This is a genomic window from Pseudomonas yangonensis, assembly GCF_009932725.1.
Classification (GTDB): domain Bacteria; phylum Pseudomonadota; class Gammaproteobacteria; order Pseudomonadales; family Pseudomonadaceae; genus Aquipseudomonas; species Aquipseudomonas yangonensis.
In genome coordinates this window covers 1-105,655 of the sequence record NZ_BLJU01000023.1, presented here as the reverse complement: position 1 = coordinate 105,655, position 105,655 = coordinate 1, and the positions used below count along the sequence as shown (strand labels likewise).

The following is a 105,655-nucleotide window of genomic DNA, read 5'->3' as shown; positions in this document are numbered from 1 at the left end:
CGCCAGATCCAGCTTTGCAAACCCTTCACTCAACTTAACTTATTGATTAACAAGAAGTTTTTGAAGCGTTTCATCGCTGAAGTGGCGCGCATTCTACATCCAGCAGAATGCGCGTCAAGCTTATATTTCAACTTTCTTCGGATTTTCTCGCCAAAGGTTCCCGGCGCGCTGCAACCCGCTCGCTACCACAGAGACTCGCGCCAGTAATAGCGCCCCGCCTATGAGCGCGTAAGCGAGCCACTCGCCCAGATCGGCACGCACCACCCAGAGCATATGCAGCAAGGCCAATAGCAGAATGAGATAGACCAGGCGATGCAAAGCCTTCCATTTTCGCCCCAGCCTTCTGATGCTGAAGCGGTTCGAGGTAACGGCCAGCACCAGGAGCCCGAGGAAGGCCAGCGCCCCCACAATGATATAGGGACGCTCGGAAAGGTCGCGCAGCACCAACTCCAGCCGCAGTCCGGCAATAAAGAGCGCGTAGCCCGACAAGTGCAGAACGGCATAGACAAAGGACCACAGCCCTAGCTGACGCCGCACGGCGATCCAGCCTCCCCAACGAGTCAGCTGTTGCAACGGAGTCATGGCCAGAGTGATCAGCAGAAGGATCAGTGCACCAAGACCCAGGTTATCTACCAGAGCCTTGCCCGGATCAGGTCCTAACAGATTGAAAGCGGCGCAGTACAACCAATAAAGCGGCGGCACCAATGCAGCCAGGAATACGCCGATGCGCCAAAGCCTGTAACGCATCAGTAGTACCTCGCCAGATCCATACCCGCGTAGAGATCAGCGACCTCTTCATAGCCATTGAACATCCGCGTATCGATCACATTCGGACTGAACAGGCCGCTGGGCAGGCGTCGCTCGGTCGCCTGCGACCAGCGCGGATGGTCCACCTGCGGATTGACGTTGGCGTAGAAGCCGTATTCGCTCGGTGCAATACGCTCCCAGGTAGTCTCGGGCGCCTTATCTACCAGACTGATCCGCACGATGGACTTGATGCTCTTGAAGCCGTATTTCCATGGCACCACCAGGCGCAACGGTGCGCCATTCTGGTTAGGCAGAACGCGCCCGTACATGCCGACTGCCATGAAGGCCAAGGGATGCATGGCTTCATCCAGCCGCAGTCCCTCCACATAGGGCCAATCGATCAGAGAAAAGCCCGAGCGCTGTCCCGGCATGCGCTCACGATCGACCAATGTCTCGAAGCGCACATAACGCGCCGACGAGGTGGGCTCGACCTGCTTGAGCAGTTCGGCCAAGGGAAAACCCAGCCAGGGAATGACCATGGACCATGCTTCAACACAGCGCAGCCTGTAAATACGCTCTTCGAAGGCATGCGGCTTGACCAGATCCTCGATGGCATAGCGCCCCGGCTTGCCCACTTCGCCATCGACCATCACCGTCCAGGGTTCGACCTGCAGCTTGCCGGCATTGGCTGCCGGATCGCCCTTACCCGTCCCGAACTCATAGAAGTTGTTGTAATGCGTCGCATCCCTGAACGGCGTGATGGCCTCGTCTTCGACCGTCATCGCTTGCCAGCGCGTGGCCGCCAGCTTCTCTTCGAACCAGCCAGGCGCCTTGGCGGGCTCGACATCGCGATACATACCTTGAGCCTCGGCGCCGGCCCAAGCTGGCATCGCCGCCATAGCCGCCAACGCCAGCGAGCCCTGCATCAGCTGGCGACGAGAGAGATAAACCGATTCTGGGGTGACTTCGGACTCAAGAGCCCGAGAAGAGGAAGGAACTCGGATGAGCATGGTGACTCCGCGACTACAGTTCGAGAAACGAACTGTAGACCACGGAGCGCAGGAGAAATTACAGCATCAGGCAGATTTACGACGGCGCAGTTGCAACAGGTACTGAATCGGGCCAGACGCCGCATAAGCCAGGAAAATCAGCAGCAGGACACGGGGCGGATCGCTGAACACTACAGCGAAAACCAGCACTACCACCAGAATGGCGACGAAGGGTACGCGCCCCTTCAGGTCCAGATCCTTGAAGCTGTAGTACTTGATATTGCTGACCATCAGACAACCTGCGGCAGCCACCAGCAACGCCACGGCAAAGGCCATGTTCGAACCCTTGATGCCGAAGTCACTGAATGCCCAGACCGTACCCGCCACGACACCAGCGGCGGCCGGGCTGGCCAGGCCGATGAAATAGCGCTTATCAACGCTACCGATCTGCGTATTGAAGCGGGCCAGACGCAACGCCGCACCCGCAACATAGATGAAGGCGACCATCCAGCCAACCTTGCCCATACTGCCCAGCGCCCACTCGAACGCGAGCAAAGCCGGCGCCACACCGAAAGCGACCATATCGGAAAGCGAGTCGTACTCGGCGCCAAAGGCACTTTGCGTATTGGTCAGACGCGCTACGCGACCATCCAGACTATCGAGCACCATCGCCACGAACACGGCGGCAGCGGCCACATAGAAGTTGCCGTTCATCGCATTGATGATGGAATAGAAACCGGCGAACAGGTTGGCCGTGGTGAACAGATTGGGTAGCAGGTAAATGCCACGGTGGCGCACTTTGCGTCCTTCCGCGTCCTGCACTTCCTCTATGTGCTCGTCAATCGGCAGCAGGCTTTCCAGGTTGTCGCCAGCCGGCTTTTGATCCTCGGGACCTTCACTCATGAACAGCACCTTGCAACGGGTTTGACAAATTTCGACCGGAGCAGCTGAACTCAGTTCGCCTGCCGGTGAGCAGGCTTTATACCAGAAGCCTCGCCCCAGAACGAAAAAACGCGGCATAAGCCGCGTTCTTTCGCACGTCGCAGACCTTAGTTCTTGGTCTTGTCGACGATCTTGTTGGCAGCGATCCACGGCATCATCGCACGCAGCTGCTCACCAATGACTTCGATACCGTGAGCGGCGTTGTTACGACGCTTGGCGGTCATCGACGGGTAGCCAGTGGCGCCTTCGCTGATGAACATCTTGGCGTATTCGCCGTCCTGGATGCGCTTCAGAGCGTTGCGCATGGCCTGACGGGATTCGGCGTTGATCACTTCCGGACCGGTCACGTACTCGCCGTACTCGGCGTTGTTGGAGATCGAGTAGTTCATGTTGGCGATGCCGCCTTCGTACATGAGGTCAACGATCAGTTTCAGCTCGTGCAGGCACTCGAAGTAGGCCATTTCCGGCGCGTAGCCAGCTTCGACCAGGGTTTCGAAACCGGCCTTGACCAGCTCGACGGTACCGCCGCAGAGAACAGCCTGCTCGCCGAACAGGTCGGTTTCGGTCTCGTCCTTGAAGGTGGTTTCGATGATGCCGGTACGACCGCCACCAACGCCCGAGGCGTAGGACAGCGCGACGTTCTTGGCGTTGCCGGAAGCGTCCTGGTAAACGGCGATCAGGTCAGGAATGCCGCCGCCTTTGACGAACTCGGTACGTACGGTATGGCCCGGGGCCTTCGGCGCGATCATGATCACGTCGAGGTCAGCACGCGGAACGACCTGGTTGTAGTGAATGGCAAAACCGTGAGAGAAGGCCAGGGTCGCGCCCTTCTTGATGTTCGGTTCGATTTCGTTCTTGTACAGCTGGCCCTGGAACTCGTCCGGGGTCAGGATCATGACCAGATCGGCCGCAGCGACGGCGCTGGCTACGTCGGTTACTTTGAGACCATGAGCTTCGGCCTTGGCAACGGTCGCGGAGCCTTTACGCAGACCGATGGTGACGTCGACGCCGGAATCCTTCAGGTTGCAGGCCTGAGCATGGCCCTGGGAGCCGTAACCGATGATGGCGACTTTCTTGCCCTGGATGATGGAGAGGTCGCAATCTTTGTCGTAATAAACTTTCATGTTCTTGGCTCTTCTGAGTCGAAAGGGGTGGGTGCGAGCACCGCGACAGACGCACATTAGGTGATCTTCACCATTGCGTAAAATGATATATTTGCAACACAACATGCCGATAAATGAAACATAAATGGACAGCCACTCTCTCCGGCTTTTTCTCTCCCTCGCGGACAATCTGCACTTCGGCCGAACCAGCCGCGAGCAGCATGTCAGCCCTTCGGCGCTCAGCCGCAGCATCAAGCAGCTCGAGGACGAACTTGGCGCTGCGCTGTTCGTACGCGATAACCGCTCGGTGCGCCTGACCCGCGAAGGTCAGCAATTTCGCGAGTATGCGAGCGAGGTCATGAACGGCTGGCAGGCGATTCGCCAGACCTTCATGCAGGACCAGTTGAATCTGCATGGCGAGCTGTCGCTGTATTGCTCGGTCACCGCGAGCTATAGCTTTCTCTACGACATCCTCAGCAGTTTCCGCCAGGACTACCCGCGCATCGAAATGAAACTGCATACCGGCGATCCGGCCAAGGCAGTCGAACGCGTTCAGCAAGGGCTGGAGGACCTGGCCATCGGCGCCCTCCCCGACAGCCTACCGGTCGGCGTGGAGTTTCAATCCATCACCCGCTCGGAGTTGCGATTTATCGGCCCGCTAGCACCGCAACTGCTGAACGAGGAACAGATTAAGCATCCGACTGCCGAGAGCTGGAAAGACGTGCCGATGATTCTTTCGGAAGAAGGCCTGGCGCGGACGCGTACCGACCGCTGGCTGAAAAGCCACAACATCAAACCGCGCATTTATGCCCAGGTCAGCGGCAACGAAGCCATCGTCAGCATGGTCAGTCTGGGCTTCGGTATCGGCGTGGTGCCGCAGATCGTGCTGGATAACAGCCCGCTGACCGCCCGCATACGCATCTACGACATCCAGCCATCGCTCACCGCTTATGACATTGGCCTGTTCGCCCTGGAAAAACGCCTCAAGGACCCGTTGATCGCCGCCTTCTGGAATCGCCAGCGCTGAATTGCAGGCAATAAAAAGCCCCGCATCAAGCGGGGCTCTTCGTTACCACGACGATCAGATGCTCAGCACCTTGTCGCCGCGAGCGATGCCGGTGACACCACTGCGCACGGTTTCCAGAATCGACGCAGTGCCGATGGCCTGGATGAAGCTGTCGAGCTTGTCGCTGGTGCCGGTCAGCTGCACGGTGTAAACGCTGCTGGTCACATCCACGATCTGGCCGCGGAAGATGTCGGTGGTTCGCTTGACCTCGGCACGCTGGGCGCCGGTGGCCTTGATCTTCACCAGCATCAGCTCGCGCTCGATATGGGCGCTTTCCGACAGGTTGACCAGCTTGACCACCTCGACCAGCTTGTTGAGGTTCTTGGTGATCTGCTCGATGACCTCGTCATGGCCAACGGTGGTGAGGGTCAGGCGCGACAGCGTCGGATCCTCGGTTGGCGCAACGGTGAGGCTTTCGATGTTGTAGTTACGCTGGGAGAACAGACCGACCACGCGGGACAGTGCGCCCGGCTCGTTTTCCAGCAGCAGGGAGATGATATGTCGCATCTTAGGTCCGCTCCGTCTTGCTCAGCCACATGTCACGCATCGCCCCGTCTCTGATCTGCATCGGATAGACGTGCTCGCTGGAATCCACCGCGATGTCGAGGAACACCAGGCGATTCTTCAGGGCGAAGGCTTCCTCCAGCTTGGGCTTGAGATCCTTCAGCGACGTGATGCGCATGCCGACGTGGCCATAGGCTTCGGCCAGTTTGACGAAGTCCGGCAGCGACTCCATATAGGAGTGCGAATAACGGCTGTTGTACTGCATGTCCTGCCACTGGCGGACCATGCCGAGAGCACCGTTGTTCAGGTTGACGATCTTAACCGGCAGGTCGTACTGCAAGCAGGTCGAAAGCTCCTGGATATTCATCTGGATGCTGCCTTCACCGGTGACGCACGCCACGTCGGCATCCGGGAAGTTCAGCTTGATGCCCATCGCAGCCGGGAAACCGAAGCCCATGGTGCCCAAGCCACCGGAATTGATCCAGCGGTTGGGCTTGTTGAAGCGGTAATACTGCGCAGCGAACATCTGGTGCTGGCCGACATCTGAGGTGATGTAGGCGTCGCCCCTGGTCACTTCGCACAGCGTCTCGATCACGGTTTGCGGCTTGATGATCGAACCGTCGCCCTCGTTGTAGGGGAACAGGCGACCATTGCCACGCCACTCGTCGATCTGCTTCCACCAACTGGCGACGGTGTCCTTGTTCGGGGTTTCACCGATTTCCTTGAGGATGGCGACCATCTCGGTCAGCACACTGTCCACCGGGCCAACGATCGGAATGTCAGCCTTGATGGTCTTGGAGATCGAAGCCGGGTCGATGTCGATATGAATGATCTTGGCGTTCGGGCAGAACTTGGCCGCGCCGTTGATCACACGGTCATCGAAGCGCGCACCAACTGCCAGGATCACGTCGGCATGGTGCATGGCCAGGTTGGCGGTGTAGCTGCCGTGCATGCCGAGCATGCCGATGAACTGTCGATCGGTACCCGGGTAGCCGCCCAGGCCCATCAGAGTGTTGGTCACCGGCAGGTTGAGCATCTGCGCCAGTTCGGTCAGCGGCGCGGAAGCACCGCCCATGATCACGCCACCGCCGGAATACATGACCGGACGCTTGGCGGCCAGGAGCATCTCGGCAGCCTTGCGGATCTGGCCGGAATGGCCACGTACCGCCGGGCTGTAGGAGCGCAGCTTGACCTTCTTGGGATAGACGTATTCGAACTTCTGGGTCGGATCGCCCATGTCCTTCGGAATGTCGACCACGACCGGGCCGGGGCGGCCGGACTCGGCGAGATAGAACGCCTTCTTCAGTACTTCGGGGATTTCCGACGGGTGCTTGATGATGAAGCTGTGCTTCACGATCGGGCGGGAAATACCGACCATGTCGGTTTCCTGGAAGGCATCGGTACCGACCATGGCACTCGGCACCTGGCCGGAGATCACCACCATCGGAATGGAATCCATGTAGGCAGTGGCAATGCCGGTGATGGCATTGGTCGCGCCTGGGCCAGAGGTCACCAGCACCACACCGGCCTTGCCGGTGGCGCGGGCGTAGCCGTCAGCCATATGGGTCGCTGCCTGTTCATGACGCACCAGGATGTGAGTCACTTCCGGTTCTTTGAACAGGGCATCGTAGATATGCAGGAGAGCACCACCAGGGTACCCATAGATATGCTTAACGCCTTCGTCACGCAGAAAGCGGACGACCATTTCAGCGCCGGATAAAAGCTCCACGTTGTTCACCTCTTGAACGCCAGTATGCCACCCGCGACGGGTAGCCCTAAGTAGGTTCTTACTGTCAGCGGACACGCACGACGGTGATCGTGGATTCGGAACATCAGCTTGACGAGTAACGGAGCAGCCCATGGTCTTGCGGGGCTGACCCTCCCAGCGCGAGGTAACGCGTAGCGGGTGTCACGGTTCGGCGCGGGTAGCGCCTCTTTTCCCCGAGCTGGAGGACGCTTGCGGCGGACTCCACTGCGGGGTAAGGCTGGATTGTTCGGGTTCGGCGAGAGCAAGTCAAGCGGCGTATCACCTATTATTCGACTTGGCGCTGTGACGCAGCGCAGGATGAAGATTGTCGGCTTTTGGTTATAGTAACCAGCAGCACTGCAGCTCTCGACAAAGGAAACAGCATGCGCCACATGATCCTCACTGGCACCCTGATGCTCGCGTTGAGCACGGCCGCCATGGCCGGCCAGATTTACAAGTGGGTAGACGACAAGGGCGTGACCCACTTCGGCGCGCAGCCCCCGCAAGGCCAGCAGGCCACAACCATTAATACCGCGACACCCCCGCCCAGCCCGGCGCCGAGCACGCCAGCGCCCAGCGTCGAAGAGCAGCTCGACCCCGAGCAGGCAGCCATCGACAAGAAGGTCAAGGAAGAGGTGGCCAAGCAGGAAGCCGAACGCAAGCAGTACTGCGAGACTGCACGCACCAACCTGGCTCAGCTGGAAAACAATCCGCGCGTGAGGATCGAGGACGCCGGCGAGGTGCGCCGCATAGGTGAAGATGAACGGCAGGAACGCATCACCGAGCTGAAGAAGTCCATCGCGGAAAACTGCAAGTGACGCGTTACGCGCACGCTCTCACGGCGTGCGCGTAAGCAGGCGATCGAACTCGCCCAGTAGCTCGAGTAGCCGACGCGCAACGCTCGGCTGCTGCTGATAGACCATCTCCGCCATCGCCTGAATCCCCGAGACAGAAGGCAGGGCGGCGCCGCTTTCCAGCAGCGCCTTCATCCGCGGCAGGAAAATCCACTGCAGCCATTGCTCGAACGTCAGCGTATCGACGCAGAACGGCTCCTGGCTGGCCATGGCCTCTGCGCTCGGCGCCTCCTCCTGCCACCACCCCAACACCCGCAGCTCGCGCTCGATCAGCAGCAGGTGCTCGGCCAACGCATTCACGCGCGCATCCATCAGAGGTTGACTCGGGCACGCTCGCGGGCCTGAGCCGCGCCAGCAGAATCCCCCTGACGCTCACGCGCCTGGGCGATCAAGTCCCACAGGCTGGCCTGCAGCGCCGGGCGACCATTGGCGTAGGTCAGACCACGACGCGCGAACTGCTCGGCCTGAGCGGCATCGCCCTGGGCCAGACGCACTTCGGCGAGGCGGTAAAGCACCTGCGGCTCACGCGGCGCGATGCGCTGGGCACGCTCAAGGCTGGAAGCGGCGCCATTGAGATCACCACCTCCCTGCTGCTGCTGAGCAGTGGTCAGCAGCGCGAGCACCGGACCATCTAGCTGCTCGTCAGCCGCCAGGCCGCCGCCGCTGGGAATGCCACTGGGCTGGCTCGGCGCCGAGGAGCCGAAGCTGCCTTGACTCGGTGCCGACGGCTGGCTGCTCATGGGCTGGTCAAAGGTCAGGCCACCGCTGGAGGTGATCGGCTGCGAGTCAGTCTGCAACGGCGTCGAAACCGCGCCTTGCGGCACCATCACCACCACTCCGGAATCTTCTTCGAGACGCTGGGGGGGCGCTGCTGGGCTCGGGCTGGTCGAGGGACCGGAACCGCCCGACGACAGCGGAGCACCGGCATCGATCACCGGAATCGAACCCTGCGGCACCGTACTGCAACCACCGAGAACCGCCGTTGCCAGCATCGTGGCAAGCCACTTCTTGTTCACATCAAATCCTCTTCAGGTAACACCGAGTCATTCGACCGGCCGTCATTCCAACCAGCCCCGCACCCAGTCCATCACCGACTCGACCGGTGCCTGGATACCGCAAGCGGAGCCCGGGGCAGGTTCGCTGCCGCGAATATAAGGCATCTGTACCGCATTCGGGCAGCCCGACGCCGACCCCAGACCGGTCTGACGATCGACCCAGGCCTGGGTAACGTTGTCCGGCATCGGCATGTCCAGCGGCAGCGGGTCGGCCTTGCGCATGAAGCCGGTCCAGACCTGCAACGCACCAGTTGCGCCGGTCAGCGGGGTCGGGCCGTTGTCGTCGCGCCCCAGCCATACCACCGACAGCAGATCCTGACTGAAGCCGGCGAACCAGCTGTCTCGCGAGTCGTTACTGGTGCCGGTCTTGCCCGCCAGATTCAGCGAGCTGGGCAGCTGACTGTAAACCGAACGCCCCGTACCTTCACGCATCGTGCGCTGCATGGCGTTTTGCACCAGGTAGATGGCACCAGGATCGAAACGCTGCTGAATCTTGAACGGATAGCGCCCCAGCGGCTCGCCATCAGCGGTCAGCACGCTGCGGATACCACGCAATGGCGTGTTGAAGCCGCCATTGGCGAGGGTCTGGTACATGCCCGCCACTTCCATCGGGGTCAGCGCGCCAGCCCCGAGCAACATCGACGGATAGGCCGGCCACTTGCGCTCGACGCCCAGTCTTTCGAGGGTCTTGAGCACATTGGGTACACCGATCTCAAGGCCAAGCTTGGCCGTGGACAGGTTGTAGGACTGCGCCAGCCCCTGATACAGGTAAATGGTGCCGTGAGCCTTGCGGTCGTAGTTCTGCGGCGTCCAGACCTGGCCATCCTGCCCCTTGATGGAGAACGGCTCGTCCTCCAGCCAGCTGGTCAGGGTGTACTGACTCGGGCGCTCCAGTGCCGACAGATAGATCGCCGGCTTGATCAGCGAGCCAATCGGCCGCACTGCGTCCAGAGCGCGATTGAAACCGGCGAAGCGTGGCTGGCGGCTGCCGATAAGGGCCTGGACCTCACCCGTCTCCGGGTTGGTCACCACCATGCCCGCCTGCACCTCGTCCACCCCCTTGCGTCCGGCAAGGCGCTTGAGCGTCTCGGCCAGCGCCTCTTCGGCCTTGAGCTGAAGGATCGGGTCGAAGCTGGTGAAGATACGCAGACCTTCTTCGGTCAGATCCTGCTCGCGATAGTCTTCGCGCAGCTGACGCTTGACCAGATCGAGGAAGGCCGGGAAAGAGCTGTCGGCCATGCTCCCACGCGAGGTCACGCCCAGCGGCTTCTGCTTGGCAGCAGCAGCCTCTTCAGGCGTGATGGAGCCGTGCTCGGCGAGCAGATCGATCACAAGGTTACGCCGCGCCAGGGCGCGCTCGGGATTGCGCCGCGGGTTGAAATAGGTCGGCCCCTTGACCATGCCCACCAGCAACGCGACCTGCTCCAACTTCAGCTCGGATACCGGCTGACTGAAGAAGTACTGGCTGGCCAGACCGAAACCATGCACGGCGCGCTGGCCGTCCTGACCGAGGAATACCTCGTTCATATAGGCCTCGAGGATCTCGCGCTTGTCGTAGTGCAGCTCCAGCAGCACTGCCATCATCGCTTCGGTGGCCTTGCGCAGCAGGGTGCGCTCGTTGGTCAGGTAGAAGTTCTTCACCAACTGCTGTGTCAGGGTACTGCCGCCCTGTACCAGACGACCCGACGTGGCATTGATCCACAGCGCGCGAGCAATGCCCTTGGGCGATACGCCGAAATGCTCGAAATAGTCGCGGTCCTCGACTGCGACCAGGGCATCGATCAGATAGGCCGGCACCTGGTCCAGCTTGATCAGGATGCGATCCTCCTGGTGCGCCGGATAAAGCCCGCCGATCAGTAGCGGTTCGAGTCGCGCTACGGCCAGGTTGCTGCCGTCAGCCTGATTCAGCCCGGCGACATAATCGCCAGAGAAGCGTACGCGCACCTTCTGCGACGGCTCCGCACCTTCGTAGAACTGAAAGCCGCGACTGTGTAACTCGATGTTGTTACCGGCCACCGATACCGCGCCAGGGCCGTTGGCCACGCTTTCACGGCGGTAACCCAGGGCATCCAGCTCGCGCAGGAAGTCGTCCTTGGCCAACTTCTGCCCAACGAAGAGTTCAAGCGGCCGGGCATAGACTTTCGCCGGCACGGTCCAGCGCTTGCCGGAGAATTTCTCCTGCACCACGGCATCGAGGTAAACGGCGAAACCGGCAAGAATCACCAGGCCGACAAGGCCGAGCTTGAGCCCCCAGGCGAGCCAGGGACGCATGCCGGACGAGCGGGATTTTTTGTTTGAGCGGGGGGAGCGTTTTCGAGTCATGGCGGGATTATACGCACTTTACATAGCAGCCAGCAGGCCGCCCGAATGGTTTGCAGAGCAGCTCACAGCGGCCATAATGCCCAGCTCGAACAGCGTCTAGAACAAGGATCGAACGTGAGCCAAGCCCTGATTGCCGCATTGCAGAACCCGGCCCTGTATCCGCATCCCGTGGAAGGATTTCAGGTGATTGAGACCCACATTTCCTGGGTTTTGCTCACTGGTCCCTATGCCTACAAGATCAAAAAACCGGCCAATTTCGGCTTCCTCGATTTCACCGAGCTCGATGCACGCCGTCACTTCTGCGAAGAAGAGCTGCGCCTCAATCAGCGCCTGACCCAGGATTTGTATCTGGACGTATTGCCGATCGGTGGCAGTGAAGACGCGCCGAGCCTCGACGGCAGCACACCGGCCATCGAATACGCACTGAAAATGCGCCAGTTCCCTCAGGAGCAGCTGCTCAGCGCCATCCAGACCCGCGGCGAACTGAACGACGCCCATATCGACGCGCTGGCCGAGCAGATCGCCACCTTCCATCTGAGCGCACCGAAGGTGCCGCAGGAGCATCCCCTGGGCAGCGCCGAAGCAGCGATGGCTCCGGTACAGCAGAACTTCGACCAGATTCGTCCCATGCTCAGCGAGCAGGCGGACCTGCAACAGCTCGACGCCCTGGAAGCCTGGGCTCAGTCCAGCTACGAGCGCCTGCAGCCGCTACTGAGTGAACGCAAGGCAAAAGGGTTCATCCGCGAGTGCCACGGCGACATTCACCTGGGTAATGCGGCGCAGATCGATGGCAAGGTTGTGCTGTTCGACTGCATCGAATTCAACGAGCCCTTCCGCATGACCGACGTGACCGCGGATATCGCCTTCCTGGCCATGGATCTCGAAGACCGCGGCCTCAAGTGCCTGGCACGTCGTTTCATCAGCGGCTGGCTGGAGCGCACCGGCGATTACGCAGCTCTGCAACTGCTGAACTTCTACAAGGCCTATCGCGCGATGGTCCGCGGCAAGGTCGCCCTGTTCCGTCTGGGCCAGGAGCAAGACCCGGTGCAGCGTGCGGTGATTCTTCGCCAGTATCGCGGCTATGCCGCACTGGCAGAGAGCTACAGCGCCATTCCGACGCCTTTCCTGGCCATTACCCATGGCGTCTCGGCAGTCGGCAAGAGCCACGTCGCCTTACGCCTGGTGGAAGCACTGGGCACCATTCGCCTGCGCTCCGACATCGAACGTAAGCGCCTGTTCGGCGAACAGAGCACCGCGACCAAGGATCAGTTGGCGGCCGGCATCTACAGTAGCGATGCCAGCCAGGCCACCTATCAGCGCCTGCATCAACTGGCGCAGGAGGTCCTGCAGGCCGGTTTCCCGGTGGTGATCGATGCGACTTATCTCAAGGCCGCGCAGCGTCAGGCTGCCAGCGAGGTCGCTGAGCACACCGGCGCTCCGTTCCTGATCCTCGACTGCCAGGCTCCGGACGCCGTGATCGCCAGCTGGCTGGAGCAGCGTCAGAGCGAAGGCACGGACCCGTCGGATGCAACGCTGGAAGTGGTTCAGAGCCAGCAGGCCAACCGCGAACCACTCGACGCCGAGGAGCAGAGCCATAGCAAGCGCGTCGACACACATGACAGCGCCAGCCTGGACAGCCTGGTAGAGTGCATTCGCCAGCGTTTGCCCGGGATCTGAACCGCACTCCACGCAGCTGGTCTTCCCTGCCGGGCAAACCCCGACAGGGCTTCTATACTGCCGGTGAAACCATCACCGGTATCTGCCATGAGCCAGCCGCGCCAGCTTGATCATCCGCTCTACCACCTCCTGCACAACGACGACGTGAAAGGCTTCAACGCACAGAAGCCCAAGGGTGTCGAGGTCGATCTTTCCGGCGGCGATTTCCGTGGGCTAGACCTGCGCAACATGGACACCGACGCCGTCAATTTCACTGACGCCTATTTTCGCGGAGCCGACCTTCGCGGCCTGGACTTTCGCAACGCCCAGATCGAAGGCGCCAGCCTGGCCCATGCACAGATTTCCGGCGCCTATTTTCCTGTCGAGCTGACCGCGGACGAGATTCTCATGTCGGTGAATTTCGGCACTCGCCTACGCTATCGCACCAAGTAACGTAGCCCCCCCCTACACGAGCATTCAGGCAATTGGCCACTGGCAAGCCAACGTGAATCTTCCCCCACACGCATGGAGGCCCGATGAACGACGAACTGCAACATCTGAAGAACCTCGGCAAGACTTCGGCGCAATGGCTGCACGCCGTTGGCATCCACAGCGCCAACGATCTGCGTCGCTACGGCGCCGTTGGCGCCTATCGGGCGGTCAGAGCACGCGGTTTTCGCGCTTCCAAAGTCCTGCTATATGCCATCGAGGGCGCATTGCTCAATGTGCACTGGAGTGAGCTGCCCCCCGCGCACAAGGCAGAATTGAACGGCCAACTGGACGCAGCGCAGGCCCACAACAAGAGCTAGCTCACAAGACCAACGCAAGGTGATTTACTCGCAGGGCCGCGCAGCCTATTGTTTCAGGGACCTTCGTGCGGTCAGCCAGCCCAGCCAGTTCAAGGAATTACGGTTATGTATTTACTCGGGGAGCAACCGGCCTACGCCGATCAGTTGATCAACCGCCTGCAGAGCATCCCCACTCAACTGCTGGAAGGGCTGCAACCCGCGGGTGAGCCGCTGCGCCTCGAGCGTGTCGATGACCTGGCTCAGGTGTTGCCTGGCAACCAGCTGTTCATCATCGAGAATGGACTGCTGCATGCGCTGGTCGACGAACGTCCGCTTTTCTATCTGCAGGAAGGCGATCTGGTGGGCCTGCGCCAGGGCATCGACCTGCCGTCCTGCCGCTACAGCAGCGAAGAGCCCATCAGCCTGGTTCCCTACTCGCGCAGTGAAGTGTTCCAGCATATCTACGCCAGCGAGCAGCGCCAGGAACAGTTCATTCAGTATCTGATCGGGCATACCGCTCTGCTTTCCGATGCACTGGCACGCCTGAAGCAGCCGGAAATCCGCCCGGCAACCGGCTTCCAGCATTTCGCTGCCGGCGAGGAGCTGATTCATCAGGGTGACGAGGCCGATCACGTTTTCATCATCATCGAGGGTCACGCCGAGGCTTACGTCGACGGTCAGAAAGTCGGTGACGTGCAGAAGGACGAGATCTTCGGCGCCATGGCCGTTTTCACTCGTGAGAAGCGCAGCGCCACGGTGGTTGCCAGCGAACCCTGCACGGTCATGGTGATTCCCAAGGAGCAGTTCCTAAGCCTGATGCAAAGCAATCCACGTATCGCGCACAGCCTGATCGAGAGCATGGCCCGACGCATCGACCTGCTGAACAAGGAAGTCACCCAACTGCGCCAGCCGGAATCCTGAATCGCTGTGCTGCATCTACGAACCCCGGCAAGTGCCGGGGTTTTGCATTCCGAGGCCGACATTCTTTGAGAAAAGTTCTCGATAGCCGTTGACACGAAAATGAGAATAGTTATTATTACATCAACTGGTCGCGAGATCAGCCGATAAGCTAAAGAGACCATTTTCAGTCGGGCTCTTCAGATTATCTCCTCATCAGGCTAATCACGGTTATTAACCCGGCTCTTGCCGGGTTTTTTTTTGCCTGTCGATCCGGGCAACTCCATGAGAAAAATTCTCAAAAAGGTGTTGACCGTGAAATGAGAATTGTTATTATTACATCAACTGATCGCGAGATCGGCCGATAAGCTAAAGAGACCATTTCAGTCGGACTCTTCAGATTATCTCCTCATCAGGCTAATCACGGTTATTAACCCGGCTCTCGCCGGGTTTTTTTGCCTGCCTGAAAGCACGCCTCGCCACTTCAGTCGTCTATCTGCGCCAACCAGTCCGGTAGATTGAAATGCAGACTGATACGTGAGATCAGCCCCTGCCGGATTTCGAAGAAGGCCCCGACGCGCATCTCGTAACGCTGCCCACAGGCCTCCGGCAGACCCTCGTCCGTCGCCAGGTACTCGCCTGTGACGCGGTATTCGCAAGCCGCGTGCTGCCCCTGTGGCTCGACCAGAATCGCCAGTGGTTCGAGCGTTTCGCGATAGCAGTGCTGTTGTCGCTCAAGGAAGGCTGCGAAAGCGTCGCGCCCATGCTCGGCGAAACCTTGATTGGGCTCCACGATCAGCTCGTCACTAACCAGCGACAGGCAGGCGCGGATATCCCGATCATTGAGGGCGTTGAAATAGCGTTGCAGCAGGTCGCGAACGTCGATGGTCATGGCGCAGGTTCCACATCGGCAAAATGCCGAGGATACCCTGCAGCCCGCAGGCGAAAGGCGGCTAGGGTCGCAGTTTGGCGCAGTGATCCTGCGCCGGTTGCGCAGCGGTGAACCAGACGTAGTCGGCCATCGATGCGTCCATCTCACGGCCGACCTCGGCCAATATCAGTATCGTGTTGCCCGTCGGCGCGCCGAGGTCAGCGAGGTGCAGCGGCACACCAAGATCCTTGCGTGCGTGAAACGCGCCAGCCAGCAACATGGCTGGTTGCGGCGCCGCCAATAGCGCCTCGGCCATACGTCGGTCACGCTGCTGTTGTACGGCGAGCATCGCCGGCAACTGGCTGTCCGGCAGCAGGCCGCAATGCGACTCGCGGATATCCTGTAGCAGGCGCGCCTGCACGCCGGCGGCACTGGAGCGCTCACCTTCCAGGGCTGGGCGCTGGCGATAGATCTGCATGATCTCGGTACGATCCAGGTTCGCCGCGAGCAAGGGATAAGGCTGGCGCAGCTGACGCAGTACCAGCGGCCCATAAAGCGACCAGTCCCAACCGGGCTGCCAGGCCAGGGCGCCGAACGGATCATCGGGTGACCGCCCCTCACGTGCCGCCGCCTGAGCCTGATCGACCTTGGGTTGCTGATCCGGATTGATCATCTCCATCAGCACACTACCCTGCGGCCGCTGCCTGGCCAGCTCGCGCAACAACCAGAGCTGCAGCGCATGATGATCGGGGTTGTCGTGCTGCTCGCCGACCAGCACCCGCTCGGCCCGTGCCAAACGCCCGAGCAGTTGCTCCGGGCTGATCGTGCGTCCGCTGGCCAGCTCGACGATGCGGCCCAGATCGGCGTGCTCACGTCCTTCCGGGGCGAGCGGTGCCGGTGGCGGCAAAGCCTCCCGAGTGTGGCAGGCGACCAGCAGCATCAGACAACTCAGCAGTACGGCTCGCATCGAGGGCTCCAACATTCAGCGCGCGACGATCAGTGGATGGCCGCGTTCGGGATGAGTCTGCACCAGGACTTCCAGGCCGAACACGGCTTGCAGCGGCTCGGCACGCAATACCTCGGCAGGTGTACCCAGCGCATGCGCCCTGCCCTGATCCAGCAACAGCAGGCGATCACAGTAGCGTGCGGCCAGGTTGAGGTCATGAAGAATCACCAGCACGGCAGCGCCGGATTCGGCCAGGCGGCGAACCGCCTGCAGGCAGGTATGCTGATGCAGCGGATCGAGCATCGAAGTCGGTTCATCGAGCAGCAGAATCTGCCCTTCACCGCCTGGCCATAGCTGCGCCAGCACCCGCGCCAGGTGCACGCGTTGGCGCTCACCGCCAGACAGGGCCAGGTAGCTGCGCCCCGCCAGGTGAGCGGCATCGGCCGCATGCAGCGCCTCCTTGATGATCTGCGCATCGCGCACGCGTCCGCTGTCATGCGGCAGCCGCCCCATGGCGACCACCTCTTCAACGCGGAAGGCGAAATTCAGGCTCGAGCTCTGCGGCAGCACGGCCAGGCGCTTGGCCCGCTCCGGCCCGGACCAGGCATCGAGCGCACGCTGATCCAGCGTCACCTGCCCGGCAATGGCCGGCAGCTCGCCGGTCATCGCCGCCAGCAAGGTACTCTTGCCCGCACCGTTGGGCCCCAACACGCCGAGCACCTCACCGGGGCGCAGTTGCAGGTCGATACCGCTGAGCACCACCTGCTGCCCGCGGCGAATTTCCAGCCGTTCGACCCGCAGCATCAGCTCCGCCCCCGCATCAGCAGATAGAGAAAGAAAGGCGCGCCGATCAGCGCCGTGACGATACCGATCGGCAACTCGGCAGGTGCCAGCGCCAGACGTGCAACCAGATCGGCCAGCAGCAGCAGGCTTGCACCGGCCAGTGCGGAGGCCGGCAACAACAGACGATGATCGGGGCCGACCAGCAAACGCATCAGATGCGGCACCACCAGGCCGATGAAACCGATCAGGCCGGCGGCGGCCACCGCAGCACCTACACCCAGCGCCGTGCAGAACACCAGCTCGCGCTTGAGTCGCTCGATATCGAAACCGAGGTGGCGTGCTTCCGACTCGCCGAGCAACAGCGCGTTCAGCGCCCGTGCCCGTCGCGGCAACCACAGCGCCACGGCCAGCGTGGCCAGCAGCAGCGGCCACAGCCGCGCATAGCTGGCACCGTTGAGACTGCCCAGGTTCCAGAACGTCAGGGTGCGCAACGTCGCATCGTCAGCCAGGTAGGTGAACAGACCAATGGCCGCACCGGCCAGTGCGGTCAGCGCGATGCCGGCCAGCAGCATGGTCGCCACGTTGGTCTGCCCGTCGCGCCGGCCCAGACGGTAGACCAGCGCCGTCACCAGCAAGCCGCCAACGAAGGCGCAGGCTGACAGCAGATAAGGCGCGAAAGCTTCCGGTAACCCGCCGAAGGCGGCACCGCCGACGATGGCCACCGCTGCGCCCAGCGCGGCGCCGCTGGAAACGCCAACCAGACCGGGATCGGCCAGCGGATTGCGAAACAGCCCCTGCATTGCCACACCGCACAGGGCCAGCACCATACCCACAGCTAGCCCGAGCAGGGTACGCGGCATGCGTATCTGCGACAGGATCAGCTCGGCCTGCTGAACCGATGCATCCGCCTCGAAGGGCAGACCCAGCAGGCGCAGGGCCGCACGCAAGGTATCGCCCAGCGGCAGACTCACCGGCCCGAGCGCCAGGGAAAGCCACAACACGAGCACGAGCAGCAGGCCCAGTGCGATGAACAATGGGCGCGTCGAAAAAGGTGAGGTCATGGCTCGCGCTTAGCTTCGGCAGTCAGGGGTTGGCTGGCAGGATAAAAGCCTGCGGCGAGCATCGCCAGTCCATCCGGTACGCGCGGCCCAAGGCCGCCGACCAGCAGGGTCGGGTCCAGCGCCAGCAAACGTCCCTCGCGCGCCGCGCGGGTACCGGCCAGGGCCGGGTTCTGCTGCAGCAGGGCCTGCCTCGCGGCATCGCCTTCCAGGGCGCGATCAGCGACCACCACCACTTGCGGATCGAGAGCCAGCAGCGCCTCACTGGACAGCGCCTTGTAGCCGTCATGACTGGCCAGGTTGCGCCCACCGGCACGACTGATCAGCCAGTCCGCCGCCGTATCGACGCCGCCCACCAGCGGGCTGCCGCCGGCGTGTCCGAGCAGTAGTAACACGCCGGGCGCTTCCTGGCTGCGTCGGGCTTGCTCGACCCATTGCTGCTGGGTCTGCAAGCGCGCCTGGTAATCGGCAAAGGCGCGTTGCCCCGCTGCCTCATCACCGAGCAACTGCCCCAGGCGCTGCAGGTTGGCCTGCAGACTGTCCAGCTCGGCCCGTGCCGTCAGGCGCTCGATGCGCACCCCAGCCGCCGCCAACTGTTCGAGCACCGGCGGCGGGCCCATCTCCTCGCTGCCGAGCAGCAGGTCCGGGCGCAGCGCGAGAATGCCCTCGGCCGCCAGCTGACGCTGATATCCAACGCTGGGCAGCCTGGTCAGCGAAGCTGGATGACGGCTGGTGGTATCGACACCCACCAGCTTGCTTTCACCGCCCAGCACCACCACCCACTCGCTCAGGGCTCCGCCGGAGCTTACCCAGCGCTGCGGTAACGGCTCGGCGGCCAGTACCAGATTGGGAAACAGCAGGACGGCCGCCAGACCGCCCAGGATATTGGCAAGACGCATGGTCTGGACTCCTCTGCTCAGGCCAGCACGGGTAGCGACTCGGCCAACTCGCGCCAGTCATCGCGCTCTGCCATACCGGGCTTGCGCGCGCCGAACAGCTGGATCACCAGTTCGCCGCCTGCGTCGAAGGCCTCCAGACTGGTGATCACGCCATCGACACTGGGTTTGCGCACACGCCACAGCTCCACCACGCCGCGGGTCTGCAGGTGCAGGTTGAAGTCGGGATCGAGCACGTTGAACCAGCTGTCCATCCAGCGCAGGTTGTTCACCGGGCCGGTGTGAATCTGGATGCAGTGGCGGTTGCCGACGAACACCATGATCGGCACTTCGCGGGCAGCGGCCTGCTCCATCAGCACCGTCAGCTCGGAGGTCGCCAACGGCTGCGCCCACTGCTCGCCGGCCAGACGCAGCGCCTGGGTGCGGGCAACCTCATGCTTCTTCAGCAGGGCAAAAAAGTGATGGGTGTCCTGCAATTTCGCCCAGCCATCGCGCAGCGCCTGGCTGTCGATCTCGGCGTCGGCCTTGCGCTCTGGTGCTACGGGCGATGGCAGCAATTGCAGCTCGGCGCTCTGCTCGCCGGCGAAACGCTCGATCAGTGGCTGCCAGGCGCTCAGCTCACTGCGCTCGGTCAGGTAGACCTTGTGCACGGCAACGCCTTGCTGGTCGAACACCTGGATGCTGCGCTGGGTGCCCTTGGCGGTTTCCTCGGCGACGGCGAACACGCTGGCCCAGCCACCGAGAAACAGACGCAGATCGATATCGGCAGACACCACCAGGCCCATCTGCCCGGAGGCGGCAACGCTCACTTCGCGGTACAGCCCCTTGCGCTCATGAACGCAGTGCTCGTTGCGGGTCAGCACCATTACGTGCCCCAGGCTACCAAGAGCCGGCAGCAGCTCGGCCCAGTCCGGGCGCAGGCGCTGTGCATCGATGCTCAGGCGACTGGCAGTCAGTTCAGCCTCGCTGACGCCCAACTGCGCCGCTGCTTCGCGGGCACGCAAGCGGGGCTGCTCATGACGCAGTGTCTGCCAGGACTGGTAAAGATCGGCAGTCGGCGCGGCCAGAGTGTTTGCGCTACTCATCGGGATTCCTCTCTCACGGGCGGTTACCACCACCGTCGCCGACGCGAGCGCGTACCGGCACGGCAGTGCAATTTAGAAGAACGATAATCTACCTGAGAATTATTTGCATCAGTTAAATAATCTGGTTAACGTCTTGCGCCGTCGCCAACCAGGCAGTCGCAGAACTGCCAAGCATGCAATGGAGTAGCACCATGCTCGTTCGCCCGCCCTACGCTCGCCGCCCCTGGCTTGCGCTGCTGTTGCTGTGTCCTTCCCTGGCCCTGGCCGCTACCCCGGCCGAACTGCCCGACATCGAAATCACTGCCGCAGCAGCCAAGCAGCCGTTGCCGACCACCACCCAGACCGATGCACAAACGCTGGAACGCCGTCAGATCCGCAGCTTCGATGACCTGTCACGGCGCGCCGAGCCCGGGGTGAACTTCAACCGCAGCAACAACAGCATCAACATCCGCGGCCTGGACCGCGACCGCGTGCTGACCACCATCGACGGCATCCGCATGCCCTGGCTGAACGACACCGTGCGCGAAGTGAACGGCGGCCTGGACAGCATCGACTTCCAGAGCCTGTCCGCAATCGACGTGGTGCGCGGCGCCAACTCCAGCCAGGTTGGCTCCGGCGCCCTGGGCGGAGCGCTGCAACTGCGTACGCTGAGCCCGGATGACCTGCTAGGCGACAAGGACGAGTTCGCCGGCCTGATCAAGAACGACTACGACAGCGCCGACCGCAGCTGGGGGCTCAATGCCGCTCTGGCCGGGCGTTTTCAGGATACTTCCTGGTTGCTGCAGGCAGGCGGACGCAAGGGCCACGAGCTCGACACTCAGGGCAATCGCGATGTACTGGGCACCCTGCGTACCGAGGCCAACCCCAGCGATACCGATCAGCACAGCCTGCTGCTGAAGGTCCAGCAAAAGCTCGGTGGCGGGCACCGAGTCGGTGTGACCGCCGAACTGTTCGAACGCACCGAGGACATGGATAGCCGCATCAACCAGGGTTCTGCCAACTACCCTCGGCACTACGACACACGCGAGAACAACCAGCGCAAGCGCCTGTCCTTCGATCACCAGTACCGCGCCGATAACGCGGGCAGCCTGCTCGACTGGGCCGACACCATCGTTTACTGGCAGAAGCTGCACCGCGAGGATGAGGTAGAGGCGACCCGCGCCGGAACGCTGGCCGGCCCCTTCGGCCGCAGCAACGAGATCGAGAAGACCCAGTACGGTGTCACCAGTAGCCTGGGCAAACAGCTGGGCCAGCACAATCTGACCCTGGGCGCGGAGTGGAGCCGCATCGAGGCCGAGCAGTACAGCAGCGGCTACGATGCCTGCCCCAGCGTGCTGGTACCGCCCTTCCCGCCGCGCCCGGACAGCACACCGGCCGGCATCTACTTTGCCTGCGTCAACCTGCACACCAATCAGGCCGAGATGCCGAAAACGCCGGGCAATCTGTATGGCCTCTATCTGAAAGACGACATCGCCCTCAGCGATACCCTGACCCTGACGCCGGGCGTGCGCTACGACCGTTACGAATACAAGCCCAGCAGCGGCACCAGTGGTTACGTGCTGGCCGGCGACAGCGTAATGCTCACCGAGAACAGGGACTCCAACTGGGCCGGCAGCCTGCTGCTGACCTGGCAGGCGCATGAGCTGGCTACGCTGTACGCGCAATGGGCACAGGGGTTCAAGGCCCCGGACGTCAACGAGCTGTACAGCACCTTCACCAACTCCGGCATGGGCTACGCGCGAGTCGGCAACCCCAACCTCAAGCCCGAGAAAAGCACCGGCTACGAGGTCGGCGCGCGCCTGGGCGACAGCCATCTGGGCGGCTCCGTCAGCCTGTTCGACAACCGTTACAGAAACTTCATCGACAGCATCACCGCCAATGAAGCGGACTACGGCTTCCAGCCCGGCGAATTCCCAACCTTCTTCGAGGTAATGGAGAACCGCGACAAGGTGCGCATCTACGGAGCCGAAGGCACCGCACACTGGCAGTTCGCGCCCTCCTGGCAGGCCTGGACCTCGGTCGCCTGGGCCGTCGGCAAGGACCGCGAGACCAAGCAGCACCTGAACTCGGTCGCCCCGCTGACCGGCACCCTCGGCCTCAGCTACACCCAGCAACGCTACGGCGCGGACCTGATGCTGACCGCCGCGCGCCGCCGCGACAAGGTCGAGAACGATGGCGACTTCCAGGCCCCCGGCTACGGCGTGGTCGACCTCACCGGCTACTGGCAACCGGCAGCGCTGGACGGCGTGAGGCTGCAGGCCGGCCTGTTCAACCTGTTCGACAAGAAGTACTGGAACGCCCTCAACGTGCCCAGCGCTGGCGGCCGCACCACACCGCAACCGGTCGACTACTACAGCGAACCCGGGCGCAGCTTCCGCGTATCGGCTTCCTGGCAGTTCTGAGTTCCACTTGGCGCAAGGATGCGCCCTCCTGCTTCCTGCGGGATAATCGCGCCATCTGAAACGGAGACCGCGATGATCCGCCTATGCGCCCCGAGTGAGCTGGCCGAAGGCCAAAGCCTGGGCTTTGTGATCGACCAATTGAACCTGCTGGTCGTACGCCGCGACGGCCAGGTCCACGCTTACCTCAACCGCTGCCCGCACCGCGGCATCGCCCTGGAATGGCAAAAGGATCGCTTCCTTGACGACAGCGGCAGCCTGATCCGCTGCGCCACCCACGGCGCGCTGTTTCTCATCGAGAGCGGCGAATGCGTGGCGGGGCCTTGCGAGGGGCAGTCGCTGCAGGCACTGGAATGTAGGGAAGACGCGCACGGGGTCTGGATCGAAGGCGCTGCAGCCAGGTAGCCCGGATGCAATCCGGGGATGGGCGAAAACTGGATTCCCGGATTGCATCCGGGCTACGCCAACATCGCGCCCGCCGTGCTACCGAAACAGAAGCTGGTGCGCGCAGCACGCGCTACGTCAATACCTCCAGCCGGCGAACCAGGGCGATCCCCTCGGGACTCAGCTCGGCGCCGTAGGCCAGCACCTCTACCCCCGCGGCCTTGGCATCACGCAACCCCGCCGCGTATGCCGGATCGATCTCCTCCGCCGCCCGCACGGCGCGAATACCGGAAAGGTTCACGCAATACAGCTGCACCGTGCGCACCCCCGCCCGCGCCAGCGCCGCCAGTTCGCGCAGATGCCTGGCGCCGCGCTGCGTCACCGCATCGGGAAAGGCCGCCACGTCGCTGCCATCGAAGCCCAGCGTCACGCTCTTGACCTCCACATAGGCCGGCCCTTCCGGGTAATCCAGGCGAAAGTCGGCGCGGCTGTTCTCCACCCCGTAAGCCACCTCGCGCCTGAACGCGGTAAAGCCGGCCAGTTCGGTGATCAGCCCGGCGCGCAGCGCCTCCTCTACCAGCGCATTGGCCCGCGCGGTATTGATGCAGGCCAGGCGCCCCTGCGGCGTTTCGCTGATTTCCCAACTGCCCGGCAGCTTGCGTTTGGGGTCGTTGCTGCGGCTGAACCAGACCCGGCAACCTTCGCTCATGCAATTGAGCATCGAGCCGGTGTTGGCGCAGTGGATGGTCATCTGCTCGCCGCTGGCGGTCTCGATATCGGCGAGAAAGCGTTTGTAGCGACGCAGCAGGCGCGCCTCTTCCAGCGGCGGATCAAAACGCATCGGGCTTCCAGCTCTTCAAACCGCGGGCGATACGCTCGACTGCCTGCTGCAGGCGCTCGACATTCTGCGTGTAGGCGAAGCGCACATGGTGCCCGGCCTGGTGACGGCCGAAATCCAGGCCCGGGGTGAAGGCCACATGCTCGGTTTCGATGAAGTGGCGGCAGAAGGCGAAGGCGTCGCCACCGAAGGCGCTGATGTCTGCATATAGATAGAAGGCACCTTCAGGCGTAGCGGCGATACCGAAGCCCAGCTCGCGCAGCGCCGGCAGCAGATAGTCGCGGCGGCGCTGAAACTCGTGGCGGCGCTCTTCGAGGATCGCCAGGGTGGCGGGCTCGAAGCAGGCCAGCGCGGCATGCTGGGCCATGCTCGGTGCGCTGATGTAGAGGTTCTGCGCCAGCTTTTCCAGCTCCGGCACGGCGGCAGCGGGCGCCACCAGCCAACCCAGGCGCCAGCCGGTCATGCCGAAATATTTGGAGAAACTATTGAGGACGAAGGCATCGTCGTCCACTTCCAGCACGCTCGGTGCATCGCAGCCATAAGTCAGGCCATGGTAGATCTCGTCCACCACCAGATGACCGCCACGCTGCTTGAGGCAGGTGGACAGCGCCGCCAGCTCATCCTTGTGCAGCAGCGTTCCAGTCGGATTGGCCGGTGACGCCACCAGCGCACCGACGCTGTCCGAATCCCAATGCCGTTCGATGAGTTGCGGGGTCAGTTGGTAGCGCACGTCCGGGCCGACCGGCACCAGCTGCGCGGCGCCTTCGACCAGGCGCAGGAAGTGCCGGTTGCACGGATAGCCCGGGTCGGCCAGCAACCAGTGCTTGCCCGGGTCGACCAGCAGGCTGGCGGCCAGCAGCAGCGCCCCGGAGCCACCCGGCGTGACCAGGATGCGCTGTGGATCGATGCTCAGGCGGTAACGCTCGGCGTAGAAGCCGGCAATCGCCTCGCGCAGCTGCGGCAGGCCACGCGCTGCGGTGTAGCGCGTGTGTCCGGCGGCCAGCGCGGCCTGGCCGGCACGGATGATCGGCTCGGCAGTGGTGAAGTCCGGCTCGCCGATCTCCAGGTGAATGACATCGTGACCGGCCGCCTGCAGCTCGTTGGCACGCGCCAGCAAGGCCATCACATGGAAGGGTTCGATGGCGCGACTGCGCGCGCTGTAGAGCTGAGCCATGGGTCCGTCTTCAGGGTTGCGAGGCGCGGATTCTAGCAGGGCAGCTTGAGGCCTCGGCAAGGACGCGAAAGCGCCGCTACGCTTGCCAGCCGGAGCCATGCAGATTTCGTTCACAGCCCGGACAAGGCGGAGACAACCGGGAGTAGCGCGCCCCGATTCGATCTGGTAAGTTCGCCGGCTTGCAGTCGCAGGGCCGGACAAACGCCTGGCAATGGAATAACCTGCGCGATGGATTCGAAAGAGTGAGAGGCGTCATCCATGCCCACAAAAGAAAAAGCCAAAAGCACCAGCCAGCTGATTCGTGGTTTCGAGCCTTATCCGGAAAAGAAAGGCGAGGAATACATGAGCGAGCCGATGCGCGCTCACTTCACCAGCATCCTCAATAAGTGGAAGCTGGAGCTGATGCAGGAAGTCGACCGTACCGTGCACCACATGCAGGACGAAGCGGCCAACTTCCCCGATCCGGCCGACCGCGCCAGCCAGGAAGAAGAGTTCAGCCTGGAACTGCGTGCCCGTGATCGCGAGCGCAAGCTGATCAAGAAGATCGACGAGACCCTGCAGCTGATCGAAGACAACGATTACGGCTGGTGCGACTCCTGTGGCGTCGAGATCGGCATTCGCCGCCTCGAAGCCCGCCCGACCGCGACTCTGTGCATCGACTGCAAGACGCTGGCGGAAATCAAGGAAAAGCAGATCGGTTCCTGATCTGATGACGGGGCGCTTAGGCGCCCCGCTCTGTTTCTGGCTCTCGCTTCATGAACACAGCCTACATCGGGCGCTTCGCCCCTACGCCCAGCGGTTACCTGCACTTCGGCTCGCTGGTCGCCGCCCTCGCTTCCTACCTCGATGCCCGCGCCGTCGGCGGCCGCTGGCTGCTGCGCATGGAAGACCTCGACCCGCCGCGGGAAGTGCCTGGCGCCCAGGATGCGATCCTGCGCACCCTGGAGTGCTACGGGTTCGAGTGGGACGGTGAACTGGTACGCCAGAGCGAGCGCCACGCCGAATACGCCGCAGTGATCGCCCGCCTGTTCAGCCAGGGCCTGGCCTACGCCTGCATCTGTTCACGCAAGCAACTGGAAGGCTACGCCGGCATCTATCCGGGCTTTTGCCGCAACGCCTGCCACCCTGACCAGGACGCGGCCATCCGCCTGCGCGTACCGGAGCTGGACTACCACTTCATCGACCGCGTGCAGGGCGAGTTCCGTCAGCACCTGGGCCGTGAAGTGGGCGACTTCGTGATCCGACGGCGTGATGGGTTGTTCGCCTATCAGCTCGCCGTGGTGCTGGACGATGCCTGGCAGGGGGTGACCGACGTGGTGCGCGGCGCCGACCTGCTCGACTCCACCCCTCGCCAGCTTTACCTGCAGGAGCTGCTCGGGCTGCCGCAACCGCGCTACCTGCACGTGCCGCTGATCATCCAGCCGGACGGCCACAAGCTGGGCAAGAGCTACCGTTCGCCACCGCTGCCCGCCGACCAGGCCGGGCCTCTGCTGCTGCGCGCCCTGCGTGCGCTGGGCCAGCAACCACCCGCCGAACTGCAAGGCGCGGCGCCTGCCGAGCTGCTGGCCTGGGGCATCGCCAACTGGGACGCCACGCGCATTCCCCGCAGCCGCACCCTGGCCGAAGCGCAATTGAAGTAGCCGTAGCCCGGATGCACCCCGGGAACGATGGGCTGGCATTCCCGCATTCCCTCCGGCTACGCGAGCCGGTTTCAAGTTTGTGGCTTGCGATGCGCGCCATCCTTTACCATCGCGACATCCTTCGACGAGATGTCACATGTATATCTACCGACTGGTTCTGATCCTGGTAGTGGGGATCTACCTGTTTTCACCGGCCATCATGGACTGGTGGATCGACCCCAATGGCGCCTGGTACCGGCCCTACCTGCTGTGGCTGATCCTGATCGTCGTCACCTTCATTCTTCAGAGCCAACGCGATGCTGACGAGCTTTAGCCTGAGCGAACTGATCCTGATCAGCGCCGGCTATCTGCTGATGCTGTTCGGTGTCGCCTGGGTCAGTGAAAAGGGCCTTATCCCCCGCTGGATCATCCGCCACCCGCTGACCTACACCCTGTCGCTGGGCGTGTACGCCAGCGCCTGGGCCTTCTACGGCACGGTCGGCCTGGCCTACCAGTACGGTTACGGCTTTCTCGCCAGCTATCTCGGGGTTTCCGGGGCCTTTCTGCTGGCCCCCGTGCTGCTCTACCCGATCCTGCGCATCACCCGCACCTACCAGCTGTCATCGCTGGCCGACCTGTTCGCCTTCCGTTTTCGCAGCACCTGGGCCGGCGCACTGACCACCCTGTTCATGCTGATTGGCGTGCTGCCGCTGCTGGCCCTGCAGATCCAGGCGGTGGCCGACTCCATCGGTATCCTCAGCCGCGAGCCGCTGCAGGAGAAGGTCGCGCTGAGCTACTGCGGGCTGATCATCCTGTTCACCATTCTGTTCGGCGCGCGCCATATCGCCACGCGCGAGAAGCACGAGGGCCTGGTGTTCGCCATCGCCTTCGAGTCGCTGGTCAAGCTGGTCGCCCTCGGCGTGATCGGCTGGTACGCGCTGTATCAGGTGTTCGGCGGCCCGCGTGAGCTGGAGCTATGGCTGGTGCAGAACCAGGCGGCACTGGCCACGCTGCATACGCCGCTGCAGGAAGGCCCGTGGCGCACCCTGCTGCTGGTGTTCTTCGCCTCGGCCATCGTCATGCCGCACATGTACCACATGACCTTCACCGAGAACCTCAACCCGCGCGCCATGGTCAGCGCCAGCTGGGGCCTGCCACTGTTCCTGCTGCTGATGAGCCTGGCCGTGCCGCTGATCCTCTGGGCCGGCCTCAAGCTCGGGGCGACCACCAACCCCGAATACTTCACCCTGGGTCTGGGTATCGCGGTCAACAGCGAAACCCTGGCCCTGCTCGCCTATGTCGGCGGGCTGTCCGCCTCCAGCGGCCTGATCATCGTCTCGACCCTGGCGCTGTCCGGCATGGCGCTGAACCACCTGGTGCTGCCGCTCTACCAGCCGCCAGCCGAAGGCAACATCTACCGCTGGCTGAAGTGGACGCGACGCGCGCTGATCGTGGCCATCATCATGGCCGGCTACGGCTTCTACCTGCTGCTCGGCGCCCAGCAGGATCTGGCCAACCTGGGCATCGTCGCCTTCGTCGCCACCTTGCAGTTCCTGCCCGGCGTCCTCTCAGTGCTGTATTGGCAGACGGCCAATCGCCGCGGTTTCCTCGCCGGCCTGCTGGCAGGCATCAGCGTCTGGGCGCTGACCATGCTGCTGCCGCTGCTGGGCAATCTGGAAGGTTTCTACCTACCCCTGTTCAACGTCATCTATGTGCTCGATGACGCCAGCTGGCACCTGGCGGCCATCGCCTCACTGGCGGCCAACGTGCTGATGTTCACCCTGGTGTCGCTGTTCACCGAGGCCAGCCCCGAGGAGAAGAGCGCCGCCGAAGCCTGCGCGGTGGACAACGTGCGCCGTCCGCAACGGCGCGAGCTGGTCGCCGTGTCACCGCAGGACTTTGCCGCACAACTGGCCAAGCCGCTCGGCGCCAAGACTGCGCAGCGCGAAGTGGAACAGGCCCTGCGTGACCTGCACCTGCCCTTCGACGAGAGCCGCCCTTATGCCCTGCGCCGCCTGCGCGACCGCATCGAGGCCAACCTGTCCGGCCTGATGGGGCCGAGCGTGGCGCAGGACATCGTCGAAACCTTCCTGCCCTACAAGTCCGGCACCGAAGGCTATGTCACCGAGGACATCCACTTCATCGAAAGCCGCCTGGAGGATTACCAGTCGCGCCTCACCGGCCTGGCCGCCGAGCTCGACGCCCTGCGTCGCTATCACCGCCAGACCTTGCAGGAGCTGCCCATGGGCGTGTGCTCGCTGGCCAAGGATCAGGAAATCCTGATGTGGAACCGGGCCATGGAGGAACTCACCGACATCCCTGCCCAGCGCATCGTCGGTTCGCGCCTGAGCACCCTGGCCGAACCCTGGCAGAGCCTGCTGCAGGACTTCATCGAACGCCCGGACCAGCACCTGCACAAACAGCATCTGGCGCTCGACGGGCAGATTCGCTGGCTGAATCTGCACAAGGCAGCCATCAACGAACCGCTGGCGCCCGGTAACAGTGGCCTGGTGCTGCTGGTCGAGGATCAGACCGAAACCCAGATGCTCGAAGACAAGCTGGTGCACTCCGAACGCCTGGCCAGCATCGGCCGCCTCGCCGCCGGGGTCGCCCACGAGATCGGCAACCCGATCACCGGCATCGCCTGCCTGGCGCAAAACCTGCGCGAGGAACGCGAAAACGACGGCGAACTGACCGAAATCAGCGGGCAGATCCTGGAACAGACCAAGCGCGTATCACGCATCGTCCAGTCGCTGATGAGCTTCGCCCACTCCGGCAGCCACCAGCGCAGCGACGAGCCGGTGTGCCTGGCCGACGTGGCGCAGGACGCCATCGGCCTGCTGTCGCTGAACAAACGCAACTTCGATATCCAGTTCTACAACCTCTGCGATCCGCAGCACTGGGCCTGCGGCGACCCGCAGCGCCTGGCCCAGGTACTGATCAACCTGCTGTCCAACGCCCGTGACGCCTCGCCGCCCGGCGGCGCCATCCGCGTGCGCAGCGAGGCCAGCGAGCATACCGTCGACCTGATCGTCGAGGACGAAGGCAGCGGCATTCCCAAGGCGATCATCGACCGTCTGTTCGAACCCTTCTTCACCACCAAGGATCCCGGCGAAGGGACCGGTCTGGGCCTCGCGCTGGTCTATTCGATCGTGGAAGAGCATTATGGACAAATAACAATCGACAGCCCGGCCGACCCCGAGCGCCAACTGGGCACTCGCATTCGGGTCACCCTGCCAAGGCATGTCGAGGCGACGTCCGTAGCGATGTAAACAGCGATATAGGGTGCCAACGGCACCACCGTGACCGTCGAGAGATCGAATTAATGCCACATATTCTTATCGTCGAAGACGAAACCATTATCCGCTCTGCCTTGCGCCGCCTGCTCGAACGCAATCAGTACCAGGTCAGCGAAGCCGGCTCGGTGCAGGAAGCCCAGGAGCGCTACAGCATCCCCACCTTCGACCTGATCGTTAGCGACCTGCGCCTGCCTGGCGCGCCGGGTACCGAGCTGATCAAGCTGGCCGAAGGCACGCCGGTGCTGATCATGACCAGCTACGCCAGCCTGCGCTCGGCGGTGGACTCGATGAAAATGGGTGCGGTGGACTACATCGCCAAGCCCTTCGACCATGACGAGATGCTGCAGGCCGTTGCCCGCATCCTGCGTGATCGCCAGGAAGTGAAGAGCGCGCCGACGCCGACGGCCGCCAGCAATGCACGTAACACTACCGAGAAGGCTGCGGACAACGCCAACGGCGAGATCGGCATCATCGGCTCCTGCGCTGCCATGCAGGAGCTCTACAGCAAGATTCGCAAGGTCGCCCCCACCGATTCCAACGTTCTGGTGCAGGGCGAGTCCGGCACCGGCAAGGAGCTGGTCGCGCGCGCCCTGCACAATCTGTCCAGGCGCGCCAAGGCGCCGCTGATCTCGGTGAACTGCGCGGCCATTCCAGAGACGCTGATCGAGTCCGAACTGTTCGGCCACGAGAAAGGCGCCTTCACCGGCGCCAGCGCCGGGCGCGCCGGCCTGGTGGAAGCGGCCGACGGCGGCACGCTGTTCCTCGACGAAATCGGCGAACTGCCGCTGGAAGCTCAGGCGCGACTGCTGCGCGTGCTGCAGGAAGGAGAGATTCGCCGGGTCGGCTCGGTGCAATCGCAGAAGGTGGATGTCCGCCTGATCGCCGCGACCCACCGCGATCTGAAGACGCTGGCCAAGACCGGTCAGTTCCGCGAAGACCTCTACTACCGCCTGCACGTCATCGCCCTGAAACTGCCGGCGTTGCGCGAGCGCGGTAACGACGTGATCGAGATCGCCCAGGCCTTTCTGGTCCGCCAGTACACGCGCATGGGCCGCGAACCGCTGCGCTTCGCCCATGATGCCGAGCAGGCGATACGCCATTACTCCTGGCCGGGTAACGTACGCGAACTGGAAAACGCCATCGAGCGCGCGGTGATTCTCTGCGAGGGGACGGAAATTTCCGCCGACCTGCTGGGTATCGACATTGAGCTGGACGATCTGGACGAGGAGGATTTCGGCCTACCGTCCGCCGGGCAAAACGCTGGCAACAGCCATGAGCCTACCGAAGACCTGTCGCTGGAAGACTACTTCCAGCACTTCGTCCTCGAGCACCAGGACCACATGACGGAAACCGAGCTGGCCCGCAAACTGGGCATCAGCCGCAAATGCCTGTGGGAACGTCGTCAGCGCCTGGGCATTCCGCGGCGCAAATCCGGCGTGACGAGCGGCCCTTGACGTTACGGCGTCGGTGACAGCCTGCCCGAGCATGGGCTCCACAGGTTGTTACCGTTTCAATATCTCGTAACAAAGGCCGGGTCTAACGGTAACGAAAACCCGGCTTTTTTCTACCCACCCGGACACCCCAGATAGCCTCAAGCCCTTGATTTACAAGGAATCGTAAAAACTGGCACGGCATCTGCTTTATCTCTGGCACAACAACAATAACAAGCAATGCCCTACACAATAAGAACAAGACGTAACGACTCCACAACAACAAGAACAACAAGGTAAGGAGGCGCAGCTAACTGATTCTTTTGGAGAGGAGTTGCCACAAGGGGTTCGCCCCAGCGACCAGACTGAGAACAATAAAACTGCCTCGAGGCAGCGCCGGAACTGGTTGATTAAGGCAGCATCAGCGTCCAAAGAAATCCGTTTGCTATTGGCTCCCCATTCTAGGGAGCACCCGGTAAGCCACGGCGAGCCGGGAAGGGCCGAACAACAAAAACAACAGGCCCTCAATAACAATAAAAACAGAGCACGCACCAACTTGGGGGGGAGCTTCGGCTCCCCCAGTAGCTTGCGCTCCCAGAATTCCCGCCATCCGCCCTTCTACACACCTTCTCCCGACACGATGCTAGAATCCGCAGCAATCATGCGGTCATCATTCCGTATGCCGTCGAAACAGGTTACCGAAGCAAGCGCCAGGGTGGTGTTCGCGGTTCGTCAGCGAATCCAGGACTGCTGCCTTAAACGCCGCGATGCCCTCCAGGCAGCACCTCGACAGCATATGGAGCAGGCCGGCCACTACTCCAAACAGTGCATCCCATGCTGAAAAAGCTGTTCAAGTCTTTCCACTCACCTCTGCGCCGGGCGCCACGCCCACGCAGCACTCCCGAAGTGCTGAGCAGTCGCCAACATCCACTCAATCGCAATGAGATCAGTCGTCACGCCATCAGCGTGGTCGAGCGTCTGCAAAAGGCTGGCTACCAGGCCTATCTGGTCGGCGGCTGCGTACGCGATCTGCTGCTGGACATCGACCCCAAGGATTTCGACGTGGCCACCAGCGCCACGCCCGAGCAGGTACGGGCCGAGTTTCGTAACGCACGGGTGATCGGCCGCCGCTTCAAGCTGGTGCATGTGCACTTCGGTCGCGAGATCATCGAAGTGGCGACCTTCCGCGCCAACCATCCGCAAGGCGACGAAGAAGAAAACAGCAACCAGGCTGCCCGCCACGAAAGCGGTCGCATCCTGCGCGACAATGTCTACGGCACCCTGGAAGACGACGCTCAGCGCCGCGACTTCACCATCAATGCGCTGTACTACGATCCGACTCAGGAACATATCCTCGACTACGCTCGCGGCATGCATGACGTGCGCAATCACCTAGTGCGACTGATCGGCGATCCGGAACAGCGTTACCTGGAAGATCCGGTACGCATGCTGCGTGCGGTGCGTTTCGCCGCCAAGCTGGACTTCGAGATCGAGAAGCACAGCGCCGCACCGATTCGCCGCCTGGCGCCGATGCTGCGCGACATTCCAGCGGCGCGCCTGTTCGATGAAGTGCTCAAGCTGTTTCTCGCCGGCTACGCGGAATACACCTTCGACCTGCTGCTCGAACACGATCTCTTCGCCCAGCTGTTCCCGGCCAGTGGCGAGGCGCTCAAGCGCAATCCCGAATACACCGAGAAGCTGATCCGCCAGGCCTTGATCAACACCGACGACCGCGTCCACGACGGCAAGTCGGTCACCCCGGCGTTCCTCTTCGCGGCGCTGCTCTGGCCTGCGCTGCCGGCGCGCGTGCTGCAGCTGCAGAGCAAGGGCATGCCGCCGATTCCGGCGATGCAGGAAGCTGCCCACGAGCTGATCGCCGAGCAGTGCCAGCGCATCGCCGTGCCCAAGCGCTTCACCATCCCGATTCGCGAGATCTGGGACATGCAGGAGCGCCTGCCGCGGCGCAGTGGCAAACGTGCCGACCTGTTGCTGGAGAATCCGCGCTTTCGCGCCGGCTACGACTTCCTCCTGCTGCGTGAACTGGCCGGCGAGGACACCGGTGGCCTGGGCGAGTGGTGGACGGATTACCAGGATGCCAACGACAGCGAGCGCCGACAGATGATTCGCGACCTCGCCGGCAAGGGCGAAAGCACCGGCAACGCGCCGCGTAAACGTCGTCGCAACAACAACCGTCGTAAACGCAGCGAAAGCGGCGGCGAATGATGGAGCGGGTCTACATCGGTCTCGGCAGTAATCTGGCCGAGCCCCTGCGACAATTGCGTGCGGCCTTGAGCGCCATCGCGCAGTTGCCGCAGAGCCGCTTGCAGGCACGATCGTCGTTCTATATCAGCGATCCGCTCGGCCCGGCTGACCAGCCACGCTACGTCAATGCCGTGGCGGCGCTGGATACCGAACTGGAGCCCTGGCAGTTGCTCGATGCGCTGCAACGCATCGAGCAGGAGCAGGGCCGGGTACGCAAGGCCGAGCGCTGGGGCCCGCGCACACTGGATCTGGATATCCTGCTGTTCGGTGAACGCCTGCTCCAAGATGAGCGGCTGACCGTGCCGCACTACCACATGCACGCCCGCCCCTTCGTGCTCTATCCGCTGGCCGAGCTGGCTGCCGATCTGCGGCTCCCAGACGGCCGCAGCCTGAGTGCCCTGTTGGAAGCCTGCCCCTTCAGCGGGCTGGAACGCCTGGCCGAGTAGCCCAGCCGGCCTTTGCTGGAGGGGTTTGAGCTGCGCTCCGACAAGCTCGCCGCTGAAGCGGCCTCCTACGGGGCGGTCCGTTGCGCAACCCGACATCCCGCGCATTGGCGGTAACGCCAGTAACAGAGCGGTAACACCCGCAATTGACTTCACGCCCCCCCATCAGGACTATAGGCGTCCCGTTGTCCAGCGACGGGCGCACCTTTGATGCCAATCCAGGCCGGATTGCCGCCAGATAGAAGCGGTATACCGAGCCTGAGCGAGGACCTTTGAAATGCCTGACGTTACCCTGACCACCCTGCAAAGCCTGAAGCAGAACGGTGAAAAAATCGCCATGCTGACCGCTTATGACGCCACTTTCGCCCAGGCCTGCTGTCAGGCCGGCGCTGAAGTGCTGCTGGTCGGCGACTCCCTGGGCATGGTCTTGCAGGGGCACGACAGCACCCTGCCGGTCACCATCGACGAGATGGCATATCACACCGCCAGCGTCAAACGCGGTAACAACGGCGCACTGATCATCGCCGACCTGCCGTTCATGGCCTATTCCAACAGCGAACAGACGCTGCTCAACAGCGCCAGGCTGATGCAGGCCGGCGCCCACGTGGTCAAGCTCGAAGGTGCCGGCTGGCTGGCCGAGCCGATCCGTCTGCTGGCCGAACGCGGCGTACCGGTCTGCGCCCACCTCGGGCTCACCCCGCAGGCAGTGAATATTCTCGGTGGCTACAAGGTTCAGGGCCGCCAGGAAGCCCAGGCGCGCCAGATGCGCGCCGACGCCATGGCTCTGGAACAGGCTGGTGCCGCCATGCTCCTGCTGGAGTGCGTACCCAGCGAGCTGGCTACCGAGATCGCTCAGGCCGTGAAGATTCCCGTCATCGGCATCGGTGCCGGCCCGGGCACCGACGGTCAGGTACTGGTACTGCACGATATGCTCGGCCTGTCCCTCTCGGGCCGCGTCGCCAAATTCGTGCGCAACTTCATGGAAGGTCAGAGCAGCATTCAGGGTGCCCTGAGCGCATACGTCAAGGCGGTCAAGGACGGCAGCTTCCCAGCAGCCGAGCACGGTTTCTCCGCATGAATACGGTCAAGACCCTGCGCGAGCTGCGCGCCGCCATAGCCCAGGCCCGGGCCGAGGGCAAGCAGATCGGCTTCGTGCCGACCATGGGCAATCTGCACGCAGGCCACGTTTCGCTGGTGCAAATCGCCGCCCAACGGGCCGACTTCGTGGTCGCCAGCATCTTCGTCAATCCGCTGCAGTTCGGTGCAGGTGAAGATCTGGACAAATACCCGCGCACACTTGCCGCCGATCAGGAAAAGCTGCTGGCGGCTGGCTGCCACCTGCTGTTTCACCCCGATGTCGCGGAAATCTACCCGCACGGCATGGGCGACCAGACTCGCGTCAGCGTGCCGGGTGTATCGGAAGGACTCTGCGGCGCCAGCCGCCCGGGCCATTTCGAAGGCGTGGCGACCGTGGTGACCAAGCTGTTCAATATGGTCCAGCCCGATCTGGCCGTGTTCGGCGAGAAGGACTATCAGCAACTGGCGGTGATCCGCGCGCTGGTGCAGGACCTGAACATGCCGATCCAGATCATTGGCGCACCGACCCAACGCGCCGAAGACGGCCTTGCCCTCTCCTCCCGTAATGGCTACCTCAGCGCCGAACAGCGTGACGCCGCTCCGGCGCTGTACCAGGGTCTGCAAGCGATCGCCGAGGAACTGCGCCGTGGCGCCCGTGATTACCCCAGGCTCGTCGACGCTGCCCAGGAGCAGCAGCGCAAGGCGGGTTTCGTTCCCGACTACCTGGAAATCCGCAACGCAGTGAATCTCCGCCCGGCCCAGCTCGACGACCGCCAACTGGTAATCCTTACCGCAGCCCAGCTGGGCGGCACCCGCTTGATCGACAATCTTGTGGTTGAACTGCCGAGTCAGTAGCTGCCTCCAAAGGCAGACGGTTACACTCATGGAGGCCCGGATCAAGCCGGGCCGTTGCGGATCAGGAGCTCCGATGGCCTACTACCAGCAGCCTCAAGACGTCACCACTCTGCCCGCCTGGCAGGCGCTGCAGCAACACCGCGCCGAGATGGCCGGTTTCAGCATGCGCGAAGCCTTCGCCGCGGACGCAAGGCGCTTCCAGCGTTTTTCCCTCGATAGCTGTGGGTTGCTCCTGGATTACTCGAAGAATTTGATCGACGAGCACGGCCTCGAGCTGCTGATTCAACTGGCCGATCAGGCCGGTCTGAACGAGGCCATTGCGGCCCTGTACAACGGTGAGCATGTCAATGCTTCAGAGGGTCGCGCTGCGCTGCATACCGCTCTGCGCAGCCCAATCGGCCGGCGCCTCGTGGTTGATGGCAATGACATCATCCCCGAGGTACACCGCGTCCTGAATCAGGTCACCGAACTGGTCAGCCGTATTCACAGCGGGCTGTGGCGCGGCTACAGCGAAAAACCGATCAAGGAAGTGGTGAACATCGGTATCGGCGGCTCCTTCCTCGGCCCACAGCTGGTCTCCGAGGCGCTGCGTCCGTTCACTCAGCGCGGGGTGCGCTGCCACTACCTGGCCAATATCGATGGCAGCGAATTCCGCGAACTGACCGCTCGCCTGGACCCCGAAACCACACTGTTCATCGTCTCCAGCAAGTCCTTCGGTACCCTGGAAACCCTGAAGAACACCCTGGCCGCACGTGACTGGTACCTGGCCATGGGTGGCCCGGAAGAGCAGCTGCACCGTCATTTCATCGCCGTGACCAGCAACCGCAAGGCTGCCATCGAGTTCGGTATCGGCGAAGAGAACATCTTCCCCATGTGGGATTGGGTCGGTGGGCGTTATTCGCTGTGGTCGGCCATCGGTCTGCCCATTGCCCTGGCCATCGGCGTGTCCAACTTCAAGGAACTGCTGGCCGGAGCCTATGCCATGGATCAGCACTTCACCCAGGCGCCACTGGCCGAAAACATGCCGGTACTAATGGCCCTGCTGGGCATCTGGTACACCAATTTCTGGGGCGCGCAGAGCCACGCGATCCTGCCCTACGACCACTATCTGCGTAACTTCACCAAGCACCTGCAGCAGCTGGACATGGAGTCCAACGGCAAGAGCGTGCGCCAGGACGGCACGCCGCTGGACATCGCCACCGGCCCCATCATCTGGGGCGGTGTCGGCTGCAACGGGCAGCATGCCTACCACCAGTTGCTGCACCAGGGCCGCCTGCTGGTGCCGGCGGACTTCATCGTCCCGGTCAACAGCTACAACCCGCTCTCCGATCATCACCAGTGGCTGTTCGCCAACTGCCTGTCGCAGGCCCAGGCGCTGATGCAGGGCAAGACCCGCGATGAGGCCGAAGCCGAACTGCGCGCCAAGGGGCTGAGCGAAGACGAGGTGCAGCGTCTGGCACCGCACAAGGTGATCCCAGGCAACCGACCGAGCAACATTCTGGTGATGAACCGCATCGCGCCGTTCAACCTCGGTGCGCTGGTGGCGCTGTACGAGCACAAGGTATTCGTGCAGAGCGCCATCTGGGGCATCAATGCCTTCGACCAGTGGGGCGTGGAGCTGGGCAAGGAGATGGGCAAGGAAGTCTACCAGCGCCTGACCGGCGCCAGCGACGAGCCGGCCAGCGATGCATCCACCCAGGGGCTGATCGAGCACTTCCGCTCGCAGCATCGCGGCTGATCACCTGAGAGGCGCGCCCACCGGCATGCCTCAACGGCAGAAACGCTGACGATACTCCCCGGGCGTCACCCCCAGCGCCCGGGAAAACGCCTGTCTCAGATTGTAGGCGTTGCCGAAGCCGCTGCTCTGCGCCACGCGCTTGAGCGACGCCTGACCTGCCTCCAGCAGCTGGCATGCATGTTCCAGACGCAGATGCAGCAGCAGCCTGGCTGGCGTCACCCCGAGTTCGGCCCGGCAATGCCGATGCAGCGTGCGCGGCGACATGTTCATGTAGATCGCCACGCCATCGACGTCCCAAGGGGCGCTCAGAGATGTCCGTAACTCAGTCAGCAAGCGTTGTATCACGCCATCGGCGGGTGCCTGTTGGGCCAGCAACTCGGTGCTGAACTGGCGCTGCCCGCCGGGCCGTCGCAGGTACATCACCAGCCCCTTGGCCACCTGCAGCGAGACCTCTCGCCCATGGTCCTCTTCCACCAGGCTCAGGCAAAGGTCCATGCCAGCGGTCACTCCGGCCGAACTGTAGAAGCCCCCATCATGGACGAACAGGCTGTCATGCAGAACCGCCACTCCCGGATATAGCCGTTGCAGCAGCTCGGCATAGCGCCAGTGGGTGACGACCTTGCGCCCGCTCATCAGACCGGTCTGCGCCAGCAGAAATGCGCCTGTACACACCGAGGCACAGCGCGCCGCCAGTGGTCCGGCCTGCCCCAGCCAGCGGATGAGCGGCCCGTGCTGCAAGGCGCGTTGAACACCGTGTCCGCCGGCTATCAGCAAGGTACTGCCGGCCAGTTCCTGTGGTTCGGGCACTGGCTGAGTCGCCAGCGCAAGCCCGCTGCTGGAGGCGACCATGCCGCCATCCAGCGAGATTGCCTGCAGCTGATAGGCAGGCCGCGCCATTGCAGGTAGGTGTTCGTCCACCGCTGCGAACACGTCCGCTGGCCCGGTGGCATCGAGCAGCTGAAACTCGGGAAATACCAGCAGCAGGACCCTGTGCGTCATCGCATCCCCTCCCGTAACCGATGGCAGGTTTTCACTCATTTATGACATATGCGCCGGGCGCGCACACGCCAGACTGATCTCATCTCCCAAACCGAGGAATGGCGTCATGTACAGGAAATGGCCATTGGCAGGCCTGTTGTGCCTGCTGTATTTCTCCGGAGACCTACACGCCTCCGAAGAACTACTGGCCACCTATCAGCCGCGCTTCGAGCGTGAACAGCCCGTGGTGGTCGTGCTCGCACAAAACCAGATGACAGAGCTGACGGACTTCGTCGTGCCACTCGGCATCCTGCGTCGCGCTGGCGTGGCCAGGGTACTGGCAGTGGCGACCGAGCCGGGCACAGTGCAACTGATGCCGGCGCTCAGCGTGCGCGCCGAAGCCAGCATCACCGAGTTTCAGCGCGACTTCCCCCAGGGCGCCGATTACCTGATCGTGCCGGCCGTACACGACAGTCGGGAGCCCCGCCTGCTGAATTTCATCAGGCAGCAGGCAGCGCTGGGTGCCCGCATCATCGGGATCTGCGACGGCGTGCTGCCGCTGGCTCATGCCGGCCTGCTGCATGGACGCCGCGCCACGGGGCATTGGTACTCGCGTGACCAGCGCCTGGACGACTTTCCGGACACCCTGTGGCAGGAAAATCAGCGCTATGTGGTAGACGGCCAACTGATGACCACCGCTGGCGTCAGCGCAGCCCTGCCGGCCTCACTCGCGCTGGTCGAAGCCATTGCCGGTACGAGCAAGGCGAGCGCGCTGGCACAGGTGCTCGGTACCAGCGACTGGTCCCCGCAGCATGACAGCGAGGTATTCACCCTTGGCAGTCAAGGCTATCTGACCGCGGCCGGCAACTACCTTGCGCGCTGGAGACATGAAACCTTCGCCGTCACCCTGCTGCCCGGGATAGATGAAGTAAGCCTAGCACTGCGCGTGGATGCCTGGGCGCGCACCTTCCGCACCCAGGTGCTGGGCGTGGCCCCTCAGCCGGTATTCAGCGCCAGCGGGCTGGAGTTCATTCCGCAGCGCACCGACTCCGGAGGATTGCCGCAGCTGCCGGGAGGTGCCGTGAGCGCCGCGCAGACTTTCGACGAGGCGCTCGCGGCCATTGCGGGTCGTTACGGAGCGGCGACCCAACGTCTGGTCGCCGCGCAGCTCGAGTATCAGCAGAACGAACAGGCCCGGCAGCATGTCGAAATGTTTAAGCCTTGAACCAGGCGCCTGCCTGGGTGCAACCTTGTGACCGTTGCGGACAAACAATTACAAGGACCCGCCATGTTCGAAATCACTCGCCATCCCGTGCCAGATGCAGTGCGCCAGCGCGCGCACCTGGATAACGACGCCTACCTGCGCCTGTACCGGCAGTCGGTCGAGCAGCCCGAGATCTTTTGGGCCGAGCAGGCCAACGCCTTCCTCGACTGGTTCAAACCCTGGGATCAGGTGCACGCCAGCGAACTGAAGCAGGGCCGCGCCGAATGGTTCAAGGGCGGTCAGCTCAACGTCGCCTACAACTGCATCGATCGCCACCTGGAAAAACGCGGCGAACAGATCGCCATCATCTGGGAAGGCGACAACCCGGCCGAATCAGCGCATATCACCTACAACAAACTGCACCATAACGTCAGCCGCCTGGCCAACGTGCTCAAGCGCCGCGGCGTGAAGAAAGGCGACCGGGTTTGCATCTACATGCCGATGATCCCCGAAGCGGCCTACGCCATGCTCGCCTGCGCGCGTATCGGCGCGGTGCATTCGGTGGTGTTCGGCGGCTTTTCCCCCGATGCGCTGCGCGACCGTATTCTCGATGCCGATTGCCGTACCGTGATCACCGCTGACGAGGGCGTGCGTGGCGGCAAGTACATTGCGCTGAAGAGCAATGTCGACAAGGCGCTGCAAAGCTGCCCTGATGTCTCCACCGTGGTGGTGGTCGAACGCACCCAGGCTGACGTGGCCTGGGTGGAAGGTCGAGACATCTGGTACCACCAGGCGCTCAAGGAGGTCGATGCCGACTGCCCGGCCGAGCCGATGGATGCCGAGGACCCGCTGTTCATCCTCTACACCTCGGGCTCGACCGGCAAACCCAAGGGCGTGCTGCACACCACCGGCGGTTACCTGCTCGGCGCGGCGATGACTCACAAGTACGTGTTCGACTACCACGAAGGCGACATCTACTGGTGCACCGCCGATGTCGGTTGGGTTACCGGGCACAGCTACATCGTCTACGGCCCGCTGGCCAACGCGGCCACCACCCTGATGTTCGAGGGCGTGCCCAACTATCCGGACGCCTCGCGCTTCTGGCAGGTGATCGACAAGCACCAGGTAAATATCTTCTACACCGCCCCCACCGCCCTGCGCGCATTGATGCGTGAAGGTGCGGCGCCGGTCAAAGCCACCTCGCGTTCGAGCTTGCGTCTGCTCGGCACAGTGGGCGAGCCGATCAACCCCGAGGCCTGGGAATGGTATTTCCAGGTGGTCGGCGATACGCGCTGCCCCATCGTCGACACCTGGTGGCAAACCGAGACCGGCTCCATCCTGATCAGCCCGCTGCCCGGCGCTACCGACCTCAAACCCGGCTCGGCCACCCGGCCCTTCTTTGGCGTGCAACCCGTGCTGCTTGACGAGCAAGGCAAGGAGATCATTGGTGCGGGCGCCGGCGTGCTGGCGATCAAGGCCAGTTGGCCGAGCCAGATCCGCAGCGTCTATGGTGATCACCAGCGCATGGTCGACACCTACTTCAAACCCTACCCCGGCTACTACTTCACCGGCGATGGCGCACGCCGCGACGAAGACGGCTACTACTGGATCACCGGCCGCGTGGATGACGTGATCAACGTCTCTGGTCACCGCATCGGCACCGCCGAGGTGGAAAGCGCGCTGGTGCTGCACGACGCGGTGGCCGAGGCGGCGGTGGTTGGCTACCCGCACGATGTGAAGGGTCAGGGCATCTACGCCTACGTCACCCTGATGAACGGCCAGGAGCCTTCCGAAGAGCTGAAGAAGGACCTGCTGACCCTGGTCGGCAAGGAAATCGGCAGTTTCGCCAAGCCGGAGCTGATTCAGTGGGCGCCGGGCCTGCCCAAGACCCGCTCGGGCAAGATCATGCGGCGCATCCTGCGCAAGATTGCCTGCAACGAGCTGGAGAACATGGGCGACACCTCCACACTAGCCGACCCCAGCGTGGTCGAGAACCTGATCGACCAGCGCCTCAACCGCTGAGCCTCCTGCCCGGCCCGAAAGGGTCGGGCGCACCTTGTATTGCGCCTGCCAAGCACCGAAACTGCGCGCCATGGAAAGCCTTCGCCGTCAGATCGAAAAACAGGTGCACAGCCTCACCGGCGCCTCGCTGGGTGTGCTCGACCTCGACCAGCCCCGCGGCGATGCCGGCCTGTTCGGCCCCGAGTCGATGGTCTGGGAAGTACACGCCGACTTCACCGCGATGATGGTCGGTGGCATCTCGGCACTGCTCCTGCAGATGCTTCACCCACTGGCGCTGGCCGGCGTGTGGGATCACTCCACCTTCCGCCAGGACATGCTCGGCCGCCTGCGTCGCACCAGCCTGTTCATCGCCGGCACCACCTATGGCGGCCTGCAGGACGCCGAACAACTGATCGACAAGGTGCGCCGCATTCACCTGCAGGTGGTCGGCCACGCGCCGGACGGCCGCCCCTATGCCGCCAGCGATCCCGGGCTGCTGACCTGGGTGCACGTCTCCGAAGTCAGCCAGTTTCTCGCCGGCTACCTGCGCTACGTCGATCCGCAGCTGCCGGTGGCCGAGCAGGATCGCTACTACCGTGAAGTGGCGCTGATCGCCGAACGCCTCGGCGCGCAGGACGTGCCCAAATCGGCTCAGGCCATCAGCGGCTATCTGCAACACATGCGTTCACAACTGTTATGCGATCAGCGCACCCGCGAAGTGGTACGACTGCTGTATACCGCTCCGATGCCCAGTATCCTCGCCAAACCCTTCGGCAATCTGATGATGCAGGCTGGCGTCGACCTGCTGCCGGACTGGGCCAGCGACCTGCTCGGCGAACATCAGGCCGCCTGGCGCCGCCCGCTGATTCGCGCCAGTGTGCAGCGTACCGCCAACCTGCTGCGCTGGGCCGTACGCAATAGCGCCGCCCAGCGCGCTCGCCGGCGTCTGGCGCCTTAGAAGGCGTGGCGGGCCGTTATCTTGATAAACTGCCGGCCTTCCTTCCTCCGAGACGCCGCGCATGCCTTCTCTTGACCAGGCGCTGCGCGCCGCCCTCGACGCTCGCCCGAACCTGCTGGCCGAACTGCATGCTCAAGGTACCGACTGCTACCGGCTGTTCCACGGCAGCCAGGAAGGTGCGCCGGGCTTGACCGTCGACCGCTATGGCCCGCAACTGCTGGTGCAAAGCTTTCATCAGCCGCTGCACTCCGACGACCTTAAGACCATCGCCAGCAGCGTCGAGACTCTCCTTGGCCAGGCCCTGCTGCTGGTCTACAACGACCGCTCCCGGGGCAACTCGCGTATCGACCGCGACCCGGGGCTGTTTCAGGCCAGCGAAGCCGCCCTCGAGGACATGATCGGTCACGAATGGGGCCTCAACTACCGCGTGCGCGGCCGTCATGCCGGTCAGGATCCCCTGTTGTTTCTCGATCTGCGCAACGCCCGCGGCTGGGTCAAGGCCAACAGCGCCGGCAAATCCGTGCTCAACCTGTTCGCCTACACCTGCGGCGTCGGCCTGTGCGCCGCAGCCGGCGGCGCGCGCGAGGTGATCAATCTCGACTTTGCCCACGGCAACCTGGCCGTAGGCCGCGAGAACGGCGCGCTGAACCCCGAACTGCCGAGCATGCAGTTCATTCAGTCCGACTATTTTCCGGCCATTCGCCAACTGGCCGACCTGCCGATCAGCAGCCGCCGCGGACAAAAGCTGCCGAGTTACCCGCGTCTGCAACCGCGCACCTTCGATCTGGTTTTCCTCGACCCACCGGCCTGGGCCAAGAGCGCCTTCGGCACCGTCGACCTGCTGCGCGATTACCAGAGCCTGCTCAAACCGGCGCTGCTGGCCACTGCCGAAGGCGGCACGCTGGTGTGCTGCAACAACCTGGCGAAGGTGGAGATGAGCGATTGGCGCACACAGGTGCTGCGTTGCGCGGAGAAACTGGGCCGCCACGTACGGGAGTGCCAGGTCATCGTGCCGGCATCGGACTTCCCCTCCACAGACGGCAAGCCGCCGCTGAAAACCCTGATCCTGAGGCTCTAAACAGGCTCACGGACGAAAAATGCGCGGGGCGCTGCACGCCCGGAACCGAACCGCCGTGCCATACTCCAAGTCGTCTCCTCGTCTGGATAGATGACGCCAAGCCATGCCCAAAGGACTGAAGCGCGCGCTGAGCGCACTGTTGATCGCCGTTTTCCTCTATAGCCTGATCGGCTTTCTGATTCTGCCGGGCATCGCCCTGCGCATCGCCAACCAGCAGCTGGCGCAGTACGCCACGGTACCCGCCTCGCTGCAGCGCGTGCAGCTCAACCCCTTCACCCTTGAACTCAGCCTCTGGGGCCTGCGCATCGGGGAAAGTGGTCAGGAACAGTTGAGCTTCCAGCGCCTGTACGCCAACCTGCAGAGCGACAGTCTGTGGAGCGGCGCTCTGCACCTGAGCGATATCGAACTGGATGGTGCGCGAACGGAAATTCTCTTCGCCAAGGACGGTACGCTCAATCTCACCCGGCTGCTGCGCCTGCCGGAGAGCCAGGCAGAACCCCAGGCCGAGAACAGCGAACCCTTCCCGCTGCGCATCGACAGCATTCGCCTGCGTGAGAAGTCGCTACGCTTCCAGGACCTGCGCCCAAGCGAGCCGGTGGAGTTCGCCTACGATTCACTTGATCTGGAGCTGCACAACCTCAGCACCCTGGCCGGCGACAATGCGCAGATGACCATGACCGCCAGCGGCCCGCATGGCGCACGGATCGACTGGCGCGGCCAGATCAGCCTGACGCCCATCACCTCCAGCGGCAGCCTGAGCATCAGCGATGGTCGCCTGAGCACCTTCTGGCCTTACGTGCGCGACGCCTTGCCACTGGTGCTCAAGGAAGGCCAGGTCGATCTCAGCAGCGACTACCGACTCGATCTGTCCAGCGGTACCGAGCTGCAACTGAGCAAGGTCAAGGTGCAGTTGGCCCCCTTCGCCATCGACGACCCGCAAGGCAAGCCGCTGGTACGCCTGCAACGCCTGGATATCGACGACACCAGTCTCGACCTGGCCAAACAGCAGGTGGTGATCGGCCAGGTGCGCAGCCAGGGCCTGGAGGCCTGGGCTGCGCGCGAAGCCGACGGCCAGCTGGACTGGCAGAAGCTCTTCGCCAAACCCGATACCGTCGAGCGCGAAGCGCCCGCTGCCACCGAGCAGCCCGGCGAAAGCAAGCCCTGGCAGGTTCTGCTGCAGGATGTGCAGTTGCGCGACTACAAGGCTCACCTGGCCGATCGCGTACCGCAGCAGGAAGTGGCCGTGGATGTCGGCCCGTTGAACCTCGACCTGAAGAACTTCGACAGCCTCGGCGACAAGCCTTTCGATCTCAGGCTCGACAGTGGCCTGGGCAAACAGGGCAAGCTGCAAGCCGCCGGCCAGGTGCAATTGAGCCCGACCACTGCTCGGCTCAAGGTTGCCACTCAGGATATCGACCTGCGCCTGGCGCAAGCCTACCTGAGCCCCTTCATTCGCCTGGAACTGCGCAGCGGCCTGCTCGGCAGTGACCTCGAGGTGCAGCTAAAGAGCACTGAACCGCTGGCGCTCAGCGTCACAGGTGACGCCAGGGTCGACCAGCTGCACACCCTGGATACCCTACGTGAGCGCGATTTCGTGCGCTGGAAGCAGGTACGGGTCAATGGTCTCGACTACCGCCACGGTGAAAGCCTGGCCATCGAACGCATCGAGCTGGATCAGCCTTATGCACGCTTCGTGATCAACGAGAATCTGACCACCAACGTCAGCGAACTGGTGGTGCCGCAGCCGGCAACGCCGAACGAGACCAAGGCGGATGCCGGCAAGCCGCTGGCGATTCGTATTGGCGGCGTCGCCATCAATGATGGCTCGGCCAACTTCGCCGACTTCAGCCTGACGCCCAGCTTCGCCACGGCCATTCAGCAAATGAACGGCCGTATCGGTGTGCTCGACAACCAAAAGCCGCAAGCGGCCAGCGTCGACATTCAGGGTAAGGTGGACCGCTACGCGCCGATGAGCATCAAAGGCAAGCTGACCCCCTTCGATCCACTCAACAGCCTGGATATCGCCACCCGCTTCAAGAATGTCGAACTGACCACCATCACGCCTTATTCCGGCAAGTTCGCCGGCTATCGCATCCGCAAGGGCCGTCTCAACCTCGACCTGCACTATCGCATCGAGAAAGGTCAGCTCAATGCCGAAAACAAGGTGCTGGTGGAAAACCTGCAACTGGGCGAGCGAGTCGACAGCCCGGACGCCGTCGACCTGCCGATTCGCCTGGCGGTGGCCCTGCTCAAGGACACTCAGGGCCGCATCGCCATCGAGCTGCCGGTGCAGGGCGATCTGAACAACCCCGAGTTCAGCGTCATGCCCATCGTCTGGCAAACGCTGCGCAATCTGGTGTTGCGTGCGGCTCAGGCGCCATTCAAGTTCATCGCCGGACTGGTTGGCGGCAGCAATGTCGATCTGAGCACCGTACCGTTCAACGCCGGCTCGGCCGAATTGGAAGGTGACGCACGCCAGGCACTGGACACCCTGGCCAAGGCGCTCGAGGAACGCCCCAATCTGCGCCTGGAGGTCGAAGGGCAGGCCGCGCAGAGCGCTGACGGCCCGCTACTGGCCGAACAGCGGCTGCAGCGCGAATTCCGCGAAGGCTGGTACAAGGTGCTGCAACGGCGCGGCGACAAGGTGCCGGCCAGCCCCGATGAGCTGACGGTAGACGAGGATGAACAGGCCGCCCTGCTCGAAGGCATCTACCGTACCCGCCTCAAGCAACAGCCGCCAGCCGAATGGGCCGAGCTGGACAGCGAGCAACGCCAGCAGAACATGCGCCAGGCCGTGCTGGACTCCTGGGCTCAGAGCAAGCTGCTGCTGCGGCAACTGGCCCGGCAACGCGCTGCAACGATCAAGGATTATCTGGTGGACCAGGGCGGGCTGTACGATGAGCGCGTCTACCTGATCGATGCCAACCTGGGCGAGCCCGAAGCCGATGGCCGCGTGCTCACCACTCTGCACCTGGACAGCCAATGATCATGCGTCGCTTATCCCTCATCACGGTTATCCTGACTGGCGGCCTGCTCGGCGCAACCGCACAGGCCGATACGCTGCGTTGCGGCAGCGCACTGGTCAGCCTGGGTGACCGCCCGTTCGAGGTCGAACGCAAATGTGGCGCGCCAGTGCACCGCGATCCGATCGGTTACACCCTGGGCTCCTACGACCGCCGCGAATACATGATCGAGGAGTGGGTCTACGGACCGAGCAACGGCATGCTGAGCATCCTGCGCTTCGAAGGCAATCGCCTGGTCGCCATCGAACGTCGTCGCGAACGCTGAGCCGGAGGCTGACATGCGCAAACCTGGCTATCTGTTGCTGCTGCTCTGCCTGCCTTTGCTGGCCGAGGCATCCTCGACCTATCGCTGCGGTAGCGCGCTGGTCAGCAAGACAGCCCCCAGCGCCGAGGTGTTGAGCAAGTGCGGCGAGCCTGCCAGCCGAGGCTTTCTCGGCTACAAGGAAGTGGTCGACCATTACGGCTTTCGTAACGAGGTAAGTGTCGAAGAATGGGTTTACGGTCCGAAAAGCGGCATGTACCACTTTTTACGCTTCGAAGGCGGTCGCCTGACCGAGATACGCAGCAAACGCGGCGATTGACGCATCACCGCAGCGCGGCCTGACTCGTTCGCTGCGCATAAAAATCAAGGCCCCGCCGGTAGAACCGGCGGGGCCTTCGAGCATCCGTGCTTGTCGCTATCCGTGCTGAGGCATCCATGTCGGCAGCATCCATGCCGATGCGACATCCCTATCTGAAGCTATCCGTACTCGTTCGGCATCCGTACCGGGCTATCCGTGCTTAGAGCGAGTCGCTGAAATCGCGCAGCTCTTGCTGGGCCTTTTCCTTGGTCCAGCCATAGCGTTCTTGCAGCTTGCCAGCCAGGTAATCGCTGTGGCCCTCGGCGACGTCCAGGTCGTCATCGGTCAGGTTGCCCCAACGCTCCTTGATACGACCGTTGAGCTGCTTCCATTTGCCTTTGATGATGTCGCTATTCATGGTCATTCTCCCAGTGACAGAAGGTCAGGCCGGGCTACAACCCGGCCGGCTCGGCTATCAGTCAGCGGTTTTCAGGGCATCGGCGGACACGTCACGCACACCCTCGATTTCCTTGGTCTTGGCGATAGCCAGGTCACGCTCGGCATCGGTCGATACCACACCGGACAGGGAAACCACGCCTTGGTTGGTCTCGACCTTGATGTCCAGCGCGCTGAGGTCCGAGTCAGCGATGAAAGTGGACTTCACTTTGCTGGTGATCCAGGTGTCGGATACCGCCTGCTCGGCTTTATCCACGGTGTCATTGGCCGCCAGCATGGTCGGCTCTGCGGCGAAGGCAGCCGAGGCCAGAGACATGCTCAGCACGGCAGCGGTCAGGGTGGTAGCGGCAATACGGTTGATTGGCTGTTTCATGATTCGACTCCTGTACATTCCAGACAATCTGCAAACCAACTCCTGGCTGCAGGTTCACCAGTACTATCGCAAGCGCTGTGCCAGTTTTTATTAATCCAATAAATCCTTAAAAAACAATAGCTTAGCCATTAGCGCAGAAAAGCTTTTGATTGCATTTCGCCGAGTCGGAAGAATTTTCCCGGGCAATTTGCATGGTTCTGCGGGTGTGGCGTCCATGCCCCATGAAAAACTCAGGTCGCAGATGAGGGCTCGTGAGCGACTTCTGCACAGGCGCAGCGAGAAGGATCAGCCGCTAAAGCCCGACGAGCAGACACAAAAAAGGGCTCCCGCAGGAGCCCTTCTGGTTCGAACCGGCGAACCGTGCTTAGACGCCAGAGGCCTCGGCAGCAGCTACGTCCTTGATCGACAGCTTGATACGGCCGCGGTTGTCCACGTCCAGTACCAGGACCTTCACTTCCTGACCTTCCTTCAGCACGTCGGTGACCTTCTCCACGCGCTGATCGCTCAGCATGGAGATGTGCACCAGACCGTCCTTGCCCGGCAGGATGTTGACGAAGGCGCCGAAGTCGACGATGCGCTCGACCTTGCCGACGTAGATCTTGCCGATCTCGGCTTCGGCGGTGATGGCCAGCACGCGCTGCTTGGCAGCCTCGGCCGCGTCCTTGGTTTCGCCGAAGATCTTGATCGAGCCGTCGTCTTCGATATCGATCGAGGCCTTGGTCTCTTCGCAGATAGCACGGATGGTGGCGCCGCCCTTGCCGATGACGTCGCGGATCTTGTCCTGATCGATCTTCATCGCCAGCATGGTCGGCGCGTTGGCCGACAGCTCGGTACGCGACTGAGCGATGACCTGGTTCATCTGGCCGAGGATGTTCAGACGGGCTTCCAGCGCCTGCTCCAGCGCCTGCTCCATGATCTCTTCGGTGATGCCCTGGATCTTGATGTCCATCTGCAGCGCGGTGACACCCTTGGCGGTACCGGCTACCTTGAAGTCCATGTCGCCCAGGTGGTCTTCGTCACCGAGGATGTCAGTCAGAACGGCGAATTTCTCACCTTCCAGCACCAGACCCATGGCGATACCGGCAACCGGCGCCTTCATCGGCACACCGGCGTCCATCAGCGCCAGGGAAGCGCCGCAGACCGAAGCCATGGAGGAAGAACCGTTGGATTCGGTGATTTCCGATACCACGCGGATGGTGTACGGGAACTCGTCTTCCTTCGGCAGCATGGCGGCAACACCACGACGGGCCAGGCGGCCGTGACCGATTTCACGACGACCAGCACCGCCCATGCGGCCACACTCACCGACCGAGAACGGCGGGAAGTTGTAGTGCAGCATGAAGGGGTCTTTCTTCTCGCCTTCCAGGGTATCCAGCAGCTGCGCATCGCGCGCGGTGCCGAGGGTAGCGACGACCAGCGCCTGGGTTTCACCACGGGTGAATAGGGCCGAGCCATGGGTCTTGTCCAGCACGCCGACTTCGATCTTCAGCGGACGTACGGTGCGGGTGTCACGACCGTCGATACGCGGCTTGCCGTCAACGATGTTCTGGCGAACGGTGCGGTACTCGATCTCGCCGAAAGCGGCCTTGACCTCGTCGGCAGCGAACTTGCCTTCGCCTTCGCCGGCCAGGGCAGCGATGACCTGCTCACGCAGCTCGTCCAGACGGTTGTAGCGGTCCTGCTTGATGGTAATGGTGTAGGCCTGACTGATGGCCTCGCCGAACTGGTTGCGGATGGCGTCCAGCAGCGGGGTGTTGGCGGCCGGAGCCTGCCAGTTCCAGGTCGGCTTGCCAGCTTCGGCAGCGAATTCCTTGACGGCCTGGATCACAGCCTGGAATTCCTGGTGGGCGAACAGCACGGCACCGAGCATCTGGTCTTCGGTCAGCTCGTCAGCTTCGGATTCCACCATCAGCACGGCGGTTTCGGTACCGGCCACGACCATGTCCAGGCTGGAGGCCTTGAGCTGCTCGTAGTTCGGGTTCAGCAGGTAACCGGTGTCCGGGTGGAAGGCCACGCGGGCGGCACCGATCGGGCCGTTGAACGGGATACCGGAGACGGCCAGGGCAGCCGAGGTACCGATCATGGCAGCGACGTCCGGATCGGTCTTCTTGCTGGTGGAAACTACAGTGCAGACGACCTGCACTTCATTCATGAAGCCTTCGGGGAACAGCGGACGGATCGGACGGTCGATCAGGCGCGAGGTCAGGGTTTCCTTCTCGCTCGGACGGCCTTCACGCTTGAAGAAGCCGCCGGGAATCTTGCCGGCTGCGTAGGTCTTTTCCTGATAGTGCACGGACAGCGGGAAGAAGCCCTTGCTCGGGTCGGCGCTCTTGGCACCGACCACGGTGACCAGCACGGTGACGTCGTTGTCGACGGTCACCAGTACGGCGCCGCTGGCCTGGCGCGCGATGCGGCCAGTCTCGAGGGTTACGGTCGACTGACCGAACTTGAATTGCTTGATTACCGGGTTCACGGTGTTTTCCTTCTCTTTGTTGCCTTTGGGGGAAATCTGAAAGCGGCATGGGAGTCGGACCCGATGCATCCTTCGAAAAGCCAAAAGCTGGAAGCCCGCAGCCGCACTCCGGGGTAAACCCCGAGGTGCCGCTGCGAACTTCCAGCTTCCAACTTGTGCAGCTCGCGTCTATTAACGACGCAGGCCCAGGCGACCGATCAGGGCGCTGTAACGAGTGGTGTCCTTGCCCTTCAGGTAGTCCAGCAGCTTACGACGCTGGTTAACCATACGGATCAGACCACGACGGCTGTGGTGATCTTTGCCGTTGGCCTTGAAGTGGCCTTGCAGCTTGTTGATGTTGGCGGTCAGCAGGGCTACCTGCACTTCCGGGCTACCGGTGTCGCCTTCAGCTTGCTTGTACTCGTTTACGATCTGGGCTTTTTCTTCAACGCTGAGTGCCATGTTGGCTTCCTCTCATCTGGAAACTGCCGAAGCAGTCTCAATAGGCCGGGAATCGCTTCCCGTGTTTTAAAAAGAGGCATGACCGTGCCTACTAACAGCCACCCTCGTAATCCTGACGCTGGTATCGCCAGCCTCAGGTTTCGACCTCTCGGCCGAACCGTTCGGTACTACACACCGGTAGAGTCCGTCCGGGCCTTGAGGCCCGTGTCTCCACCCGTGCTACGCACCGGTATAAATCAATCGACGCGGGGCGATGCGCCCGTCGTCGCTCACTTCACCGATCCCGATGAAGCGACCATTGTGATCCTGCACGCGCACCATGCCGAACTTCGGCGCTTCCGGTGCCCGTACCGGTTGCCCTTGCAACCAGTAGAACGCGCTGTGCTCGGAAAACTGCAGCAGCGGCCAATCCTGCAAACCGCTGTCGACCGGCTGCAGGAAGCGATCGAGCGCTGCGCTGCCACCTTCGGCATGCACCGCTTCCAGCTCTTCCAGCGTCACGGTGCGCGCCAGGTCGAACGGGCCGGCCTTGGTCCGGCGCAGTTCCGCGACATGTGCGCCGCAACCGAGCAACTGGCCAAGATCCTCGACCAGTGTGCGAATGTAGGTACCTTTGCTGCAATCCACCGACAGACGCGCCTGCTCGCCCTCGAGAGCCAGCAATTCCAGGCGCGCAATAGTAACAGAACGCGCCTCGCGCTCCACTACCTCGCCTGCACGGGCCAGCTTGTACAACGGCTGCCCATCCTTCTTCAGAGCCGAGTACATCGGGGGTATCTGTTTGATTTCTCCGCGAAAACGCGGCAACAGGGCCTCGATCTCAGTGCGACCAACGGTCACCGGGCGACGCTCGAGCACATCACCTTCGGCATCGCCGGTGGTGGTGGTCACGCCCAGTTGCGCCACGGTCTCGTAACCCTTGTCGGCATCGAGCAGGTACTGCGAGAACTTGGTCGCCTCACCGAAGCACAGCGGCAGCACGCCGGTTGCCAGCGGATCAAGGCTACCGGTATGCCCGGCCTTCTCGGCGTTGAGCAGCCAGCGCACCTTCTGCAATGCAGCGTTGGAAGTGAAGCCGCGCGGCTTGTCCAGCAGGATGATACCGTCGACCTTGCGGCGAATACGTTTGACCTGCGCCACGCTTATTCCTCGCTGCCGTCCTGGTGCTTGCGATCTTCCGCCACCGCACGCTCGATCAGCGCCGACAACTCGGCACCGCGACGAATGCTGGCGTCGTACTGGAAGTGCAGCTGCGGAATGGTGCGAACTTTCATCGACTTGCCCAGCAGCATGCGCAGGTAACCGGCTGCCTCACCGAGAATCTCCAGGTTGAGCTTGATCTGCTCGGCGTCGTCGTCCTTGCCCATCACGGTGATGAACACCTTGGCATGGGATAGGTCGCGACTCACGTCGACCGCAGTGATGGTTACCAGACCCAGGCGCGGGTCCTTGATCTCGCGCTGGATCAGCACTGCCAGCTCGCGCTGCATCTGATCACCGATACGCTGGGTACGGCTGTAATCTTTGGCCATTTCTTACTTACCTTTCCTTCGCCCGCAGGCCTTGGCGGCAGCGGACGTAAAAGCGGCAAACGCCCGGCCGCGCATGAGCGGGGCCGGGCGTTGCGTGATCGGGATGTCGCGCTTACAGACTGCGCGCCACCTGGACCTTCTCGAACACTTCGATCTTGTCGCCGACCTTGACGTCGTTGTAGCTCTTCACGCCGATACCGCACTCCATGCCGTTACGCACTTCGGCGACGTCGTCCTTGAAGCGACGCAGCGATTCCAGCTCGCCCTCGAAGATCACCACGTCCTCGCGCAGTACGCGGATCGGACGATTGCGGTAGACGGTGCCTTCGATGACCATGCAGCCAGCGACGGCGCCGAACTTCGGCGAACGGAACACGTCACGCACTTCCGCGGTGCCCAGGATGTTCTCGCGAACATCGCTGCCGAGCATACCGGTGAGGGCCTTCTTGACGTCTTCGATGATGTCGTAGATGACGTTGTAGTAGCGCATGTCGAGGCCTTCGGACTCGACGATCTTGCGCGCACCGGCATCAGCACGGACGTTGAAGCCGAACAGCACGGCATTGGAAGCCAGCGCCAGGTTGGCATCGGACTCGGTGATACCACCGACGCCGCCACCGACCACACGCACCTGCACTTCGTCGTTGCCCAGGGTGCTGAGCGAGCCCTGCAGGGCTTCCAGAGAACCACGCACGTCGGCCTTGAGGACGATGTTGAGGGTCTTCTTCTCTTCCTGGCCCATGCTCTCGAAGATGTTTTCCAGCTTGCCGGCGTGGGCACGAGCCAGTTTGACCTCGCGGAACTTGCCCTGACGGAACAGAGCGACTTCGCGGGCCTTCTTCTCGTCGGCCACCACCATCATCTCGTCACCGGCATCCGGAGTGCCGTCCAGGCCGAGGATCTCGACCGGAATCGACGGACCGGCTTCCTTGATCGGCTTGCCGTTCTCGTCGAGCATGGCACGCACGCGGCCGTAGTTGACGCCAACCAGAACCATGTCGCCCTGACGCAGGGTACCGTCCTGAACCAGCACGGTAGCGACCGGGCCGCGGCCCTTGTCCAGACGCGATTCGACCACCACACCACGACCGGGAGCGGTCGGAGTGGCTTTCAGTTCGAGAACCTCGGCCTGCAGCAGAACGGCTTCGAGCAGCTCGTCGATACCGGTACCGGCCTTGGCGGAAACCGGGACGAAGGGTGCGTCGCCGCCCCACTCTTCCGGGATCACGTCCAGCGCGGCCAGGCCGTTCTTGATGTTGTCCGGATTGGCTTCCGGCTTGTCCATCTTGTTCACCGCAACCACGATCGGCACGCCAGCCGCTTTCGCGTGCTGCACGGCTTCCTGGGTCTGCGGCATCACGCCGTCGTCAGCAGCGACGACGAGGATGACGATGTCGGTGGCCTTGGCACCACGGGCACGCATCTGGGTAAACGCGGCGTGACCGGGGGTGTCGAGGAAGGTGACCATGCCGCGGTCGGTTTCCACGTGGTAGGCACCGATGTGCTGAGTGATGCCACCTGCCTCACCGGAAGCCACCTTGGCACGACGGATATAGTCGAGCAGCGAGGTCTTACCATGGTCGACGTGACCCATTACGGTCACCACCGGCGCACGGGACATCGCTTCACCTTCGAACTTCAGCGACTCGGCCAGGGAATCTTCCAGCGCGTTGTCGCTGACCAGCTTGACCTTGTGGCCCAGCTCTTCGGCGACCAGCTGGGCAGTTTCCTGATCCAGCACCTGGTTGATGGTGGCAGGCGAGCCCATCTTGAACATGAACTTGATGACTTCAGCGGCCTTCACCGACATCTGCTGGGCCAGTTCGCCCACGGTGATGGTTTCGCCAATCGATACTTCACGCACCACCGGACCGGCCGGAGCCTGGAAGCCGTGCTGGTTGCGCTTCTTCATCTTGGCCTTGCCGCGACCGCCACGACGGAAGCCATCGCTCTCTTCATCGACACTGCGTGGTGCGACGCGCGGAGCCGGTGCCTTTTCCTTGAGGGTCGGGCGGTGCTGCGCGTGCTTGCGATCACGACGCTCGTCTTCGTCGCTGCGCGCCTTCTCGGGACGACGCACTTCTTCTTTCTTGCGCTCTACCTCGACGACCGGAGCGGCAACTGCCGGCTCGCTGGTCGGAGCCGGCGCAGCGGCGGCGGCCGTGGTTTCGACGGCGGGAGCAGCAGCAGCCTGGCGCTTGGCCTCCTCTTCGGCCTTGCGCTTGGCTTCTTCCTCGGCCTTCAGGCGCTCGGCCTCGGCAGCTGCCTGCTGAGCTTCCAGCTCGCGCTGCTTCTCGGCTTCGAGCTCTTCCGGGCTGCGCTTGACGAAGGTCTTCTTCTTGCGCACTTCAACGCTGATGGTCTTGCTGCCAGCCACCTTGAGGGTGCTGGTGGTCTTGCGCTGCAAGGTAATCTTGCGCGGCTCTTCGACCTTGTCGCCGTGACTGCTCTTGAGATGGGCCAACAGGGCCTGTTTCTCACTATCGGTCACTACTTGTTCGGCACTGCTGTGGGACAGACCGGCTTCACGCATCTGCTGCAGCAGGCGTTCAACCGGAGTGTCGACCACTTTGGCCAGTTCTTTCACCGTGACTTGCGTCATGCATCTTTCTCCTCAGGCCGCAACCGCTTATTCGAACCAGTGGGCTCGAGCGGCCATGATCAGCTTGCCGGCACGCTCTTCGTCGATGCCGTCGATGTCGAGCAGGTCGTCGATAGACTGCTCGGCCAGGTCTTCACGGGTAATCACGCCGCGCAGCGCGAGCTCAAGAGCCAGCGCCTTGTCCATGCCTTCCAGTTCCAGCAGATCATCTGCCGGATGGGCATCGGCCAACTTCTCCTCGTTGGCGATCGCCTTGGTCAGCAGACGATCCTTGGCCCGTGCACGCAGCTCGTTGACGATCTCCTCGTCGAAGCCATCGATGCTGAGCATTTCTTCCATGGGTACGTAGGCAATCTCTTCGAGACTGGTGAAACCCTCTTCGACCAGGACTTGAGCCAGTTCTTCGTCGACTTCCAGCTCGTCGATGAAGGACTGCATGATGTCGCCGGTTTCTGCCTGCTGCTTGGCCTGGATGTCCGCTTCGGTCATCACGTTCAGGGTCCAGCCGGTCAGCTGACTGGCCAGACGCACGTTCTGACCGCCACGACCAATGGCCTGAGCCAAGTTGTCTTCGGCAACGGCGATGTCCATGGCATGGGCATCTTCGTCGACGATGATCGCAGCCACTTCAGCCGGCGACATGGCATTGATCACGAACTGCGCAGGGTTGTCGTCCCACAGCACGATATCCACACGCTCGCCGCCCAGTTCGCCGGAAACGGCCTGAACGCGCGAACCGCGCATGCCGATACAGGCGCCCTGCGGGTCGATACGCTTGTCCTTGGAGCGCACGGCAATCTTGGCGCGCGAGCCCGGATCACGGGAAGCGGCCTTGACGTCGATCAGCCCTTCGGCGATTTCCGGTACTTCGATGCGGAACAGCTCGATCAGCATTTCCGGAGCGGTACGCGACAGGATCAGCTGCGGACCGCGGTTCTCGGTACGAATTTCCTTGAGCAGGGCACGCAGACGCACACCAACGCGGAAAGTCTCGCGCGGAATGATGTCTTCGCGGGCCAGCAGCGCCTCAGCGTTGTTACCCAGGTCAACGATAACGTTGTCGCGGGTGACCTTCTTCACGGTGCCGGAGATGATCTCGCCCAGGCGCTCGCGGTAGGCGTCGACCACCTGGGCGCGTTCAGCCTCGCGCACTTTCTGCACGATGACCTGCTTAGCGGTTTGCGCGGCGATACGGCCGAACTCGATGGACTCGACTTTTTCTTCGAGCACGTCACCGATCTTGGCGTTGGCTTCGACGGCCTGCGGCATGTCGTCAGTCAGCTGATAGGCCGGATCTTCGAACTCGGACTCATCGACCACGGTCCAGCGGCGGAAGGTTTCGTAGCTACCGTTCTGGCGATTGATCGACACACGCAGGTCGACTTCGTCCTCGAAACGTTTCTTGGTGGCGGTCGCCAGAGCCAGCTCCAGCGCCTCGAAAATCACGCCGGCCGGTACACCCTTCTCGTTGGATACCGACTCAACAACCAGCAGTACTTCTTTGCTCATCGTACGCCTCGCCTTTCGCAATCCATTGGTTCTGCGCAATTCGCGTCACGTTCACGCCATTGGCGCTACACCCGTGCGCTGCCGCGCTACCTTCGCGCCATCTGTGTCGCTCGCACTGCACCGACAATCGACAGTCCGGCAGCGACACAGAATCCGCATATCAATCAAATCGGGGGATGATATTGGCCTTGTCGATCAGGTCGATCGGCAACAGATACTCGTGGTCATCCACCTGCACCACCACGTCCTGCTCCTCCACACCGCGAAGGAGGCCCTGGAAGTTGCGACGCCCATCGAAAGGCGAACGCAGCTTGATCTTCACCTGCTCACCGACATGCCCCGCAAACTGTTCGAGAGTGAACAACGGACGATCCATGCCAGGAGAGGAAACTTCCAGCGTGTACTCGGAGGAAATCGGATCCTCGACATCGAGTACACCACTGAGCTGACGGCTGACGATCTCGCAATCGTCGATAAGAATGCCGTCGGCCTTATCGATATAGACACGCAGCAACGAATGACGCCCCTGCGACAGGAACTCGATGCCCCAACATTGATAACCGAGCGCCTCGATTACCGGGGCCAACAAGGCCTGCAACTGTTCTAGCTTGCTCGACACTTAACGGCCCTCGTGCATGCTGTGCAAATAAAAAATGGGCGAAACGCCCATCCCTTCAATCCACCGAAAATACCGGCGGACACTGTCTTTCAGCTAACAAAAAGCCCCTGAAAAGGGGCCTGCTGAAACTGGTTGCGGGGGCAGGATTTGAACCTACGACCTTCGGGTTATGAGCCCGACGAGCTACCAGACTGCTCCACCCCGCGTCAAAGCTGGGCCGGAATTATACGGCCACCCCCTGGCGAGGGTCAACCAAACACTCCAGCAACAAGAAAGCCCGCGAACTGCGGGCTTTCTTGAGTATGGTACCGAGGAGGGGACTCGAACCCCTACAGCCTATGGCCACTACCACCTCAAGGTAGCGTGTCTACCAATTCCACCACCTCGGCAAAACGGTTACCGCTCTGGAGCCTCCGGCACATCCGAAGCATCGGACGCTGGAGCTTGCTCTTCGAGCACCGGCACGTCTTCGACCGCCGGCTTTTGTTGAACTTCCAGAACCGCTGGATCTGGCAGACCAACCTGAGTCAGTGCATCAGCTTTTTCTTTAGCAAAGAACGCTAAACCCAAGCTGGTAATGAAAAAACCTGCGGCGAGTATACCAGTAAACTTACTCAGAAAGGTAGAGGAACCTTGGCTTCCGAATACGGTTGCCGAAGCACCCGAACCGAACGACGCACCCGCGTCCGCACCCTTACCCTGCTGCAGCAAAACCAGCACCACAATCCCGATCGCACCCAGCAGGTGCAGAACAACAATGACGGTTTCCAGCATTCTTCAGCTTCCCGCAGCGCGACAGATCGCACCGAATTCATCCGCATTCAGAGAGGCTCCACCCACGAGCCCCCCATCGATATCCTGCATGCCGAACAACTCGGCTGCACTGGCGGCTTTCACACTGCCGCCATAAAGAATTCTCAGCTCATTGGCAACTTCAGCATTCAGCTGCGCAACCTGCGCACGAATCGCTGCATGCACTTCCTGAGCCTGCTCCGGCGTAGCGGTCAACCCGGTACCAATGGCCCAAACAGGCTCATAGGCAACGATGGCGTCCTTCAGCGAATCGACACCCAAAACATCGATCACTGCGGCCAGCTGGCCACCCACCACTCCCAGCGTCGCATTCGCTTCACGCTGTTCACGGGTCTCACCGACACAGAGCACGGGAACCAGCCCCGCCGCCTGTACCGCTGCAAACTTGCGCACAACCACTTCATCGCTTTCGCCCAGAATCAGGCGACGCTCGGAATGGCCAACCAACACCAGCCTGCAACCGCAATCGACCAACTGGCTGACTGCCAGCTCACCGGTCAAGGCGCCCTGCTCGACTTGCGCCGCGCAATCCTGCGCTCCAACCTTCACAGCCTTGCCATCCAGGCCTTCGACGACCTGAGCGATATGCAGACTGGAGGGGAACACCGCGACCTCGACATCGGCAGGCAAGTCCTGCTGACGCAGCCCTTCGATCAGCTCTGCGACGCTGGCGCGGGTACCGTGCATTTTCCAGTTACCGGCGACCAAGGGGCGACGCATGTTTTACCTCGTCGATCAAAGAGGGCGCAGATGTTACCCAAGAGCATCCGCAGTAGCAAGCGCAATCAAGCACAGACTTCGGCAACAATCTTAGCCAATTCATCGGCATAGCCACGAACCAAGCTTTCATCGTCGCCTTCGACCATCACCCGAACGAGCGGCTCGGTGCCGGACTTGCGCAGCAACACTCGGCCACGCCCGGCCATGCTCTCGGTCACCCGAGCACAGGCTTCTTTCACCGAAGGATGCTCGAGCGGATCGACCGCACTGGAAAAACGCACATTGACCAATACCTGCGGGCACTTCTTCAGGTCACTGCGCGCCTCGACCAGGCTCTGACCGCGACGCTTGAGCGCCATCAGTACCTGCAGAGCCGCAACGATCGCATCGCCGGTAGTGGTGTGCTGGAAGCACACCAGGTGCCCGGAGTTCTCACCACCCAACTGCCAGTTGCGCGCCAGCAGCTCGGCGATCACGTAGCGGTCACCGACATTGGCACGAATGAACGGGATGTTCAGATCAGCCAGCGCCAGTTCCAGCCCCAGGTTGCTCATCAGCGTACCGACCACACCACCGCGCAGTCGCCCACGCTCCTGCAGGTCGCGAGCGATGATGAACAGCAACTCGTCACCATCGACCACTGCACCATATTGATCGACCATCAGGACGCGGTCGGCATCGCCATCGAAGGCGATACCCAGATCAGCCTGCTGCGCCACCACCTCGGCCTGCAGCGCAGCGATATGGGTGGAGCCACAGCCGTCGTTGATATTGAGGCCATCAGGCTGCGCCGAGATGACCCGCACCTCAGCGCCCAGCTCGCGAAACACGCTGGGCGCCACCTTGTAGGCAGCGCCATGGGCGCAGTCGATGACGATCTTCAAGCCCTTGAAGCTGGTACCGCTCGGCACACTGCCCTTGCAGAACTCGATATAGCGACCGGAAGCGTCGTTGATGCGCGAAGCCTTGCCGATCCCCGCAGACTCCACGACGGTCATAGGCTGGTCGAGCAGCTCCTCGATCATCGCCTCGACATCATCCGGCAGCTTGGTGCCCTCGCTGGAGAAAAACTTGATGCCATTGTCATCGTGCGGATTGTGCGAGGCACTGATGACAATACCCGCGTCGGCCTGGAAGGTGCGCGTCAGATAGGCAATGGCCGGCGTCGGCATCGGACCGAGCAGTTGCACGTCCGCGCCCGCAGCAGCCAATCCCGCCTCCAGGGCGGACTCGAACATATAGCCGGAGATTCGTGTGTCCTTGCCGATCAGGATGCGGCACTTGCCCTGCTTGCGAAACGCCATGCCCGCCGCCCAGCCAAGCTTGAGCATGAAGTCGGGAGTAATGGGGAACTGACCGACGCGCCCACGAATGCCGTCGGTGCCGAAATATTTTCTAGCCATAACGCTTTCCTTGTTAGCAGGCCACTGAACACGACCTGCGTTGTCTGGCCGCCTTTTTCAACAGCCTCAAAATGCTCATATACAGCACGTTAAGTCGAACGCGACCCTGAACTTTTCCTGGCTGTTTATGCCTAGCCCAGAACGCCTCGCCTACGCTTTCAAAAATTTGCTACTGCGCCGCTTCAACGGCAGCAATCATGCGCACCACGTCTACCGTTTCGGCGACATCGTGCACACGCAGAATATGCGCACCCTTGGTCAGCGCCAGGGCCGCCAATGCCAGACTGCCGTAGAGTCGCCCGCCAACTTCGCGCCCCAGCACATTGCCAATCAAGCTCTTGCGCGATACGCCGACCAGCAGGGGGCAGCCCAAGGCAGAGAGCTCGCTCATGCGCTTGAACAGCACCAGATTGTGCTCCAGCGTCTTGGCAAACCCAAACCCCGGATCGAGTACGATCCGCTCAGCGGGAATGCCGACCGTCGCGCATGCAGCCATGCGTTCGGCGAGAAAATCCCGCACTTCGCTGACGATATCCGGATATTGCGGGTTGTCCTGCATGTTTCCAGGCTCACCGCGCATATGCATCAGACAAACCGGCAAGCCGGTGTCAGCCGCAGCATCAAGAGCGCCATCGCGCTGCAGGGAGCGCACATCGTTGATCAGCCCCGCCCCCAGCCTTGCGCTTTCGCGCATGACCGCCGGTGTCGAGGTATCCACGGAAATGATCACGTCCAGCTCACGAGCGATGGCTTCGACCATCGGCGCAACGCGCTCCAGCTCTTCGGTCGGCGAAACGCTTCGCGCGCCCGGACGCGTGGACTCACCACCGATGTCGATCAGCGTCGCGCCGGCGGCAACCATCTGTTCGGCATGACGCAGGGCTGCGTCGCGCGCCGTGAAACGCCCACCGTCGGAAAACGAATCGGGAGTGACGTTGAGGATGCCCATCACTTGCGGACGGGACAAATCAAGAAGCCGGCTGCCACAAGGCAGCCGGCTCGGGTGTTGCTGTTGAGACATATGGAACCTTAGTGTTCGGCCGCTGGCCCACCGATGGGCTTTTCGGGACGACTGGGTTCGTCGATCTTGGCCTGCGGGGCACCGGAGTCGCCACCGCCGTCCCAACCACGCGGCTCGCGAGGCTCACGACCACCCATGATGTCGTCGATCTGCTCGGAGTCGATGGTTTCGTACTTCATCAGTGCTTCGGCCATGGCATCGAGTTTGTCGCGGTTCTCTACCAGCAACTTCTTCGCGGTGGCGTAGCACTCGTCGATGATACGGCGCACTTCCTCGTCGATCTGCTTGGCGGTCTCGCCGGAAACATTGCTGTTCTGGCTACCCATGCTACGACCGAGGAACACCTCGCCCTCTTCTTCGGCATACATCAGCGGGCCCAGTTTCTCGGACAAGCCCCACTTGGTGACCATGTTCTTGGCCAGCTGGGTGGCGCGCATGATGTCGTTGGAAGCGCCGGTGGTGACACCATCGAAGCCCAGGGTCATTTCCTCGGCGATGCGGCCACCGAACAGCGAGCAGATCTGACTGATCAGGGCGCGCTTGCTCAGGCTGTAACGATCCTCTTCCGGCAGGAACATGGTCACACCCAGAGCACGACCGCGCGGGATGATGGAAACCTTGTAGACCGGGTCATGCTCGGGCACCAGGCGTCCGACGATGGCGTGACCCGCCTCGTGGTAAGCAGTGTTGAGCTTCTCCTTGTCGGACATGACCATGGTCTTGCGCTCGGCGCCCATCATGATCTTGTCCTTGGCCAGCTCGAACTCCTTCATTTCCACCAGACGCTTGCCGGCACGGGCGGCGAACAGCGAGGCCTCGTTGACCAGGTTGGCCAGATCGGCACCGGAGAAGCCCGGGGTACCACGGGCGATGACCGCCGGGTTGACGTCGTCGCCCATCGGCACCTTGCGCATATGCACTTTCAGAATCTGCTCACGACCGCGGATGTCCGGCAGACCGACCACCACCTGACGGTCGAAACGGCCGGGACGCAGCAGCGCCGGATCGAGTACGTCAGGGCGGTTGGTGGCGGCGATGACGATGATGCCGTCATTCATCTCGAAACCGTCCATCTCTACTAGCAACTGGTTGAGAGTCTGCTCACGCTCGTCATGACCACCGCCCATGCCGGCGCCACGATGGCGACCGACGGCGTCGATCTCGTCGATGAAGATGATGCACGGGGCGTGCTTCTTCGCCTGGTCGAACATGTCGCGCACGCGGGAGGCACCGACACCGACGAACATCTCGACGAAGTCGGAACCGGAAATGGTGAAGAACGGCACTTTCGCCTCACCGGCCACGGCCTTGGCCAGCAGCGTCTTACCGGTACCCGGCGAGCCGACCATCAGCACGCCGCGCGGAATGCGGCCACCGAGGCGCTGGAACTTGCCTGGATCGCGGAGGAATTCCACCAGTTCGCTGACTTCCTCCTTGGCCTCGTCGCAACCGGCAACATCGGCAAAGGTCGTCTTGACCTGGTCTTCGGAGAGCAGGCGCGCCTTGGACTTGCCGAAGCTCATCGGGCCGCCCTTGCCGCCCGCGCCGCCCTGCATCTGGCGCATGAAGAACATGAACACGGCGATGATCACCAGAATCGGGAAACTGGCGACCAGCAGCTGGGTCCAGATGCTCTGCTGCTCGGGCTGCTTGCCTTCGATGACCACGTTGTTGTCGATCAGGTCACCGATCAGGCCACCATCCTGAATGGCCGGACGAATGGTCTTGAAGCCTTCGCCGTCGGTGCGCTTGCCGGTGATCACGTAACCATCGACGGTGACGCGCTCGACGCGCCCTTCCTTGACCTGCTCGATGAACTGCGAGTAGCTCAGGGTCTGCGGCTCGCTCGGGCTGGAGAAGTTGTTCATCACGGTAACCAGCACCGCCGCGATGATCAGCCACAGGATGAGATTCTTTGCCATGTCGTTCAATTAGCTACCCTCTGAAGCAGGCCTCGTGGCGAAGCAGGCTTCCCATGACGACCAATGATATACCGGCCTAACTTACACCAAACGCCCACATCCCGCAGGCACCGTCTGTAACCCTTTATGAGGTTTATGCCACTGAGACCGACAGAGCCGACACCAGTTTCAACTCATAATCCGCGAAAGCCGCGCGCCAACAGGTATTGTTCACGGGAACGATCCCGCGACGACAGCGGCTTGCGCATCTGCACCTTGTCGAAGGTCTCGCGCACCTGTTTGTGGTACGCATCGAAACCCTCGCCCTGGAAAATCTTGATCAGAAAATCCCCGCCCGGCCGCAAAACCCGTCCGGCCAGATCCAGCGCAAGCTCGCACAGATACATGGCGCGCGCCTGATCGGCGGTTCTCACCCCACTCATATTGGGGGCCATATCGGAAATAACAAGGTCGACCGGATTTTCGCCGATGGCTTCAAGAAGTCGGGCGAATACCGCATCGTCGGTAAAATCGCCCTGAATGAAGGTAACGTCGGGAATTGCATCCATTTCCAGAATATCGGAGGCGATCAGGCGGCCCTTATCGCCGATCACCCGACTGGTGACCTGCGACCAGCCACCCGGCGCAGCGCCGAGATCGACCACGGTCATGCCGGGACGCAAAATGCGATCCTTCTCCTGGATTTCCAGCAGCTTGTAGCTGGCGCGCGAGCGATAGCCGTCCTTCTGCGCCATCTTCACGTAAGGATCGTCGAAATGTTCTTTCAGCCAACGCTGGCTGGTCTTGGAACGTGCCACTGAAACCTCGAGCTCAACGGGTCATGAATAACTGCGCGGGCTCGGGTAAGATAAGCGCCGTTTTCCAGACCGAATTAGGTACTAACGATTATGCCGCTCACTCAAGAGCAGAAGAAACAATTCAAATCTATCGGCCACCATCTGAAACCTGTATTGATCGTGGCGGACAACGGTTTGACCGAGGGCGTGCTGGCCGAACTGGACCGCGCTCTGAACGATCACGAACTGATCAAGGTACAACTGCGTCTGGCCGAACGCGAAGATCGCCAGGCTGCCATCACCGCCCTGTGCGAAGCCGGCCGCGCCGAACTGGTGCAGTCGATCGGCAAGGTCGCCCTGCTCTATCGCAAGAACCCCAAGCCGAATCGCAACCTGTCCAACGTGATTCGCTACCAGGGCTGAGCCGTAAGGGAGCGGATTTGTTCGTGTCACAGCGGGCCAGCGCTACGCGTTGATCGCGAACGAATTCGCTCCTACGCAACACCCGCTAGCGCCTCGCCGGCGCGCCCGGAACCGGCTGCAGCACCAGCAACAGCCCGCAGAACGCCATCACCAGATAGCTGAAGCGTAGCCAGTACTCGGCCTGCGGCCATTGGTGCAACGCGACGAAATAACTCAGGGCCATGACCGCAACGGTCAACAAAAGCTGCCCACGCATATCCCGCCACAGACTCGAAAGTCCGTCACTGCGCAGCAGGGCGAAGGCCTGCAGCGCCACGCACACGGCCGTCAGGCCGACAAGCAGCGGAACCAGGCGCTCGGCTATTTCCTGCACCAACAGAGGTGCCAGGCCGATCTGGCCGATGGCCGGCAGAATGACGAACTGCAACAGCCACAAGCCGCCGACCCAGAGGGTCTGGGCCAGCTGCCAGCTGACGGCAGCGGCCCGCGACGGCAGGTGCGGCTTAGATGTGGCGGACTTCGACAATCTCGTACTCGACCAGGCCACTGGGAGTCTGCACGCCGACCACGTCACCCTCGCTCTTGCCCACCAGGGCGCGGGCGATGGGCGAACCGACGGAGATCTTGCCCTGCTTGATGTCGGCTTCGTCTTCGCCAACGATCTGGTAGGTCACGCTTTCGTCGGTTTCGACGTTGGCGATTTCCACCGTGGTGCCGAAGATCACCTTGCCGGTGTGCTCGATGCTGGTGACATCGATGATCACCGCGTTCTGCAGGCGACCTTCGATATCACGCACACGCGCCTCGACCATGCCCTGCTCTTCACGCGCGGCATGGTATTCGGCGTTTTCCTTCAGATCGCCCAGTTCGCGAGCCTCGGCGATCGCCTGGCTCAGTGCGGGACGACGCACCTTGGTCAGGTGCGCCAGCTCTTCTTCCAGGGCGCGAGCGCCCTGGACGGTCATGGGGTACTTGTTCATGCCTTGATTCCTGCATGCAGATCCTGCAGCCGGCGCACGGTCTTCTCGGGACCGAACTTGAGCGCCTCACAGACCGCCTGCCCAGCCGCGATGGTGGTGGTGCAGTAGATCTTGTGCTGCAGAGCGTTACGACGAATGGAGTAGGAGTCAGCGATGGACTGACGGCCTTCAGTGGTGTTGATGATCAGGGTGACTTCGTCGTTCTTGATCATGTCGACCACGTGCGGGCGGCCTTCGGTCACCTTGTTCACGCGGCGTACCGGCAGGCCGGCAGCCTCGATCACCTTGGCAGTGCCGGCAGTGGCGACCACTTCGAAGCCCAGGCTGACCAGATCGCGCGCGACCTGAACGGCCTCGGCCTTGTCGTCCTCACGCACGCTGATGAAGGCGCAACCCGAGTTCGGCAGGATCTCGCTGGCTCCCAGCTGGGCCTTGGCGAAGGCTTCACCGAAGCTGTCGCCGACACCCATGACTTCACCGGTGGATTTCATCTCCGGGCCGAGAATCGGGTCGACGCCCGGGAACTTGGCGAAGGGGAACACCGCTTCCTTGACGCTGAAGAACGGCGGGATGATTTCCTGGGTGTAGCCGACTTCGGCCAGGGTCTTGCCGGCCATGACGCGCGCCGCCACCTTGGCCAGCGACTCGCCGACGCACTTGGAGACGAACGGCACGGTACGCGAGGCGCGCGGGTTCACTTCGATGACGTAGATGTCTTCGCCCTGCACGGCCATCTGCACGTTCATCAGGCCGACCACGCCGAGCTCCAGAGCCATCTTCTTGACCTGCTCGCGAATCTCGTCCTGGATGTGCGCCGGCAGCGAGTACGGCGGCAGCGAGCAAGCGGAGTCACCGGAGTGCACGCCGGCCTGTTCGATGTGCTGCATGATGGCGCCGATCACCACGGTTTCGCCGTCGCTGACCGCATCCACATCCACCTCGATGGCGCAGTTGAGGAAGCGATCCAGCAGCACCGGGCTGTCGTTGGACACCTTCACCGCTTCGCGCATGTAGCGCTTGAGCTCTTCTTCCTGGTAGACGATTTCCATCGCACGGCCGCCCAGCACGTAGGACGGACGCACCACCATCGGGTAGCCGATGTTCTTCGACAGAGCCAAAGCCTCGTCTTCGCTGCGCGCAGTGGCGTTGGCCGGCTGACGCAGGTTCAGGCGCTGCACCATCTGCTGGAAGCGCTCGCGGTCTTCGGCGCGGTCGATGGCCTCGGGGCTGGTGCCGATGATCGGCACACCGGCCTCTTCCAGGGCGCGGCAGATCTTCAGCGGAGTCTGGCCGCCGTACTGCACGATCACGCCCTTGGGCTGCTCGACGCGGACGATTTCCAGTACGTCTTCCAGGGTCACCGGCTCGAAGTACAGGCGATCAGAGGTGTCGTAGTCAGTGGAGACGGTTTCCGGGTTGCAGTTGACCATGATGGTCTCGTAACCGTCTTCACGCATGGCCAGCGCCGCGTGTACGCAGCAGTAGTCGAACTCGATACCCTGGCCGATACGGTTCGGACCGCCGCCGAGGATCATGATCTTTTCGCGACCGCTCGGGTTGGCCTCGCACTCTTCCTCGTAGGTCGAGTACATGTAGGCGGTGTCGGTGGCGAATTCGGCGGCACAGGTGTCCACGCGCTTGTACACCGGCAGCACTTTCAGCTTGTGACGGTGCGCGCGCAGGCTCTTCTCGGAAACGCCCAGCAGCTTGGCCAGACGCGCATCGGAGAAGCCCTTGCGCTTGAGCTTGAACATCAGGTCGTAGTCGATGGCAGACAGACCCAGGGTCTGCACGGTCGCCTCGTCCTTGATCAGATCCTCGATCTGTACCAGGAACCACTCGTCGATACGGGTCAGCTCGAACACTTCGGCGACGCTCTTGCCGGCGCGGAAGGCATCGGCCACGTACCAGATACGGTCGGCGCTGGGCACGGTCAGCTCGCGGCGCAGGGTGCTTTCGGCTTCCGGGTCGTTCAGGTCGAGTTTCGGATCGAAGCCAGCAACGCCGACTTCCAGACCGCGCAGGGCCTTCTGCACCGACTCCTGGAAGGTACGGCCGATGGCCATGACTTCACCCACGGATTTCATCTGGGTGGTCAGGCGGGCGTCGGCCTTGGGGAATTTCTCGAAGGCGAAGCGCGGGACCTTGGTCACCACGTAGTCGATGGCCGGCTCGAACGACGCCGGGGTGCGACCGCCAGTGATGTCGTTGGACAGCTCGTCGAGGGTGTAGCCGACTGCCAGCTTGGCGGCGATCTTGGCGATGGGGAAGCCGGTGGCCTTGGAGGCCAGTGCCGAGGAACGCGACACGCGCGGGTTCATCTCGATCACCACCATGCGCCCGGTGTTCGGGCAGATGCCGAACTGGACGTTGGAGCCGCCGGTTTCCACGCCGATCTCACGCAGCACCGCCAGGGAGGCGTTGCGCATGATCTGGTATTCCTTGTCGGTCAGGGTCTGCGCCGGGGCCACGGTGATGGAATCGCCGGTGTGCACGCCCATCGGGTCGAAGTTCTCGATGGAGCAGACGATGATGCAGTTGTCCTTCTTGTCGCGGACCACCTCCATCTCGTATTCCTTCCAGCCGATCAGCGATTCGTCGATCAGCAGCTCGTTGGTCGGCGACAGATCCAGACCACGGGCGCAGATTTCCTCGAACTCCTCACGGTTGTAGGCGATGCCGCCGCCGGTGCCGCCCATGGTGAAGCTGGGGCGGATAATGCAGGGGAAGCCCACCATCTCCAGCACGCCGTAGGCTTCTTCCATGCTGTGGGCAATACCCGAGCGCGGGCAGGCCAGGCCGATGTCCTTCATCGCCTTGTCGAAGCGCGAACGATCTTCGGCCTTGTCGATGGTGTCGGCGTTGGCACCGATCATCTCGACGCCGAACTTCTCCAGCACGCCGTGGCGCTCCAGATCCAGAGCACAGTTCAGCGCGGTCTGGCCGCCCATGGTCGGCAGCAGTGCGTCCGGGCGCTCCTTCTCGATGATCTTGGCCACGGTGGCCCACTTGATCGGCTCGATGTAGGTGGCGTCGGCCATGGCCGGGTCGGTCATGATGGTGGCCGGGTTGGAGTTCACCAGGATGACGCGGAAACCTTCTTCCTTCAGTGCCTTGCAGGCCTGCGCGCCGGAGTAGTCGAACTCGCAGGCCTGGCCGATGACGATGGGGCCGGCGCCGAGGATCAGGATACTTTTGATGTCTGTACGTTTTGGCATTTTATCTCTCTCGAATCCGTAGGTCAGTCGGCGGGCTTAGCGGCGCTTGGCCATGGCTTCGATGAAGCGGTCGAACAGCGGGGCCACGTCGTGCGGGCCGGGGCTCGCCTCGGGGTGGCCCTGGAAGCTGAAGGCGTCCTTGTCGGTACGCTCGATGCCCTGCAGGGTGCCGTCGAACAGCGACTTGTGGATCGGCCGCAGGTTGCTCGGCAGGCTGCTCTCGTCCACGGCGAAACCGTGGTTCTGGCTGGTGATCATCACCACGCCGGTATCCAGGTCCTGCACCGGGTGGTTGGCACCGTGGTGGCCGTGGCCCATCTTGACGGTCTTGGCACCGGAGGCCAGGGCCAGCAGTTGGTGACCCAAGCAGATGCCGAACACCGGGATATCGGTTTCCAGGATTTCCTTGATCGCCTTGATCGCGTAGTCGCACGGCTCGGGATCGCCCGGACCGTTGGAGAGGAACACGCCATCGGGATTCAGTGCCAGCACTTCGCTGGCCGGCGTCTGCGCCGGTACCACGGTCAGGCGGCAGCCGCGGGCGACCAGCATACGCAGGATGTTCAGCTTCACGCCGTAGTCATAGGCGACCACGTGATACGGCAGATCCTCGGCCGGGATCAGCGGATGGCTGTCGTTTTCCAGGTTCCAGGTGCTTGCGCGCCACTCGTAGGCACTGGCGCAGCTGACTTCCTTGGCCAGATCCATGCCCTTGAGGCCCGGGAAGCTGCGCGCCAGTTCCAGTGCCTTTTCTTCGGTGGCGTCGGCGCCAGTGAGGATGCAGCCGTTCTGCGAGCCCTTCTCGCGCAGGATGCGGGTCAGCCGACGGGTATCGATGCCGGCGATGGCGACGGTGCCATTGGCCTTCAGATACTCGTCCAGTGGCTGCTTGTCGCGCCAGTTGCTGGAGATCAGCGGCAGGTCGCGGATAATCAGGCCAGCGGCCCAAACACTGCAGGACTCGGCATCTTCCGGCGTGGTACCGGTGTTGCCGATGTGCGGGTAGGTCAGGGTAACGATCTGCTGGGCATAGGATGGATCGGTAAGGATTTCCTGATAGCCGGTCATGGCGGTGTTGAACACCACCTCTCCGATGGTCTGGCCATCGGCCCCGATGGAATCGCCGCGAAAAATGCTGCCGTCAGCAAGGGCTAAAATGGCAGGTTTGGGGGCTGGCTTAGTCAAGAAGACCTCCGTCTCGATCAAGGCTTGAAGCAAACGCAGGTTGTAAAAAAGCGGGATGACGTGTGAAGGTCATCCCGCTTTTTTATTTGAGCCATTCTGCGTAACTTTTAGTGGACACACTAAAACAGGAAGCTTACAGGAAAACCCTTTTTCGGTCCACCCAATAAGACGCCTCAGTCACACATTCGCGTCAGCGCAGGCCCAGTACGTCCTGCATGTCGTACAGGGCAGGCGAACGCTGCTGCAGCCACAGCGCCGAACGCACCGCCCCCTTGGCGAAGGTCATGCGGCTGGAAGCCTTGTGGGTGATCTCCACGCGCTCGCCGTCGGCGGCGAACAGCACGGTGTGATCCCCCACCACGTCGCCGGCACGCACGGTGGCGAAGCCGATGGTCTCGCGTTCACGAGCACCAGTCTGGCCTTCACGGCCATACACGGCGACCTTCTGCAGATCACGCCCCAGCGCATCGGCGACCACTTCGCCCATACGCAGCGCGGTACCGGACGGCGCATCGACCTTGTGCCGGTGATGCGCTTCGATGATCTCGATATCCACATCATCACCCAGCACGCGGGCGGCGGTATCCAGCAGTTTCAGGCACAGGTTGACGCCGACGCTGAAATTGGCGGCAAAGACGATCGGGATCTGCTTGGCCGCCTCGCTCAGCTGCTGCTTCTCTTCCACGGTGAAACCGGTGGTGCCGATCACCATGGCCTTGCCGGCCTGACGGCAGACTTCAAGATTCTTCAGCGTCACCGACGGATGGGTGAAATCGATCAGTACGTCGAAATCATCGACCACCGCGGCCAGATCACCCACCAGAGTCACGCCGATCTTGCCCAGGCCGACCAGTTCACCTGCATCGGCGCCGATCAGGCTGCTATCGGCACGGTCAACAGCGGCGCTGAGCTTCGCACCCTCGGCCTGACTCACCGCCTCGATCAGGGTCTTGCCCATGCGCCCGGCGGCGCCCATCACTGCAATACGTTGCATAAAATCAGCTCCAGGCTGCAGGCCTCAGGCCGCAGGCGAAAGGCTTGAAGCCTAACGCCTGCAGCCTGCCGCCGTGGTTATACGTCACCAAAGAAGCGCTTGACGCCTTCGAACCAGCCACTGGCCTTGGGCGAGTGGGAGTCGTCGCCCTGCAGCGACTTGCGGAACTCCTCGAGCAGCTCGCGCTGACGCTTGTTCAGGTTGACCGGCGTTTCCACCGCCACCCGACACATCAGATCGCCAGCCGCACCACCACGCACCGGGGCCACGCCCTTGCCACGCAGGCGGAACAGCTTGCCGGTCTGGGTGCCTTCCGGAATCTTCAGCTTGACCCGACCATCGAGGGTCGGCACTTCCAGCTCACCACCCAGCGCCGCATCGGCGAAGCTGATCGGCACTTCGCAGTAAAGATGCTTGCCGTCGCGCTGGAAGATCGCATGCTCACGGACGTTGACCACCACGTAGAGGTCACCGGCCGGCCCGCCATGCGCGCCCGCCTCACCTTCGCCGGACAGGCGAATGCGATCACCGGTATCGACACCCGGCGGCACCTTGACCGACAGCGTCTTGCTCTCTTCCACCCGGCCCTGGCCATGGCAGCTACCACAGGGGTCGGTGATCATCTTGCCGCTGCCATGGCAGCGCGGGCAGGTCTGCTGCACGGAGAAGAAGCCCTGCTGCATGCGCACCTGACCGATACCACCGCAGGTGGTACAGGTGACCGGACTGGTGCCCTTCTTGGCGCCGGTACCATCGCAGGTTTTGCAACCGACCAGAGTCGGCACGCGAATGGTCACGGTGGTGCCGCGCACCGCTTCTTCCAGATCCAGCTCCAGGGTGTAGCGCAGGTCACTGCCGCGCTGGGCACCGCCGCGCGAGCCGCCACGGCCACCGCCGAAGAAGTCGCTGAACACGTCGCCGAAGATGTCGGAGAAGTTGGCGCCACCGAAACCGGCTCCGCCGCCACCGCCCATCTGCGGGTCAACCCCGGCGTGGCCGTATTGATCGTAGGCCGAACGCTTGCTGGCGTCGGAGAGCACTTCGTAGGCCTCGTTGGCCTCCTTGAATTTCTCCTCGGCGTCCTTGTCGTCCGGGTTGCGGTCCGGGTGATATTTCATCGCCAGGCGCCGGTAGGCCTTCTTCAGCTCGGCCTCACTGGCGCCGCGCTCGACCCCCAGGATCTCGTAATAGTCACGTTTTGCCATAGTTGTGCTGCACTCTCAGATTCGTGAGCTCCAGATACGCCGACGCGGGAGAAGGCTCCCGCGCGGCGAATCCTGCCCGTCGCGAGCGACGGTGGAGCGTAAAGAAGAGGCGGCCCGCTGAGCAGGCCGCATCCCTTACTTGTTCTCCTTGACCTCTTCGAACTCAGCGTCGACTACGTCGTCACCCGCATCCTTGGCATCGCCGGCGTCAGCCTGCGCGGCACCACCTTGCGGCTGTTCGGCGTACATCTTCTGCGCCAGCGGCGTGGTGGCCTCGGACAGGGCGTTCATCTTCGCTTCGATGGCCGCCTTGTCGTCGCCCTTCACGGCAACTTCCAGCTCGCCAATGGCTTTCTCGATGGCCGCCTTCTCGTCGGCAGTGGCCTTGTCGCCCGCTTCGGTGAGCATCTTGCGGGTGGCATGCACCAGCTGATCACCCTGGTTACGGGCGGTGGCCAGCTCTTCGAACTTGCGGTCTTCCTCGGCATTGGCCTCGGCATCACGCACCATTTGTTCGATTTCCTCCTCGGACAGACCGGAGTTGGCCTTGATCACGATGGACTGCTGCTTGCCGGTGGCCTTGTCCTTGGCGGACACGTGCAGGATACCGTTGGCATCGATGTCGAAGGTCACTTCGATCTGCGGCACGCCACGCGGAGCCGGCGGAATCTCGGCCAGGTCGAACTTGCCGAGGGATTTGTTCTGCGCAGCCTGCTTACGTTCGCCCTGCAGCACGTGAATAGTCACGGCGCTCTGGTTGTCGTCAGCGGTGGAGAACACCTGCGACTTCTTGGTCGGGATGGTGGTGTTCTTCTCGATCAGCGCAGTCATCACGCCACCCATGGTTTCGATACCCAGGGTCAGCGGGGAAACGTCCAGCAGCAGCACGTCCTTGACGTCACCGGCCAGAACCGCGCCCTGAATGGCAGCGCCCATGGCCACGGCTTCGTCCGGGTTGACGTCCTTGCGCGGTTCCTTGCCGAAGAACTCGGCAACGGTCTTCTGCACCAGCGGCATACGGGTCTGACCGCCGACCAGGATCACGTCGTCGATCTTGCTGACGTCGATACCGGCGTCCTTCAGCGCAGTGCGGCACGGCTCGATGGTGCGCTGCACCAGATCCTCGACCAGCGACTCCAGCTTGGAACGGGAGATCTTCACGTTCAGGTGCTTAGGACCGGTGGCGTCTGCAGTGATGTACGGCAGGTTGACGTCGGTCTGCTGGCTCGAGGACAGCTCGATCTTGGCCTTCTCGGCTGCTTCCTTCAGGCGCTGCATGGCCAGCGGGTCGCCCTTGAGGTTCATGCCGGTTTCTTTCTTGAATTCGTCGACGAGGTAATCGATCAGGCGAATGTCGAAGTCCTCACCACCGAGGAAGGTGTCACCGTTGGTGGCCAGTACTTCGAACTGGTGCTCGCCATCGACTTCGGCGATCTCGATCACCGACACGTCGAAGGTACCGCCACCCAGGTCATAAACGATCACGGTGTGGTCGCCCTTGGCCTTATCCATGCCATAGGCCAGCGCAGCCGCGGTCGGCTCGTTGATGATGCGCTTGACGTCCAGACCGGCGATGCGGCCGGCATCCTTGGTAGCCTGGCGCTGGCTGTCGTTGAAGTAGGCCGGAACGGTGATCACCGCTTCGGTCACCGGCTCGCCCAGGTAGTCCTCGGCGGTCTTCTTCATTTTCTTCAACACTTCGGCGCTGATCTGCGGCGGAGCCATTTTCTGGCCGTTCACTTCGACCCAGGCGTCGTTGTTGTCAGCCTTGACGATCTTGTACGGAACCATCTGGATGTCTTTCTGCACGACATCCTCGTCGAAACGACGACCGATCAGACGCTTCACCGCGTACAGGGTGTTGTGCGGGTTGGTGACAGCCTGACGCTTGGCCGACTGACCAACCAGAATTTCGCCGTCGCCCGCGTAAGCGATGATGGACGGCGTGGTGCGAGCGCCTTCGGCGTTCTCCAGCACCTTGACGTTGCCGTTTTCCAGAATGGAGACGCAGGAGTTGGTAGTCCCCAGGTCGATACCGATGATTTTGCCCATGAAAATTCTCCCGAAACTTTGATTTATCCGTCGCCTCGTTTCACAGGCGCCGGCAGCACTAAAACGCTTGACTCAAAAATGGGGTCGCCCCCGGAAATTTCAAGCCTGCTCGTCGATGGACGGCGGCGGTGTGGTAGGCGCCTTGCTGACCACGACCATGGCCGGGCGCAGCAGGCGACCGTTGAGCAGATACCCCTTCTGGAACACCTTGAGCACCGAGTTCGGCTCGACGTTGGTGCTCTCCTCCATCGCCATGGCCTGGTGATGCTCAGGGTTGAACGGCTCGCCATGCGGCTCGATCGCTTCCAACTGATGACGCGCCAGGGTGTCGAGGAACAGCTTGAGGGTCAGCTGCATGCCCTCGCGCACGCCCTTGATGGCTTCGTCGTCCGGACTGGACAGTTCCAGGCCACGCTCCAGGCTGTCGACCACCGGCAGCAGGTCGTTGGCGAATTTCTCCAGAGCGAACTTGTGCGCCTTCTCCACGTCCTGCTCGGCGCGACGGCGCACATTCTGCAGCTCGGCCGCAACGCGCAGCGACTGATCCTGCGCTGCCGCCAGCTGCTCTTCCAGGGCCTGCACGCGAGCCGCCAGATCGTCGTTCGGCGCAGCATTCTCGGTCGCCTGAGTCTCGGGGTTCTGCGTGTCCAGGTTCTGTTCGTCAGCCATGCCTATCTCCTCTCGAATGAAACGGCGCGAGTCCGGCCCGCGCACCTGCCGCCTATATGGAGCCAAATCCCCAGCTTTCAAGGGGCGATACGGAGGATTGCCAGGAAAAGAAAAAACACTGTATAAATAACCAGACATCAATTCGGGAGCGTTCGCCATGCTGGTGCACCTGTCCATTCACAACTACGCCATCGTCGACCACCTGGACCTCGAACTGGACGCCGGCATGAGCGCCATCAGCGGCGAGACCGGTGCCGGCAAGTCGATCATGCTCGACGCTCTCGGCTTGTGCCTGGGCGATCGCGCCGACAGTGGCGTGGTGCGTCCCGGAGCCGACAAGGCGGACATTCTCGCCAGCTTCGACCTGACGGACATTCCCGAAGCCCGCGCCTGGCTCGCCGAGCGCGACCTGGACAGCGACGGCCCGTGCATCCTGCGCCGGGTAATCACCGCCGAAGGCCGTTCACGCGGCTACATCAATGGCAGCCCCTGCCCGCAGGCCGACCTCAAGGCCATCGGCGAGCTGATCATCGATATCCACAGCCAGCACGAGCACCAGTCGCTACTCAAGACCGACACCCATCGCCGCCTGCTCGACGAGTACGCCGGCAGTCAGGAACTGGCGCGCCAGGTGCAACTCGCCGCGCAGCGCTGGAAGCAGACGCGCAACGAGCTGGAGCGCATCTCCAGCCAGGGTGACGAACAGCGCGCCCGCCACCAGTTGCTCAGCTATCAGCTGGAAGAACTGGAAAATCTGGCGCTGGGCGACAACGAACTGGAACAGCTGGAGCAGGAGCACAAGGCCCTGAGCAATGCCGAGGCACTACTCGGCGCCTGCCGCCAGGTGCTCGACCTGTGCAGCGAGAGCGATGCCGGCAACGTGTTGTCGGCGCTGACCGCCAGCCTCAACCGCCTCGGCGCCTTCGGTGGCCAGGGCGGTGCGCTGGGCGAAGCGAGCAACCTGCTGGCCAGCGCACAGATTCAGGTGGAAGAAGCCGTCGGCGAGCTGAACCGCTTCGTCGATCACTTCGACGCCGATCCCGAGCGCCAGCAGTTTCTCGAAGAGCGCCTGGACACCATCTACACCCTGGCGCGCAAGCACCGCATTCAGCCGACCGAGTTGGCCGCTCTGCAGCAGCAACTGTTCGAAGAGCTGGAAGGCCTGAATGCCGACGATCAGGCCAGCGAACGCCTGGCCGAGGAACTGGCCGCCTACGAGCGTCACTACCAGGAAAAGGCCGCTGAACTCAGCACACTGCGCGGCAGCGCCGCTGAACGCCTGTCCGCGGCAGTGGAGCAGGAAATGCAGGCTCTGGGCATGCCGGGCGGACGCTTCAGCATTCAGTTGCAGGCCACCAACAGCGAAGAGCCGCATGCCAATGGTCTGGAAAGCGTGGAGTTCCTGGTCAGCGCCAACCCCGGCCAGCCGCTGCGCGGCCTGGCCAAGGTGGCGTCCGGTGGCGAGCTGTCGCGCATCAGCCTGGCGATCCAGGTGATCACCGCCCAGACCTCACGCGTACCGACCCTGGTCTTCGATGAAGTGGACGTCGGCATCGGCGGGCCGACTGCCGAAGTAGTCGGCCAGCTGCTGCGCCGCCTCGGTGAGCGTGGCCAAGTACTGTGCGTGACCCACCTGCCCCAGGTCGCTGCGCAGGGCCACCAGCACCTGTTCGTGCACAAGCGACGCGGTGAGGATGCCACGTCCACCGCGGTGAGCAAGCTGGACGAAAGCGGTCGCGTCGAGGAAATCGCGCGCATGCTCGGCGGCGTCGACCTGACCGAGGAATCCCTGGCTCACGCCCGCAAGATGGTGACCAGCGCCCAGGCTGCGTAAAGCGCTGCAGCCGGACGCGATCGGCAAACGACGAATCCGGCTTTCATCGAAGCCATAAAACAGAAAGGCGACCCAAGGGTCGCCTTTCTCATTGCCGCAGAAGCATCAACTCTTCTTGCGCACGTACAGCACCAGATTGTGGTCGACGAGCTCGAAACCGTGCTCCTTGACGATTTCCTTCTGGCGCTTCTCGATCTCGGAATCGAAGAACTCGATCACCTCACCGGAATCGACACAGACCATATGGTCGTGGTGACCGCTGTCGGCCAGCTCGAACACGGCATGACCGCCATCGAAATTGTGACGCACCACCAGGCCGGCGGCCTCGAACTGGGTCAGTACGCGGTATACGGTAGCCAGGCCAACGTCTTCACCCGCCTCCATCAGCGCCTTGTAGACATCCTCCGCACTCATGTGACGGTGTTCGGCGTTATCGAGCATCTGCAGGATTTTGACCCGTGGCAGAGTCACCTTCAGTCCAGCTTTGCGCAGTTCGTTATTTTCAACCATGGTCTGCTTTCTCATGGATGCTGCTTCGCAGCACCCTTCAATACGGGTATGATCCGGGGTTCAAGTTGCCCAAGATAGTGGAAGTCACCCTCCGATGCAAAAAACCAAGCTCTTGCTGACCAGCCTGTCGCTGACCGGGCTCTTCGCACTCGCCGGTTGTTCATTCCCCGGGGTTTACAAGATCGACATTCAACAGGGCAATGTCGTCACACAGGACATGATAGACCAGCTGCGCCCTGGAATGACCCGACGCCAAGTGCGGTTTATCATGGGCAACCCGCTGATCACCGACACCTTCCACGCTGATCGCTGGGATTACCTCTACAGCATCCAGCCAGGCGGCGGTCAGCGCTTCCAAGAGCGCGTGAGCCTGGTGTTCGACGGCAACGATCAACTGGTCGGCCTGGCCGGCGACTTCATGCCTGGTGTCAGCCGTGACCAGGCGATCATGGGTGAAGGCAGCGGCACCAGCAGCGCTCAGCCACAAGCCAAGCCGCAGGAAGATACGCCGCCGGCACCCGGCTCGCTGCTGGAACAGATTCAGCGTGAAGTGGATGAGGTCGAGACCGTACCGGTTCCGACTCCCGAGCCGCTGGACACCGATCCGCAGTAACAAGCGGACACGAAAAAGCCCGGAGCGATCCGGGCTTTTTCATATCTGCGTCCTGCAGGGCGAGCCTTGCGGCAGTCAGGCTGACTCCTCACCCTCTTCCCGCGCCTTGGCCTTGGCTGCGCGCTGTTTGCGCACTTCCTTCGGGTCGGCAATCAGCGGCCGATAGATCTCGACCCGCTCGCCCTCCTCGAGCACACGCTCCTCCGGCTTGCTTACCGCCTTGCCGAAAATGCCCAGCGGCGCCTGATTCAGGTCCAGCTCCGGAAAGAACTGCTGCATGCCTGAGCGTAATGCCGCTTCACGCACCGTGGTGCCGACCGGCACCGACAGACGCAGAAGCTTCTGCCGCTCAGCGAGGGCGTAGACCACTTCGATGGCGATACTGGGCTTATCCATACAGCTGCTTGGCTCGCTGGCAGAAAGCGTCGACCATGGTGTTGGCCGCCTGATTGAACAGCGGACCCAGCGTGGCACGCACCAGCGGCCCGGCGTAGTCGAAGGTCAGGTCCAGGCTGATCTTGCAGGCCTTGTCACCCAGCGCCTTGAATTCCCAGACGCCATTGAGGCTGGTGAAGGGTCCTTCCTGCAGATTCATCTCGATGCGCTGGCCGGGCAGCAGCACATTGCGCGTGACGAAGCGCTGACCGATACCGCCCTTGGCCACTTCGAGGCTGGCCAACATGTGCGTCTCGCTGACTTCCAATATTTCACTGGAGCTACACCAGGGCAGGAACTGCGGGTAGCTGGCCACATCGTTAACGAGGTCATACAGCGCCTGTGCCGGGTAAGGCAGCAACGCCGAGCGCTGGATTCGGGTAGTCATTTACTTGCTCAGCTCCGCGATGAATACGATCAGCACGCCGATCGGCGCCACGACGCGAATCAGCCAGAGGCACAGATTGAACAGCAGCGGGCTCCTGATGGCCAACTCTTCACGCACGGCGTCGCGACTCAGCACCCAGCCGGCGAACAGGGCGAAGGACAAACCGCCCAGTGGCAACAGAATGCGGCTGGTGAGGTAATCGATGCTGTCGAAGAAGGTCTTGCCGCCCTCGGCGCCCCACTGCAGCAGGTGGAAACCATCTTCAGCGAAGACGAAGAACTTGGCCTCGGCCCACAGATTGAACGACATCACCGTACCCATGCCGACCAGCCAGCAGAACAGTGCCAATACTGCGGTCACCTTGGTACGGCTGCGCCCGGTTTTTTCGACGAAGTAGGCGACAGCCGGCTCCAGCATGGAGATCGACGAACTCCAGGCAGCGACGGCCACCAGCACGAAGAAGATCAGCCCCATCACCTGGCCGAAGGCAATGTTGCCGAACGCGATCGGCAAGGTGACGAACATCAGCCCCGGCCCCCCACCTGGCTCCAGGCCTGCGGCGAACACGATGGGGAACAGCGCCATGCCGGCGGTCAGTGCAACCAGAGTATCGAGCAGACCGACGGTGAGCACAGTGGCGCCAATCGAAGCCTTCTTCGGCATATAGGCGCCGTAGACCATGATCGAGCCGACGCCGACACTCAGGGTAAAGAACGCATGCCCCATGGCGGCGAGAATGCCGTCCTGAACCTTGCTCGGATCGAAATGGAAGAGGAAGTCGAAACCTTCGCGGAAATGTCCGGTGGTAAAGCTGTAGCCCAGCAGAACCAGCAGCAGCACGAACAGCAGCGGCATCATGATGCGCAGGCTGCGCTCCAGCCCGGCCACCACGCCCTTGGCGATGACGAAGGCAGTGACCAGCATGAACAGGCTGTGCCACAGGGTCAGTCGCCACGGATCGGAGGTCAACCCGCCAAACGCTGCCCCGGCGCCATCGGCGCTGATGCCGGTGAAGTCGCCTCGCCCCATGCCGAGGATGTAATCCAGCGACCAGCCAGCCACCACGCTATAGAAAGACAGGATCAGCAACGCGGCGACCATGCCCATCAATGCGGCCAGAGACCAGTGCTTGGAGGCGCCGGCCTCGATCGCCAGACTCTTCATCGCGTTGACCGGACTTTGCCGGCCGCGGCGACCGATCAGGGTTTCCGCCAGCATGATCGGCACGCCAACCAGGGCGATGCAGAACAGGTACATCACGACGAACGCGCCACCGCCGTAGACGCCCGTCATGTAAGGAAACTTCCAGATATTGCCGAGGCCCACGGCCGAGCCGGTGGCCGCCAGAATGAACACCCAGCGGCTGGCCCAGGCACCGTGAATTGAAACTTTGTCGCTCGCCATTGCGGCCAAGACCCCAGATTGCGGGAAAAAAGATCGCGCATTGTCGGAGATTCGAGGCATGGGCTCAAGTTTGGCTCGGTAAAGCCCCATGGCGCAGGCGCCGGCGACTCCCTATAATGCGCGCCCTATGGCTAAGCAAAAGAAACATCCTCAAGGCACCATCGCGCTGAATAAAAAAGCGCTGCACGATTATTTCGTCGAACAGAAGTTCGAGGCGGGCGTCGCCCTGGCCGGCTGGGAAGTGAAAAGCCTGCGCGCCGGCAAGGCACAACTGGTCGACAGCTACGTGCTGCTCAAGGACGACGAGGCCTGGCTGATGGGGGCGCATATCACCCCACTGAAGACCGCCAGCACTCACGTCATCGCAGACCCGATCCGCACGCGCAAGCTGCTCCTGAACAAGCGTGAGCTGGACAAGCTGTTCGGTGCCGTGCAGCAGAAAGGCTACACCTGCGTGGCCCTGTCGCTGTACTGGAAACAGCACCTGGTCAAGTGCGAGATCGCCCTGGCCAAGGGCAAAAAGGACTTCGACAAGCGTCATGTCGAGAAAGAGCGCGACGCCAACCGCGAAGTCCAGCGCGCCATGCGCAGCAAGGGCAAGGACGACTAAGCGCGCCTCAAGCGAAGGCGATAATGTCTGGCATTATCGCCGCTGCACGCGGTTCTACAGCCCCTGCCGCCTTTGCGCTCGCGCCACGCGCTGAGCTTCCAGCTGAACTTCCGAAAGCACTTCCTGCACGTAATCGATGTGCTGGTTGGACAGATCGCGCGCATCTTCCGCACGCCCTTCGATGATCGCCTCGTACAACGCGCGGTGCTGACCGATCAGCATGTCGCGTGTCTCTTCGCGCTGGGCATACATGCCGCCGATATTGGTCACGACGTTGCGTTTAAGCAGGTCGAACAGGCCGCGAATGGTATGCAGCAGAACGGCATTGTGGCTGGCCTCCGCAATCGCCAGGTGGAAACGCGCATCGGCAGCGCCCTCCTCCGCACGCGTCACCTTGCCAACCCGCGCATAGCAATCCTGCAACGCCTCGAACGCCTCGGCCAGGCGCTGCCGGTCGATATCGGTCGCCCGTCGGGCCGCGTAATAGGCGCAGGAACCCTCCAGCGTATGGCGAAACTCCAGCAGATCGCGCTGCGCATCCTCCTTGTTCTCCAGCAGCTGCAGTAACGGGTCGCTGAAGGTCGAGCCAAGGGTTTCGGCCACGTAGTTGCCGCCACCCTGGCGACTGACCAACAGCCCCTTGGCCACCAATTTTTGAATCGCTTCGCGCAGGGACGGGCGGGAAACGCCGAACTGCTCCGCCAGCGCACGCTCGGCAGGCAGCCTCTCGCCGGCACGCAAGGTGCCCTCGAGAATCATGGTTTCCAGCTGCGCAACGATGTCATCCGAAAGACGTCGCTGCCGCACCAGTCCTACTTCCATCACCCACATCTCCATTGGTTTGACCAGGCTTCAGGCCCAATGGCGCAAGCCTATAGCGCTCATCCAGGCGGAACAAGCCAGCACTATACGACCAAAGTCTTAGCATCTCGATTTGACAGCCTATTGAGCAACTTTTAACCTGAGCCCGCTACTTTGTAAATTGGTCTTACCAATTTAACCAACAAGAACAACAAACCATCGAGGTCTCGCCATGACAGCCCTACGCGCTGCAAGCCTGTTCGATAACGCCTCATCCCTGCCGCGCCAGTCGCGCGCTCGTGTGGAGTAACTCCCAATGTCCAACGGAATTCTCGCCCTGCTGGCGTTTTCGCCGATCCTGCTTGCAGCCATTCTGCTGATCGACCTGCGCTGGCCGGCCAAGCACGCCATGCCGCTGGTTTATCTACTCACTGCCGCGGTCGGCCTGTTCGCCTGGGACATGACCCTCAACCGCGTTCTCGCCTCCACGCTGCAAGGCCTGCTGATCACGCTGGGCCTGCTGTGGATCATCTTCGGCGCGATCCTGCTGCTGAATACCCTCAAGCACTCCGGAGGCATCACCGCGATTCGCGCCGGGTTCACCACCATCAGCCCCGACCGCCGCATCCAGGCCATCATCATCGCCTGGCTGTTCGGCTGCTTCATCGAAGGCGCCTCGGGCTTCGGCACGCCGGCGGCCATCGCCGCTCCGCTGTTGGTGGCCATCGGTTTCCCGGCCATGGCCGCGGTGCTGATGGGCATGCTGGTGCAGAGCACACCGGTCTCCTTCGGTGCGGTCGGCACGCCGATCATCGTCGGCCTCAACACCGGCCTGGATACCGCCACCATCGGTGCGCAACTGGCCGAACAGGGCTCGTCCTGGGCGCAGTTCCTGCAACTGATCACCAGTGAAGTGGCGATCATCCACGCCACTGTCGGGGTGATCATGCCGACCATCATGGCGATGATGCTGACCCGTTTCTTCGGTCAGGAGAAAAGCTGGAAAGCCGGCCTGGAAGTGCTGCCGTTCGCCATCTTCGCCGGCCTGGCCTTCGTCGTGCCGTACGTCTTCACCGGCGTGTTCCTCGGCCCGGAATTCCCGTCGCTGCTGGGCGGCCTGATCGGCCTGGCCATCGTCACCAGCGCTGCCCGCTTCGGCTTCCTGGTACCGAAGAAGACCTGGGACTTCGCCCCGGCGGACAAGTGGCCGAGCGAGTGGCTGGGCACTGTCGAGATGAAGCTGGACGAGCTCGCTGCCAAACCGATGAGCTCCCTGCGCGCCTGGCTGCCCTACGTACTGGTCGGCGCCCTGCTGGTGGTCAGCCGCGTCTTCCCGGACGTCGGCAACGCCCTGAAGGCGGTGGTGGTGAACTTCCCCGATCTGCTCGGCGAAACCGGGATCAGCGCCAACTTCCAGCCGCTGTACCTGCCGGGTGGCATTCTGGTCGCCGTGGTCCTGGCCACTTTCTTCCTGCACGGCATGAAGGCACGTGATCTGGGCAAGGCGGTGAAGGAATCCTCCAGCGTACTGCTCAGCGCCGGCTTCGTGCTGCTGTTCACCGTGCCGATGGTGCGCATCCTGATCAACTCCGGGGTCAACGGCGCGGAACTGTCCAGCATGCCTATCCTCATGGCCCGTTGGGTAGCCGACAGCGTTGGCGGCATCTACCCGCTGCTGGCACCGAGCATCGGCGCACTGGGCGCCTTCATCGCCGGCTCCAACACTGTCAGCAACATGATGTTCAGCCAGTTCCAGTTCGGCGTGGCCAGCAGCCTGGGCATCTCCAGCGCGCTTATCGTCGCGGTCCAGGCCGTGGGCGCCGCTGCCGGTAATATGGTGGCGATCCACAACGTGGTTGCCGCTTCGGCCACCGTTGGCCTGCTCGGCCGCGAAGGCAGTACGCTGCGCAAGACCATCTGGCCGACGCTGTACTACGTGCTGTTCACCGGCATCATCGCAATGGTCGCGATCTACGTGCTGGGTGTCAGCGACCCGCTGGTGCACTGATCCGCATCACTCGAAAGCGCCCCGGCTTGGCCGGGGCTCTTGCCGTCAGGCTACGCTTCCCCTTTTCAGCAACAGGATGAGCCCATGATCATTTCTGCCTCCACCGACTATCGCGCCGCCGCCGAGCGCAAGCTGCCGCCCTTCCTGTTCCATTACGCCGATGGCGGTGCCTACGCCGAGCACACCCTGCGCCGCAACGTCGCTGACCTGTCGGATATCGAACTGCGCCAGCGCGTGCTGAAGAACATGTCCGAACTGGACCTGTCCACCGAGCTGTTCGGCGAGAAGATGGCGATGCCGGTAGGTCTGGCGCCGGTCGGCCTGACCGGGATGTTCGCCCGTCGCGGCGAGGTGCAGGCAGCCAAGGCGGCAGCGGCCAAGGGTATTCCCTTTACCCTGTCCACCGTGTCGGTGTGTCCGATCGAGGAGGTGGCGCCGGCCATCGACCGGCCCATGTGGTTCCAGCTCTATGTGCTGAAAGATCGCGGCTTCATGAAAAATGCCCTGGAGCGCGCCAAGGCCGCTGGCTGCTCGACCCTGGTGTTCACCGTGGACATGCCGGTGCCCGGCGCTCGCTACCGCGACGCCCACTCCGGCATGAGCGGCCCGAACGCGGCGCTGCGCCGCATGCTGCAGGCCATGACTCATCCGCAGTGGGCCTGGGACGTCGGCCTCATGGGCAAGCCGCACGACCTGGGCAACATCTCCGCCTACCGCGGCAATCCCACCGGCCTGGCCGACTACATCGGCTGGCTGGGCGCCAACTTCGATCCGTCGATCTCCTGGAAGGATCTGGAATGGATCCGCGACTTCTGGGACGGCCCGATGGTGATCAAGGGCATCCTCGACCCTGAGGACGCCCGCGACGCGGTGACCTTCGGTGCCGACGGCATCATCGTTTCCAACCATGGCGGTCGCCAGCTCGACGGCGTACTGTCCAGCGCCCGCGCACTGCCGGCCATCGCCGACGCGGTCAAGGGCGACCTGAAGATTCTCGCCGACTCCGGCATCCGCACCGGCCTGGACGTGGTGCGCATGATTGCTCTCGGCGCCGACACCGTGCTGCTCGGCCGCGCCTTCCTCTACGCCCTGGCCGCAGCCGGTGGCGCCGGCGTAAGCAATCTGCTCGATCTGATCGAGAAGGAAATGCGCGTGGCCATGGTCCTGACTGGCGCCAAGTCCATCGCCGAGATCACCTCGGATTTGCTGGTAAAGGAGCGTTGATCCCATGACTGCTGCCGCCACCATCACCCGCGACGCCCTGCTGGCGCAGATGCGCCAGATTGTCGGTGCCAGCCACGTGCTGACCGATGAACAATCGACGCGGCGCTTTCGCAAGGGCCATCGAACCGGTGAGGGCAATGTGTTGGCGGTGGTACGCCCGGGCTCGCTGCTGGAACAGTGGCGCATCCTGCAGGCGGCGGTGGCGGCCGATCGCATCGTCATCATGCAGGCGGCCAACACCGGCCTGACCGGGGGCTCCACCCCGGACGGCGACGACTACGACCGCGAGATCGTGCTGATCAGCACCCTGCGCATCACGGGCGTGCAGCTGATCAACGATGGCCAGCAGGTAGTCTGTCTGCCCGGCGCCACCCTGGATCGCCTGGAGCAGGCCCTGGCGCCGCTGAATCGCGAACCGCATTCGGTGATCGGCTCGTCCTGCATCGGCGCTTCGGTGCTCGGCGGCATCTGCAACAACTCCGGCGGCGCCCTGGTACGCCGCGGCCCGGCCTACACCGAACTGGCGCTGTACGCGCAGGTGAAGGATGACGGCTCGCTGGAACTGGTCAACCATCTGGGGATCGAGCTGGGCGACAATCCCGAGGAGATCCTCACCCGCTTGCAGAACGGCGACTATACGCCGCAGCAGGTGCGCAACGAGGAGCATGCCAAGGCTTCCGACGCGCGCTACGGCGAGCACGTGCGCGATGTCGACGCCGACACCCCGGCGCGCTTCAACGCAGACCCGTCTCGTCTGTTCGAGGCTTCCGGCTCGGCCGGCAAGCTGTGTCTGTTCGCCGTGCGCCTGGACACCTTCCCGAAGGAGCCGAGCACGGTGTTCTACATCGGCAGCAACGACCCGCACGATCTGACCGAAGTGCGCCGCCACCTGCTGGCCAAACTGCCACGCCTGCCGATTGCCGGCGAGTACATCCACCGCACCGCCTTCGACATTGGCGAAAAATACGGCAAGGACACCTTCCTGGTGATCGACAAATTCGGCACCGCCAGGGTGCCGGCCGCCTTCGCCATGAAGAGCCGGGTCGACGGTTTCTTCGAGCGCTTCGGCCTGCGCGGGGTGACCGACAAGGTGATCCAGGCGCTGATGAACCTGCTGCCCAGCCACCTGCCCGCGCGCATGCGCGAGTACCGTGACCGCTTCGAGCATCACCTGCTGGTGCGTGTCTCCAACGACACCCTGGAGCAGACCCGCGCCTTCCTCACCGAGTACTTCAGCGGCAGCGCCAGCGGCGCCTACTTCGAATGCGACGCCGAGGAAGGGCGCAAGGCCTTCCTGCACCGCTTCGCCATCGCCGGCGCGGCCATTCGCTACCGCGAGGCACACCGCAGCAGCGTCGAAGACATCCTCGCCCTGGACATCGCCCTACGCCGCAACGACCGCGACTGGGTCGAGACACTGCCGCAGGAGATGGAAGAGCAGATCATCCACAAGCTCTACTACGGGCACTTCTTCTGCCATGTGTTCCATCAGGACTACATCGTCAGAAAGGGCATCGACCCGATCGAGATGGAGCACCGCATGTGGAAACTGCTGGATGCACGCCGCGCCGAGTACCCGGCCGAGCACAACGTCGGCCACCTGTACGTGGCCAAGCCGGCGCTGGCCGGTTTCTACCGCGAGCTCGACCCGACCAACACCTTCAACCCCGGCATCGGCCATACCTCGAAGAAGAAGCATTGGGGTGGTTGTTGCTAAGACGCTGAGTCCATACGTAGGAGCGGCTTTAGCCGCGAACGAGAAAAATCGCGGCTGAAGCCGCTCCTACACGAAACGCGCAGCACCATAGTCCGGATGCAATCCGGGGAAAACCTGACGCCGACTCCCCGGATTTCATCCGGGCTACGAAAGCAAAGGCCCGCCGATTTGGCGGGCCTTCGTGTTTACGCGGCAAACGATCAGGCGAAGACGATGTCCTCGCCCTCCACCTTGGCCTTGACCTGCGCCCCCGGGGCGAAGTCACCGGCCAGGATGCGCTGCGCCAGCGGGTTCTCGATCCAGCGCTGGATTGCACGCTTGAGCGGGCGCGCACCATACACCGGGTCGTAACCGACGGCGATCAGCTTGTCCAGCGCCTCCGGCGTCAGCTCCAGGCTCAGCTCGCGCTCGGTCAGGCGGCCACGCAGGCGCTGGAGCTGGATCTCGGCGATACCGGCGATCTGCTCGCGGCCCAGCGGCTCGAACACCACCACCTCGTCGATACGGTTGATGAACTCCGGACGGAAATGGCTGCTCACCGCGTCCATCACCGCCGCGCGCTGCGCTTCCTTGTCGCCGACCAGCTCCTGGATCTGCGCCGAGCCGAGGTTGGAAGTCATCACGATCACCGTGTTCTTGAAGTCCACGGTGCGCCCGTGGCTGTCGGTCAGGCGACCGTCTTCGAGCACCTGCAGCAGCACGTTGAACACATCGGGGTGAGCCTTCTCCACCTCGTCCATCAGCACCACCGAATACGGCTTTCGCCGCACCGCCTCGGTCAGGTAACCGCCCTCCTCGTAGCCGACATAGCCGGGCGGCGCACCGATCAGGCGGGCGACGCTGTGCTTCTCCATGAACTCGGACATGTCGATGCGCACCAGCGCTTCCTCGGTGTCGAAGAGGAACTCGGCCAGCGCCTTGCACAGCTCGGTCTTGCCCACCCCGGTCGGGCCGAGGAAGAGGAACGAGCCGCTCGGCCGGTTGGGGTCGGCCAGGCCTGCGCGGGAACGGCGCACAGCGTTGGCCACGGCCACCACCGCTTCGTCCTGGCCGATCACCCGCTGGTGCAGCAGGCCTTCCATCTTCAGCAGTTTTTCGCGCTCGCCTTCGAGCATCTTGCTCACCGGAATGCCGGTCCACTTGGACACGACCTCGGCGATTTCCTCGTCGGTGACCTTGTTACGCAGCAACTGGTTCTCGCTCTTGCCGTGCTGGTCGACCATCTGCAGGCTACGCTCCAGATCCGGGATCACCCCGTACTGCAGCTCGGCCATGCGGTTGAGGTCGCCCTTGCGCCGCGCGGCCTCCAGCTCGGTCTTGGCCTGCTCGATCTTCTGCTGGATCTGCGCCGAGCCTTGCACCTCGGCCTTCTCCGACTTCCAGATCTCATCCAGGTCGGCGTATTCCTTCTCCAGCTTGGCGATGTCTTCTTCCAGCTTGACCAGGCGCTTCTTGGTCGCCTCGTCGTCTTCCTTCTTCAAGGCCTCGCGTTCGATCTTCAGCTGGATCAGGCGGCGATCCAGACGGTCTAGTTCCTCCGGCTTGGAGTCGATCTCCATGCGGATGCGGCTGGCGGCCTCGTCGATCAGGTCGATGGCCTTGTCCGGCAGCTGGCGGTCGGTGATGTAGCGATGGCTGAGCTTGGCCGCGGCGATGATCGCGCCGTCGGTGATGGTCACGCCGTGGTGCACCTCGTAGCGCTCCTTGAGGCCACGCAGGATGGCTATGGTGTCTTCCTCGCTCGGCTCGTCCACCAGCACCTTCTGGAAGCGGCGCTCCAGCGCGGCGTCCTTCTCGATGAACTGGCGGTACTCGTCCAGCGTGGTGGCGCCGACGCAGTGCAGCTCACCACGGGCCAGGGCCGGCTTAAGCATGTTGCCGGCGTCCATGGCGCCCTCGGCCTTGCCGGCGCCGACCATGGTGTGCAGCTCGTCGATGAACAGAATGATGCGCCCTTCCTGCTTGGACAGCTCGTTGAGCACGGCCTTCAGGCGCTCCTCGAATTCGCCGCGGAACTTGGCGCCGGCGATCAGCGAGCCCATGTCCAGCGACAGCAGGCGCTTGTCCTTGAGGCCATCGGGCACCTCGCCATTGACGATGCGCTGGGCCAGGCCTTCGGCGATGGCAGTCTTGCCCACACCGGGCTCGCCGATCAGCACCGGGTTGTTCTTGGTGCGCCGTTGCAGCACCTGGATGGTGCGGCGAATCTCGTCGTCACGGCCGATCACCGGGTCGAGCTTGCCCTCCTCGGCGCGCTTGGTCAGGTCGACGGTGTACTTGTCCAGCGCCTGGCGCGACTCCTCGACGTTGGGATCATTCACCGCCTGGCCGCCACGCAGGTTGGCGATGGCATTTTCCAGCGCCTTCTTCGACACGCCCTGGCCAAGCAGCAGCTTGCCCAGCTTGGTGTTCTCGTCCATGGCGGCGAGCAGCACCAGCTCGCTGGAAATGAACTGGTCGCCCTTCTGCTGTGCCAGGCGGTCGGCCTGATTGAGCAGGCGCGCCAGGTCCTGCGACAGGTTGATGTCGCCGGTTGGGTTCTGCAGCTTGCCGAGCTGGTCCAGCTCGCGGGTCAGGCCCTGGCGCAGGCTATTGATGTCGAAGCCCACCTGCATCAGCAGCGGCTTGATCGAGCCGCCCTGCTGTTCCAGCAAGGCCTGCATCAGGTGCAGCGGTTCGATGGCGGCGTGGTCCATGCCCACGGCCAGGGACTGGGCGTCGGAGAGTGCAAGTTGCAACTTGCTGGTCAAACGATCGATACGCATAAATGTCCTTCCTCCAGAATGGCAGGCCGGGACTACATCCCCGAATACTGATACCCGCCGAGATGAAGACTAGATAAGGACGATTACGCCGTATTCAAGACGAGGCCATTTGATCCAGGTCAAACCTGCTTATAGCCAGGTGACCTGCTGCTCCAGCGGAAAACGCAGGCGCGGGTTGTACACGCCCTTCTCGCCCTGCCGCCCGACGGCCAGCAGCATGATGGGGATGGCCTGGCGCGGAATCTCCAGCACGCGGCGCAGGCGCACTTCATCGAAGCCTTCCATCGGACAGGTGGCATAGCCATGGCTCTGGAAGGCCAGCATCAGATTCTCCGCTGCCAGCGCGGTGGACTTCACCGCCCACAGGCGCATGTCGGCCTTGCTGTTAGGCGTGCGCATCAGCGGCTTGCGCAAGGCCATCAGACGCACCAGTTGCCGCTTGAACAGCCCCAGCAGGCCCAACGGCCCCTGGTTGTACTGGAACGGCGCAGTCTTGCTGTAGAAGCGGCGGATGCGCGCCGGCACCTCGGCTTCCGGCCACTGTTCGATGATGTTGCGACAGGCATGGCGCCAGGTATCCGGCCGCGCCAGCACGGCGATGATCAAGGGCGCCCGTGCGGCGTTCTGGCTCATGCACACAGGATGCAGCAGTGCCAACAGGGCCGGATCGCGAATCACCTGAAAACTCCAGGGCTGCAGGTTGCAGGAATTCGGCGCCAGCACGGCCAGCTCCAGACAATCGCGAATCACCGCGTCCGGCAGCGGTTCGGAAGTGAAGCGGCGCACCGCGCGGCGACTTTCGATCAGCGCGCGCAGTTCGGCCGGCGAAGCCATGGTGGCCGGCGTTTGCTCGTGGGGAAAGCGGGTCATGGGCGCACTCCTCGGCAGTCGCCCGATTAAGCAACCGAACGACCGGGCGAGCAAGGCCGCGAGAGGAAATGGCCGAGAGATTGGCCGATCAGTCGCGCTTGGTGCCCTCTGCCCAAGCGCGACGGTGCTACAGACCCAGCGCCTTCTCGATGGCCTGGATCAGCGCCGGGTCGTCCGGCGTGGTGCGCGGCGAGAAACGCGCCAGCACGCGACCATCCTGACCGACCAGGAACTTCTCGAAGTTCCAGGTGATATCGCCCGGAAACTCGGCGCCCTCGCCCGCCAGCAGGCGATACAGCGGATGACGACCGGGGCCATTGACCTCCAGCTTGCTGCCCAGCGGGAAGGTCACGCCATAGTTGAGGCTGCAGAACGAACGAATCTCGTCCTCGCTGCCCGGCTCCTGACCGGCGAACTGGTTGCAGGGCACACCGAGCACGGTAAAGCCATTGCCCTTGTACTGCTGATAAAGTTTTTCCAGCCCTGCGTACTGAGGCGTCAGGCCGCACTTGGAGGCGACGTTGACCACCAGCACCACCTGGCCCTTGTATGGCGCCAGCGGCAGTTCCTGGCCATCCAGCGCGCGCAGATTGAGATCGTGAAAGGCACTCATGACGAAACTTCCTCAGCGAATTCAGTGCAGCGGGCGCAAGGCCCGGTAATCCTCGTGGCAGCCGCGACTGGGCAAGCTGCCATGCATGAAAAAGGCGCCCTAAGGCGCCTTGATCGCAAGCTTGAGCTTAGCAGCGGTTGACCCAGTGGGTACGACCGCAAGTCGCCTGACCGGCAACTTCGCCTGTCAGTGGTGATGACCACCTTCGCCATGGATGTGACCGTGAGCCACTTCCTCTTCGCTGGCGTCACGCACGTTCACCACCTTGACCTTGAAGTTCAGGCGCTGGCCGGCCAGCGGGTGGTTGCCGTCGACAGTCACGTCGTCGCCGTCGATGTCACGGATGGTGACGATCTGCATGCTGCCGTCCGGGCCGGAGGCGTGAAACTGCATGCCCACTTCCAGAGTGTCGACGCCCTCGAACATGGCGCGGCTCAGGGTAGCGACCAGCTCGGCGCTGTATTCGCCGTAGGCTTCTTCCGGCTCGACGGAGACTTCAACTTCGTCACCGGCTTTCTTGCCGACCAGGGCCTTTTCCAGGCCGAGGATGATGTTCCCGGCACCATGCAGATAAACCAGCGGCGCGCCGCCAGCGGAGCTGTCGATCACCTCACCGGCATCGTTGGTCAGGGTATAGTCGATGGAGACGGCCTTGTTGGCGGCGATCAGCATGGGGAGACCTTTTGCGAAAGAGAAATGAACGGCCAAGTCTAACCAAGGCCAGCCGGGATTGCGACCCGAGCCCAGACAAACGGGCTGTGCATATCCTTGATTTTCGTCAGGACGAGCACGGCGACTGGGTGGCAGTCTTATCTTGTGGCCATACTCAACATCTGCGCCACCGACCGCCCTGGCAAAATCGGCCCTGGGTACTCGATCCCGGGCAACGCCAGGCCAGGCGGGGCAGCTTCTTCCCCTGCGGTTGGTGTGCCTTGGATCGGTCGTACGATGATTTCAAGGAAACTTAAATGTCTGCACGCAACATTCTGGTGATCAACTGCGGCAGCTCGTCGATCAAGTTCGCCCTGGTCAACGAAGCACAGGAAACCTTCATTCTCAGCGGCCTGGCCGAACGCCTGGGCAGCCCCGAAGCGGTCCTGCACTGGCAACAGGACGAACATAAGGACAGCCTGATGCTGTCGGGGGCCGACCATCGTCTGGCCCTGTCTCACCTGCTGCCCATCGTGCAGCAGGCCGCCGCCGGCGCGCTGCACGGCATCGGCCACCGCGTGGTGCATGGCGGCGAGCATTTCTCCGGCGCCACGCGCCTGGATGCCGTCAGCCTGCAGGCGATCCGTCATATCGCGCCACTGGCGCCCCTGCACAATCCGGCCAACCTGCAGGGCATCGAAGCAGCGATGAAGCTGTTCCCCGATCTGGTGCAGGTGGCGGTGTTCGACACCGCCTTCCATCAGAGCCTGCCAGAGCACGCCTACCGCTACGCCGTGCCACAGACGCTTTACGCCGAGCACGGGGTGCGCCGCTACGGTTTCCACGGCACCAGCCATCGCTACGTCAGCCGCAAGGCCGCACACATGAGCGGCCTGGCATTCGACGCCAGCAGCTGGCTGGTCGCACACCTGGGCAATGGCAGCTCCACCTGCGCCGTGGAGAATGGCCACAGCCGCGATACCAGCATGGGCCTGACACCGCTGGAAGGCCTGGTGATGGGCACACGCAGCGGTGACGTCGACCCCAATCTCCACAGCCATCTGGCACGCACCCTGGGCTGGAGCCTGGAGCAGATCGACAGCATGCTCAACAAGGACAGCGGCCTGCTCGGGCTGTCCGGCCTGTCCAACGACATGCGCACCCTGGAGCAGGCTCGCGAACAGGGCCATGCCGGCGCCAGCCTGGCCATCGAAGTGTTCTGCTACCGCCTGGCCAAATCACTGGCAGCGATGAGCTGCGCACTGCGCCGCCTCGACGGGCTGATCTTCACCGGCGGTATCGGCGAGAACTCGGCGCTGATCCGCAGCAGGACGCTCGATCACCTGAGCCTGCTCGGGCTCAAGCTCGATGCCCAGGCCAACGCCCGTTGCGTGCGCGGCGTCGCAGGTGCCATCCACGCCGAGGGGCATACCCGCGTGCTGGTGGTACCGACCAACGAAGAGCGGCAGATCGCCCTCGATACCCTTGCCCTGCTCGACTGAGGTTCATTCATGCATACCTTCTTCATCGCCCCCACCGGTTTCGGTGTCGGTCTTACCTCCATCAGCCTGGGGCTGGTCGGCGCACTGGAACGCAGCGGCCTCAAGGTCGGATTCTTCAAGCCCATCGCTCAGCCGCATACCGGCGACCTCGGCCCGGAGCGTTCCAGCGAACTGGTCGCGCGCACCCATGGTTTGAACTCGCCCAAGCCGCTGCCGCTCAGCCATGTCGAGCGCATGCTCGGCGACGGCCAGTTGGATGAGTTGCTGGAAGAGATCATCAGCCTCTATCAGCAGGCTGCCGTCGACAAGGACGTGGTCATCGTCGAAGGAATGGTGCCGACGCGCCACGCCAGCTACGCCGCACGGGTCAACTTCCATCTGGCCAAGAGCCTGGATGCCGACGTGATCCTGGTCAGCGCCCCGGAAGACGAAAGCCTCACCGAGCTGTCCGACCGCATCGAAATTCAGGCGCAGCTGTTTGGCGGCCCGAAGGACCCGAAAGTGCTCGGCGTGATCCTCAACAAGGTGCGCAGCGAGGATGGCATCGAAGCCTTCGCCGAACGCCTGGAAGAGTTCTCGCCGCTGCTCAAGACCGAAAATTTCCGTCTGCTGGGCTGCATTCCTTGGCAGGAGGAGCTGAACGCGCCACGCACCAAGGACATCGCCGAGCTGCTCGGCGCACGCATCCTCAACGCCGGCGACTACGAGCAACGGCGCATGATGAAGATCGTGCTGTGCGCCCGCGCCGTGGCCAACAGCGTGCAGTTGCTCAAGCCGGGCACCCTGGTGGTAACGCCGGGCGATCGTGACGACATCATTCTCTCTGCCAGCCTCGCCGCGATGAATGGCGTGCCCCTGGCCGGCCTGCTGCTGTGCAGCGATTTCGCCCCCGATCCACGCATCATGGAATTGTGCCAGGGCGCCCTGGCCAGCGGCCTGCCGGTGATGACGGTGAGCACCGGCTCCTACGACACGGCCACCAACCTCAACCGCCTGAACAAGGAAATTCCCCTGGATGACCGCGAGCGCGCGGGCAAGGTCTCAGACTTCGTCGCCGGGCATATCGACCACGACTGGCTGGCCAACCGCTGCGGCACACCGCGTGAGCTGCGCCTGTCGCCACCGGCCTTCCGTTATCAACTGGTGCAACGGGCCAAGGCCGCAGCCAAGCGTATCGTTCTTCCCGAGGGCAGCGAACCGCGTACCGTGCAGGCAGCCGCCATCTGCCAGGCACGCGGCATCGCCCGCTGCGTACTGCTGGCCAAGCCGGAAGAGGTTCATGCGGTGGCCCGGGCACAAGGCATCGAGTTGCCGGAGGGTCTGGAAATCCTCGACCCGGATCTGATTCGCGGCCGCTACGTCGAGCCGATGGTCGAACTGCGCAAGGGCAAGGGTCTCAATGCACCGATGGCCGAGGCGCAACTGGAGGACACCGTGGTGCTCGGCACCATGATGCTCGCGCTGGATGAAGTGGACGGCCTGGTTTCCGGCGCCATCCACACCACCGCCAACACCATTCGCCCGGCGCTGCAGCTGATCAAGACCGCCCCCGGCTACAACCTGGTGTCCTCGGTATTCTTCATGCTGCTGCCGGATCAGGTGCTGGTTTATGGCGACTGCGCAGTGAACCCGGACCCGAACGCCGAGCAGCTGGCAGAAATCGCCCTGCAGAGCGCCAACTCGGCACTGGCCTTTGGCATCCCGCCGCGCGTGGCCATGCTCAGCTACTCCACAGGCGACTCCGGCAGCGGCGAGGAAGTGGAAAAAGTACGCGCGGCCACCCGCCTGGCCCGAGAAAAACGCCCGGACCTGTTGCTCGACGGCCCGCTGCAATACGACGCCGCCGCCATCGAGAGCGTCGGCCGGCAGAAGGCACCGAACAGCCCGGTGGCCGGCCGCGCCACGGTGTTCGTGTTCCCAGACCTGAACACCGGCAACACCACCTACAAGGCGGTACAGCGTAGCGCCGACTGCATCAGCGTCGGTCCCATGCTGCAGGGCTTGCGCAAGCCGGTGAACGATCTGTCGCGAGGCGCCCTGGTCGACGATATCGTCTACACCATCGCCCTGACCGCGATCCAGGCGGCCAACCTGCCGGCCTGAGACCAAGGCGGCTGCCGCGCCCGGCGCCGGCAGCGCGGATGCAAACCGGGAGCGCTAGACCAGCCACTCCCGGATTGCGTCCGGTCTAGGGTCCGGTGCATAGAGCTGCTCCTGCACCCAAGGAAACCAAACGGTCACTGCTGGCACTTGCAGGTCAGTGCACAAGCGTTAACCTTTGCGCCGAACCAGCTCGCTGCACGGAACGCCGCAGCTCTTTCGACCGATACGGGGCACAGAGCAAGCCCCATTCTCAGGCCGCCCGCCGGGCGTGCGGCCTGCTTACGGAGGCGTTCGCCCGATGCTGCACTTTCTCCCCGCGCCGCTGCGCGGCCTGATCGCGAGCCTGCTGCTGGCTCTGAACACCCTGTTCTGGTGCTGGCCGCTGTTCTTCGTCGCCCTGCTCAAGTTGCTGCTGCCCTTCGCGCCGATCCAGCGCGCGCTGCGCTTCGTCATGCATGGCATCGCGGAAAGCTGGATCGGCGTGAACAAGTTCTGGATGCGCCTGGTCGGCCATATCGACTGGAAGGTCCAGGGCCTGGAGCGCTTCGATACCCGCCATTCCTATCTGGTCACCAGCAACCACCAGAGCTGGGTCGACATCCTGGTGCTGCAGTACCTGCTCAATCGGCGCATGCCGCTGCTGAAGTTCTTTCTCAAGCAGGAGCTGATCTGGGTGCCGGTGATAGGCCTGTGCTGGTGGGCGCTGGAATTTCCCTTCATGAAGCGCTTCAGCAAGGAATACCTGGCCAAGTACCCGGAAAAACGCGGCCAGGATCTGGCCACCACACGCCGCGCCTGCGCACGCTACAAGAGCAACCCGGTGGCGGTGTTCAACTTTCTCGAAGGCACCCGCCTGACCCCGGCCAAGCATGCGCAGCAGCAATCGCCGTTCAAGTACCTGCTGAAACCCAAGGCTGGCGGCATCGCCTTCGTGCTCGACGCCATGGGCGAACAGCTGCATGCCATCGTCAACGTCACCATCCACTATCCGCACGGCGTACCCGGTTTCTGGGACCTGCTCTGCGGTCGTCTGGATGCCGTGCAGGTGAACTTCAAGCAGGTCGACATTCCCCGCGAATTCATCGGTCACAATTACGATCAGGACGCCGACTATCGCCTGGCCTTCCAGCAGTGGGTCAACCGCCTGTGGGAAGAGAAGGACGCCGAGCTCGCCAGCCTGCACCGGCAAGCCTGAAGCGTGCCCCACGCGTCATTCACCACGCGGCAGGGGCAGCCTGCTCCAATCCAGCAGCGCCGGCACCTGCATTGCGGTGCCGGCCGGCACACCCGGCGCCACCAAAAAGCCCTGCATGATGGTGCAGTGGTGCTGCGTCAACCACTCACGCTGCGCCTGGGTTTCCACGCCCTCGGCGATGACCTCCAGGCCCAGATGGCGGCCAAGATCGATGATGGTGCTGACCACAGCCGCATCGCGTGGTGAGTCGAGCATGTTGGAGATGAACAGACGGTCGATCTTCAGCGTGTCCAGTTCGAAGTGGCGCAGGTACGCCAGCGACGAATAGCCGGTGCCAAAATCATCGATGGCGATTTTCACGCCCAGCTCACGCAAGTGACGCAATTGCGCCTGGGTCAGCTCGAGGTCCTGCATCAACGCGCTCTCGGTGACCTCCACCTCCAGCTGACTGGGTTTCAGGCCGTGGGCATCCAGCACCCGTTTCAGGTCAGGGACCAGCTGCGGCATACCGAACTGCACCGGGCTGACATTGAGACTGAGGACCATGTCCTCGCCGAACTGCTGCTTGAACTCCGCCAACTGCCTGGCCCCCTCGCGGAAGATCCAGTCGCCGAGGCGGTTGATCAGGCGGGTTTCTTCGAGCAACGGAATGAACACGTTCGGCGCAACGGTACCAGCGACGCGATGCTGCCAGCGTAGCAAGGCCTCGAATCCGCGAAGGCGGCCGGTCTCCAGCTGGAACTGCGGCTGGTAAACCAGTACGAAGTCATCGTTCTCGATGGCGTGGCGCAGGCTCTCCTCGAGCATCAGCCGCGAGCGCGCCCGGCCGTTCATTTCCTGAGAAAAGAAGCGGTACTGCTGGCGCCCGGCACGCTTGGCTTCGTACATCGCCATGTCGGCCGAACGCAGCAGTCCCTGGACACTTTGCCCGCACTCCGGGAAGCAGGCGATACCGACGCTGGCACCAAGGGTAAAGTCCACGCCATCGAGCGTGTGGCGTACCGAAACCAGCTCGATCAGCTTCTCCGCCACCTTGGCTGCATCCTCGGGATGGCCGAGGTTGTCCAGCAGCGCGGTGAACTCGTCCCCTCCGATGCGCGCAAGGCTGTCGTAGGGACGCAAGCAGGCCTTGAGCTGCTCACCGACACGGCGCAGCAACAGATCGCCGACATCGTGACCCAGCGAGTCGTTGATGCGTTTGAATCCATCCAGATCGAGATACAGAACCGCGACACGCTGGCCGCTGCGCTCGATACGCGCCAGCGCCGACTCCAGCGCCTGATGAAAACCTCGGCGGTTGAGCAGGCCGGTCAGCGAATCGGTCACGGCCTGCGACTCCAGTTGCGCGTGCAGATTGCGCACCACCGACATGTCCAGCGCGATCACCACCATGGCACGTTGCGCTTGCGGCAGCGGTGAACAGGACAGCGCCACCGGCACGCAGCCCCCCTTGAAGGTGCGCATCATGGCCTCGTGTACCCGGTAGGTCGTGTCGCGCTTGAAGTGCCGGTAGAACTCGGACTCCTGCCAGCCGCCCTCGTTGGCGGGGTTCTTGAGAAACGACAGCAGGTCGGCGCCCTCCAGATCGCCCACCTCGCCATCGAGCATCTGCGCCATGGCCGGGTTGGCGAACTGGATGCGACCATCCTCGCCGACCACCAGAATGCCCTCGGCAGCATTGTCCAACACCGAGGCATTGAACGCCCGTGCGCTTTCCAGCTGCTGGGACAGCGCCTGCAATTCGCAGCGATTGTGCTCATGCTCCAGCAGGCTCTGGATCTTGTGCCGCAGCACGCTGGGGTCGAAGGGTTTTAGAACGAAATCCACAGCACCGGAGCTGTAACCGCGCAGCACCGCGTCATGCGTCTGGGCGATGGCGGAAACGAAGATGATCGGTGTCAGCCGCGTACGCGGATTGCCACGCATCAGCCGAGCGACTTCGAAGCCGTCCATGCCCGGCATCTGCACGTCCAGCAGCACCAGCCCGACATCCTCCTCAAGCAGGCAACGCAACGCTTCTTCGCCGGAACTGGCGCAGCGCAGCTGCCACTCTCCATCCTCGAGCAGCGCCTGCATGGCCTCGAGGTTTTCCATACGATCATCCACCACCAGCAGAACCTGCTTGGCGGGTACGGCGGCGTTCTTGGTCTGCGCCTGGGCCATCGTCACTCCCCTATCCATCTGCCCTTGCACCACTTGCTCCTGCCATCAGGTTAGTCCATTGCCAGACGAAGACACGGGCGGCATAGCCAACCAGCGCTCCAGCAGTGCCAGCAATTCATCACGCTTTATCGGCTTGGCCATGTAGTCGTCCGCGCCAGCGGTGATGCATTTTTCCCGGTCCCCCTTCATCGCATGGGCCGTAAGCGCAATGATCGGAATCGCGCAGCCATGCTCCTGCTTGAGCAGGCGCGTGGCGGTGTAGCCGTCCATGTTGGGCATGGCCATGTCCATCAGGATCAGGTCGTATGGGTGACGCTGATAGCTGGCGATGGCTTCGAGGCCGTCCTTGGCGGTACTGACGCACAGCCCGACTTCATCCAGCAATGCCGTCAATGCATAGACGTTGCGCACATCGTCATCGACCAGCAGGATGCGCTTGCCCTGCAGCGGATTCAGTCGCGCATGCGCTGGCTGCGGCGCCTGAACATCGTCGAGGAACCCCTGCATCGCCTGACACAGCGCCGCGGTATCGTCGCCCTGCTTGCGCACCACCACGGCGCTGTAGCGACGCAGGCGCTGCAGCGTCTGCTGGGTGACATCCACGCCGGTGTTGATCACCACTCGAGTCCCCTGCAGCGGCCGCAGCTGGTTGAGGCTGTCGAGCAGGGCGAACCCATCCTGATCCGGCAGATCGAGATCGATCACCAGCGCGCAGAACTGGCCCTGCATGTAGGCCGCACGTGCCTGCTCGCCATCGGCGCAGGCGACCACCTGAAAGCCCAGCTCCGTGAGCTGCTCACGGTAGTGCTCTCGCTCGACCTCGACATCCTCCACTAGCAATACGGCCTGCTCCTGCTGCATGCCATGTTGCAGCTCGAAGAACACCTGCTCCAGCTCATCGCGCCCGATGGGTTTGACCAGATAACGCGTGCCGTCGTCGTTCCATCCTGCAGGTTGCGGCACACAGGAAATGATATGCACCGGCGTATGCCGGTGGCCGGGTTGTGCGCGCAGACGACGGAACAGCTGCCAGCCACTGAGGTCGGGCAGCAGGATGTCGAGAATCACCGCATTGAACGACTCCTGCTGCAGCAGGCCCAGGGCCTGCAGGCCGGTGCGGCAGTGCACGCTGGAAAACCCGTGTGCATGCGCCTCCTCGGCGATTACCGAAGCAAAATTGACGTCGTCCTCCACGATCAGCAGCGGCGGCCCGTCACCGGCCCGCTGTGGCGCTTCGACCGGTGCCTCGACACTGAGCGAAGCGACCTGAACCGGCAGTCTGACGGTAAAGGTCGAGCCCAGGCCGGGCGCGCTTTGCAGGTTGATATCACCATCCAGGGCCAGCACCAGTTGGCGAGTGATGGCCAGCCCCAGGCCGGTGCCGCCGAAACGCCGACTGGTGGAGCCGTCGAGCTGCTGAAAGGCCTGAAATATCTGCTCGTGCTGGGCCGGATCGATGCCGATGCCGGAATCACGCACGCTGAAGCAGAGCAGCTCGCGCTCGTCCTCCTGTCGCCCCTGACTGCTGACACTCAGCGTGACGTCGCCCTTGTCGGTGAACTTCAAGGCGTTGGACAGCAGGTTGCGCAGGATCTGGTGCAGACGTACACGGTCGGTATGAATGACCCGCGGTACGCCAGCCTCCAACTGGGTGTGCAGGCGCAGCCCCTTGAGCTCGGCCATCGGACGCAGGCTGGCATCCAGCTCGACCAGCACGTCCTGCATGTTGATCGGCTCGAGTTTGAGCTGCATACGCCCGGACTCGACCTTGGCCAGGTCGAGTACATCGTTGATCAGCTGCAGCAGATCGCTGCCGGCGCGATGCACGATATCGGCGTGCTTGGTCTGCTTCTCGGTGAGGTTGCCGGCCTGGTTCTGACGCAGTTGATCGCTGAGAATCAGGATACTGTTGAGCGGCGTGCGCAGCTCATGGGACATGTTGGCGAGAAATTCGGACTTGTAGCGGTTGGCCAGCAGCAACTGCTCGGCCTGCTCACGCAACTTTTGCTCGGCGGCCTTGCGCTCGCTGATGTCGATGATCACCGCCTGCACCAGGTTTTCATCGCCACTGCGAATCGGCGACAGGCCCACTTCCAGGGGAATCATGCGGCCCTCACGATGCACGCCGAACAGCTCGCGATTGCCCCCCATGCGACGCTGTTCGGGCATGGCCTGGTAGCCACGTCGCAGCGCCACATGGCTGCCGCGCTGCGCCGCCGGCAGGAGCATTTCCACCGGCTCGCCAAGCAGCATCTGGCGCTCATAGCCGAACAGCAGTTCGGTCTGCCGATTGACCATGGCGATGCGCCCCAGCCCGTCGACCAGCACGATGGCGTTGGGCGATGCCTCGACCACCAGACGAAAGCGTTCTTCTGCCACCTTGCGGACGCGCAAATCCACCAGGTTGATCAGGTAGCTGCTGCCCTCGTGTAGCGGGTTGAGGCTGATGCTGGCGGGAATCGACTCACCGCGCAAAGTGCGCACCATACGCTCGTCGTTCTCGGCCAGTTGCTCCTGCAGATCTTTCGGTGATTCGATATTCGGCAACACCCGCAGGATGGTTTCACCGGGCAACGCATTGAGCGGACAATCGAACAACTCGGCGGCACTGCGGTTGGCCATTTCGATACGGCCCTTGTCGTCGCATAGCAGGGTCGCTACCGGCAGACGCTCGACAAGCAGACGAAAGCGCTCCTCGCGCTCGCGCAGCGCCATCGCGGCTCGCTCGCTGACCTGCAGCTTGCGTTCACGCTGATGGAGAAAACCACCGACCAGCAGCGACAGCAAGAGCGTCGCTGCCAGCCCCGCCCAGAGCCCGAAGGTACCTGAACGGTCCACCAGACTGCGCTCGTATTCAGGCGTGCCAATGACTTCCAGCGCCCAGGTGCGACCGTACAGTGGAAGTTCCTGCTGACTACGAAAATGTGGAAGCCAACCTTTGGTCTTGGATTCGCCAGTGGCCAGTTGCAGATCGGTTGCCTGGGAGTCCTTCAGAACGATATCGAACGAACGCGCCTGGGTGCCGAGAATCCCATCGATCAGGTCATGACCGCGAAACGCTCCATGCACCATGCCCAGTAATGCGGAACGCCGCTGCTCTGCCGTGTTCACGGGCAACCCCGGACGAAAAACCGGCAGATAAAGCAACACGCCGGACTGTATGTCGACATCGACCTCCTGGCGCAGTATCAGTGGACCGCTGAGGCTTGCCTCGCCAGATTCGACGCTGCGCTCGATGGCCACCCGACGAGCCGCCTCACTGAGCATGTCGAAGCCGAGAACACGTCGATTGCGCCAATCCAGCGGGCTGACGTACTCGATGGGCAGGTACTGCTCGCGCTCACCGGGAGGAAATATCTGATAATCGAGACGACCGCTGGCGATTGCCTGCGCCTCGAATTCGGCAAGCTGCGCCGGCAACAAGTATCGGGACCAGGCCACAGCCTGAATACCGGGGTAGCGATCCTGGACTTGCAACTGATCCAGAGCCCGCTCCCATTCGCCTAGCGAGACCTGATCACTGCCAATCATCAATCCGGATATGCCGCGCAGCACCATTTCGTAGGTCCGCATGCGTGCAAGCACCCGCTGTCCGATTTCCTGCGCCTCAAGCTGAAAGCGGCGGTGCCGGTTCTCCTGCTCACGCTCCTGCAAAATGCTCCACTGCCAGGAGATCAGGCCTCCCAGCCCAAGCAGCAGACTCAGGGCAGCCAATAGCGGTACCCAGGGCCTTGGCGGCCGCTCGACAGCTCTGTCGTCCATTCGCTCTCCTTCGGTCATCCAGAACCAGCGCGCACAGGTGATCCGTGCGCGGGCTGCACAGAACCATAGCAGGCATTCTAGTCAGGTTTTCCATGGATGGCCTTTGGCCAGAACAGACTCGACAGGCGGTCAGGAAACTGGCGAAAACGCGCCCTTTCATGACGTGTGCGCGACGCACCTGCAGCGACCGGCGGATACTAAAAGCCTCCCATTGGGAGGCTTTCGTACTACTGTGGCAAGGCTTACAGCGGACGCAGGTTGATCTCGACGCGGCGGTTCTGCGCGCGGCCTGCATCGGTAGCGTTGCTGGCAATCGGCTGGCTCGGGCCGGCACCATATGCGGAGATACGCTGAGCGGCCACACCGTTGGCCGTCAGGTAATTGGCCACGCTCTGCGCGCGACGCTGCGACAGGCTCTGATTAAGCTCCTGCGAACCCGTGCTGTCGGTGTGACCGACGATGTTCACGCCGTTCTTGTTGAACTCCTTGAACACCAGCACCAGCGAATTGAGGGTCGGGTAGAAGCTGCTGGAAATGTCTGCAGAGTTGCTGGCGAAGGTGATGTTGCCCGGCATGATCAGTTTCAGATCATCGCCATTACGTTGCACCTGCACGCCGGTGCCCTGCAGGGTCTGACGCAGCTTGGCTTCCTGGGTGTCGACGTAGTAGCCGTAACCACCACCGGCCGCGCCACCGACAGCCGCACCGATCAGTGCACCTTTGCCGCGGTCTTTCTTGCTCGAAGTCGCAGCTCCGATCACGGCACCGGTGGCGGCGCCGATCCCGCCGTAGATGCCGGCTTTGCCAGCCTGGCTTTCGCCGGTGTAGGGATTGGTCGTACAGCCAGCCATCAGGGCCATGAGCGCAGTGGCTGCGATCAGATTACGCCTGGTCTTCATAAGGTTTCCTTGCAGATTCTTGGTATCGGGCAGACATGCCGCAGTCTTCGAGCCGCCACGGCGCGGCGAAGTTCCGCCCAAGCTTATCAGCCTAGGCGGATGAGCAGTGCGATCTGCAGCAGATCGTGGAAGAGGTGCAGGTCACTGCACGCCAGGCAACGGACGCAAGGTGACCTCGACGCGGCGGTTCTGCGCGCGGCCATCAGCCGTGGCGTTGCTCGCCACCGGCTGATCCGGCCCCATACCGCGTGTGCTCAAGCGGCTGGGATCGACACCCTGCGCCAGCAGATAATCAGCCACGCTCTGTGCACGGCGCTGCGACAGCGCCATGTTGTGACTGTGCGAACCGGTGCTGTCGGTATGCCCGACCACCTCGATACTGTTCTGGTTGTACTGGCGGAAGGAGTTGGCCAGGTTGTTCAACGGCTGGTAGAAGCTGCTGGCGATTTGCGCCGAGTCGGTGGCAAAGGTGATATTGCCGGGCATGATCAGTTGGATCACATCGCCCTGGCGCTGCACCTCGACGCCCGTGCCCTGCATGCTGCGGCGCAACTCTTCTTCCTGCTTGTCGGCGTAATAGCCATAACCGGCTGCCGCGGCACCGGCAACGGCCGCGCCGATCAGCGCCCCCTTGCCGCGGTTGTCGTGGTTGATCAGAGCGCCGGCGGCCGCACCGGCCAGCGCACCCAAGCCGCCGTAGGTGGCCGTGCGATTGGAGCTCGGCGCGCGCTGGTCATAGGGGTTCTGCGAGGCGCAGCCAGTCAGCAGCAGCGCAGACGAGCAAAGTGCGATCAGGGAAAGGCGGAACATGAAGGAATCTCCATGAACGGTGAATGATGGCTATTTGAGTCACCACGCAGCCATTAGTGCCCTGTCACGCGCGAATAAAGGGGTTCTCGCGCATCTCGTCGCCCAGACGCGTGTCCGGACCATGGCCGGTGACCACGGTGGCATCCTCGTCGAGGCTATACAGACGCTGCCGGATCGAACGCTCGATGGTGGCGTAATCGCCGCCCCACAAGTCGGTACGGCCAATACCACGACGGAACAGGGTGTCACCGGCGATCAGCAGCTTGGCATCTTCGAACCAGAAGCTCATCGAACCCGGCGTATGCCCGGGCGTGTGCAGGGCCACACCGCAACCGCAGGCAAGTTCCTCGTCATCGGCCAGCCAGCGATCCGGCGCCGGAACCGGCGTATAAGGCACGCCGAACATGTTGCATTGCATCTCCAGGTTGTCCCAGAGGAACTGATCCTCCTTGTGCAGGTGCAGCGTGGCGCCGGTCTTCTCCTTCATCTGCCCCGAGGCGAGGAAGTGATCGAGATGGGCGTGCGTGTGAATGATGCTGACCACCTTCAGGCCATGGGCCTCCAGGCGCGCCATGATCAGATCGGGATTCCCGCCGGGATCGACCACGACGGCCTTCTTCGTAACCGGATCGCCGATGATGGTGCAGTTGCACTGCAAAGGCCCGACAGGGAATGTTTCGCGTATTAGCGCGGTTTTTGCGGGTTCCATGGGTGTTCCTGTAGGATTAATGGCACATTTTTGGCACAGTGCGATTGACGATGGCGACGATCAGGAAGAAAGGCCCTTACCAGTGGCACGCCCAAATCAGGCGTAAAGGGTGGCCCCAACAGACCCGCACTTTCAACACCCAGGCAGAGGCGAAAGCCTGGGCAACGATGATCGAGCGCGAGATGGACGCCGGCGTGTTCGTCAGCCGCAACGAGGCGGAATCGACCTCCTTCGCCAAAGCCCTGCAGATGTACGCCGAGCAGGTGACTAGCAAGAAACGCAGTAGCGATTCCGAGCTATCACGCATCCAGGCCCTGCAGCGCCACCCACTGGCCCTGAGATCGCTGGCCAGCATTCGCGGCGCCGACATGGCCAGCTACCGCGATCAACGCCTCGCAGAGGGGCTGGCAGCGGCCACAGTACGCCGTGAGCTTGCGTTGATATCCCATGTTTTCACCATCGCCCGTAAAGAGTGGCGCATGGAGTCCTTGAGTAACCCCGTGGAGCTGATTCGCCAACCCAGTGTTGATGACGCCAGGGATAGACGCATCCTGAGCGCAGACGTTTGGACACTGCGCGACGGCAAACTGATTTGCGAGCACCTGGATGAGTTGGAAATGATCTGCCGCTACTCACGCTCGGCCGAGCTTCCTCAGATCGCCCGGTTCGCCGTCGAGACCGGTATGCGTCGTAGTGAAATTGCCGGCCTGCTGCGGGCCAATGTCGACGAAAAAAAGCGAACCGCGATGCTGCCACTAACCAAGAACGGTTCTGCCCGTGGCGTCCCCCTCTCCAGCCTGGCAGTGGAAATACTGAAGAGCCTCGCAGACCGAGAGGACGGCCGTTACTTCAAGAGCCAACCAGACTCCATAACCAAAGCATTTGCTGACGCAGCAGAGGATGCACGCAATGCATACACCGAAGGTCTAACCCTGCACCTCAGGCAGAAAAAGCTCTCACAAGAGCGGATCAAAAAACGCATCTGCGATGATCCATTCCTGCTCGACCTACGTTTTCATGACCTGCGCCATGAGTTCTCCCAACATTGCAAATG

92 protein-coding genes and 2 tRNA genes are annotated in these 105,655 nt (G+C 62.7%); 37 read left to right on the top strand and 57 right to left on the bottom strand.

Features of this window, described 5'->3' with window-relative positions; all coding sequences use genetic code 11:
* Nucleotides 1-120: 120 nt before the first annotated feature.
* The 4 genes from msrQ to ilvC form a co-directional block, all read right to left on the bottom strand.
* Nucleotides 121-747: a protein-methionine-sulfoxide reductase heme-binding subunit MsrQ gene (gene msrQ, locus GYB81_RS21760; RefSeq protein WP_161867149.1), complete on the bottom strand. Its 627-nt coding sequence runs from the start codon at nt 745-747 to the stop codon at nt 121-123.
* Nucleotides 747-1,757 (bottom strand): protein-methionine-sulfoxide reductase catalytic subunit MsrP, encoded by a 1,011-nt coding sequence (msrP, locus tag GYB81_RS21755; protein ID WP_161867150.1) that lies wholly within the window; start codon nt 1,755-1,757, stop codon nt 747-749. Before msrP ends, msrQ begins: the two co-directional genes overlap by 1 nt.
* Nucleotides 1,758-1,823: 66 nt before the next feature.
* A complete protein-coding gene (gene pssA / locus GYB81_RS21750) occupies nt 1,824-2,639 on the bottom strand; it encodes a CDP-diacylglycerol--serine O-phosphatidyltransferase (protein ID WP_161867151.1) in 816 nt (271 codons plus the stop codon).
* A 146-nt stretch (nt 2,640-2,785) separates the two neighbouring features.
* Nucleotides 2,786-3,802 carry a ketol-acid reductoisomerase gene (gene ilvC / locus GYB81_RS21745; RefSeq protein ID WP_011921089.1) on the bottom strand — a complete coding sequence of 339 codons (1,017 nt, stop codon included), beginning with the start codon at nt 3,800-3,802 and terminating at the stop codon, nt 2,786-2,788.
* Between the two features lie 124 nt (nt 3,803-3,926).
* Between ilvC and ilvY the strand changes: the two genes are divergently transcribed.
* Nucleotides 3,927-4,808, top strand: a complete 882-nt coding sequence (ilvY, locus tag GYB81_RS21740) for an HTH-type transcriptional activator IlvY (protein ID WP_161867152.1) — start codon at nt 3,927-3,929, stop codon at nt 4,806-4,808.
* Between the two features lie 54 nt (nt 4,809-4,862).
* Here ilvY and ilvN read toward each other — a convergent pair whose 3' ends face one another.
* Together ilvN and GYB81_RS21730 are read right to left on the bottom strand one after the other, a co-directional pair.
* The gene (gene ilvN / locus GYB81_RS21735; protein WP_003243161.1) at nt 4,863-5,354 is read right to left on the bottom strand and encodes an acetolactate synthase small subunit; all 492 of its coding nucleotides are present in this window, start codon (nt 5,352-5,354) and stop codon (nt 4,863-4,865) included.
* Nucleotide 5,355: 1 nt separating this feature from the next.
* Nucleotides 5,356-7,080 (bottom strand): acetolactate synthase 3 large subunit, encoded by a 1,725-nt coding sequence (locus GYB81_RS21730; protein WP_161867153.1) that lies wholly within the window; start codon nt 7,078-7,080, stop codon nt 5,356-5,358.
* 401 nt (nt 7,081-7,481) lie between these two features.
* On the opposite strand from GYB81_RS21730, the gene GYB81_RS21725 reads away from it, so the two are divergent.
* Entirely contained in the window at nt 7,482-7,916 is a 435-nt protein-coding gene (locus GYB81_RS21725; protein WP_161867154.1) for a DUF4124 domain-containing protein, read from the top strand.
* 18 nt (nt 7,917-7,934) lie between these two features.
* On the opposite strand, the gene GYB81_RS21720 is transcribed toward GYB81_RS21725, so the two are convergent.
* From GYB81_RS21720 to mrcB, 3 genes are all read right to left on the bottom strand, one after another.
* Nucleotides 7,935-8,264 carry a YqcC family protein gene (locus tag GYB81_RS21720; RefSeq protein WP_161867155.1) on the bottom strand — a complete coding sequence of 110 codons (330 nt, stop codon included), beginning with the start codon at nt 8,262-8,264 and terminating at the stop codon, nt 7,935-7,937.
* Nucleotides 8,264-8,944 (bottom strand): tetratricopeptide repeat protein, encoded by a 681-nt coding sequence (locus tag GYB81_RS21715; RefSeq protein WP_161867329.1) that lies wholly within the window; start codon nt 8,942-8,944, stop codon nt 8,264-8,266. The genes GYB81_RS21720 and GYB81_RS21715 overlap by 1 nt, the downstream gene beginning before the upstream one ends.
* Before the next feature lie 66 nt (nt 8,945-9,010).
* Nucleotides 9,011-11,329 carry a penicillin-binding protein 1B gene (gene mrcB, locus GYB81_RS21710; RefSeq protein ID WP_161867156.1) on the bottom strand — a complete coding sequence of 773 codons (2,319 nt, stop codon included), beginning with the start codon at nt 11,327-11,329 and terminating at the stop codon, nt 9,011-9,013.
* Between the two features lie 114 nt (nt 11,330-11,443).
* On the opposite strand from mrcB, the gene GYB81_RS21705 reads away from it, so the two are divergent.
* The 4 genes from GYB81_RS21705 to GYB81_RS21690 all read left to right on the top strand — a co-directional run bounded on the left by GYB81_RS21705 (nt 11,444) and on the right by GYB81_RS21690 (nt 14,694).
* Complete coding sequence (locus tag GYB81_RS21705) at nt 11,444-13,006, top strand: bifunctional aminoglycoside phosphotransferase/ATP-binding protein (RefSeq protein ID WP_161867157.1); 1,563 nt, start codon at nt 11,444-11,446, stop codon at nt 13,004-13,006.
* A gap of 87 nt (nt 13,007-13,093) precedes the next feature.
* Nucleotides 13,094-13,438 (top strand): pentapeptide repeat-containing protein, encoded by a 345-nt coding sequence (locus GYB81_RS21700; RefSeq protein ID WP_024309381.1) that lies wholly within the window; start codon nt 13,094-13,096, stop codon nt 13,436-13,438.
* Between the two features lie 83 nt (nt 13,439-13,521).
* Entirely contained in the window at nt 13,522-13,794 is a 273-nt protein-coding gene (locus GYB81_RS21695; RefSeq protein WP_024309382.1) for a TfoX/Sxy family protein, read from the top strand.
* Nucleotides 13,795-13,899: 105 nt separating this feature from the next.
* A complete protein-coding gene (locus tag GYB81_RS21690; RefSeq protein WP_161867158.1) occupies nt 13,900-14,694 on the top strand; it encodes a cyclic nucleotide-binding domain-containing protein in 795 nt (264 codons plus the stop codon).
* 460 nt (nt 14,695-15,154) lie between these two features.
* Here the strand turns inward: GYB81_RS21690 and GYB81_RS21685 are convergent, their stop codons facing one another.
* The 6 genes from GYB81_RS21685 to GYB81_RS21660 all read right to left on the bottom strand — a co-directional run bounded on the left by GYB81_RS21685 (nt 15,155) and on the right by GYB81_RS21660 (nt 20,309).
* Complete coding sequence (locus GYB81_RS21685; RefSeq protein ID WP_161867159.1) at nt 15,155-15,562, bottom strand: nuclear transport factor 2 family protein; 408 nt, start codon at nt 15,560-15,562, stop codon at nt 15,155-15,157.
* A 61-nt stretch (nt 15,563-15,623) separates the two neighbouring features.
* Nucleotides 15,624-16,508 carry a ChaN family lipoprotein gene (locus tag GYB81_RS21680; protein ID WP_161867160.1) on the bottom strand — a complete coding sequence of 295 codons (885 nt, stop codon included), beginning with the start codon at nt 16,506-16,508 and terminating at the stop codon, nt 15,624-15,626.
* 15 nt (nt 16,509-16,523) lie between these two features.
* Complete coding sequence (locus tag GYB81_RS21675; RefSeq protein ID WP_161867161.1) at nt 16,524-17,291, bottom strand: heme ABC transporter ATP-binding protein; 768 nt, start codon at nt 17,289-17,291, stop codon at nt 16,524-16,526.
* On the bottom strand, nt 17,291-18,277 hold the full coding sequence (locus GYB81_RS21670; RefSeq protein ID WP_161867330.1) for a FecCD family ABC transporter permease: 987 nt from the start codon (nt 18,275-18,277) through the stop codon (nt 17,291-17,293). The genes GYB81_RS21675 and GYB81_RS21670 overlap by 1 nt, the downstream gene beginning before the upstream one ends.
* Before the next feature lie 50 nt (nt 18,278-18,327).
* On the bottom strand, nt 18,328-19,227 hold the full coding sequence (locus GYB81_RS21665; RefSeq protein ID WP_161867162.1) for a heme/hemin ABC transporter substrate-binding protein: 900 nt from the start codon (nt 19,225-19,227) through the stop codon (nt 18,328-18,330).
* Between the two features lie 17 nt (nt 19,228-19,244).
* Nucleotides 19,245-20,309: a hemin-degrading factor gene (locus GYB81_RS21660; RefSeq protein WP_161867163.1), complete on the bottom strand. Its 1,065-nt coding sequence runs from the start codon at nt 20,307-20,309 to the stop codon at nt 19,245-19,247.
* A gap of 191 nt (nt 20,310-20,500) precedes the next feature.
* Between GYB81_RS21660 and GYB81_RS21655 the strand changes: the two genes are divergently transcribed.
* Nucleotides 20,501-22,711, top strand: a complete 2,211-nt coding sequence (locus GYB81_RS21655; protein WP_161867164.1) for a TonB-dependent hemoglobin/transferrin/lactoferrin family receptor — start codon at nt 20,501-20,503, stop codon at nt 22,709-22,711.
* 72 nt (nt 22,712-22,783) lie between these two features.
* Entirely contained in the window at nt 22,784-23,113 is a 330-nt protein-coding gene (locus GYB81_RS21650) for a Rieske (2Fe-2S) protein (RefSeq protein WP_161867165.1), read from the top strand.
* Between the two features lie 112 nt (nt 23,114-23,225).
* Here GYB81_RS21650 and sfsA read toward each other — a convergent pair whose 3' ends face one another.
* Nucleotides 23,226-23,933, bottom strand: a complete 708-nt coding sequence (sfsA, locus tag GYB81_RS21645; RefSeq protein ID WP_161867166.1) for a DNA/RNA nuclease SfsA — start codon at nt 23,931-23,933, stop codon at nt 23,226-23,228.
* On the bottom strand, nt 23,923-25,104 hold the full coding sequence (locus GYB81_RS21640) for a pyridoxal phosphate-dependent aminotransferase (RefSeq protein WP_161867167.1): 1,182 nt from the start codon (nt 25,102-25,104) through the stop codon (nt 23,923-23,925). The genes sfsA and GYB81_RS21640 overlap by 11 nt, the downstream gene beginning before the upstream one ends.
* A 258-nt stretch (nt 25,105-25,362) precedes the next feature.
* Here GYB81_RS21640 and dksA point away from each other — a divergent pair, with 258 nt between their 5' ends.
* The 10 genes from dksA (at nt 25,363) to pgi (ending at nt 37,827) form a co-directional block, all read left to right on the top strand.
* Nucleotides 25,363-25,809 carry an RNA polymerase-binding protein DksA gene (gene dksA / locus GYB81_RS21635; RefSeq protein WP_013716970.1) on the top strand — a complete coding sequence of 149 codons (447 nt, stop codon included), beginning with the start codon at nt 25,363-25,365 and terminating at the stop codon, nt 25,807-25,809.
* Nucleotides 25,810-25,859: 50 nt separating this feature from the next.
* Nucleotides 25,860-26,744, top strand: coding sequence for a tRNA glutamyl-Q(34) synthetase GluQRS (gluQRS, locus tag GYB81_RS21630; RefSeq protein WP_161867168.1), 885 nt, complete (start codon nt 25,860-25,862; stop codon nt 26,742-26,744).
* A 136-nt stretch (nt 26,745-26,880) separates the two neighbouring features.
* Nucleotides 26,881-27,057, top strand: a complete 177-nt coding sequence (locus tag GYB81_RS21625; RefSeq protein WP_003244646.1) for a hypothetical protein — start codon at nt 26,881-26,883, stop codon at nt 27,055-27,057.
* Nucleotides 27,041-29,995: a sensor histidine kinase gene (locus GYB81_RS21620; protein ID WP_090435368.1), complete on the top strand. Its 2,955-nt coding sequence runs from the start codon at nt 27,041-27,043 to the stop codon at nt 29,993-29,995. Before GYB81_RS21625 ends, GYB81_RS21620 begins: the two co-directional genes overlap by 17 nt.
* A gap of 53 nt (nt 29,996-30,048) precedes the next feature.
* Nucleotides 30,049-31,476 (top strand): sigma-54-dependent transcriptional regulator, encoded by a 1,428-nt coding sequence (locus GYB81_RS21615; RefSeq protein ID WP_161867169.1) that lies wholly within the window; start codon nt 30,049-30,051, stop codon nt 31,474-31,476.
* An 810-nt stretch (nt 31,477-32,286) separates the two neighbouring features.
* Complete coding sequence (locus tag GYB81_RS21610) at nt 32,287-33,675, top strand: polynucleotide adenylyltransferase PcnB (protein WP_161867170.1); 1,389 nt, start codon at nt 32,287-32,289, stop codon at nt 33,673-33,675.
* A complete protein-coding gene (gene folK, locus GYB81_RS21605; RefSeq protein WP_161867171.1) occupies nt 33,672-34,160 on the top strand; it encodes a 2-amino-4-hydroxy-6-hydroxymethyldihydropteridine diphosphokinase in 489 nt (162 codons plus the stop codon). Before GYB81_RS21610 ends, folK begins: the two co-directional genes overlap by 4 nt.
* A 274-nt stretch (nt 34,161-34,434) precedes the next feature.
* Complete coding sequence (panB, locus tag GYB81_RS21600; protein ID WP_161867172.1) at nt 34,435-35,235, top strand: 3-methyl-2-oxobutanoate hydroxymethyltransferase; 801 nt, start codon at nt 34,435-34,437, stop codon at nt 35,233-35,235.
* Complete coding sequence (gene panC, locus GYB81_RS21595) at nt 35,232-36,089, top strand: pantoate--beta-alanine ligase (protein WP_161867173.1); 858 nt, start codon at nt 35,232-35,234, stop codon at nt 36,087-36,089. The genes panB and panC overlap by 4 nt, the downstream gene beginning before the upstream one ends.
* A gap of 73 nt (nt 36,090-36,162) precedes the next feature.
* Complete coding sequence (gene pgi / locus GYB81_RS21590; RefSeq protein ID WP_161867174.1) at nt 36,163-37,827, top strand: glucose-6-phosphate isomerase; 1,665 nt, start codon at nt 36,163-36,165, stop codon at nt 37,825-37,827.
* Nucleotides 37,828-37,857: 30 nt separating this feature from the next.
* Here the strand turns inward: pgi and GYB81_RS21585 are convergent, their stop codons facing one another.
* The gene (locus GYB81_RS21585) at nt 37,858-38,826 is read right to left on the bottom strand and encodes a GlxA family transcriptional regulator (RefSeq protein ID WP_161867175.1); all 969 of its coding nucleotides are present in this window, start codon (nt 38,824-38,826) and stop codon (nt 37,858-37,860) included.
* A gap of 106 nt (nt 38,827-38,932) precedes the next feature.
* Between GYB81_RS21585 and GYB81_RS21580 the strand changes: the two genes are divergently transcribed.
* The 7 genes from GYB81_RS21580 (at nt 38,933) to GYB81_RS21550 (ending at nt 47,650) form a co-directional block, all read left to right on the top strand.
* Nucleotides 38,933-40,030 carry a DJ-1/PfpI family protein gene (locus GYB81_RS21580; protein ID WP_161867176.1) on the top strand — a complete coding sequence of 366 codons (1,098 nt, stop codon included), beginning with the start codon at nt 38,933-38,935 and terminating at the stop codon, nt 40,028-40,030.
* Nucleotides 40,031-40,093: 63 nt separating this feature from the next.
* Nucleotides 40,094-42,031, top strand: coding sequence for an acetate--CoA ligase (acs, locus tag GYB81_RS21575; RefSeq protein WP_161867177.1), 1,938 nt, complete (start codon nt 40,094-40,096; stop codon nt 42,029-42,031).
* Between the two features lie 70 nt (nt 42,032-42,101).
* Nucleotides 42,102-42,968 (top strand): oxygenase MpaB family protein, encoded by an 867-nt coding sequence (locus tag GYB81_RS21570; RefSeq protein WP_161867178.1) that lies wholly within the window; start codon nt 42,102-42,104, stop codon nt 42,966-42,968.
* A gap of 61 nt (nt 42,969-43,029) precedes the next feature.
* Nucleotides 43,030-44,046, top strand: a complete 1,017-nt coding sequence (locus GYB81_RS21565; RefSeq protein ID WP_161867179.1) for a class I SAM-dependent rRNA methyltransferase — start codon at nt 43,030-43,032, stop codon at nt 44,044-44,046.
* 103 nt (nt 44,047-44,149) lie between these two features.
* Nucleotides 44,150-47,032, top strand: coding sequence for a DUF748 domain-containing protein (locus GYB81_RS21560; RefSeq protein WP_161867180.1), 2,883 nt, complete (start codon nt 44,150-44,152; stop codon nt 47,030-47,032).
* Complete coding sequence (locus GYB81_RS21555; RefSeq protein WP_161867181.1) at nt 47,029-47,334, top strand: DUF2845 domain-containing protein; 306 nt, start codon at nt 47,029-47,031, stop codon at nt 47,332-47,334. Before GYB81_RS21560 ends, GYB81_RS21555 begins: the two co-directional genes overlap by 4 nt.
* 13 nt (nt 47,335-47,347) lie before the next feature.
* On the top strand, nt 47,348-47,650 hold the full coding sequence (locus tag GYB81_RS21550) for a DUF2845 domain-containing protein (RefSeq protein WP_161867182.1): 303 nt from the start codon (nt 47,348-47,350) through the stop codon (nt 47,648-47,650).
* 199 nt (nt 47,651-47,849) lie between these two features.
* Here the strand turns inward: GYB81_RS21550 and GYB81_RS21545 are convergent, their stop codons facing one another.
* The 17 genes from GYB81_RS21545 to rlmE all read right to left on the bottom strand — a co-directional run bounded on the left by GYB81_RS21545 (nt 47,850) and on the right by rlmE (nt 64,310).
* On the bottom strand, nt 47,850-48,047 hold the full coding sequence (locus GYB81_RS21545) for a CsbD family protein (RefSeq protein WP_161867183.1): 198 nt from the start codon (nt 48,045-48,047) through the stop codon (nt 47,850-47,852).
* A 57-nt stretch (nt 48,048-48,104) separates the two neighbouring features.
* Nucleotides 48,105-48,458 (bottom strand): BON domain-containing protein, encoded by a 354-nt coding sequence (locus GYB81_RS21540; RefSeq protein ID WP_161867184.1) that lies wholly within the window; start codon nt 48,456-48,458, stop codon nt 48,105-48,107.
* 364 nt (nt 48,459-48,822) lie between these two features.
* A complete protein-coding gene (gene pnp, locus GYB81_RS21535; protein ID WP_161867185.1) occupies nt 48,823-50,931 on the bottom strand; it encodes a polyribonucleotide nucleotidyltransferase in 2,109 nt (702 codons plus the stop codon).
* 171 nt (nt 50,932-51,102) lie between these two features.
* Nucleotides 51,103-51,372 (bottom strand): 30S ribosomal protein S15, encoded by a 270-nt coding sequence (gene rpsO / locus GYB81_RS21530; protein WP_003240577.1) that lies wholly within the window; start codon nt 51,370-51,372, stop codon nt 51,103-51,105.
* A 219-nt stretch (nt 51,373-51,591) separates the two neighbouring features.
* Nucleotides 51,592-52,512 carry a tRNA pseudouridine(55) synthase TruB gene (truB, locus tag GYB81_RS21525; protein WP_024309413.1) on the bottom strand — a complete coding sequence of 307 codons (921 nt, stop codon included), beginning with the start codon at nt 52,510-52,512 and terminating at the stop codon, nt 51,592-51,594.
* Between the two features lie 2 nt (nt 52,513-52,514).
* Nucleotides 52,515-52,904, bottom strand: coding sequence for a 30S ribosome-binding factor RbfA (gene rbfA / locus GYB81_RS21520; protein WP_024309414.1), 390 nt, complete (start codon nt 52,902-52,904; stop codon nt 52,515-52,517).
* A gap of 112 nt (nt 52,905-53,016) precedes the next feature.
* Nucleotides 53,017-55,506 (bottom strand): translation initiation factor IF-2, encoded by a 2,490-nt coding sequence (gene infB, locus GYB81_RS21515; protein ID WP_161867186.1) that lies wholly within the window; start codon nt 55,504-55,506, stop codon nt 53,017-53,019.
* A 27-nt stretch (nt 55,507-55,533) separates the two neighbouring features.
* Nucleotides 55,534-57,015, bottom strand: coding sequence for a transcription termination factor NusA (gene nusA / locus GYB81_RS21510; protein ID WP_161867187.1), 1,482 nt, complete (start codon nt 57,013-57,015; stop codon nt 55,534-55,536).
* Between the two features lie 160 nt (nt 57,016-57,175).
* Nucleotides 57,176-57,634 carry a ribosome maturation factor RimP gene (gene rimP, locus GYB81_RS21505; RefSeq protein WP_161867188.1) on the bottom strand — a complete coding sequence of 153 codons (459 nt, stop codon included), beginning with the start codon at nt 57,632-57,634 and terminating at the stop codon, nt 57,176-57,178.
* A gap of 129 nt (nt 57,635-57,763) precedes the next feature.
* Nucleotides 57,764-57,840 (bottom strand) — tRNA-Met (locus GYB81_RS21500).
* Between the two features lie 97 nt (nt 57,841-57,937).
* Nucleotides 57,938-58,023 (bottom strand) — tRNA-Leu (locus tag GYB81_RS21495).
* A 7-nt stretch (nt 58,024-58,030) separates the two neighbouring features.
* Nucleotides 58,031-58,408, bottom strand: coding sequence for a preprotein translocase subunit SecG (gene secG / locus GYB81_RS21490; protein WP_161867189.1), 378 nt, complete (start codon nt 58,406-58,408; stop codon nt 58,031-58,033).
* A gap of 3 nt (nt 58,409-58,411) precedes the next feature.
* The gene (gene tpiA / locus GYB81_RS21485) at nt 58,412-59,167 is read right to left on the bottom strand and encodes a triose-phosphate isomerase (RefSeq protein WP_161867190.1); all 756 of its coding nucleotides are present in this window, start codon (nt 59,165-59,167) and stop codon (nt 58,412-58,414) included.
* A 65-nt stretch (nt 59,168-59,232) separates the two neighbouring features.
* Complete coding sequence (glmM, locus tag GYB81_RS21480; RefSeq protein ID WP_161867191.1) at nt 59,233-60,570, bottom strand: phosphoglucosamine mutase; 1,338 nt, start codon at nt 60,568-60,570, stop codon at nt 59,233-59,235.
* 169 nt (nt 60,571-60,739) lie between these two features.
* A complete protein-coding gene (gene folP / locus GYB81_RS21475) occupies nt 60,740-61,591 on the bottom strand; it encodes a dihydropteroate synthase (protein WP_161867192.1) in 852 nt (283 codons plus the stop codon).
* Nucleotides 61,592-61,599: 8 nt separating this feature from the next.
* Nucleotides 61,600-63,513 (bottom strand): ATP-dependent zinc metalloprotease FtsH, encoded by a 1,914-nt coding sequence (gene ftsH, locus GYB81_RS21470; RefSeq protein ID WP_161867193.1) that lies wholly within the window; start codon nt 63,511-63,513, stop codon nt 61,600-61,602.
* 173 nt (nt 63,514-63,686) lie between these two features.
* Nucleotides 63,687-64,310 (bottom strand): 23S rRNA (uridine(2552)-2'-O)-methyltransferase RlmE, encoded by a 624-nt coding sequence (gene rlmE, locus GYB81_RS21465; protein WP_017363689.1) that lies wholly within the window; start codon nt 64,308-64,310, stop codon nt 63,687-63,689.
* A 90-nt stretch (nt 64,311-64,400) separates the two neighbouring features.
* On the opposite strand from rlmE, the gene yhbY reads away from it, so the two are divergent.
* Nucleotides 64,401-64,712: a ribosome assembly RNA-binding protein YhbY gene (gene yhbY, locus GYB81_RS21460; protein WP_003240550.1), complete on the top strand. Its 312-nt coding sequence runs from the start codon at nt 64,401-64,403 to the stop codon at nt 64,710-64,712.
* Nucleotides 64,713-64,797: 85 nt separating this feature from the next.
* On the opposite strand, the gene GYB81_RS21455 is transcribed toward yhbY, so the two are convergent.
* From GYB81_RS21455 to grpE, 8 genes are all read right to left on the bottom strand, one after another.
* Nucleotides 64,798-65,238, bottom strand: coding sequence for a DUF4149 domain-containing protein (locus tag GYB81_RS21455; protein ID WP_161867194.1), 441 nt, complete (start codon nt 65,236-65,238; stop codon nt 64,798-64,800).
* Entirely contained in the window at nt 65,216-65,692 is a 477-nt protein-coding gene (greA, locus tag GYB81_RS21450) for a transcription elongation factor GreA (protein WP_012019582.1), read from the bottom strand. Before greA ends, GYB81_RS21455 begins: the two co-directional genes overlap by 23 nt.
* On the bottom strand, nt 65,689-68,910 hold the full coding sequence (gene carB / locus GYB81_RS21445; RefSeq protein ID WP_161867195.1) for a carbamoyl-phosphate synthase large subunit: 3,222 nt from the start codon (nt 68,908-68,910) through the stop codon (nt 65,689-65,691). Before carB ends, greA begins: the two co-directional genes overlap by 4 nt.
* A gap of 36 nt (nt 68,911-68,946) precedes the next feature.
* Nucleotides 68,947-70,095: a glutamine-hydrolyzing carbamoyl-phosphate synthase small subunit gene (gene carA / locus GYB81_RS21440; RefSeq protein WP_161867196.1), complete on the bottom strand. Its 1,149-nt coding sequence runs from the start codon at nt 70,093-70,095 to the stop codon at nt 68,947-68,949.
* Nucleotides 70,096-70,285: 190 nt separating this feature from the next.
* The gene (gene dapB / locus GYB81_RS21435) at nt 70,286-71,089 is read right to left on the bottom strand and encodes a 4-hydroxy-tetrahydrodipicolinate reductase (protein ID WP_161867197.1); all 804 of its coding nucleotides are present in this window, start codon (nt 71,087-71,089) and stop codon (nt 70,286-70,288) included.
* A 77-nt stretch (nt 71,090-71,166) separates the two neighbouring features.
* Nucleotides 71,167-72,294 carry a molecular chaperone DnaJ gene (gene dnaJ / locus GYB81_RS21430; RefSeq protein ID WP_024309426.1) on the bottom strand — a complete coding sequence of 376 codons (1,128 nt, stop codon included), beginning with the start codon at nt 72,292-72,294 and terminating at the stop codon, nt 71,167-71,169.
* Between the two features lie 135 nt (nt 72,295-72,429).
* Entirely contained in the window at nt 72,430-74,346 is a 1,917-nt protein-coding gene (gene dnaK / locus GYB81_RS21425) for a molecular chaperone DnaK (RefSeq protein ID WP_161867198.1), read from the bottom strand.
* A 99-nt stretch (nt 74,347-74,445) separates the two neighbouring features.
* Nucleotides 74,446-75,015 (bottom strand): nucleotide exchange factor GrpE, encoded by a 570-nt coding sequence (gene grpE / locus GYB81_RS21420; protein WP_104729457.1) that lies wholly within the window; start codon nt 75,013-75,015, stop codon nt 74,446-74,448.
* Between the two features lie 157 nt (nt 75,016-75,172).
* Here grpE and recN point away from each other — a divergent pair, with 157 nt between their 5' ends.
* Nucleotides 75,173-76,849: a DNA repair protein RecN gene (gene recN / locus GYB81_RS21415; RefSeq protein ID WP_104729456.1), complete on the top strand. Its 1,677-nt coding sequence runs from the start codon at nt 75,173-75,175 to the stop codon at nt 76,847-76,849.
* Between the two features lie 105 nt (nt 76,850-76,954).
* Here the strand turns inward: recN and fur are convergent, their stop codons facing one another.
* Nucleotides 76,955-77,359 (bottom strand): ferric iron uptake transcriptional regulator, encoded by a 405-nt coding sequence (gene fur / locus GYB81_RS21410; RefSeq protein WP_013717010.1) that lies wholly within the window; start codon nt 77,357-77,359, stop codon nt 76,955-76,957.
* A gap of 94 nt (nt 77,360-77,453) precedes the next feature.
* On the opposite strand from fur, the gene GYB81_RS21405 reads away from it, so the two are divergent.
* The gene (locus GYB81_RS21405; RefSeq protein WP_104729455.1) at nt 77,454-77,972 is read left to right on the top strand and encodes an outer membrane protein assembly factor BamE; all 519 of its coding nucleotides are present in this window, start codon (nt 77,454-77,456) and stop codon (nt 77,970-77,972) included.
* Between the two features lie 75 nt (nt 77,973-78,047).
* Here the strand turns inward: GYB81_RS21405 and GYB81_RS21400 are convergent, their stop codons facing one another.
* Genes GYB81_RS21400 through GYB81_RS21390 form a run of 3 tightly spaced genes read right to left on the bottom strand, consistent with a single transcriptional unit; the run spans nt 78,048 to nt 80,199 of the window.
* Nucleotides 78,048-78,368 carry an RnfH family protein gene (locus tag GYB81_RS21400; protein WP_104729454.1) on the bottom strand — a complete coding sequence of 107 codons (321 nt, stop codon included), beginning with the start codon at nt 78,366-78,368 and terminating at the stop codon, nt 78,048-78,050.
* Complete coding sequence (locus tag GYB81_RS21395) at nt 78,361-78,795, bottom strand: type II toxin-antitoxin system RatA family toxin (RefSeq protein ID WP_104729453.1); 435 nt, start codon at nt 78,793-78,795, stop codon at nt 78,361-78,363. Before GYB81_RS21395 ends, GYB81_RS21400 begins: the two co-directional genes overlap by 8 nt.
* Nucleotides 78,796-80,199 carry a sodium-dependent transporter gene (locus GYB81_RS21390; protein ID WP_161867199.1) on the bottom strand — a complete coding sequence of 468 codons (1,404 nt, stop codon included), beginning with the start codon at nt 80,197-80,199 and terminating at the stop codon, nt 78,796-78,798.
* A 127-nt stretch (nt 80,200-80,326) separates the two neighbouring features.
* Between GYB81_RS21390 and smpB the strand changes: the two genes are divergently transcribed.
* Nucleotides 80,327-80,809 carry an SsrA-binding protein SmpB gene (gene smpB, locus GYB81_RS21385; protein WP_037050873.1) on the top strand — a complete coding sequence of 161 codons (483 nt, stop codon included), beginning with the start codon at nt 80,327-80,329 and terminating at the stop codon, nt 80,807-80,809.
* A gap of 54 nt (nt 80,810-80,863) precedes the next feature.
* On the opposite strand, the gene GYB81_RS21380 is transcribed toward smpB, so the two are convergent.
* Nucleotides 80,864-81,631: an FCD domain-containing protein gene (locus GYB81_RS21380; RefSeq protein WP_161867200.1), complete on the bottom strand. Its 768-nt coding sequence runs from the start codon at nt 81,629-81,631 to the stop codon at nt 80,864-80,866.
* A gap of 295 nt (nt 81,632-81,926) precedes the next feature.
* On the opposite strand from GYB81_RS21380, the gene GYB81_RS21375 reads away from it, so the two are divergent.
* The 3 genes from GYB81_RS21375 to dld all read left to right on the top strand — a co-directional run bounded on the left by GYB81_RS21375 (nt 81,927) and on the right by dld (nt 86,559).
* Nucleotides 81,927-83,618 carry an L-lactate permease gene (locus GYB81_RS21375; RefSeq protein ID WP_161867201.1) on the top strand — a complete coding sequence of 564 codons (1,692 nt, stop codon included), beginning with the start codon at nt 81,927-81,929 and terminating at the stop codon, nt 83,616-83,618.
* A gap of 84 nt (nt 83,619-83,702) precedes the next feature.
* Nucleotides 83,703-84,842, top strand: a complete 1,140-nt coding sequence (gene lldD / locus GYB81_RS21370; protein WP_161867202.1) for an FMN-dependent L-lactate dehydrogenase LldD — start codon at nt 83,703-83,705, stop codon at nt 84,840-84,842.
* Between the two features lie 4 nt (nt 84,843-84,846).
* Nucleotides 84,847-86,559, top strand: coding sequence for a D-lactate dehydrogenase (gene dld, locus GYB81_RS21365; protein ID WP_161867203.1), 1,713 nt, complete (start codon nt 84,847-84,849; stop codon nt 86,557-86,559).
* Nucleotides 86,560-86,759: 200 nt separating this feature from the next.
* On the opposite strand, the gene clpB is transcribed toward dld, so the two are convergent.
* The 4 genes from clpB to GYB81_RS21345 form a co-directional block, all read right to left on the bottom strand.
* Nucleotides 86,760-89,324: an ATP-dependent chaperone ClpB gene (gene clpB, locus GYB81_RS21360; protein WP_161867204.1), complete on the bottom strand. Its 2,565-nt coding sequence runs from the start codon at nt 89,322-89,324 to the stop codon at nt 86,760-86,762.
* Between the two features lie 129 nt (nt 89,325-89,453).
* The gene (locus tag GYB81_RS21355) at nt 89,454-90,194 is read right to left on the bottom strand and encodes a nitroreductase family protein (RefSeq protein WP_161867205.1); all 741 of its coding nucleotides are present in this window, start codon (nt 90,192-90,194) and stop codon (nt 89,454-89,456) included.
* Between the two features lie 127 nt (nt 90,195-90,321).
* Nucleotides 90,322-90,807, bottom strand: a complete 486-nt coding sequence (locus tag GYB81_RS21350; protein WP_004424465.1) for a glutathione peroxidase — start codon at nt 90,805-90,807, stop codon at nt 90,322-90,324.
* A 186-nt stretch (nt 90,808-90,993) separates the two neighbouring features.
* Entirely contained in the window at nt 90,994-91,479 is a 486-nt protein-coding gene (locus GYB81_RS21345; protein ID WP_161867206.1) for an FKBP-type peptidyl-prolyl cis-trans isomerase, read from the bottom strand.
* An 11-nt stretch (nt 91,480-91,490) separates the two neighbouring features.
* Here GYB81_RS21345 and GYB81_RS21340 point away from each other — a divergent pair, with 11 nt between their 5' ends.
* The 4 genes from GYB81_RS21340 to yihG all read left to right on the top strand — a co-directional run bounded on the left by GYB81_RS21340 (nt 91,491) and on the right by yihG (nt 96,258).
* Nucleotides 91,491-91,775 (top strand): DUF3565 domain-containing protein, encoded by a 285-nt coding sequence (locus GYB81_RS21340; RefSeq protein ID WP_161867207.1) that lies wholly within the window; start codon nt 91,491-91,493, stop codon nt 91,773-91,775.
* Nucleotides 91,776-92,960, top strand: coding sequence for an acetate kinase (locus GYB81_RS21335; RefSeq protein WP_161867208.1), 1,185 nt, complete (start codon nt 91,776-91,778; stop codon nt 92,958-92,960).
* Nucleotides 92,961-92,969: 9 nt separating this feature from the next.
* The gene (gene pta / locus GYB81_RS21330) at nt 92,970-95,063 is read left to right on the top strand and encodes a phosphate acetyltransferase (RefSeq protein ID WP_161867209.1); all 2,094 of its coding nucleotides are present in this window, start codon (nt 92,970-92,972) and stop codon (nt 95,061-95,063) included.
* 298 nt (nt 95,064-95,361) lie between these two features.
* The gene (yihG, locus tag GYB81_RS21325; RefSeq protein WP_024309445.1) at nt 95,362-96,258 is read left to right on the top strand and encodes a 1-acylglycerol-3-phosphate O-acyltransferase, YihG family; all 897 of its coding nucleotides are present in this window, start codon (nt 95,362-95,364) and stop codon (nt 96,256-96,258) included.
* Nucleotides 96,259-96,273: 15 nt separating this feature from the next.
* Here the strand turns inward: yihG and GYB81_RS21320 are convergent, their stop codons facing one another.
* The 5 genes from GYB81_RS21320 to GYB81_RS21300 form a co-directional block, all read right to left on the bottom strand.
* Nucleotides 96,274-98,421: a putative bifunctional diguanylate cyclase/phosphodiesterase gene (locus GYB81_RS21320; protein ID WP_161867331.1), complete on the bottom strand. Its 2,148-nt coding sequence runs from the start codon at nt 98,419-98,421 to the stop codon at nt 96,274-96,276.
* A gap of 45 nt (nt 98,422-98,466) precedes the next feature.
* The gene (locus GYB81_RS21315) at nt 98,467-102,183 is read right to left on the bottom strand and encodes a CHASE domain-containing hybrid sensor histidine kinase/response regulator family protein (protein ID WP_161867210.1); all 3,717 of its coding nucleotides are present in this window, start codon (nt 102,181-102,183) and stop codon (nt 98,467-98,469) included.
* Between the two features lie 242 nt (nt 102,184-102,425).
* Entirely contained in the window at nt 102,426-103,082 is a 657-nt protein-coding gene (locus GYB81_RS21310) for a YiaD family glycine zipper/OmpA-like lipoprotein (RefSeq protein WP_161867211.1), read from the bottom strand.
* Nucleotides 103,083-103,223: 141 nt separating this feature from the next.
* Complete coding sequence (locus GYB81_RS21305; protein ID WP_161867212.1) at nt 103,224-103,892, bottom strand: YiaD family glycine zipper/OmpA-like lipoprotein; 669 nt, start codon at nt 103,890-103,892, stop codon at nt 103,224-103,226.
* Between the two features lie 64 nt (nt 103,893-103,956).
* Nucleotides 103,957-104,601: an MBL fold metallo-hydrolase gene (locus tag GYB81_RS21300; RefSeq protein WP_161867213.1), complete on the bottom strand. Its 645-nt coding sequence runs from the start codon at nt 104,599-104,601 to the stop codon at nt 103,957-103,959.
* Between the two features lie 50 nt (nt 104,602-104,651).
* On the opposite strand from GYB81_RS21300, the gene GYB81_RS21295 reads away from it, so the two are divergent.
* On the top strand, nt 104,652-105,655 hold a 1,004-nt coding region (locus GYB81_RS21295), incomplete at its 3' end, for a tyrosine-type recombinase/integrase (protein ID WP_161897947.1).

Coding starts and splice junctions, on each gene's coding strand:
- msrQ (WP_161867149.1), bottom strand. CDS start 747: ATGCGTTACAGGCTTTGGCGCATCGGCGTATTCCTGGCTGCATTGGTG.
- msrP (WP_161867150.1), bottom strand. CDS start 1,757: ATGCTCATCCGAGTTCCTTCCTCTTCTCGGGCTCTTGAGTCCGAAGTC.
- pssA (WP_161867151.1), bottom strand. CDS start 2,639: ATGAGTGAAGGTCCCGAGGATCAAAAGCCGGCTGGCGACAACCTGGAA.
- ilvC (WP_011921089.1), bottom strand. CDS start 3,802: ATGAAAGTTTATTACGACAAAGATTGCGACCTCTCCATCATCCAGGGC.
- ilvY (WP_161867152.1), top strand. CDS start 3,927: ATGGACAGCCACTCTCTCCGGCTTTTTCTCTCCCTCGCGGACAATCTG.
- ilvN (WP_003243161.1), bottom strand. CDS start 5,354: ATGCGACATATCATCTCCCTGCTGCTGGAAAACGAGCCGGGCGCACTG.
- GYB81_RS21725 (WP_161867154.1), top strand. CDS start 7,482: ATGCGCCACATGATCCTCACTGGCACCCTGATGCTCGCGTTGAGCACG.
- GYB81_RS21720 (WP_161867155.1), bottom strand. CDS start 8,264: ATGGATGCGCGCGTGAATGCGTTGGCCGAGCACCTGCTGCTGATCGAG.
- GYB81_RS21715 (WP_161867329.1), bottom strand. CDS start 8,944: ATGCTGGCAACGGCGGTTCTCGGTGGTTGCAGTACGGTGCCGCAGGGT.
- mrcB (WP_161867156.1), bottom strand. CDS start 11,329: ATGACTCGAAAACGCTCCCCCCGCTCAAACAAAAAATCCCGCTCGTCC.
- GYB81_RS21700 (WP_024309381.1), top strand. CDS start 13,094: ATGAGCCAGCCGCGCCAGCTTGATCATCCGCTCTACCACCTCCTGCAC.
- GYB81_RS21695 (WP_024309382.1), top strand. CDS start 13,522: ATGAACGACGAACTGCAACATCTGAAGAACCTCGGCAAGACTTCGGCG.
- GYB81_RS21690 (WP_161867158.1), top strand. CDS start 13,900: ATGTATTTACTCGGGGAGCAACCGGCCTACGCCGATCAGTTGATCAAC.
- GYB81_RS21685 (WP_161867159.1), bottom strand. CDS start 15,562: ATGACCATCGACGTTCGCGACCTGCTGCAACGCTATTTCAACGCCCTC.
- GYB81_RS21680 (WP_161867160.1), bottom strand. CDS start 16,508: ATGCGAGCCGTACTGCTGAGTTGTCTGATGCTGCTGGTCGCCTGCCAC.
- GYB81_RS21675 (WP_161867161.1), bottom strand. CDS start 17,291: ATGCTGCGGGTCGAACGGCTGGAAATTCGCCGCGGGCAGCAGGTGGTG.
- GYB81_RS21665 (WP_161867162.1), bottom strand. CDS start 19,227: ATGCGTCTTGCCAATATCCTGGGCGGTCTGGCGGCCGTCCTGCTGTTT.
- GYB81_RS21660 (WP_161867163.1), bottom strand. CDS start 20,309: ATGAGTAGCGCAAACACTCTGGCCGCGCCGACTGCCGATCTTTACCAG.
- GYB81_RS21655 (WP_161867164.1), top strand. CDS start 20,501: ATGCTCGTTCGCCCGCCCTACGCTCGCCGCCCCTGGCTTGCGCTGCTG.
- GYB81_RS21650 (WP_161867165.1), top strand. CDS start 22,784: ATGATCCGCCTATGCGCCCCGAGTGAGCTGGCCGAAGGCCAAAGCCTG.
- sfsA (WP_161867166.1), bottom strand. CDS start 23,933: ATGCGTTTTGATCCGCCGCTGGAAGAGGCGCGCCTGCTGCGTCGCTAC.
- GYB81_RS21640 (WP_161867167.1), bottom strand. CDS start 25,104: ATGGCTCAGCTCTACAGCGCGCGCAGTCGCGCCATCGAACCCTTCCAT.
- dksA (WP_013716970.1), top strand. CDS start 25,363: ATGCCCACAAAAGAAAAAGCCAAAAGCACCAGCCAGCTGATTCGTGGT.
- gluQRS (WP_161867168.1), top strand. CDS start 25,860: ATGAACACAGCCTACATCGGGCGCTTCGCCCCTACGCCCAGCGGTTAC.
- GYB81_RS21625 (WP_003244646.1), top strand. CDS start 26,881: ATGTATATCTACCGACTGGTTCTGATCCTGGTAGTGGGGATCTACCTG.
- GYB81_RS21620 (WP_090435368.1), top strand. CDS start 27,041: ATGCTGACGAGCTTTAGCCTGAGCGAACTGATCCTGATCAGCGCCGGC.
- GYB81_RS21615 (WP_161867169.1), top strand. CDS start 30,049: ATGCCACATATTCTTATCGTCGAAGACGAAACCATTATCCGCTCTGCC.
- GYB81_RS21610 (WP_161867170.1), top strand. CDS start 32,287: ATGCTGAAAAAGCTGTTCAAGTCTTTCCACTCACCTCTGCGCCGGGCG.
- folK (WP_161867171.1), top strand. CDS start 33,672: ATGATGGAGCGGGTCTACATCGGTCTCGGCAGTAATCTGGCCGAGCCC.
- panB (WP_161867172.1), top strand. CDS start 34,435: ATGCCTGACGTTACCCTGACCACCCTGCAAAGCCTGAAGCAGAACGGT.
- panC (WP_161867173.1), top strand. CDS start 35,232: ATGAATACGGTCAAGACCCTGCGCGAGCTGCGCGCCGCCATAGCCCAG.
- pgi (WP_161867174.1), top strand. CDS start 36,163: ATGGCCTACTACCAGCAGCCTCAAGACGTCACCACTCTGCCCGCCTGG.
- GYB81_RS21585 (WP_161867175.1), bottom strand. CDS start 38,826: ATGACGCACAGGGTCCTGCTGCTGGTATTTCCCGAGTTTCAGCTGCTC.
- GYB81_RS21580 (WP_161867176.1), top strand. CDS start 38,933: ATGTACAGGAAATGGCCATTGGCAGGCCTGTTGTGCCTGCTGTATTTC.
- acs (WP_161867177.1), top strand. CDS start 40,094: ATGTTCGAAATCACTCGCCATCCCGTGCCAGATGCAGTGCGCCAGCGC.
- GYB81_RS21570 (WP_161867178.1), top strand. CDS start 42,102: ATGGAAAGCCTTCGCCGTCAGATCGAAAAACAGGTGCACAGCCTCACC.
- GYB81_RS21565 (WP_161867179.1), top strand. CDS start 43,030: ATGCCTTCTCTTGACCAGGCGCTGCGCGCCGCCCTCGACGCTCGCCCG.
- GYB81_RS21560 (WP_161867180.1), top strand. CDS start 44,150: ATGCCCAAAGGACTGAAGCGCGCGCTGAGCGCACTGTTGATCGCCGTT.
- GYB81_RS21555 (WP_161867181.1), top strand. CDS start 47,029: ATGATCATGCGTCGCTTATCCCTCATCACGGTTATCCTGACTGGCGGC.
- GYB81_RS21550 (WP_161867182.1), top strand. CDS start 47,348: ATGCGCAAACCTGGCTATCTGTTGCTGCTGCTCTGCCTGCCTTTGCTG.
- GYB81_RS21545 (WP_161867183.1), bottom strand. CDS start 48,047: ATGAATAGCGACATCATCAAAGGCAAATGGAAGCAGCTCAACGGTCGT.
- GYB81_RS21540 (WP_161867184.1), bottom strand. CDS start 48,458: ATGAAACAGCCAATCAACCGTATTGCCGCTACCACCCTGACCGCTGCC.
- rpsO (WP_003240577.1), bottom strand. CDS start 51,372: ATGGCACTCAGCGTTGAAGAAAAAGCCCAGATCGTAAACGAGTACAAG.
- rbfA (WP_024309414.1), bottom strand. CDS start 52,904: ATGGCCAAAGATTACAGCCGTACCCAGCGTATCGGTGATCAGATGCAG.
- infB (WP_161867186.1), bottom strand. CDS start 55,506: ATGACGCAAGTCACGGTGAAAGAACTGGCCAAAGTGGTCGACACTCCG.
- nusA (WP_161867187.1), bottom strand. CDS start 57,015: ATGAGCAAAGAAGTACTGCTGGTTGTTGAGTCGGTATCCAACGAGAAG.
- secG (WP_161867189.1), bottom strand. CDS start 58,408: ATGCTGGAAACCGTCATTGTTGTTCTGCACCTGCTGGGTGCGATCGGG.
- tpiA (WP_161867190.1), bottom strand. CDS start 59,167: ATGCGTCGCCCCTTGGTCGCCGGTAACTGGAAAATGCACGGTACCCGC.
- glmM (WP_161867191.1), bottom strand. CDS start 60,570: ATGGCTAGAAAATATTTCGGCACCGACGGCATTCGTGGGCGCGTCGGT.
- folP (WP_161867192.1), bottom strand. CDS start 61,591: ATGTCTCAACAGCAACACCCGAGCCGGCTGCCTTGTGGCAGCCGGCTT.
- ftsH (WP_161867193.1), bottom strand. CDS start 63,513: ATGGCAAAGAATCTCATCCTGTGGCTGATCATCGCGGCGGTGCTGGTT.
- yhbY (WP_003240550.1), top strand. CDS start 64,401: ATGCCGCTCACTCAAGAGCAGAAGAAACAATTCAAATCTATCGGCCAC.
- greA (WP_012019582.1), bottom strand. CDS start 65,692: ATGAACAAGTACCCCATGACCGTCCAGGGCGCTCGCGCCCTGGAAGAA.
- carB (WP_161867195.1), bottom strand. CDS start 68,910: ATGCCAAAACGTACAGACATCAAAAGTATCCTGATCCTCGGCGCCGGC.
- dapB (WP_161867197.1), bottom strand. CDS start 71,089: ATGCAACGTATTGCAGTGATGGGCGCCGCCGGGCGCATGGGCAAGACC.
- dnaJ (WP_024309426.1), bottom strand. CDS start 72,294: ATGGCAAAACGTGACTATTACGAGATCCTGGGGGTCGAGCGCGGCGCC.
- dnaK (WP_161867198.1), bottom strand. CDS start 74,346: ATGGGCAAAATCATCGGTATCGACCTGGGGACTACCAACTCCTGCGTC.
- grpE (WP_104729457.1), bottom strand. CDS start 75,015: ATGGCTGACGAACAGAACCTGGACACGCAGAACCCCGAGACTCAGGCG.
- recN (WP_104729456.1), top strand. CDS start 75,173: ATGCTGGTGCACCTGTCCATTCACAACTACGCCATCGTCGACCACCTG.
- fur (WP_013717010.1), bottom strand. CDS start 77,359: ATGGTTGAAAATAACGAACTGCGCAAAGCTGGACTGAAGGTGACTCTG.
- GYB81_RS21405 (WP_104729455.1), top strand. CDS start 77,454: ATGCAAAAAACCAAGCTCTTGCTGACCAGCCTGTCGCTGACCGGGCTC.
- GYB81_RS21400 (WP_104729454.1), bottom strand. CDS start 78,368: ATGGATAAGCCCAGTATCGCCATCGAAGTGGTCTACGCCCTCGCTGAG.
- GYB81_RS21395 (WP_104729453.1), bottom strand. CDS start 78,795: ATGACTACCCGAATCCAGCGCTCGGCGTTGCTGCCTTACCCGGCACAG.
- GYB81_RS21390 (WP_161867199.1), bottom strand. CDS start 80,199: ATGGCGAGCGACAAAGTTTCAATTCACGGTGCCTGGGCCAGCCGCTGG.
- smpB (WP_037050873.1), top strand. CDS start 80,327: ATGGCTAAGCAAAAGAAACATCCTCAAGGCACCATCGCGCTGAATAAA.
- GYB81_RS21380 (WP_161867200.1), bottom strand. CDS start 81,631: ATGGAAGTAGGACTGGTGCGGCAGCGACGTCTTTCGGATGACATCGTT.
- GYB81_RS21375 (WP_161867201.1), top strand. CDS start 81,927: ATGTCCAACGGAATTCTCGCCCTGCTGGCGTTTTCGCCGATCCTGCTT.
- lldD (WP_161867202.1), top strand. CDS start 83,703: ATGATCATTTCTGCCTCCACCGACTATCGCGCCGCCGCCGAGCGCAAG.
- dld (WP_161867203.1), top strand. CDS start 84,847: ATGACTGCTGCCGCCACCATCACCCGCGACGCCCTGCTGGCGCAGATG.
- clpB (WP_161867204.1), bottom strand. CDS start 89,324: ATGCGTATCGATCGTTTGACCAGCAAGTTGCAACTTGCACTCTCCGAC.
- GYB81_RS21355 (WP_161867205.1), bottom strand. CDS start 90,194: ATGACCCGCTTTCCCCACGAGCAAACGCCGGCCACCATGGCTTCGCCG.
- GYB81_RS21350 (WP_004424465.1), bottom strand. CDS start 90,807: ATGAGTGCCTTTCACGATCTCAATCTGCGCGCGCTGGATGGCCAGGAA.
- GYB81_RS21345 (WP_161867206.1), bottom strand. CDS start 91,479: ATGCTGATCGCCGCCAACAAGGCCGTCTCCATCGACTATACCCTGACC.
- GYB81_RS21335 (WP_161867208.1), top strand. CDS start 91,776: ATGTCTGCACGCAACATTCTGGTGATCAACTGCGGCAGCTCGTCGATC.
- pta (WP_161867209.1), top strand. CDS start 92,970: ATGCATACCTTCTTCATCGCCCCCACCGGTTTCGGTGTCGGTCTTACC.
- yihG (WP_024309445.1), top strand. CDS start 95,362: ATGCTGCACTTTCTCCCCGCGCCGCTGCGCGGCCTGATCGCGAGCCTG.
- GYB81_RS21320 (WP_161867331.1), bottom strand. CDS start 98,421: ATGGCCCAGGCGCAGACCAAGAACGCCGCCGTACCCGCCAAGCAGGTT.
- GYB81_RS21315 (WP_161867210.1), bottom strand. CDS start 102,183: ATGGACGACAGAGCTGTCGAGCGGCCGCCAAGGCCCTGGGTACCGCTA.
- GYB81_RS21310 (WP_161867211.1), bottom strand. CDS start 103,082: ATGAAGACCAGGCGTAATCTGATCGCAGCCACTGCGCTCATGGCCCTG.
- GYB81_RS21305 (WP_161867212.1), bottom strand. CDS start 103,892: ATGTTCCGCCTTTCCCTGATCGCACTTTGCTCGTCTGCGCTGCTGCTG.
- GYB81_RS21300 (WP_161867213.1), bottom strand. CDS start 104,601: ATGGAACCCGCAAAAACCGCGCTAATACGCGAAACATTCCCTGTCGGG.